The sequence below is a fragment of the Arthrobacter sp. efr-133-R2A-120 genome (assembly GCF_030209835.1).
Lineage (GTDB): Bacteria > Actinomycetota > Actinomycetes > Actinomycetales > Micrococcaceae > Arthrobacter.
Map to the genome: position 1 here is coordinate 1 of NZ_JARVRF010000005.1, position 114,661 is coordinate 114,661.

Sequence of the window (114,661 nt, forward strand, 5' to 3'; positions counted from 1 at the left end):
GAACAACTCGGCGGGCACACGGAGGCCCTCAAGGAAGTCCAAGCCGAAGTCGCCGGGGTATCCGAAGTGACCGACGTCGCCGGCGCTGCTGACGATTCAAGGGAAAGCAGCCCGCGGCACGCCTAGCGCGCAGGAGACCAGCGCGGACGGAGACGGGGGTCCGCCGGAAAGCGGATGGGCCCCCGCCCGCCATGCCACCGCCGGAATGTGAACAAGAAGTAGACGGGAAGACAGCATGCCGATCCGGGTAGGCGTTATCGGCGCCGGCGTCATGGGCGTAGACCACATCAGAAACCTCTCCACCACTATCAGCGGGGCCGAAGTCACCTTTGTGGCTGACCTCGACGCCGGACGTGCGGCAGCCGCGGCGCCGCCGTCCGCACGCATCACCACCGATCCTTCCGAGCTGATCAACTCCAGCGAGGTTGACGCCGTCGTCGTCGCTTCACATGACTCCACCCATGCCGGACTGGTGCTGGAATGCTTCGAAGCAATGACCCCGGTGCTGTGCGAAAAGCCGTTGGCTCCCACGCTCCTGGAAAGCCGCGAAGTGGTGGAGGCCGAAGCCGATCTCCTTGCAGCAACGGGTGCCCGGTTGCTGTCGATGGGCTTTATGCGGCGGTTCGATCCCGGCTATGTCGCGCTGCGCGAAGCCACCCGGGCACGCACCCAAGGCGAGCCTTTGCAGGTCCACTGCATTAGCCGGACGGCGTCCGCGGGACCGGGCGCGAGCTCGGAATCCGCCATCACCAATTCGGCCATCCACGAGCTCGACATCATCCCCTGGCTGCTGGACTCGCCTATCACCGAGGTGTCCTGGCAAGCGGGGCGGAGTTCCCGGCACAGTACCGGTGATCTACGGGACCCGGCCTTTATGCTCCTGCGCGCGGCCGACGGCACCCTGGCCACCCTCGAACTCTTCCTCAACGCACAGTACGGCTACACCACGCGATGCGAGGTCGTGTCAGAGTTCGGCACCGCCGCACTCCCGGAACCGGCCGCCCTCGATGTCCGGCAGGAAGGGAAGCGCAGTTCCGAAATCCCCGCAGACTGGCGTCCACGCTTCGCCGACGCTTACCGCTTGCAACTTCAGGCGTGGATCTCAGCCCTCGAAAAGGGAGAGCCTGCGCCGCTCGCAACCGGTGAGGACGGTCTGCGGGCGTCGCAGCTGGCACAAGCGATGATCCGCTCGCTCCACAGCGACGGGGCATACACGAAGGTGGTCTACTGATGGTTTCATCCGGGCTGCCAGTATCAAGGGTCCCGGATTCCCGCGATGCTCCAGCGTTGCGCTGGGGGATCATGGGCCCGGGGTGGATCGCCGAACGCTTCACGGAATCGGTGCAGGCTCACTCAACGCAAGTGATCGCCGCCGTCGGCTCCCGTTCCTTGGAACGGTCCAAGGCGTTCGCGGACGCTTTCGGCGTGCCCGCCGCCTATGGGAGCTACGAAGAGCTGGCCACGGCTCCGGACATTGACATCGTGTACGTATGCACGCCGCACAATTTCCACCACGCGGCTGCCGTGCTCGCCATCGACGCCGGCAAACACGTCCTGATCGAGAAACCGATCGGTCTGAATGCTGCGCAGGCGCGGGATATCGCCGCGCAGGCCAAGGCAGCTGGCGTCTACGCCGCCGAGGCCATGTGGAGCTTCTTCCTTCCGAAGTTCGACGTGATCCGGCAAGTGCTCGACGCCGGGACGCTGGGTACCGTGACAACGGTCCTCGCGGAATACGGCGAGCACTTCGAACCCAGCCACCGCATCTTCGACCCCGCACTGGCTGGTGGGCCTCTGCTGGACCTGGGCACCTACCCGCTGGCACTCATCACCGAGATCCTGGGCGCGCCCGAGCGCTTGAGCGCCTTCGGCCAGCCCCACGAATCGGGTGTCAACGCCCAGCTCTCCGCCATTATGCAATTCCCGGGCGGAAGCCAGGCCGTGATGAATGCGCACCTGCACAATTTCACCACCACCGCGGCAACGATCGTTGGTTCCGAGGCCACGTTGACCATCGACGGACCCTTCAACATGCCCGGCGGTTTCGAGATCCGGTTCCCGGACGGCACGCGGCTTCGCCACAACGAAGCGGCTGGCGGGCATTTGGAGGGCTTGCATTACGAAGCAGCAGCGGTGGCCCGCGCCATCGCCGCCGGTGAGATGGAAACCCCACAACGGCCCTTGGCGTCCTCCATCCGGACGATGGACGTCGCCGATGAAATCCGCCGCCAAGTGGGTATTGAATTCCCGGGCGAAGGCAACGTCCCTGCCTGAGCAATTGTTGTACTGACTATCGAAAGGACGGGCCCATGGCCTACATCGAACAGCATTCAGCCGGTCTTCCCACGCCCGTGCGGCTTGGCCTCATAGGCTCCGGCTGGATGGGAGCGTTCCATGGCGAAAGCATAGCCCGCCGGGTTCCCGGTGCGGTCCTGGCCGCCGTCGCCGATCCCAACGTGGACTCCGCGGCGTCCGTGGCTTCCCAGCTTGGTACGGCGAAGGTCACCGCAGACGCCGCGGACATCATGGCGGATCCGGACATCGACGCCGTGATCATTGCCAGCCCGGCACGCTTCCACGCTTCCCTGATTGCCCAGGCCGCAGCTGCGGGCAAGCACGTGTTTTGCGAGAAGCCCGCCGCGCAGAGCCTCGAAGAGCTCGACGCCGCCCTCCGCGCCGTCGAGACCGCAGGGGTACATTTCCAGATCGGATTCAACCGCCGCTACGCCACCGACTTCCAGGCCGCCAAGAAGGACCTGGCCGAAGGAATCGTGGGGGAGCCGCAGCTCTTGCGCTCGTTAACGAGGGATCCCGGCACCGGGAGCATCGGACATGCAGCCAGGATTCCGGCCTGGACGATTTTCCTGGAAACCCTCATTCACGACTTCGACACCCTGAACTGGTTCAACGAAGGGGCCGAGCCGGTGGAGGTCTACGCCGTCGCGGACGCCCTGGTGGAACCGAGCCTGCGTGATCAAGGATTCCTCGACACCGCCGTGGTCACCATCCGCTACAGCAATGGGGCACTGGCAGTGGCCGAGGCCAACTTCAGCGCGCTTTACGGCTACGACGTCAGGGGCGAAGTCTTCGGCTCCAAGGGCATGGTGCAGGCCGGACGGCCTACTGAAACGGCTGCCCTGAGGTACACCGCCGAGGGCCTCTCCGCGGAGACTCCGAGGCTCAACGTGGAACTGTTCCGGGATGCCTATACCGACGAACTTGTGGACTTCGCGGCGGCAGTCCGCGCGCGCCGCGACGGCGCGCAACCGCCGTCGGGCGCTTTCACCCTCACCCCGGGAGCCGCTGACGCGCGGCGCGCCCTGGCGATGGCTTTGGCCTGCATCGAGTCGGTCCAGCAAGGCGGACCGGTGGCCGTTACGGCTGTTTCGAGCAACAGCAAGGCGGGTGTCTGATGCGGCTGGCAGTTTGCGCCGAGATGGTCTTCACGGAGTTGCCGTTCACCGAACGGGTACGTCGGATCCATGAGGCCGGATTCGACGTCGAACTCTGGGACTCGAGGAACAAGGACATTGCGGCGCTCAAGGCGAGCGGCGCGGTCTTTTCCTCCATGACCGGGTACACCTCCGGGAGCCTGGTTGACGCTGACACCGCCGAGGACGTGGTGAGGACGGCGGAGACGCTGATTCCGACGGCCTTGGAGCTCGGCGTCAGCCGCATGGTGGTGCACTCGGCGGAGCTGATCGACGGCAAAGCAGCCCGTCCCGTCTACCGCTCCAACGGCAGCATGTGGATCACGGGTGCCCGGACCCTGGAGCGACTTGGCGCGCTCGGGGAAAAGCACGGACTGACGTTTTGCCTCGAAAACCTCAACACCGTGCTGGACCACCCCGGAATTCCGCTGGCCCGGGCCAAGGACACCCTCGCGCTTGTGGAGGCGGCCGGACATCCCAACGTGAAGATGATGCTGGACCTGTACCACGCACAGCTGGGGGAGGGGAACCTCATTGAACTGGTCCGCACCGCCTTGCCGCACGTCGGCGAGATCCAGGTGGCGGATGTCCCTGGGCGCTGCGAGCCCGGCACCGGCGAAATCAACTACGTGGCTGTGGCCCGGGCGCTCGTCGCTGCGGGCTACGAAGGCACCGTCGGCATGGAGGCATGGGCCAGCGGCGACGACCTGGAGGCGCTTGAGGCGTTCCGCCGGGCGTTCACGCCTGGCGTCGCGGAATCCCAGGACGATTCAGCTTTTTCAACGGAGGCAGCACTATGAAGGATGTCGTTCTCGGGCTGGTTGGAGTAGGGCGGATCGGCGTGATGCACGCCAACAACATCGCGGCCCTCAACGGGGAACTGAATGGACAAGGCATCAACGTGGAGTTGCGGCTCACAGATGTGGCCGAAGAACACGCCCGCAAGGTGGCGGCCGGTCTCGGCGCCCGATTCCTGCCGTCGGTAGAGGCCTTGATCGCCTCCGGAGTGGATGGGCTTGTGATCGCGACCGGAACGGGCACGCACCCGGAACTGATCCGAGCGGGAGTGGATGCCGGTATCCCGGTGTTCTGCGAGAAGCCCGTGGCCATGAATGTGGCCGATTCGCTGCCTGTCCTGGAACATATCCGCGCCAACGATGGTGTGGTGCAGATCGGCCACCAGCGTCGCTTCGATGCCGGTTACATCGAGGCCAAGCGCGCCTACCAGGCGGGGGAGCTCGGCTGGATCCACTCGCTGCGCGCCGTGACCTGCGATATGGCTCCGCCGCCCGTGGAGTTCCTGGCAACGTCCGGCGGGCTGTTCCGTGATTGCTCGGTCCACGACTTCGACATCCTGCGCTGGCTGACCGGCCGCGAGATCGTGGAGGTCTATGCCAAGGGTTCCAACAATGGTGATCCCGCCATCGGAGAAGTGGGCGATGTGGACACCGCCTTGGCTCTGATCACGTTCGACGACGGGACGGTTGGCACAGTCTCGGCCACCCGTTACAACGGCGCAGGGCATGACGTCCGCCTCGAAATCCAGGGCTCCAAGCGTTCCCTCATGGTTGGCCTGGACGACAAGACAGCCATGGAGTCAGCCGAGGCCGGGATCGCCTTCCCGTCCGGAGAACCCCACAAGACCTTCGCCGAACGCTTCGATCAGGCCTATCGCTCGGAAATGGCGGCCTTCGTTGAACTGGTCCTGGGCCAACGGGACAACCCGTGCACCCCGGAGGACGCCGTCGCGGCTTCCCGGGTGGCGGATGCCGCGCAGGAGTCGCTGGCAAGCGGAGTTCCCGTCAGAGTGGCGCTAGTGGGGGCGAAGGCGAGTTAGGCGATTACAGGTCCCAACTAGCTCGCAGTTGTTGTCGTTTTGACGGCCCAGAACGACAACAACTGCTTGGGCCCACGCCGCCAGGGTTCCCTGGCCGAGCTTGCGAGGCGAGGGTGGCGGTGGGGATTGGGTGTGCGGACTCCTTAGGCGCCGAACGGCAATCGGGGGTCGATGTCTTGTCCGTCCCAGCCCTGCCGCACCCACCCGTGGTGGGGGTCGTCGCTGATGAGCCATTCGCGCACGGGTCCCGGGCCGGCCATGACGTTCAGGTAGTACAAGTCATAGCCGGGAGCTGCCATGGCGGGGCCGTGCCAGCCGTAGGGAACAAGAACGACGTCGCCCGTGCGGACTTCCGCGGCCACGTCGATCGGGCGCTCATCGGAGGCGTAGACGCGCTGGTAGCCGATCGCGTCTGCATCTGCGGGGGCGCCGGAGCCATCCGCCACGCGGGTCTCGAAGTAGTAGATCTCCTCGAGTTGCGTTTCGCCGTCCTTTTCCTCGTCATGCTTGTGCGGGGGATAGGAAGACCAATTGCCCGCGGGGGTCAGCACTTCGCAGACGATGAATCGGTCCGCCTCGAGGGCGGCTGGGGTGCCGAAGTTGTGGACCTGGCGCGAACAGTTGCCTGCTCCACGCAACTCCACCGGGGTTTCCGCGGCGGTCACGAGCCTGGTGGGGTACGAGGCGTTGGCGGGGGCGGTCGCGACGGCGACGCGGCCGCCGTCGGGCGAACTGATGGTGACGGCAGCGTTCGTGCCGGAATACAGGACATCGCTAGGGCCATGGAAAACCGACGCCCGCCCCGCAAGGGGATACTCGACGTCGTCGACCGTCACCGTAAAGGCGCCGTTGAGCGGCACAATGATCCGCTCTTCAGCTGCGGCGGGGAGCTCGACGGCGGCGCCCGCGGCGAGCGTGGCGACCTTGAGCCCGGTGTGGGCCCAACCGTCCACGGTCAAGGCGGAATCGGAAGTTCCGAGCGAGATGTCCCAATCGCCGTCGTTGGCGGTTCCCAGTGGATAGACCCAGTTGGCCATGAAGTTATGTCCTTGCGTTAGCGCTGTACGAGTGTCATTTCAAAGCTGTAGGAATCGGCCCGGTAGACGTGGTGGCCGGTCTCCACCATGCGTCCGGTGTCGTCGACGGCGGTGCGTTCCATGGTGACCAAAGCCGAGCCGACTTCCGCCTCCAAGAGCGGCGCCTGGTAGTCGTTGGCGATCATGGCGCCGATCCGCTGCGAAGCGAGGCGGAAGTTGACGCCGCCGCGACGGAGGATGGCGTAGAGGCCTTCCTCGGCGAGCATGGCCTCGTCCATGGTCGCGATGTCGTCGCGGACCCAGTTCTCCATGAGCGCCAGCGGCTTGCCGCCCACTTTGCGGAGGCGGGTGAAGTGGTAGACCTTGGAGCCGGCCGGAAGCTGGAGGGCTGTCAGCGTGGCGGCGTCGGCCTCCATGTGCGAGAAGCTGAGGACCTGCGTTGTGGGCTTCTTGCCGTTGTTGGTCAGGTCGTCGTAGAGGCTGGAGAGTTCCAGGGGCCGGCGGACCTGGCTTGACACCACCTGCGTGCCGACGCCGCGCTTGCGGACCAACAGGCCCGAGCGGACAAGTTCGTCCATGGCCTTGCGCATGGTAGGCCGCGACAGGTTGAGCTGGGCGGCGAGGTCTATCTCGTTGTCCAAGCGGCTGCCGGGCTCCAGGACTCCGCTGTGGATGGCGGCCTCGATGCCCTGGACCACCTGGTGGTACAAAGGCACAGGGGAAGAACGGTCGATAGTGAGGCCAAGTTGATTCGCCATTGCATGCTCCCTCGCATTCCGGGACTGTCCCGGAAGTCACAAGCATGTCCGCTCATGTTCGCTTGATAGGACATACTGCTTTACTGATGATAGCAGGAGCATTGTGCGGGTCAAGGGTGCCGGAGGCACGTTTATTGAGCCGTTTCAGGTCTCTTGTTTGGGACATGTCCAGACATCAGGACCAGACCTCGCGCCCTCAGCGGCGGGTGCGCCTTTCGGCGTCGGGGCCTTCAGCGGCGAGCGCGCCTTCAGCGGCGGCGTCGGGCGCTGGTGCGTTGACGGACGTAGCCGACGGCGGCAAGCACGGCGCCCAGTCCCTCGGCGACTGCGCTGAGGGTCTTCTCGAAAAACCATACGGGCTCGTACATGGACGGGAGCGGACCGATGGCAGGTATGTCGACATAGCGGTAGAGGAGGACCGCTATGAAGGCGCTTCCAGCGACGACCACCGCGGCGGCGTAGGCTGGCCGACTGCCGCGGACCAGGACATACAGGGCGACGAGAATTGCGACCGCGCCCTCAAGGCGGAACAGATTGCCTTCCCCGATTCCGCCGGGGGCACCCAATTGGTAGCCGGAGGCGAGATCGAAGTGCACCAGAGCGTCGATGACCAGGGCTGCCGCCACAAGCAGTCGCAACAGGATGTCCTTGGGCCTGCGGCTCATCGGCTTGCGGCGGGCCGCTTCACGAGTGCTCATTTCGCTGTCCTCATTTCGCACACGCTCACTTCACGACCAGCGTTCCGTGCATGTTGGAGTGGTACGCGCAGTGATAGGGGTAGCTGCCCGGCGTGGTGGGCGCGGTGAACTGGGCTGTCCCGCCCCCGCCGTCGACGGCGGCGTCGAAGGCCTTTCCGTCGTCCGAGGTGACAGTGTGGGCCTGGGCGTCCTCGTTCTTGACGGTGATTTTGGCGCCCGGGCTGACCGAGACGGGTCCTTGATAGCCGAAGTCCTTGATGGTGATGGTGAGCGATTGGGAGGTCCCGGACGGCGGAGCAGTCGACGACGCGGCGGAAGGCGGGCTCGAAGACGCGCCCTGATAGCCGGTTCCGGACGCCCCGCAACCGTTCACGCCGATCAGGGCGGCCGCTCCTACGACGGCCATCAAGGCCTTGGCGTTGTTCCTCATGATTCGTTCCCCGCTCCTCGTGTCCGGTGGCGAGAACGTGTTTGCCACATTGATGAGACGAATTCCGGAGCCGTCAGGTTCACGGGAGCGGGAAATTGATTCCGGCGGGCGGAGGCTGCCGTCTCCATCACCCCACGGGACGCAGCGTCCTGCAGACCTCCACGAAAGCCTTGAACGGGGCGAGTCGTTCCTCGTCGGGCAGCTGCGAGGCCTCGGGATGCCATTGCACGGATGCCACCCAGCGCTGCGGGTCCTCGAGGGCCTCCACGGTCCCGTCCTCCGCGACCGCCGTGACCACCAAGCCATCGCCTACCCGCGCCACGGCTTGGTGATGTCCCGAAGCAATCCGCACCGAGTTCCGTGAGCCATAGAGGCGAGCGACCTTTGAATGCGGTGAAAGTTCGACGTCGTGCCACGCCCAGGCACTTAGCTCACCTTCCGCCGGGGTCAGGCCGTTATGCTCCACCAGTGAGGGATGCATGTCCTGGATGAGCGTCCCGCCGTAGACCACGTTGAGGAGCTGGTGGCCGCGGCAGATGCCGAGGGTGGGTAAACCGGCGTCGAGCGATCCACGGGCGACCGCCAGGTCCAATCGATCCTGGTCAGGGTTGACGTCGTAGCAGGCTTCAGTCGCTTCTTCGCCGTAGAGTCGCGGATCCAGGTCACCGCCGCCGGGCAGCAGGACCCCGTTGAGGGAACGGAGCTCGGCGGCCAGCTGGCCGGCTTCGTCGGTGAAGGAGGCGTCCAGCAGTACGGGCTCCGCGCCGGCGTCGCGCACCAGTTCGACGATGAAGTCGAAGAGTTCATTCGCCTCTCCCACGCGGGCATCCGCGTCTTCGGAGCTGCTGAGGCGGACGGGAATACCGATCCGGGGCCGGACGCTGCTCTGCTGTTCGGAAGTCTGCATGCTCCATGATGCACTGGCCGGGCGACTCCTGCGCAACGGGAACCGCGGGCTTACGCTGATGCCATGAATCCGTCCCGCGCCCTGACTCCCAGTCCCCGCACGCTCGACATTGAGAGCGTGGCCCATTTCGACAGGCTTCTGAGCTCCGGTGCCGTGACGATGCACGGATGGCACGCCCAGTCGCTGGACCTGCGGGGCCGACGGGCGGACCTACAGCGGCTGGATCCTCAAGGCGCCATCTTTCTGGGGTGCACCTTCGATGACGGGGTCGAGGACTCGCTGCGCAGCCGCGGCGCACTCATCTTTCCCAAGCTGCGCGGAGTACCGTTCAACCCGTACCGGGGCAGCCTCTACAGCGCCGCCGAACTGTACGAGGACATCGACTCCACGGAGTACGAAGCCACCCTGGACGCCCAGGTCTACCACTGGAGCATCATGCCGGGGCAACGGACCAGCTTGGACGCCACCCTCGCCGCCGCGCTGCACGACCACGCCATCGGGGATGCCTTGGACGAGCTCTTGGGCAACGGGGATTTCGCGGGGAACAAGATTGTGGGAGTCATGGGCGGGCACGTCGCGCAACGCGGAACCACGGACTTCCACGACGCCGCGCGCCTGGGCAGGCTCTTGGCCTTGTCCGGCTTCACGGTGGCCACCGGGGGAGGCCCGGGCGCCATGGAAGCCGCCAATTTCGGCGCCTACTTGAGCGGCCTGCCCGACGCCGACTTCGCCGTCGCGCTGAAATCGCTCGCGGCGGTGCCGGGTTTCCGCCCCTCGGTGACGGCCTGGGCGCGGGCGGCGGCCGCCGTCGTCGGGCACCATCCGCGCGGAACGACGTCGCTGGGCATCCCCACGTGGTTCTACGGGCACGAGCCACCCAACCTCTTCGCCACCCACATCGCCAAGTACTTCGCCAACTCCATGCGCGAAGCGATCCTGCTGGAACTGTGCAACGGCGGGATCGTGTTCCTCCCGGGCTCAGCCGGCACTGTGCAGGAAATCTTCCAGGACGCGTGCGAGAACTTCTACGGCGCCCCGGAAACCGTCACGCCCATGGTGCTCGTGGGGCGCGACCACTGGGAGCACAAGTATCCCGCGTGGCCCATGTTGCAGAGCCTTGCTGCCGGGAAAGTGATGGAGGGCCGGATCTTCCTGGTGGACAGCGTCGAGGAAGCGCTCGCCGTCGTCGCGGGCTAACTGCGTGGGTTCCGCCCGGCCGGCCCAACTGACTCGCATTTGTTGTCCTTATGGCGGCTCAAAACGACAACTGCGTGGGCCCCTGCCTGAGCCTGCGAAGGCTGGGAGCCGGTGGGGACTTGCGAGGCGAGGGTCGCGGTGGGGACTACTTGGGAGTTAGCGCGGGGCGCGGCCGCCCAGGCGCGTCGTGATTTTGCGGGCTGCGTCTTGGCATGCCTCGCCGAGGCTGGCGAGCGTGTCCTGCGAGACCCGGAACTTTGGCGCTGGGATCAGGACGGAGGCCACGATGTCTCCGCGGTGGTCAAAGACGGGGGAGGCGACGCCGACTTCTTCAATTGATGTTTCGCCGAAATTGAAGGCCCAGCCCCGGGTTACGGACTCCTGCAGCCGAAGTAGGTAGGCCTCGAGTGCTTCCTCGTCGAGCCCGGGCAATGTAATGGAGCCGCTGCGGAGGAGCTTGCGGACACGGTCGGCGTCTTCGGCGGCAAGGAAGACCTGTACCGAAGAGCTGAGCGCCTCGTTGTAGCGGGCACCCAACGGTGCGAGGTGCTTGACCTGGTGTCGGCTGGCGATTTGCTCCACGCACATGGATTCGCTCCCGTTCCACACCATGAGCGCGCTCGTCTCGCCGGTCCGTTCGCTCAGTTCGCGCAGCACGGGATAGGCCACCCGGCGCTCCTCCAGTTCGGCGAGGAGCGGGCCGGCAAGGGCGATCATCCCCAGGCCGAGCCGGAAGCGGCGGGACTCGGGGTCGCGTTCCACCAGGTGTTCTTGTTCGAAGGTCGCCAGGGTCCGGGACACGGTGCTCTTGTGCAAGCCGATCCTGCCGGCGATCTCGGTGACTCCCAGCAAGGGTTCCTCGGCGGTGAAGCTGCGGAGCACGGCAATGGCGTTCTCGAGTACCGAAGCGCCTTTGGAATCGCCGTTGGCCGGGGTGTCGCTGATGGTTGTACGCGGTTCTGCACGCCGTTCTGCACGCGGTTCTGCTGGGGTCATGATGGTCACTATATGGCTCTTTTAATGGGGACATGCCCAACCTTGGCCTACAGCAATGAGCATATGGGTCATATGTCCATTGCTCGGGCGCAAGGCAGGGCATGTCCATTGGAGGTGGGTGCTAGGCGCCGATGATGTTGTATTCCGGGCCGAAGGGGAATTTGGTGATGTTCTCGGCACCGTCTTCACCGACCACCAGGATGTCGTGTTCCCGGTACCCGCCGGCACCCGCCTGGCCATCGAGGACCGTGATCATCGGCTCCATGGAGACCACCATTCCTGGCTCCAGGACCGTGTCGATGTCTTCGCGCAGCTCCAGTCCGGCTTCACGTCCGTAGTAGTGCGAGAGGACGCCGAAGGAGTGTCCGTAGCCAAAGGTGCGGTTGGCGAGCAGTCCATGCGCAACATAGATCTCGTTCAGCTCGGCCGCGATGTCCTTGCAGACTGCCCCGGGCTTGATGAGTTCCAGTCCGCGCTTGTGGACCTCCACGTTGATGTTCCACAGTTCCAGGGAGCGCGCATCGGGTTCGCCGTAGAACAGTGTCCGCTCCAGGGCCGTGTAGTAGCCCGAGGTCATGGGGAAGCAGTTCAGTGACAGGATGTCGTGTTCCTGGATCTTGCGGGTGGTTGCCCAGTTGTGGGCGCCGTCGGTGTTGATGCCGGACTGGAACCACACCCAGGTGTCGCGGATCTCGGAGTCCGGGAACGTCCGGGCTATCTCGTGGACCATGGCTTCGGTGCCGATCAGGGCGACCTCGTACTCAGTGATCCCTGCAGTGATGGCGTTGCGGATGGCCTCGCCGCCGAGGTCGCCGATCCGGGCGCCGTGCTTGATGACCTCGATTTCCTCGGAAGACTTGATCATGCGCTGGCGCATGGCGGCCTGGGCCACATCCACAAGCGTCGCGCCGGAGAAGGCGGCTTGGATCTTGTTGCGGTTGTCCAGCGGAAGGGAATCGTCCTCAACACCCAGACGGCGGACGGTGATCCCGCGGGTTCGCAGCACTTCCTGGATGCCGAAGATGTAGTTGTCCCGGCGCCAGTCGGTGTAGACAAGGTTGTCCCCGTAGCTGCGGCGCCACGGCATTCCGGCGTCGATGTTGGCGGTAACGGTGACGGTGTCCTCGGCCGTGACCACCATGGCGTAGGAACGGCCGAAGTAGGTGAACAGGAAGTCGGAGTAGTACTTGATGGAGTGGTAGCTGGTCAGGACAACGGCGTCCAGATCCTTCTCGGCCATGATCCGGCGAAGACCCGCGAGGCGTCGTTCAAACTCTGTGTCGGAGAACGTCAGGGAGACTTTCTCTCCGTTGTTGAGGACCTTGAGGCGTTCAAGCTTGGCGACATCGCTGACGGCTTCATTCTCGGTGATGGTCATGGGTGGTGTTCCTTTCAATGGGTGGGTTGTTTTCAGTCCTGCTGCAGGGGCTTCTTGGAAGTCTCTACGGCGAAGAGGACCGCGATGAGGGAAATTATGGAGGCTGCCACGAGGTACCAGCCGGGGGCCAGCTGGTTGTGGGTCAGGCCGATGAGGAGTGTTGCCATGAAAGGGGCGGTGCCGCCGAACAGGGCGTTGGAGAGATTGAAGCTGACGGCGAAGCCGCTGTAGCGGACCCTCGTGGGGAAGAGCTCGGCAAGGAAGCTGGGCAGGGTGCCGTCGTTGAGCGTGAGCATGGCGCCCAGCAGGATCTGGACCAGGACAATGACCAGGAAGTTGCCGGTGTCGAGGAGCATGAACGCGGGAACGGTCAGCACCACGAACAGCACGGAAGCCGTGATGAGCATGCGCTTCCGGCCGAACCTGTCCGAGGCGATACCCGTCAGGAAGATGAATCCGATGTAGCTGACGAGGGCAATCGTGGTGGCCAGGAACGATTCGGCCGCACCGAAATGAAGCTCCTCGGAAAGGTACGTCGGCATGTAGCTGAGGATCACGTAGAAGCCGACGGCGTTGAGCAGCACCGCGCCCGTCGCGATGATCAGCTGCTTGCGGTACGTCTTGAACATCGCGAAGGCCGGAGCCTTCACCGCGGTGTCCTTCGCGGCCATTTCTCGGAAGGCCGGGGTGTCCTCGAGCTTGGTACGGATGTAGCGGCCAATCAGGCCCATCGGGGCGGCCAGGAGGAAGGGCAAGCGCCAGCCCCATTCGCCGAGCTGCTCCGCGCTCAGTACCGTGCTGAGCAGTGCCGCCAGCAGGGAACCGAGCAGCAGGCCTGCCGCCGTGCTGGCAGGTACGACGGCGGCATAGAGTCCGCGCCGATTGGCCGGCGCGTATTCCACCAGGAAGGCTGAGGCACCTGCGTATTCGCCGGCGGCCGAGAAGCCCTGGACAACCCGGACGAGCAGCAGGAGGACCGGCGCCATGACGCCGATGGTGTTGTAGCCGGGGATGAGGGCGATGCAGAACGTAGCCACGGACATGAGCACGATCGAGAGGGAGAGCGCTTGTTTGCGTCCGAGCCGGTCACCGATGTGGCCCCAGATGAATCCGCCCAATGGACGGACAAAGAAGGAGACGGCGAAGACGCCAAACGTTGCCAGCAGTGCGGTCTGCCGGTCCGATGCGGGGAAGAAGACGGTCGAGATGATCCCGGCAAGGTAGCCGTAGACGGCGTAGTCGAACCATTCGACGAAGTTGCCGATGAAGCTTGCAGTGATAACGCGGCGGCGGGTGTCTTTGCTGACTGTGTGGCTAGCCGTTGGCTTTGACGGGCCGCCCGGGGTGGCTGCCGCATCGGGAAGGTCGCCGGACCCGCCTTTGGATCCGGGACTGGCGTTTCCCTGGATTGCTGCCACGGAGGATGTTTCGTTTTTCATGAATCCACCAAGAACTTTTTGGGTTGCATTCAACGCAACGCTGTTGCATCAGAATAGATGTGTTGTGCATCACCGTCAAGAGTCTTCACTCGCCACCCAACTGACTCGCACTTGTTGTCGTTTTGAGGGCGCTAAACGACAACAAGTGCGAGTCGGTCGGGGGAGGGTGGGGGAAGTGGGGTGCGTTAGTCGCAACATAGTTGCGTTGAGTGGTGCGAAAGGGGCAGGGCCCGCCCGGTAAAGGAAAAAAGAAGCTCCCCGGATCGCAAGGATCCGGGGAGCTTCAGGGGGGGAGAGGGGTTCAGGGACTATTTGAGCCAGGCTGCCACCACATCGGGGTGGGCATCCACCCATTTCTTGGCGGCGGCGTCCGGCTTCATGCCGCCCTGGATATCCGTTGCGACCGAGTCCTGGTCGGCGTTGGTCCACGAGAAGGCCTTGAGCAGTTTCGCTGCGGGAGAACCGCTGTCCGCAAACTTCTTGGCCATCACTTTGTTCAGTTTGTAGTCGGGGTAGTCACAGGCGACCTTCTCGGCGTCGGCATCGCAGCCCGGGGTATAGGCGGGCAGGCTGACCTTCTTGAGGGGGACCTCTGAGAGGAACCATTGCGGTTCGTAGAAGTAGCCCAGCAACGGTGTCTTGTTCTTTTCGGCCGTACGGAACGACTGGATCAGAGCTGCTTCCGAGCCCGAGAAGACCACTTTGTAGTCGAGGCCAAGGTTCTTGACCAGAGCTTCGTCGTTGGTCACGAAGGCGGGGTCGCCGTCCAGGACCTGGCCTTTGCCGCCTGATTCGGAGGTGGCAAAGAGTGAGGCGTACTTGTTCAGGTTCTTGCTGTCCAGGATGTCCGGGTACTTCTGGACCATCCATGGTGGTACGTACCAGCCGATGTGCCCTTCGTTGCCCGTGGGGCCTGCGTCCACAGCCACTTTTTGGTCCGTGATGTACTGCTTCGTGAGGTCCGCGTGACCCCAGTTCTCGAGGATGACATCGACTTCACCGGAACCAAAGCCCTGCCAGGAGATCTGCTCCGACAGGTCCTTCTGGACTACTGTGCAACCGAGTTTGTTTTGGGCTACGTAGCTGTAGACGGCCGCATTTGCCGTGTAACCGACCCACGCGTTGAGGGCGACATTGACGGTTCCGCAGGGCGTATCAGAGGAGCCTGCGGCTGCCGCTTGGTTCACGGAAGCGCCTCCGCAGCCAGCTAGCAAGAGGGCTGCAGTAACGGTTCCGGCAAGGACGGGAATTGTTCGTTTCAAAAGCTGTCTTGTTCTACTCATGGTTGGGGTCTCCTTGTTGGGGCGGTGAACGGGGAGGACTAGTGCGCGCTCGATTTTGCTGAGCGGATTTTGCGGACCGGGTCGGCTGCCGCAGCTTGGGTGATGCGGTCCAGCAGGATGCCGAGGAAGACGATGGCCAGGCCGGCGGCGAGGCCCTTGCCGAACAGCGAGCTCTGGACAAAGCCGGCGACGACGTCGTACCCCAGGCCGCCTGCACCGACCAGTGCTCCGACGACTACCATGGCCAAGACGTAGATCAAGCCTTGGTTTGCGGCGAGGGCCAGGGATTTCCTGGCCATGGGGAGCTGGACCTTGGTGATGACCTGCCAAGGGGTTGACCCGCTGGATACCGCAGCCTCCATGACGGTGGGGGAGATCGCTGCGATGCCGTCGGCCGTGATCTTGATGGCCACAGGCGCTGCATAGATAATTCCGGCGACGATGGCCGTGAACCTCGTTGCGCCGAAAAGGCCTAGGAACGGAACCAAGTAGACGAAGGCAGGCATGGTCTGGCCCGCATCCAGCATGGGCCGCATGATCTGGTCCACCTTGTTGGACCTTCCCATCGCCACACCGAAGATGATGCCCAGCACCATGACCACGGCCGTGGCAACAAGGGTGCTGGCCAGGGTGACCATGGCATCGCTCCACAGGCCGAGGTAAATGATCGCGGCCAGGCATGAGGCGGTGACCAGTGCCAGCTTCCAACCACCGAGTGCGTAAGCCGCCACGAGGACAACCGCGACGAGGAGGTAGAAAGGGGTGTCGGCCAGAAGGGATTGGAACGGGTTGAGGATTCCGTTGGTCAGGGCCTCGCGGAACGACACCGTAAACAGGGAGAGATTTGTCTGCAGCCATGCGCTGGCAGCGCCGACTCCGCTGACGATGTCCGGGCCAAAGTTGAGGTTCTTCGGAAAGGCTGCGGCCCAGAGCATCGTCCGGGAAAGCTGGACCATGACAAGGACAACAACGAGGCTAACAGCGAGCAGGATATACCTGCTCCTGCGCGATATCCGGCGCTTGCGGGCTGCCCCGGGTTCGGCCCGGCGGCTGGCGGCCGTGGTGACCCGGTCCAGCACAATGGCCAAGAGGACGATCGACAGGCCGGCGTTGACTGCTGTACCGACGTCGAGCGATTGCAAGGCACGCACAACCACTTGGCCCAGCCCCGGCGCCGCGATCAGCGCCGCGATGGTGACCATGGACAAAGCAGCCATGGTGCTTTGGTTGATCCCCATCACGATGGTGCGCCGTGCCAGGGGGAGTTGCAGGGTGAGAAGCCGCTGAAACCCTGTGGTGCCCAAGGAGTCGGAGGCTTCCCGGGTGTTCTCCGGGATGTTCCGGATTCCGTGTGCCGTCAGTCGGATGAGCGGAGGCACCGCGTAGATCACCGTGGCGATGACCGCGGAGGCAGGGCCGATCAGGAAGATGAGGGCCAAAGGAGCCAGATAGACGAACGTGGGGAGGATTTGCATGAAGTCGAGGACCGGAGTGATCACTTGGGAAACCCGGCCCGAGATCCCGGCCAAGACTCCGAGCGGGATGCCGATCAGCAGGCTGAACAGCACGGCTGTGAGGACGAGGGCGAAGGTGTAAGCCGCTTCGGTAAACAGCCCCTGGAGGCCGAAGAACGTGAATGCGGCGGCCGTCAGCAATCCCACCCGGGCATTGCCGACCGCAAAGGCGATCCAGCTGAGCAGGCCGACAGTTCCCAGCCAGCCGATTTCCGGTAGGCGAAGCCCGGTAGAGCTGGCGGCAAAAGTGCTGGTGAAAAGGTTTGCGACTGAATCGACGGCGGAGCGGAAGGGAGTAAAGACGTACTGGAAAACGGGATTGTCCGCTCGGTTCGATGCGACCCAGGCATTGAATTGGTTGAGCGAACGGTGCAGGTCAGTCAATTCCGATGCCGGCAGAGTAAGGGTCGATGTGCCGTGCAGGAACAAGAACCCGAGGAGCCAGAGGACTCCGGCGGCACCCAGGAGTACTGCTCGGCGACTCAGCCGCTTGCGCGGCGGGCGGAGGGCGTTGGCGCTGGTCTGAACCGGGGCCCGGTCACGAACGAGAGTGGACATCATGCCGCTACTTCCGTGCTGCGGATGACCGACAAGATGCTATCGCGGTCGATCTGGCCGGTGATCCTGCCGGAGTCTTCCACGAGCACGGGACACGATGAGTTCATGACGGTGGGAATGGCGTCGCGGATGATCGTGCCGGCGCTCAGGACGGGAGCATCCCCGGGAGTGCCCAAAGCTACCGGATTGGTGATCCATTTGAGCGTCAGGACATCCGCGCGGGGTACTTCGGAGACGAAGTCGGCAATGTACTTGTCCGCTGGCGATCCGACAAGGTCATCGCCGGTGCCGCACTGGACTGTCTCGCCGTTCCGCATGATCAGGATGCGGTCCCCGAGTTTGAGCGCTTCGGATAGGTCGTGGGTAACGAACACCATCGTCTTGCCCATCTCTTTGTGCAGCCGGATGACTTCCGCCTGCATATCGCGCCGGATGAGCGGGTCCAGGGCCGAGAACGGCTCGTCGAAGAGGATGGTGTCCGGATCGCCCGCCAAGGCGCGGCCAAGCCCAACACGCTGCTGCATTCCGCCGGAAAGCTGATCGGGGAAATGCTGCTCGTAGCCCTTGAGGCCTACCAGTTCGATGATTTCGCGGGATTTGGCGTAACGCTCATTTTTTGACGCCCCACGGATCTGCAATCCGTAGGAGACGTTGTCCAGCACGGTGCGGTGCGGGAGGAGGCCGAAGTGCTGGAAGACCATGGACATCTTCCTCCGGCGCAGTTCCCGAAGTTCGGTGGTTCCCGCGTCCAACACGTCTTTTCCGTCGACCAGGACGGAACCCGACGTCGGTTCGATCAGCCGGGTGAGGCACCGGATCAGGGTGGATTTTCCTGATCCGGACAGGCCCATGACGACGAACACCTCGCCCTTGGCGACGTCGAAGTTCATGTCCCGCACGGCAGCATTGCAGCCGGTGCGTTCAAGCAATTCGCCTGAGCTCAAGCTCGATAGTTCCGGATTCTTAGGGATCTTTTCACCTCCGGGTCCGAAGACCTTCCAGAGGTTGCGCACTGATATGTCAGGACTGCTCATTGCTGTACTCCTGCCTGCGGCGGCTCGAACCAGTGGCTGGGCCCGGGGCTGATGTTTTGCCAGATGTGTTTTGTTTCTCGGTATTCGGCCAAGCCAGCGAGCCCCAATTCGCGGCCATTGCCTGACTGTCCAAAGCCGCCCCATTCGGCTTGCGGAACGTACGGGTGGTAGTCGTTGATCCAGACCGTCCCGTGACGCAGCGCTTCGGAGACCCGCTGGGCCTTCGAGGCGTCTGCCGTCCACACGGCACCGGCCAGTCCGTAGACGGTGTCGTTCGCCAGCCGGACGGCCTCTTCCTCGGTGGTGAACGTTTCCACCGTCATGACGGGGCCAAAGGATTCCTCCTGGACCACGCGCATCGAGGTCTTGCACCCGTCCAACACGGTGGGCGGGTAGAAACTGCCACGGCCCAGTTCCGGGGTGTCCGGAATGAAGCCGCCGCACAGCAGCCGCGCGCCCTCCGCAACTCCGGCCTGCACGTAGGCATGGACCTTGTCCCGGTGGGCCGTGGAGATCAGCGGGCCGGTCTGGGCCTCCTGGTCGAAGGGGCCGCCCAGCCGGATCTGGCGTGCACGGCGGACCACTTCGGCCACAAACTCCTCGTGAATGGACTCTTCGACAATGAGCCGCGCCCCGGCCGAGCAGACCTGGCCCGAGTTCAGGAAGACGGCAGTCAAGGCGTTGTCGATCGCGGCCTCCCGGTCAGCGTCGGCAAAGACCACATTCGGGTTCTTGCCTCCGAGCTCGAGGGCCACGCGCTTGACCGTCTGCGCCGCGGCCACCATGATCCGCTTGCCGGTTTCCAGCCCGCCCGTGAAGGAGACCAGATCGACCCGCGGATCCGAACTGAGCACAGCCCCGACCTCCGGTCCCGTTCCCGTCACGAGGTTCGCGACGCCGTCGGGCACGCCTGCTTCCCGCAGGGTGTCCATGAGGAGGATGGACGTCGAAGGCGTCAACTCACTGGGCTTGAGGACAAAGGTGTTCCCGGCCAACAGCGCCGGTGCAACTTTCCACGAAGCCTGCAGGAGCGGATAGTTCCACGGCGTGATGAGGCCGCAGACGCCCACGGGTGCATGGACGACCCGACTGATGGCGCCAGGCCGGCCGGTATCGATCACGCGGCCCGCGTCCGTGCCTGCCACGCTGCCGTAGTAGCGGAAGCAGGCGATGACGTCGTCGATGTCGTATTCGGCTTCGACCAGGCGCTTGCCGGTGTCGAGGGCTTCGGCCGCGGCGTATGCGGCCTTGTCCCGCTGCAGCAGCCCGGCCACGCGGAGCAGGATCGCGCCGCGTTCCAGTTCCGGAGTGCGCGGCCAGAGGCCGTCGTCGAACGCCGTACGGGCGCTAGCCACCGCTGCCTCGGCATCAGCCGCCGTGCACTCTGCGACGTCGGCAACGTGCGTACCGTCCGCCGCGCAGTTGATGCTGCGGATTCCTCCGGCGGACTGCCGCCAGCCGCCGTCAACGTAGCTGCCGCGCACCGTGTGGGTCTGGGAAAGTTGTGGGCTGTTCATGCCGCTCCTTGGTTCCTTGCCGGAGTGACCTGGGGCTGGCCGTCCAGGCTTTCCAGGTTGTCCGGAACCGGGCTGCTGCCGTGCCGGTAGAACTCGGCGGCGATCGGAGCGAGGGGTTCGCGGCCCTGGATCAAGTCCGCAGCTTTCTCGGCCAGCATCATGACCGGCGCGTAGATGTTGCCGTTGGTCACGTAGGGCATTGCCGAAGCGTCAGCCACCCGCAGGCCCGAGGTACCGTGCACCCTCATGCTGAGCGGGTCCACCACGGCCATGGGATCGGTCGCCGGACCCATCTTTGCGGTGCAGGACGGGTGCAGGGCGGTTTCGGCGTCGCGGGCTACCCAGTCGAGGATTTCCTCGTCTGTCTGGACGGACGGACCGGGGGAGAGCTCACCGCCATCGAAAGGCGCCATGGCCGACTGCTCCAGGATCTGCCGGGAAATCCGGATGGCTTCGACCCACTCGCGCCGGTCCTGCTCCGTGGAAAGGTAGTTGAATTTCATGGACGGGTGGGCGGTCGGGTCCGTGGAAGTGATCTTCAGGCTGCCGCGCGCATCGGAGTACATGGGCCCGATGTGCACTTGGTAGCCATGCTTGGCGTCGGCCTTTTGGCCGTCATAACGGACGGCAACAGGCAGGAAGTGGAACATGAGGTTGGGGTAGGCCACGTCTTCGTTGGACCGCACAAAGCCGCCGCCTTCGAAGTGGTTGGTGGCCGCTGGTCCCTTGCGCCCGAACAGCCACTGCAGGCCGATCCATGGATAGCGCCACAGGCTCAGGCTCGGCTGCATGGACACCGGCTGGGTGCAGGCGTGCTGGATGTAGACCTCCAGGTGGTCCTGCAGGTTTTCGCCGACGCCGGGCAGGTCGATTACTGGCTTGATGCCGAGGGACTTGAGGTGCGTGGAGTCCCCGACGCCGGACAACTGCAGGAGCTGCGGGGTGTTGATGGCCCCTCCGCACAGGACTACTTCCTGGGCATCCACGCTGTGCTGCTTGCCATTGCGTCGATAGCTGACGCCCGTGGCCCTGACATCGGACGTTCCAATGCCGTCGAAGTTGATTTTCGAGACGAGGGCCCGGGTCCTGACCGTGAGGTTCGGCCGGTTGAGGTGCGGCCGCAAGTAGGCACGCGAGGCGGAGAGCCGCTGGCCCTTGTGGACATTGCGGTCGAAGGGACCGAAGCCCTCCTGCCGGTACCCGTTGACATCGTTGGTCCGTGCGAATCCGGCTTGTTGGGCCGCGCGGAAGAAGGCTTGGAAGAGGGGATTGCGCGCCGGACCGCGTTCGAGGACCAGCGGTCCGTCGTGTCCGCGCAGTTCATCGTCGGGTTCCGCGGCGAGCGCGGTCTCCATGCGGTTGAAGTAGGGGAGGCAATGCGCGAAGTCCCAGGTCTCCATCCCGGCGTCGGCTCCCCAGCGTTCGTAGTCCAAGGGGTTGCCGCGCTGGAAGATCATCCCGTTGATGGAACTTGAGCCGCCCAGGACCTTGCCGCGGGTGTGGGCGATCCGGCGTCCGTGCATGTGCGGCTCAGGGTCGGATTGGTAGCGCCAGTCGTAGAACCTGTTCCCGCTGGGGAAGGTGAGCGCCGCGGGCATCTGGATGAACAGGTCCCAGGGGTAGTCGCTGCGGCCAGCCTCCAGGACCAGGACGGTCTTGGAGGGGTCCGCGCTGAGCCTGTCTGCCAGCACCGATCCGGCGCTGCCCCCACCCACGATGACGTAATCAAACTTTTCGTTGGCCATTAGTTGAACTCCTTTGAAGTGATCCCCATTGCTGTGTCGAGTAGCCAGGAGGGGCGTCAGCCCCGTAGCTTTTCCATGGTTGGATCCACGAGCGGATCGGCAGAGATGGTGGCCGGGATCCGCTTCCCGAAGTATTCGATCTCGACGGCGTCACCCTCGCCCGCTTCGGCGGGCAGCCAAGCGTAGGCGATGGGCTTCCGGACGGTGTAGCCGTAGGCGGCGCTTGTGACGTAGCCGGCGGGCTCTCCCTTGAAATAAACAGGTTCCTTGCCCAACACCACGGACGTGCCGTCGTCGACCGTCAGGCAACGCAAACGGCGGTTGATGGGCAGTTCGCGGCGGGCTTTGAGGGCCTCGGCGCCGATGTATCCTTCCTTGTCCTTGCCGACGGAGAAGCCGAGGCCCGATTGGAAGGGCTCGTGCTCGGGGGTCATGTCGGTGCCCCATAGCCGGTAGCCCTTCTCGAGGCGGAGGCTGTTGAACGCACCGCGGCCGGCCGCGATGATGCCGTGCTCCTGGCCGGCCTCGAACAAAAGGTCCCAGAGCCTTTGGCCGTTTTCCGCCGTCGTATACAGCTCCCAGCCCAACTCGCCTACGTAGGACAGCCGCATCGCGGTGACAGGGATCCCGCCGATCCGGACTTTCTTGGTGCGGAAGTACTTCAATCCGTCGTTGCTGAAATCGTCGCCGCTCACCTTGGCGATGACCTCGCGGGCCAGCGGCCCCCAAAGGCCCACGCAACACGTGGAACCGGTGATGTCCCGGACCTGGACCCACTGCGTGACGTCCTCGGCGGTCTGCTTGCGGGCTTCGGTAGTGAAGTAGGCGAAGTCGATGTTGCCGTTGGCTCCGACTTGGAAGGTGGTTTCGTCGAGGCGAGCCACCGTGATGTCGCTGCGGATGCCGCCGTCGCCGTTGAGGAGCAGGCAGTAGGTCACCGCACCCGGCTTCTTGTCGACCTTCCCGGCGCTGAGGCGCTGCAAGAGGGCTTCGGCGCCCGGGCCGGAAACCTCCAGCCGCTTGAGCGGCGTCATGTCATAGAGCGCGACGGCGGTGCGCGTCTTCCACGCTTCGGCAGCGGAAATGGGGGAGTGGAACATGGCGGCCCACGGTTCGCGTTCAGGTGCGCGCCATTCTTCCGGGAGCACCTCCAGCAAGCCGCGGTTTGCCTCGAACCAGTGCGGGCGCTCCCAACCCTGGGCTTCGAGGAAGAACGCCCCGAGCTCCTTCTGCCGGGCATTGAATGGGCTCACGCGCAGTTCGCGGGGCGAGACGCGTGGCTGTAGCGGGTGCAGGACATCGTAGATCTCTACGAAGTTCTGCTGGGAGGTTTCGCTGACGTAGCTCTCCGCGGTCTGGATCTCTTCGAAGCGGGAGACTTCGCATTCGTGGAGCGGAATCCGGGATTGGCCCTCGATCAAGAGCTCGGCCACTGCCCTGGCCACGCCGGCGGAGTGCGTCACCCACACGGCCTCGGCAACGAAGAACCCCTCAACCTGCTTGGACTCGCCCACCAGGGGACCGCCGTCCGGGGTGAAGGAGAAGATGCCGTTGAAGCCATCCGCAATCCCCGCGCCGGCAAGTGCCGGAAGGAGTTCCTTGGAGTCCTCCCAACTCGGCAGGAAGTCCTCTTCGGTAAACGCCAGTCGGGACGGCATCCGGTGCTCGGACATGTCCGCCGCAGCAACCTCGGGCAGCTCCCGGAGGTCCACGGGCATGGGCTTGTGGGCGTAGGAGCCAATGCCCATCCGGTCCCCGTGCTCGCGGTAGTAGAGGTCTTTGTCCTGGTGGCGAAGGATGGGCATCCACGCGCCGTTGGCGGGATCAAGCAGCCGCGAGGCATCGTTCCGGCCCACGAGCTCCGGTACGGACGTGGTCTTGACGTATTGGTGGGCCAGCGGGAGGAGTGGCACGGACATGCCCACCATCGCGCCGATCTTGGGTCCCCAGAACCCGGCGCAGGAAACTACGATGTCTGCAGGGATCACACCGTCGGGCGTTTCGACCCCCGTGACTTTGCCGCCCGTCTGTTCAATGCCGGTGACGGGAGTGGAACCGCGGAACGTGACGCCTGCGGCGCTCGCCTTGGCGATGAGCAGGCCGACGGTGCGGGCTGCGGACGCCAGGCCGTCGGAGGGGACGTAGAGTCCGCCGAGTACTTTCTCCTGATCGAGCAGCGGGTAGTGCTTGGCGCACTCGTCCGGATCGATGAGCCGGCCTTCCACACCCCACGACGCCGCGTAGCCCAGCTTGCGCTTGAGGTCCTCCAGGCGCCCTGGCGTGGTGGCCACCTCGAGACCGCCCACCTGGTTGAAGCAGGAGACGCCGGAATCGCTGAGGGAGAGCAGCTTGTCCACGGTGTAGGACGCGAATTCGGTCATGGCCTTGGAGGCGTTGGTCTGGAACACGAGGCCGGGGGCGTGCGAGGTTGATCCACCCGCCAACTTCAACGGGCCCTGCTCGACCACGGTGATATTGGTCCAGCCGCGGGTGGACAGCTCATCCGCAAGATTGGCGCCGACGATGCCGGCTCCGATAATGACGACGCGGGGTGATGTGGACATGCGTGTTGCTCCTGAGGTAAGTCGTATGGAGGTTTGGGGCTCGCCGGAAGCTAGACGTGGCCGTCGACGGTCAACCCGGGCGGCAGATTGGGCTCGTCCTCGGATTCCTTGACCATGATCTGGCCGTCCACTACCAGGACTTCGTGGACCCTGACGGGCAGCTTGGCCGGAGGCGCATCGGCGGCTCCCGTGCGGAGATTGAACCTTGAAGCATGGAGGGGGCACTCCACCCAGCAGTCCTCCACCCAGCCGTCGGCGAGGGAGGCGTCTTGGTGCGTGCAGGTGTCGTCGAGGGCAAAGAGTTCGCCCTCTTCGGTGTGGAATACGGCAATCGGCGGAGACGTCTCGAGTCGAATCGCGTCCCCGGGAGCCAACGAGCTAAGCGGACAAGCACTGTGCATCTCACGAACCTCTTTCACCGGATTGGTCGAAAACCTGGGGGCGGTTGTTTCATGATCAACGAAGATCACAATACGCAACAGAGTGATGGACCTCACAGGGGCTTGTCAAGAGGTGGAAATTACTCCGCAGATTGCTTGACACGCGATGTGAAGGCCGTCACACTGTTTCGCATAACGAAGTTCGTTGCGTAATGCGCAATAAAATTTCGAACGGCTCAACGAGGAGGAAGCCATGGAGACATTGGCGATCGTGGGCGCATCATTGGCTGGACTTTCCGCCGCCCGCGCTGCCCGCGCGCAGGGTTTTTGTGGCCGGCTGCTCATCATTGGAGATGAGCAGCAGCGGCCCTATGACCGACCGCCCCTGTCCAAGGAGTTCCTGGCAGGAAAGATCGGCATCAAGCACTTGATGTTGGAAGCGGAAGAGGCGGGAATGGCAGATCCCCTGCAGGCTGAATGGCTGTTGGGGTCGCCTGCGAAGAGCTTTGACGCGGCCAGCAGGACCATCACCCTTGGTAACGGACGCACGGTGGTGGCTGACGGCGTCGTGATCGCCACCGGAGCTTCGGCCCGCACCCTGCCCGAACTTGCGGGCCTATCCAATGTCTTTACGCTGCGGACTCTTGAGGATGCGCAGGACCTGGCTCCGGAACTCGTTCCGGGCGGCCGCCTGCTGGTGGTTGGCGCAGGCTTCATCGGCGCGGAGGTGGCGTCAACGGCCAAGGGCCTGGGAATGGACGTGACCATTATCTGCAAGAGCCCGATCCCGCTGAGCGCTCCGATCGGTTCGGAGATGGCTGCCGTCATGGCCACGCTCCACGGGATCAATGGAGTGGAACTGATTTGTGACACGGGAATCGACTCGTATTACAGCTACGAAGGAAATGTGACCGGTGTCCGGCTCAGCGACGGACAGTACCGTTCCGCCGACGTCGTACTTCTCGGAATCGGTGCGGTCCCCAACGTCGGGTGGCTGGCCGGTTCGGGGCTGGAGCTCGACGACGGCGTCACGTGCGATTCGATGGGACGGACAAACGTCCCCGGCGTGGTTGCCGTGGGAGACTGCGCGGCCTGGTACGACGAATGCAGCGGGCAGCACCATCGCGTGGAGCATTGGAGCGGTGCCCAGGAACGTGCCGCCCTTGCCGTGACAGGGCTCTTGGATCACTCAGCCGCACCCCAACCGCTCAACCTGCCGTACTTCTGGTCGGACCAGTACGGAGTAACGCTCCAGTTCGCCGGCCATGCGCGGGACGCGGAGCGCGTCGAAATTGAGGCAGGGCAGCTCGAGGACCACAGCTTCCTGGCCGTGTACTACCGGGGCGAGGAACCAGTGGGCGTTCTAGGTGTGAACCAGCCGCGTCTGTTCACCCGTTGGCGCCGGCAACTCAACGCCCGCAATGCCCCGCCCGTCCTGGCAACCCCATAGACATTCCGAGCCTCAACCACGTTCATCACTGAATAGGAGTCAGCATGACCACTGAAGTTGTTTCCCCCAGCCTGATCCCCACTCTCCCCGGCCACACTTATGTCAGTGAAGACATCTTCCGTGCCGAGCAGGAACACATCTTCGAACAAATGTGGTTCTGCGCCGTGCGGACCGCGGACCTGGAAAAGGCCGGCTCGTTCAAAACCGTGCAGATCGGCCGTGAGAGCGTACTCATCAACCGCACCCGCAAGGGAGAGATCCGCGCGTTCTACAACATCTGCCGGCACCGCGGCGTGAAGCTGTGCATGGAGGAGTCCGGCGAGGCCAACCGCTCGTTCCAGTGCCCGTACCACGCCTGGACCTACGATCTTGAGGGAAAGCTCATCGCGGCCCCGAACCTCACCAAGATGCCGGATATCGATCGAAACGAATACGGGCTGGTCAAGGTCCACGTCCGGGAATACATGGGCTACGTTTGGGTCAGCCTCGCGGATGAGCCACCGTCGTTCGAGGAAGACGTCATGGGTGCGATCGAGGAGCGCCTCGGGGATCTGCGGGCTGTTGACGACTATGACATCGCGAACCTGAGCCTTGGCCGGCGCATCAAGTACGACGTCAAGGCCAACTGGAAGCTCATCATCGAAAACTTCATGGAGTGCTACCACTGCGCGACGATCCACCCCGAACTCACCGAAGTCCTGCCCGAGTTCGCCGACGGCCTGGCGGCGCAGTATTTTGTGGGCCACGGCGCCGAGTTCGGTGACGACATCAAGGGCTTCACGATTGACGGTTCCGAAGGCCTGGATCGGATTCCCGGCGTCGGCGACGACCAGGACCGCCGCTACTACGCAGTGACCATCAAGCCGAATGTTTTCGTCAACCTTGTTCCGGACCACGTCATCATCCACCGCATGTTCCCGTTGGCCGCCGACCACACGATCGTCGAATGCGACTGGCTGTACCTGCCCAGCGTGGTGGAATCCGGCAAGGACGTGAGCGCTTCGGTGGAGCTCTTCCACCGGGTCAACGAGCAGGACTTCGACGCCTGCGAACGCTGCCAGCCGGCCATGGGATCCAAGATCTACGCAAAGGGCGGCGTCCTGGTACCGAGCGAGCACCACATTGAGGCGTTCCACAGCTGGGTCACGAGCAAGATCGCCGACGTCCCCGCCGACAGCTAGACGGAGGAATGTCTGTCGCCGTAACGAGTAACCAGGAACCTAGGAAAAGGAACGCAAGCCAATGGTTCATAAAGTAAAAGCTGTCATCGCCAAGGAAAAGAACGCCCCCGTCACGCTGGAGACCATCCTGGTGCCGGATCCCGGTCCGGGCGAGGCGCTCGTGGACATCCTCACCTGCGGCGTCTGCCACACCGACCTGCACTACAAGCAGGGCGGTATCACCGATGATTTCCCCATCCTGCTCGGCCACGAGGCCACAGGCGTGGTCAGCGCGGTCGGCCCGGACGTCACCGACGTGGCGCCGGGGGACCGGGTGATCCTGAACTGGCGGGCCGTGTGCGGCCACTGCAGGGCGTGCGCCAAGGGGCAGCCGCAGTACTGCTTCAACACGCACAACGCCACCCAGAAGATGACCCTGGAGGACGGCACGGAACTCACTCCGGCCCTGGGGATCGGCGCCTTCGCGGAGAAGACACTCGTGGCCGCGGGGCAGTGCACCAAAGTGGACGACGACGTCGATCCGGCCGCCGTCGGGCTGCTCGGCTGCGGTGTGATGGCAGGCATCGGTGCCGCTATCAACACCGGTGAGGTCAAGCGGGGCGAGTCCGTGGCCGTGATCGGTTGCGGCGGCGTCGGCATCGCCGCCATTGCCGGGGCAAAGCTCGCCGGCGCCACGACGATCATCGCCGTGGACATCGACGCCAACAAAATCGGGATGGCTATGTCCCTGGGAGCCACGCACGGCGTGAACTCCAGCCAGGAAGACCCCGTCGAGGCCATCCGGGCCCTGACCGGCGGCAACGGCGCGGATGTGGTGATTGACGCCGTCGGGCGCCCGGAGACCTACAAGCAAGCCTTCTACGCGCGCGACCTCGCGGGCCGCGTGGTGCTGGTGGGCGTCCCGACGCCGGACATGAAGCTTGAGCTGCCCTTGCTGGATGTCTTCGGCCGCGGTGGTTCGCTGAAGTCCTCCTGGTACGGGGACTGCCTGCCTTCCCGCGACTTCCCGATGCTGGTGGCGCACTACAAGCAGGGCAACCTTGACTTGGACGCGTTCGTGTCCGAACGGATCACCATCGACCAGGTGGAAGAGGCGTTCGCCAAGATGCACGAGGGCAAAGTGCTCCGTTCGGTGGTGGAAATCGGATGACTGTCGCCATTGAAAACCTCGTCACCTCGGGCACGTTTTCGCTCGACGGGGGTACGTGGGACGTGGACAACAACGTCTGGATTGTCGGCAACGACGACGAATGCGTGATCATCGATTCGCCGCACGACGCAACGGCGATCATCAATCAGGTACGCGGGCGGAAGGTGCGCGCCATCCTCCTCACCCATGCGCACAACGATCACATCGGAGCAGCGCTCGACGTCGCGAAGGCCGTGAACGCCCCGATCCACCTGCACCCCGCAGACATGGTCCTGTGGGAGCAGGTGTACCCGGACGCCCGGCCGGACCGCTACATTTCAGACGGCGACATCTTCGAAGTGGCGGGCACGGCCCTGCACGCCATCCACACGCCGGGCCACTCACCGGGTTCCACCTGCTTCTACCTGGAAAGCGAAGGCACGGTGTTCACTGGCGACACCCTCTTCAACGGCGGCCCGGGAGCAACCGGAAGGTCGCACAGCGACCACCCGACCATCCTGGCCTCGATCCGGGAACGCCTCCTGACGCTTCCGCTGGAAACCGTGGTCCGGACCGGCCACGGCGACAACACGACCATCAAAGCCGAGGGCGAAAACCTCGCCCAGGCAGCGCTGGATCGTCAGGCCGACGGCGCTTAGGCGCCGCTGGCTGCTGTGTAACCCATCTTGACGCTGATTGAATACCCGGCTTGCTTGAGCGCATCAAGCAAGCCGGGTATTTTTTCCGGCTCGAAACGGAAGGCCGGTCCGGAAAGACTGATGGCTCCGATCACCGTGCCGCTGTGGTTGCGGATCGGAACGGCGACGGCGTTGAGTCCGCGCTCGAGTTCTTCATACGTGGCGGCGTACCCGGCCTCTGAAATGACCGGCATTTGCTGTTCCAGCTCGTCGCGGTCGGTGATGGTCTGCGGCGTGTATCGTGCCTGACCGGATTCCCTGAGAACGCGGTCACGCGTCGCAGGCGGCAGCGCGGCAAGCATGACCTTGCCGCTGGACGTGGCGTGGAGCGGGGTGAGCCCGCCGATCCAGTCCTGCGTGCCAAGCGTGTTGGGGCCAATGGCCTGGTCCACATTGACCGCGAAATTTGACCTCAGCACGGCCAGGTTGGCGGTCTCGGCGAACTTCTCCGCCAGGGCTTCGAGATCTTCCCGGGCCTCCTTTACCAAGCTGAGGCGGGCCGGAATAGCGCTGGCCAGGCGCAGGATGTTGAATCCGAGTTGGTATTTTCCGCGCTCGTGGTTCTGCTGAACCATGCCACGGGCGTCCAGGGCGCTCAGCAGTCGCGAAGCCGTTGACTTGTGGACGCCCATTTCCTCAGCGATCTCACTCACGCCGGCATCGCCGCTGCGGGCGATGATTTCGAGCACGGTGATGGCCCGGTCCACGGACTGCACACCCGCGTGGTGCGCGCCGGCCGGATCGGAATCGGGGTCGTTGGCAAGACTTGCATCAGCGTCCATGTGGTTCATCGTCTCAAACGCGGTCAAGTGTGCGGCCTCTCTGCGCTGCGTGTCCTGGGATGCTGCCGTCTATCGGGAATTGCATGGCTATATGATCGGGCGGTATGGCACTTCGACTTGTTCAGGTGAATTTCAAGGCCCGTGATGACGCGTCTCTCGGCCGGTTTTGGGCGGAGGCGCTCGGCTGGGATATTTCCAGCGAGGGGCCCGGTGTGACCAACGTTGAACCTGTGGGATTCGCCTGGCCGGACCCCGCGGCCGTTTGCGTCGATGTGGTCACGGTCCCGGACCCGGAGACGGTGAGGTACCGCGCGCACCTGGATCTCGCCACCGCCTCTGCGGCCGATCAGGCGGAGCTGGTGGCGCGCTTGGTGAAGCTCGGCGCGACGCCCGCCGACATTGGCCAGGGTGATGTGCCGTGGACGGTCCTGGCCGACCCGGAGGGCAACCTGTTCTGCGTGCTGGAGCCTCGGCCGATCTATCGGGACACTGGGCCGATCGCCGCGGTGGTGGTCAACTGTGCGGATCCACGGGCCATGGCCCGGTTCTGGAGCGGGGCGACTGACTGGACCCTGCACGAAGTGACCGACGATTTTGCGAGCCTGCGTTCAGCCAAAGGTGTCGGGCCCTATCTCGAGTTCGTTCGCACGCCCGACGCGAATGCCGTGTGCGGCCGGGCCCATCTCGACCTGAGGCCGTACCCCGGCGACGATCAAGCCGCGGAGGTGGCCCGGCTGCGGGCCCTGGGCGCCACAGACGCCGACGTCGGCCAGGGCGATGTGCCATGGGTGTGCCTCGCCGACACGGAGGGCAACGAGTTCTGCGTCCTCACCCCCGGCTGACGCAGCCTATGTTTGAAGTTGTTTTTGGTTTGGCTTTGGCGAGGATTTCCTCGGGTGTCTTGATCACCCGCACACTTAGGGTTCGATGTGCTTCTCCTCAATACCACTCAAATATGGGCGATTCGCCACTCATTTTGATTCGGAAGACCAGTCAGTGCAGTTTTCCCTTGTTAGCGTTTGCGATGAAGGCCCCCGTCGCGCCCTAAATCTTTCACGTCGAAGCAGGATAATGAGGGCGCGGCTCTGATTTCGGCCGCCAAGGAAGAGCGCGACAGCGCCGGCCGCCATCCAGGAGCGCCTGCGTGGGATGGTGACCTTGCCGGGTTGAGCCCGGCCGGCCTGGAAGCGCACGACAAGGGATTGCAGGCTCACATCGCAAACCTGACAGTGCTCTATCAAGTGCTCGATGGTTGGCGGGTGCGGACGTCGCAGGAGCGCAGCGTTGAAGGTTTCGAGAAGTGGGTGGCACGCCTTGCAGTCGTCCGGAACGAACGCCACCGGCGCGAGAACCAGATTGGATTCAGCGAATACATGAGCCTATTTGGCACCCCTGCCTTTGACGAGCCGTGGAGCAATGACAAGCCATGAGGGGCACCGAGGCGAACTATGTAGCCGGTCTTGCCATGCGCTGGGCCAGAACCGATTCCATGGAGCAGTGGGTCAATTCGGCCCCCGAAGGTGGGCGAACGCCGCTTGACGAGACCATTCTCGAGTATCTGGGCAGCCACAACCCGTTCCCTGACGAGACCGCCGTTGAAGTTTTGCGGGGCGATGGGTCCACCTGGGAGCAGGCTGTCATCGTTGAAAGCGTCGGTGTGGACGAGTGGACCGTGGAGTACGAGGACGGCGAGAAAGCATGGCGCGACCATCACGAGCTACGGCCGACGGCCGCCAACTAACGGCAAGCTCCACGTGTCCCATGGGATTCGTTCACGCCTCCGTTGGCCAGGTGTGTGTCAGCTCAGACGATCGCTCACTTTGAGGAGATACACAATGAGCGACCCCATCCTTGCGAAAAGGTAGTCATATGCTTCCGGGGGCACTGTGTGTGCCGGTTTCATGATGACGGATCATGAAGTCGTTGCCCACATCGGTGAGTGCGAGCATTTCATTGCTTGTCACCTCGCGGAACGCCTCATTTTTGATGTTGCCCAGCAGGACGTTGGCACTCTGCTTTTTGTTGCCTTGCACGTCAATTGTCTTCAGACGCGTGAAGCCATCCCACAGTTTATCTAGCGCCAGACCTCGCTCCTTCTCTTTCCGCGAGAGGAAGAGTTCTTTGGCGTGCAGCAGCAGCCCGTCCAGTTCGGCGTCGCCACTTGCTGGCCTCAGCTGTTCGAGGACCTGCTGGACGGCAGGGGTTCCTGTTCTGATGATTTGTAGCTGGCGGGACAGCTCATACATCGTCCCTCCACGGTGAAAGATGTTGTTCACTTCCTAGTCTGGACGACGCAGATTCGCTCTCCCGGGAGGCCAGGGAGCCTGCACCGTCCGACCTTGAAGCAGCACGGGCCTGGGCCATGGCGAACGATCCCGAGTACGCGGCCGGCGTGGCATCCGAGAAGGATCGTCTGGACCGTGAGCTTGTGGAGCGGTGGAAGGGCTCCGGGGATCCCGACAAGGCCGCGCGGGCTGCCGACGTCCGGCAGGACGCCAAGCAGCGCGAGGCAGCCGGGGACAAGGCGGCAGCCAGGGCCGGTGCCGCCTACGACCGGGCCGCCCAGCTGGAGGCCGACGCCGCACGGATGCGCGCTGCAGGCGCCCCCGAGAAGGCGGTGGCGGCCAAGCAGTTCGGGGAGGCCCAGCAGAAATTTCCCATCTCCCACGCCGCGGCCGGCGGCGGGAAGGCTGTCGGCAAGGTCAAGGTCAACGCCGTTCAGCAGTCCCGCGCCCAGGGCAAGCACATCACCCAGGGCCGGTAAGTAAATTCGCTTCGGCCACCGGCATGAAGCGGCAGTCCGCACATCAGCGCCGGCGCAACCCGGCATTGTAGATCCGGACGCAGGAAGGCCCGGCACCAGAGGGTGCCGGGCCTTCGCCGTGCGGAGATCTCGGTCAGGCTATGCCAAGGAAGACCAGTAGTGCCCGCTCGACCGCGACCAGTTCCGTTGCCGTCAGGTGCCCCACCCGCTTGTGTGCGTTGGCCAGGGGCACGGTGGTCAGTTTGTCGATCATGAACTGGCTTTTCTGGGTCAGGCCGGTCCGCTCGGACGGCTCCACCGGGATCCGCAGCAGCGGTGCATCTTTCAGAGTGTAGGTCAGGGGGATTACCGTCACGGAGCCCACGTCATCGAACCGGTCATCCTGGATGACCAGCGCCGGGCGGGGTTTGGAGGCGTATCCGCCGCCGGCCACCGTCCAGATCTCGCCCCTCACTCCTCATCCCAGGACACGGAAACCGCGTCGATCCACTCGTGAATGTCCTCGTGCCGGTCGGACTCCGCCACAATGGCGCTCTGCCGCTTCGCCTCCTCCGCGAAGGACTTGGAGCGGGTGTCCGGGACCCACACCTGAATCGGCCGGAAGCCTGCCTCGCGCATCCGGCGCCTGTGCTCACTGACTCGATCCTTCACACTCATACCCCCATTGTTTCATGTAACACGCGTGGGTGGTAGAGCGAGATTCGGACGGCGGGACTCGTAGGGTTCCGACAGGCCGGCCGCTGCGTCGACCAGGACGCCGGCGGAACCGACTTTCCCGGAATCACGCGGTTCTTCCGCTCTGGACCGAAAATGGCGGTTGTAGGGGTCCCACAACGCACCGGAGCCCAGCACCTGGGGTGCTGGGCTCCGTTATCCGGCAGCGAGGGAACTGCCAGTCTGTGCGGCCTCAGGTCTTGGTGGCCCTTGCGATCTGTGCACGCATCAGCGGGTTCCCTCGGTGAGCTGTGACCCCTTGGCCCGGCGGGTGATTTCCCACGAACGGTCTGCAGGCCTTTGGAGGCTGCGGTAGAAGATCTGCTCTCCGGGTTCGTTCGACACGGCTACGTCATTCGGGTAGAAGATCCGCAGTGTGCTGAGGGCGACTCGGGGGTTGAGGGACAGACGCCCGAGATCCGGCGCTAAGCACTGAATGCCCGGTGTGTTGGGGTGTTAGTGATTTCATGGCGTCTGTCCCTCAACCCCCTTAAGCCCACTTGTGGGTACCGGCCTCGTCTGGTGCCCCTCGTCGCGACTCGCTGAAGGAGGATGCGCACTTCGGTCGGCCTTCGGTAGCGGCTTGTTCGGGCGTATTTGTCAGGCCTCGGAAGTGTGCCGGTAGGTGACCATGGCGAATGTGCTTCCTACAAAGGCTCCTGTGATGCCCGCGACTGCCCAGGGATTCCCTGTCTGAACAAGGTTGGAGAGGGCAAAGGCCATTCCGCCCGAAGTGACCAGGGCCACGACACCCGTGACAGTTGCGCGCGTCTTGCGGGTCGCTTCCTCGGCCACTGCCAACCTGGCAACGATCACTCCGGTGGCAACTACAACCCCAAGGATCACCAGCGCAGGCATTTCAAAAACGAATAGGTTGAACAGGTCCTAGAGAAGAAATACGGGATTGAAACGAGGCAAGGTGTAACTGAGATGGAGTGCAAAGGCTCCGACCGCGCCCGAAACGGCGCCCAGGCAGACAAACCTGCACCATAGCTTGCCAGTGCGCCACCATCCTGGTCGCGTACTACTTTTCGCCATATTTCATTACCGCCTTTATTAGGTTTTCCTTCTGGGTATTCCATGAAATTCTCTGGAACCCCGCCACATTGACGCCATCGGCGACCAGCATGTCCACCCTGTCGTCAGGGAATCAACAACCACGTCGGTCCCGCTCTGGGCCGCCTGCGTCCTGGCCACGCTTTCCGTGAGCGGGCCCAGGATTCCAGTGCCTACAGCGGCCGGCGAAACCGAACCGGCCCAGGCCGGGCCTGGCGCCCCCAGAAGACCCGCAACGACAGACAAACCGCAAAAAGCGCGCAACAGCAAGGAAGGACGAGATCCCACGGGACCACTTTCACGAGAAGGAAGTGCGCGGGATCCCCCAAAAAAATAGACCGTTCCCCCAAAGCACGGAAAGCTGAGAGAAAACTACATGCTGCCTATGCAGATTCGCAATAGGCGAAGAACTCTATCGCTTTATGACGACAGCAGACACATAATCCGGTCTCCCTTCACGATGACGCCAGCGAAGATCCGTCTCGCGATGTCTGCCATGGGCCAGCCCGAGACCCATATCGGGAAACTCCCAAAGAGCTCGGCGTCTTCCGGCAGACCCTCTACCGGTATGTCTCACTCGCCGGCGAGCTCCGCCCTCAAGCCCCACGAATACTCAAACACGCCAACGTTTAGCCCTTGCCGCGGAAAATGGACTCCAACGTGCCGGAGAATCGCCGAAGTCCTCTTCCTTACGACACAATAAAATCCGTTTTCTGCAGCGCCCCCTTAAGCCGTCCAACTCGTCGGCTGGTCCCGAGCCACCCCTCTACCAACACCAAAAGCCCGGATCAACAACGCCAACCCAGCGAAAAGTAGAGCGACTGGCACCTTATGACACGCTCAGGAGGACTGGGCCCTTAGCGCCGGATCTCGGGCGTCTGTCCCTCACCCCCCGACTCCGGGACCCGGCACCTGGAATCCCTGCTTCCGGTAGAAGTCTCCTAGGTCCTCCGTCGCGGTGTACTGCCCGTAGAGCAGGTCACGGCCACTTCTGGTGTAGGCCTCAACCACTCGCTGGAGCAGAGCCCGGGCAACTCCACGGCCGCGGTAATCGGGCCGCACCGCGATCCCGTGCAGCTTCGTCAGGAACATGAACCCAGCAAGCGCCGCCCGGATCTCGGCATCGGGAGCGTTCTGCATGGCTGTCTCCATGATGTGTTCGGCCGGGCCGGCGTGGACACAGCCCACGACCTCGCCGGAACCATTTTCAGCGACCAGAAGCATTAAGAACTCGGTGTATCTGTTCTTTCGATTACCGAAAAGGAACATCGATGAGGCCTTCGTGAGGCGGGTCGTCGACCACGCCCATGACAGTTTCACGATTGGGACCAAATGAATATCAAAAGGATCCTGGCCTGTCTGGCCATGGCTGCGCTCCTAGCCGCTTCAAAAGCGATACGCGCCATGGCTGACGTCGATGCCAACGCGGGAGACGCTCAGGCGAGAGTGGAAAACGCACCCAAGGAAGCTGCGAAGGCTGAGGCCGTGGCTCGCAAGGTCTTTGAGTCCGACGATCCCCCTGCTCAGCTTGGCACTCTGGCTTCCGGCGGCTGGAACACTTCGTCCTGGGTGATAGGAACGAATGCCTTCGGAGGGTGGCTTTACAAGCTGACCGTTAGTGGCGGATGGTGTGGCAACGGTTCGTCAGCAACACGTTCCTGGTTCAACAGCACGTGGGGTGAGACGTTTGCAATCGGATGGCGCGACAATGGCCAGGTCTCCAGCCACGCAATCATCTCGGGCGGCTCGGGAGATGACCAATCATGCAGCCCTTGGTAAGGAAGCGCTCAGGTGTTGCGCTCTCCAGATTTTTCCTGCTGGGAGCGGCCATCTTGTTGATTTTGCCGCTCTATCCGTTCACGGCTATCTCTGCTGTCCTGTCAGGATCTGCCCTCTTTCTTGCAGCCAGAGAAACGCCGAGCCGGAACCGCACCGTCACCATCGCCGCGGCCGTTGTGCTGCTCGGAATGGTAATCCTCTTGACGCTCCTGAGCCTGCAGACAGGAACACTTGGCCCCCACAGCGGCGAGGTCTCAAAAGTATAGCTCCCGCTGTTCATCGCTCTCAGGCGCGCACGACGGCGACACGCCCCGGAAAGGACACGCCGTCGTTGTTAATTCCTTCGATCCGGCTGATGCGTCGATCGCCAAAAGCCGTTCCTTCTTGGGCGCCGTCGTGCCACACTTGATGCACTATCGAGTGACTGGGGGGATCCGGGTCAGGAGATTGGTATGTGTGTTCTGATGCACCCCCGCACTTCGGGCCGCCAACTGGTGGTGAGCGAACCATGATTATCGGTTGGGCTTACTTCATGGCGGGAGTAATGACAGTTGATGGGCTCTTGCTGGGGTTGCTGTTGCTGAACGTAAAGTGGCCCAAACACTGGAAGCGAAACGGCTAAGCCGCGGTACCTGCCAGACCTAGAGCACCTTGCGGATCGACTCTTCGAAACTCACCACGTGGTGCAGGGCGAGCGCAGACGCGCGGTCCGCATCGCCGTCGGCGATTGCAGTGAGCAGTTCTGCGTGCTCTGCGACGTGGCCCGTCACTGAAGGCATCTTGTCCAGCATGTGGCACCAGATGCGGGTTGCCAGGTTGTCGTAGCGGATCAGCACGTCCTCGAGGTGCGGATTGGCCGCTGCCCTGTAGATGAGCCGGTGCACCTGGATGTCGTAGCGCATGAGTTCCTGCTGGCCGGCGTCGTGTGCCTCCAGGCCGCTGATGGCTGCGGCGACCTCGCGCAGCTCTTCCCTCAGCTTCGGGCTGGCCATGCGGGCAGCCCGCCGTGACGCCAAAGGCTCAAGCAGCTCCCGGATTTCGGAGACGTTCGCGAGTTGGGTGATGTCGACGCCGGTGGCGAAGGTTCCCCGACGGGGATACGACACCACAAGGTGGTCGCTTTCCAGCCGCTTGATGGCCTCGCGCACGGGTGTCCGCCCGATGCCGAGTTCCGCGGCGATCTGCCCGTCGTTGATGGGGTCTCCGGGTTTGATGTCCAGCATGATGAGCCGGTCGCGTAGGAGCAGGTAGGCGTTTTCCGCCAAGGACGTTCCCTGCGTGCCCGTGTCCGGTGCTTCCAGTGCAGTGCTCATGTGCCTCTCCCGTTTGCCACAATTCCAAGTCTGGCGGATCGGTTGCCGCCGGGCTGTTGACGGCTGTGTGATCTTCAACATACTATGGCAATAGTTCTAATATATCAGTTGCTGATTAGTCAGTAAATATAAGTATCTCAAAAGGAGACCACGATGGTTGAACCGCTGATCCGCTCGCTCGCCCAGGCGGACCCGGAGGTTGAACAGGCGATCGCCCAGGAACTCATCCGCCAGCAGTCCACGCTGGAAATGATCGCCTCCGAAAACTTCGCCCCTGCAGCCGTCATGCAGGCACAGGGCTCGGTCCTGACCAACAAGTACGCGGAAGGCTACCCGGGCAAGCGCTACTACGGTGGCTGCGAGCATGTCGACGTCATCGAGCAGCTGGCCATCGATCGCGTCAAGGCCCTCTTCGGCGCGGAAGCCGCAAATGTCCAGCCGCACTCCGGCGCCCAGGCCAACGCCGCGGCCATGTTCGCGCTCCTCGAGCCGGGGGACACCATCATGGGCCTCGACCTGGCACACGGTGGCCACCTGACCCACGGCATGCGGATCAACTTCTCCGGCAAGCTGTACAACGTAATCCCGTACCACGTCAGCGAATCCGACCTCCGGGTGGATATGGCAGAAGTGGAAGCCCTCGCCCTGGAACACCGCCCGAAGCTGATTGTTGCCGGCTGGTCCGCCTACTCGCGCCACCTGGATTTCGCCGAATTCCGCCGCATCGCCGACCTCGTGGGCGCCTACCTCATGGTGGACATGGCCCACTTCGCCGGCCTCGTCGCAGCGGGACTGCACCCCAACCCGGTGCCGTATGCCGACGTCGTGACCACCACAACCCACAAGACACTCGGCGGCCCGCGCGGCGGGGTCATCCTGTCGAAGGAACAATACGCACGCAAGATCAACAGCGCGGTTTTCCCCGGCCAGCAAGGCGGCCCGCTGGAGCACGTGATCGCGGCCAAGGCTGTGGCCTTCAAGATGGCGGCAGAGCCTGAATTCCAGGAACGCCAAGCACGGGTGCTGGAAGGCGCCAAGCTCCTGGCCGAACGATTCCTGAAGGACGACGTGGCCGCAGCAGGGATCTCGGTGGTCAACGGAGGCACCGACGTCCACTTGGTCCTCGTTGACCTGCGCCACTCGGAACTGGACGGCCAGCAGGCCGAGGACACCTTGCACCGCATCGGCATCACCGTGAACCGCAACGCCGTCCCGTTCGACCCCCGGCCGCCGATGGTTTCCTCCGGACTCCGCATCGGCACCCCGGCGCTCGCCGCCCGCGGCTTCGGTGCCAAGGAATTCGCGGAGGTCGCGGACATCATCGCGACGGCGTTGATCGCCGCAGCAAGCAGCGGCACCTTGGGCGACCAGGCCGCCGTCGAACTCCGTGCGCGGGTTACCGCACTCGCCGAGCAATTTCCGCTTTACCCGCATCTTTCCCAAAGCGGTAGCGACAACGACGCCGCTGCCACCGAACTTGAGGCAGAAATGATTGGAGCAGCCCAGTGAGCGCAGACCAACTCCCCGAACACCCGGATTTCCTGTGGCGTAACCCGGAGCCCAAGGCTTCCTACGATGCCGTGATCGTGGGTGGTGGCGGCCACGGCCTGGCCACCGCGTACTTCCTGGCCAAGAACCACGGCATGACCAACATCGCCGTCCTGGAAAAGGGCTGGCTGGCCGGCGGCAACATGGCGCGCAACACCACCATCATCCGTTCCAACTACCTGTGGGACGAGAGCGCTGCCATCTACGAGCACGCCCTGAAGCTCTGGGAGATCCTGCCCGAGGAACTTGAATACGACTTCCTCTTCAGCCAGCGCGGCGTCATGAACCTCGCCCACACCCTCGGCGACGTCCGCGAAAGCATCCGCCGCGTCGGCGCGAACAAGCTCAATGGGGTCGACGCCGAATGGCTGGACCCGCAGCAAGTCAAGGAACTCTGCCCCATCCTGAACATCAGCGACAACATCCGCTACCCGGTCATGGGCGCCACATACCAGCCACGGGCCGGCATCGCGAAGCACGACCACGTAGCCTGGGCCTTCGCCCGAAAGTGCGATGAACTCGGCGTGGACATCATCCAGAACTGCGAAGTGACGGGCTTCCTCAAGGACGGCAACCGCGTGGTGGGCGTCCAGACCAACCAGGGAACCATCCACACCGAAAAGGTTGGCCTCGCCGCCGCCGGCCACAGCTCCGTCCTCGCCGAAATGGCCGGCTTCCGCCTCCCGATCCAGTCCCACCCCCTCCAGGCGTTGGTGTCGGAGCTGCATGAACCCGTCCACCCCACGGTGGTCATGTCCAACCACGTGCATGTATACGTTTCCCAAGCACACAAGGGCGAACTGGTCATGGGCGCGGGCGTCGACTCCTACAACGGCTATGGCCAGCGCGGCTCCTTCCACGTGATCGAGCACCAGATGGCTGCCGCCGTGGAACTCTTCCCGATCTTCGCCCGGGCCCACGTGCTCCGGACGTGGGGCGGAATCGTGGACACCACTATGGACGCCTCGCCGATCGTCGGTACCACCCCGGTGGAGAACATGTTCGTCAACTGCGGTTGGGGAACCGGTGGCTTCAAGGGCACGCCGGCTGCCGGCCTGACCTTCGCACACACCATCGCCACGGGTACGCCGCACGAGCTCAACAAGCCGTTTTCGCTGGAACGCTTCGAGACCGGTGCCCTGATCGACGAACACGGCGCCGCCGCCGTCGCCCACTAGCCGCAGCCCCACTAGCCGCAGCCCTTTAGGAGACCAACCATGCTGCTCATCAGCTGCCCCAATTGCGGGCCACGAGACGAAACAGAATTCCACTACGGCGGCCAGGCCCACGTGGCCTATCCGGAAAACCCGGACGCACTGACCGACCGCCAGTGGGCCGAGTACTTGTTCTACCGCGACAACACGAAAGGCGCCTTCGCCGAACGCTGGGTGCACAGCACGGGTTGCCGCCAATGGTTCAACATGCTCCGTGACACCGTCAGCTACGACATCCAGGCCATCTACAAAATGGGCCAACCGCGACCTGACATGGAACGCGCCGATGTGAACACCTCAGCAGCCACCACCCCGGAAGGAGCAACCAAGTGACCCCGCAGAACGCCCGCCTCGCCACCGGCGGCCGCATCGACCGCAGCATCTCCTGGCGCTTCACAGTGGACGGCCAGGAATTCACCGGCCATCCCGGCGACACTGTTGCTTCCGCACTGCTGGCCAACGGCCGCATCAACGCAGGCAACTCGCTCTATGAGGATCGGCCCCGCGGCATCATGTCCGCCGGCGTGGAAGAATCCAACGCCCTGGTCAAGGTGGCTGCCCGCTTCCCCGGCCATGTCGCAGAGTCGATGCTTCCCGCGACCACCGTGTCCCTCGTGGATGGGCTCAACGTTGAGTTCCTTAACGGCCTCGGCAAGCTCGATCCCAACGAGGACCGCGCCGAGTACGACAAGAAATACGTCCACACCGACGTCCTGGTAGTTGGCGGCGGTGTTTCCGGCCTCGCGGCTGCCCGCGAAGCGGTCCGCACCGGTGCCCGGGTCATCGTGATCGATGACCAGCCCGAACTCGGCGGCTCGCTGCTTTCCGGCGCCACCGCCCCGGAACTCGCCGAGGTCATCGAAGGCAAGCCGGCCCTGGAATGGATCGCCGACGTCGAGGCGGAGCTCGTTTCCGCGGCGGAATGCACCGTCCTCAACCGCACCACCGCGTTCGGCTCCTACGACGCGAACTATGTGATCGCGGCACAGAACCGTACGGACCACCTCGGCAGTCCGGCCGCCGACTGCGTCTCCCGCCAGCGTATTTGGCACATCCGTGCCAAGCAGGTGGTCCTGGCCCCCGGCGCCCACGAGCGTCCGCTCGTTTTCGAGAACAACGACCGGCCGGGCATCATGCTGGCCTCGGCGGTCCGTAGCTACCTCAACCGTTACGCAGTCGCCGCCGGGCGGCGGGTCGTCATCGGCACCACCAACGATTCGGCTTACTTGTTGGCCGCGGATCTGCTGGCCGCTGGTGTCAAGGTCGCCGCCGTCGTTGACGCCCGCCCGAAGCTCAGCGACAAAGCTGCCTCCGCCGTCGAAAGCGGCATCCGCGTCCTCGTCGGCAGCGCCGTCGCCGATACCTCCGGAGCGGGGGAGAACGGCCGGATTGACGGCGTCACCATCCGCAGCCTCAACGACGACGGCGAAGTCACCTCGGGCGTCGAACGGATCGCTTGCGATCTGCTGGCGGTTTCCGGTGGCTGGAGTCCCGTGGTCCACCTCCACAGCCAGCGCCAAGGGAAGTTGCGTTGGGACGACGAGCTGGCAGGATTCGTGCCGAGCTCCGTGGTCAGGGACCAGCAGGTTGTCGGCTCCGGCCGCGGCAGCTACGAGCTCGGGGATTGCCTGAGCGAAGGCGCATCCGCGGGTGCCGCGGCCGCGACCGCCGCAGGATTCAGCACCGAGACGGTGCCCGCGCCGGTCTCCGAGCCGAAGGCCTCCGCCCCCACCCGCCAGTTGTGGCTCGTGCCGGGCCAGAGCGGAAATGCGGGGGAGTGGCACCACCACTTCGTCGACTTCCAGCGCGACCAGTCCGTGGCCGACGTGCTCCGTTCCACAGGGGCCGGCATGCGCTCGGTGGAACACATCAAGCGGTACACCTCCATCAGCACCGCCAACGACCAAGGCAAGACGTCCGGCGTCAACGCCATCGGCGTGATCGCGGCGGCCCTCAAGCAGGCTGGCGAGGCCTCCGCCGGAGGCAGTCGCGGAATCGGTGACATCGGAACCACGACGTACCGTGCCCCGTTCACGCCGGTGGCCTTCGCGGCATTGGCGGGACGCCAGCGCGGCGAGCTGTTCGATCCCGCCCGAGTGACCTCCATCCACCCCTGGCACGTCGCGCAGGGAGCGCTCTTCGAGGACGTCGGACAGTGGAAGCGCCCGTGGTACTACCCGCAAGCGGGCGAGGACATGGACGCCGCAGTGCTCCGTGAATGCGCCGCAGTCCGCGAGTCGGTGGGCTTCATGGACGCCACCACCCTCGGCAAGATCGAGATCCGCGGCAAGGATGCCGGTGAGTTCCTGAACCGCATTTACACCAACGCGTTCAAGAAGCTTGCCCCCGGCTCGGCCCGCTACGGCGTCATGTGCACCCCGGACGGCATGATCTTCGACGATGGCGTGACCTTGCGCCTCGACGAAGGCCGCTTCTTCATGACCACCACTACCGGCGGCGCCGCCAAGGTCCTTTACTGGCTCGAGGAATGGCACCAGACCGAGTGGCCGCAACTCGACGTCGTGTGCACTTCGGTGACCGAACAGTGGACCACGATTGCCGTCGTCGGGGCCAAATCCCGCGCCGTGATCGCCAAAGTCGCCCCGCAGTTGGCGGCCGACGGAGGGCTCGACGCCGAAGCATTCCCGTTCATGACGTTCCGCGAAACCACGCTGGCCTCCGGAGTCCAGGCACGGGTTTGCCGCATTTCGTTCTCCGGTGAGCTTGCCTACGAAATCAATGTTCCGTCCTGGTACGGGCTCAACACCTGGGAAGCCGTTGCTGCCGCAGGTGCCGAGTTCAACATCACCCCCTACGGTACGGAGACCATGCACGTGCTGCGTGCCGAGAAGGGCTACCCGATCGTCGGGCAGGACACGGACGGCACCGTCACCCCGCAGGACGCAGGGATGGAGTGGATCGTTTCCAAGGCCAAGGACTTCATCGGCAAGCGTTCATACAGCCGCGAAGACGCAGTCCGCACGGACCGCAAGCACTTGGTCAGCGTCCTCCCGGCGGATGGTTCGTTCCGTCTCCCGGAAGGCACCCAGCTCGTGGAAAAGGGAATTCCGGTCAACCCGGCATACGGTCCCGTGCCGATGCAGGGCTTCGTGACCTCGAGCTACCACAGTGCCGCCTTGGGCCGGTCCTTCGGCCTGGCACTGATCACCAACGGCCGCAACCGCATCGGCGAGACCCTGGTGGCCTCCGTCGGCGACCAGTTGCTGGACGTCGTTGTGGGAGAAACCGTACTTTTCGACGCTGAAGGGACCCGTAAAGATGGCTGAAACAGCAACACCCGCAAACCCCGAGACGCTCCGTGCGGCACGCCGCAGCCCGGCGTCGCACCTCGCGCCGACCTTCGAGTCCGGTTCCGTGGCCGGAACCGTGGCGCTGAAGGAAATCCCGTTCCAGACCATGGTGGGGATCCGGGTTGACAGGAATTCCGACGCCGGAGCCCGCCTCGCGTCCGTGACCGGCGGCCTGCCGGTCGCCTGCGGCGAGATCAGCGGGGATGAGAGGGCAACCACCCTCTGGCTTGGGCCGGACGAATTCTTGGTGGTCGCACCGGAATCGGCCCACGATTCCCTGGGCGGAGACCTTGTCCGCGCCCTGGTGGAGGCCCTGGGCGACGACCCGGGCCAAGTGGTGGACTTGTCCGCCAACCGCACCACCTTCGAACTGTCCGGGATCCGTGCCCGGGACGTCCTTGAAAAGGGGTGCTCGTTGGACTTGCACCCCCGCGCCTTCCGCGCCGGAACAGCCTTGGCCACGGAAATCGGCAACATCCCCGCCATGCTGTTCAAGACCGGCGAGGACAGTTTCCGGATCTTTCCACGGGCTTCGTTCGCCGACTTCCTGGGCCGCTGGCTGCTTGACAGCATGAGGGAATACGCCTCTCCTGAGGTCCCCTGATGGCACTGAGCGTTCTTGACCTGTTTTCCATTGGCATCGGGCCGTCGTCGTCGCACACGGTCGGCCCGATGCGGGCGGCAAAGCAGTTCACCGACGGCCTGGAATCCTCCGGGCAACTCGCGGCAACGGTGCGCGTCCAGGCAGAGCTCTTCGGCTCGCTGGGCGCCACCGGCCGCGGCCACGGCTCGGACAAAGCCGTGGTGCTGGGACTGCAGGGCCAATCGCCGGAAACGGTGGACACGTCCACTGCCGACGACCAGGTTGCCGCGGCCGCGCTTGACGCCGAATTGCGGATAGCCGGACATCACCGCGTGGACTTCAACTGGGACGAAGACGTGCTCCTGCACCGACGCAAATCCCTGCCTGCCCACCCCAACGGCATGACTTTCCGCGCCCTCAACCACGCAGGCACAGTGCTCAGCGAACGAAGCTACTATTCGATCGGCGGTGGCTTTGTGGTGGACGGCGATGCGTCCGGAAGCGACAAAGTAGTGGCCGACAGCACCGTGCTGCCTTATCCGTTCACTACGGCGGACGAGCTCCTGGCGATCTGCGCACGGGAGGACATGTCCATTTCCGATGTCATGCTCGCCAATGAGCTCGTGTGGCGCAGCGAGGCAGAGCTTCGCGAGCGGCTGCTACAGATCTGGGCAGTCATGCGCGAATGCGTGGACAATGGCTGCTCCGCGGAAGGAATCCTGCCGGGAGGCTTGAACGTGAGGCGACGGGCGCCGTCGTTGTTCAAGACGCTCAGGGACACCGACGCCGGACTGCAGGGCTCAAGCTCGGCAGACCCGCTGCTCGCCATGGAATGGGTGAACCTGTTCGCGCTGGCCGTGAACGAGGAAAACGCGGCCGGCGGTCGCATCGTCACTGCACCCACCAACGGAGCGGCCGGTATTGTCCCGGCTGTCCTGCACTATTACACGAAGTTCGTGGCGGGATCCGACGACGACGGCGTGGTCCGCTTCCTGCTCGCGGCGGCCGCCGTCGGGATCCTGTTCAAGATCAACGCGTCCATTTCCGGCGCCGAGGTCGGCTGCCAAGGTGAAGTGGGTTCCGCCTGTTCCATGGCCGCCGCGGGCCTGTGCGAGGTCCTCGGTGGCACTCCCGAGCAAGTGGAGAACGCCGCGGAAGTGGGTATTGAACACAATCTTGGCCTCACATGCGATCCCGTAGGCGGGTTGGTGCAGATTCCGTGCATCGAACGCAACGCGATCGCCAGCGTGAAGGCCATCAATGCCGCCCGCCTTGCCCTGCACGGCGACGGCAGCCACAAAGTGTCCCTTGATAAAGCCATCAAAACCATGCGAGAGACAGGAGCGGACATGAAAAGCAAGTACAAGGAGACCTCCCGCGGAGGCCTCGCCGTCAACGTAGTGGAGTGCTAGCCATGACTGTCACACAGAACGAACCCGCATCGCGACGTGGAGCGGCACTGCCGGTTACCACCGTTGAGCATGTCCTGACGCTCGACTGCCCGGAGACCCGGGGGATCGTGCACGCCGTTTCCGGATTCCTCCTGGAACACGGCTGCGACATCATAGACAACAAGCAATTCGATTCCCAACTGGACGGCCACTTCTTCATGCGGATCCACTTCGCATCGGAAGGTGACGAATCGACCATCGACTCGCTGCGTGATGCCTTCGCGCCTGTTGCCGAAAAGTTCGGCATGCGCTGGCAGCTGCAACGCCATGGTGCCAAGCAGCGGGTGCTGATCATGGTCTCGAAGTTCGAGCATTGCCTCAACGACCTCCTGTTCCGGGCCCGCATCGGGGAACTGCCAGTCGAGATTGTCGGGGTAGTCTCCAACCACCCGGACCACAGGCGAACAGTCGAATGGCATGGCATTCCGTTCTTCCACGTGCCCGTCACCCCGGACACCAAGGCGGCGGCCGAAGGACAACTTCTTGACCTCATCGATCGCCTGGACGTCGAGCTGGTGGTCCTGGCCCGCTACATGCAGGTCCTCAGCGACGATCTCGCGCGGAAACTGGACGGCCGCGCCATCAACATCCACCATTCGTTCCTTCCCAGCTTCAAAGGTGCCAAGCCGTACCACCAGGCCTATGCGCGAGGCGTAAAGACCGTCGGTGCCACCGCGCACTACGTCAATGGCGAGTTGGACGAGGGGCCGATCATCGCCCAGCAAGTGGTGGAAGTGGACCACACCTTCGGTCCTGACGACCTGGTGGCGGCCGGCCGCGACACCGAGTGCAAAGCACTCAGCAACGCCGTCCGCTGGCACTGCGAAGGCCGCGTGATCCTGCAAGGCAACAGGACCGTAGTGCTCAAGTAGGGTTTGAACGGCCCACCAAAGGGTGGGCCGTTCAGGCGTTGCGAGCCGGGTTTTCCTCGCATAGGGTTGCAGTTGCCGGTCACCGGCAATCATTGGGGGGCGAGGTACTCGCCATTTTGAAAGGCGCGTACATTCGTGATCCGTCGGAAAGGCGGCATAATAGCCGCTTGCATTTTTGCAATCACCGTAGTCTCATCTACAGCTGTCCCGGCCCAAGCCGTTGATCCAGTCATCACCATCGATCCGACCCCTGCGTGGGCGCAGATCTACGCCAACAACCCACCGGTGCAGCTCTCGTCGTCGGCGACGACCCTTGACCTCAAACTCCCGTCGGACGCTTCCGCGGTGCTCGGCAAGAGCGTGAACAGCACACTCCATTACGGGATCTACAACGCTGAGGACAACACGGCCACGCCACTTCTTGCCGGCGACGCCGTGGCCGACTCCTCAACCCTCCACCTGTCTATCCCGATCCCGCAGGGCTTGGGGGGCCTGACCCCGGGATCCATGCAGTACTGTCATGACGCCACGGGGAATTGCGCCAACACCACCGTCCCGCCCCAGGCCTACTCCGGTTTTGTCGTAGTGGTCACGGGAACTCCTATCGCGCCGGGAAACGGCGGGATCTTCGTCCAAAGCGGCCTGACGGCCGGGGGGCCGGCCGGGTCCCCGACTGCTTCGATTGACTTTGGCCTTTCGCAGGCCCTGCCACTGACCTTCTTCATCCAGAAGGACTCCACCACCTCACTGGCTTCCTACACGGATAAGCTGATCTTCCGCAGCGTGCCAGGGTATTTCACCTCCGGACCGGACAAGACCTGGACCAACGCCTTCCCCTACGGCTACTTCTGGAAGTCGGGCACTCCCGGAACCAGTACCAACGCCCAGGTGAGCTACAGCGCCGACGGAAGCAAGGCGATCGCCACCGTGCCCACCGGCTCGATCCCTCAGGTGTGCTCCACACACCCGGAATATTTCGTCATGGGTGTCGCAGACGGCGCGATCGACGCGGCTCGCTACGCTCTCGCCAAGGTCGCCCTGGGGACCCCGCAGTGCACCCAGCGGTTCTCCGACGTCCCCGTCAGCAGCCAGTTCTACCGCGAGATCCAGTGGCTCGCGAGCCAGGGCATCACCACGGGCTACCCGGACGGAAGCTACGGGGCGTCCCTCCCCGTACACCGGGACGCGATGGCCGCCTTCCTCTATCGTCAGGCCGGCTCGCCCTCCTGGACGCCGCCCGCAACCTCACCATTCGTGGACATGGCACCCAATTCCGCGTTCTACAAGGAAGTCACGTGGCTGGCGCACTACCGCATCACCACGGGCTGGGTAGACGGCAACGGCCAGCACAGCTTCCGTCCCGGTGACAACATCAACCGGGACGCTATGGCAGCCTTCCTCTACCGCTTCAGCGGATCACCCGGCTGGACCGCCCCGGCTACGTCCCCGTTCAACGACATCACCCCGCAATCGGACTTCTACAACGAGATCACCTGGCTGGCTGCGGCCAAGGTCAGCACGGGTTACGCGGATGGAACCTTCCGGCCCTTGAGCCCGGTCAACCGTGACGCCATGGCCGCGTTCCTCCACCGCTGGCAGACCGAGTGGTACCTGGGCACCCAGTAGGGATGGTCATGCAGCCCGGAGCCGGGCCAGGCGGGTTGCCAGATGAAGCGCGACCAGCCGGCCTGTTCCCCGGGGATCCCCGCCACACAGCTCGAAAATCCGTTGGAGCCGGTGGTGCATCGACTGCCGTTCCAAGTGCAGTTCCCGTGCCGCCTGTGCCGTGTTGCACCCCGTGTCCAGCCATACGGCCAACGTCCGCATCAGCTCCGAGCGCCGCTGCTCGTCATGCTCGACGACGGCGCCGAGCTGCCGCCGCACGAATCCCTCGCGGGCGGCCTCGTCGAGGCTTGCTTCCGCCAGGCGCTCGACGGCGAAGTCCTCGGCATTCACCACGGCGTTCGCGTCTGCCGATCCGGATCGCTGGATGGTCCGCGGGATGAGCTCAAGCGTCCGGCGCGCCTCTGCCAGCGACCATGGCGCTTCGCCGATTCCCTGGGCCAGCGGACCCACGGCGATGACCGAGCCGTCGGGAACTTCCAAGGCCTGAAGCGCTTGGATGAGCGCGATGCGCGAGGCCACGGCGGTGGCGTGGGGGAGCGCGGCCAAGGCGATCAATTCGGCGCTGTCCGCATAACTCGCGCTTTGCGGAACCGCGTCATGCAGGATGTCGTCGAGCTGTGTCCGGAGTTGACCCGCCGCTGAGGAACGCACCACGACGGCGGCTACCGGCCCGCTCGCCGCGAACCCTGAGGCCGGTCCCAATTGCTGGAGACGCCATGACTGGGTACCCGAACTGATGGCCCGCATGAGCTCGATGCCGGCAAGTTCCTTGAGCCCGGGAGGCATGCGTTGCAGCAACGCCAAGCCGAGGATATCGACGCACCGCTCGCCGGCCACTCGCGCGAGGTTCGCGTCGCCGTCGTCGGGCACTTCCAACTCCAGGCGGGCCGCGAGCACGCCGCGGACGGGCACATCGACTGTGGTGACGGTGCAGGACTCAGGCTGCACGGCCGCCGTCGCGCTTCCCAAAGTGATGCCCGACGGCGAGACGAGCCTTGCGCCTGCATCCGTCCGGCTGGACAGCACGGCGAGGAGCTGATCCAGTCCGCCTCCGTGCGCGAGTTCCGCCGCCATGGCATGGCTCGTTTCGTCGCCGAACTGCAATTGCGCGACCGATTCGCTGACCAGCAGCGAATTGATGGCTTGCATGATGCCGACGAAGGGGGCCACTTTGCACAACTCGATGATGGGCAGCCCGGCCTCCTGGCCGGCGTCGAGCATGGACTCGGGTATGGCGGGCAGCTCGGGACCTGTCTCGATGGCCAGAGCGGTGATGCCGCGCGCCGCCAGTTGGCGGACGTAGTCCACCCGCCGCTCGTCCGAAGCGGTGGCGAGGGCCTGCCCCCCGCTCAGGAGCAGCTCCCCGCCCCGAAGCAACGGAGCGATGTCCAGCACTTCGCTTGAATGGACCCAACGGAGCTGGCGGGACAGGGCCTCGGGCACATCCGTCCGCAGGACTGGTTCAGCGGCTTTCAGGCTCTCGTGTTCGAAAGCGTCGGCAAGGAGCAGAGACATGACACTCCGTAACTAATTGTTGGGATCTATCGTACACATCGTATCTTGTTGCTGTGATGTGGGGCACATACATTGAAGTAGTCCCTTTCCTACACGGAGGATCCCCCAATGCACGAGAACCTATCCACTGCGACGCCTGGGGCTGCAACGGCGCAGACCGACGTCGAACAGAACCTGCAGTCCATTCCCGAATCAGCGCGTACCCGCAGCGTAGCGGGCCAATTCTGGATCTGGGCAGGCGCAAACCTTGCCCCCATCAACTGGGTCCTCGGGGCCCTCGGCGTCCAGCTTGGACTGGGCTTTGCCGATACCGTCACCGTCCTGGTGGTGGGAAACCTGATCGGCATGGCGCTCTTTGGCCTGTTTGTCCTCCTAGGGCAGCGGACGGGTGCTACCGGCATGGTCCTGGCCCGGGCCGTCTTCGGCCGCCGCGGCAACTACCTCCCGAGCGCCATCCAGGCACTCCTCGGAATCGGCTGGTGCGCCGTCAACACCTGGATCATCCTGGACCTCGTGATGGCACTCCTCGGCAAGCTCGGCATGGTCGACCCGGAGCAGCCCAACGTGGGCCCCAAGATCCTGGTGGCCTTCCTGATCATGTCCGCCCAGGTCACCATTGCCTGGTTCGGCTACAAGGCGATCGCTGCTTTCGAAAAGTGGACCGTCCCGCCCACCATCGTGGTGTTGATCGCCATGTCCGCCGTGGCCTGGTTCGGCATGAACATCGATTGGGGCTACGCGGGCCCTCCCGGTGCTGTCCTTGAAGGCGGGGCGCGAATCGCGGCGATGACCACCGTGATGACTGTCATCGGCATCGGTTGGGGGATCACCTGGTTCACCTACGCGGCGGACTATTCACGCTTCGTCAGCAAGTCCGTCCCCAAGCACAAGGTTTACCTTGCCTCAGTATTCGGCCAGTTCCTCCCGGTAGTGTGGCTCGGCATCCTGGGCGCCAGCCTGGCAACGAAGAGCGGCACGGCCGATCCTGGGCACCTCATCGTCGACAACTTCGGCGTCCTGGCCATCCCGGTGCTCTTCCTGGTGTTGCACGGTCCCATCGCGACGAACATCCTGAACATCTACACTTTTTCGGTGGCTGCCCAGGCACTGGATATCAAGGCCAAGCGTCGTTCCTTGAACCTCTTCGTCGGGCTCCTGGCCTTGGTCGGCGTCGTGTTCTTCATCCTGCAGGAGGATTTCGCGTCAACACTGAGCACGTGGCTCGGCGGGCTCGTGGCGTGGGTAGCCGCGTGGGGAGGCATCATGCTGGTGCACTACTTCTGGGTGGACAAGCGTAGTCCCGTGGCAGTCGAGCGACTCTTCGATCCCGTGGGCACCCGGCGGCTTCCTGCATTCAACTGGGCCGGGCTCACCGCGCTCTTGGTGGGCATCTTTGCCACGTGGCTGTTCATGTACGGCGTCCTGCCGATCATGCAAGGCCCCATCGCCACGGCCATGGGCGGGATCGACTTGTCCTGGCTGGCCGGTGGACTTGTTGCCGCCGCGGTCTATGGCGCTTTGGGCCCCCGGGTCCATGCCCGATACCTCCCGCTGGCATCCGCGGCCGCGACGTCGCACCCCCTTGCGGAAGACGCCGTCGCCAATCTGGTCAACGACTGAAAGGACACCCGATGACCACCAACGCTTTCCCCGACGAGGCACACTCGATCACTTGGCCCGAAGGCTTCAGGGCCGCGGCGTCCTTCACGTTCGACGTCGACGCCGAATCCTGCACCATCGCGCACGATCCCACGAGCACCCGGCGCATGTCCCTCATGAGCCACCAGTCCTACGGCCCTAGGGTCGCTGTTCCACGGCTCCTGAAGATCCTCGAACGCCAAGAGATCCAGGGAACCTTCTTCATCCCGGGGTTCACGGCGGAAAGCTACCCGGACGTGGTGCGGCGGATCGTCGACGGCGGCCATGAAGTCGCCCACCACGGCTACCTGCACGAACCCATGCAGGGAATCGACGCCGCCACCGAGGCCAACTACCTGGACCGCGGGCTCGAAGCCCTCGCGAAGGTAGCCGGGGTCAGGCCGGTCGGTTACAGGGCGCCGTGGTGGGAGCTGAACTGGCATTCGCCGGCGCTGCTCGCGGACCGCGGTTTCCTTTACGATTCAAGCCTGCTCGACGGAGATGCTCCCTACCGCATGGCGGTCACCTCGCGTGATTCACGGGACGTTGATTCACGGGACATTGTGGAGATCCCCGTCGATTGGGCGTTGGACGATTGGGAACAATACGCGTTCTATCCGGGAGTGACAGGAAGCGGCATCATCGAGAGTCCGGCCAAGGTCTTGGAGATGTGGACCCTCGAAGCCGTGGCCCACCACGCCCAAGGCAGTTGTTTCGTCCTGACCAACCACCCGTTCATCTCCGGCCGTCCGTCCAAGGCAGTTGCCTTGGAGCAACTGATCGAACGCGTCAAGGCCATGGACGGGATGTGGGTGACCACCTTGGAGCGGATCGCAGAGCACACCAAGGCCACGGTCAACGAGATCCACAGCCACGCCCGCATCGAGGTCCCGAGCTATCCAGGCGCCGGGTCCAGCTTCAAACCTGCCCGCGTCTTACAACCCGCCCCCAACTAGGCCCGTCCCCACCCAACTAGCTCGCATTAGATGTCGTTATCAGGGCTCAAAACGACATCTAATGCGAGCTAGTTGGGGTGGGGCGGGGGCTAGGGGTGGGCCGGGCTACAAGTCGCTGCGGCACAGGGCGGTGTGGAGTTTGTAAAGTCCATTCAGGTCTCCCGCTGCCAAGCCATCCGGGGCGCCGATCTCCGGGTACATGAGCTGGATTGGATCGTCTACGTGGTCTAGGCCCACCACGTGGCCCAATTCGTGTTGGATCACCGCGGAGACGTAATGCGCTCCGCCGGAGATGCCCAGCAGTTCCGTGATTTGCGGGGCGTCCAGGTCCAGGCTTCCCGTCACGTAGCTTTTGGGTCCGGAGCCGAAGCTGTACATGGTGCTGCCGCCAGTGCCGATGACGGATCCAGCCAAGCCCGGAGCCGCCTCGGGAGTGGTCCAGGAAATCAGCAGGGGTGCCCAACGATCTCCGTAGAGCGCGGGCTGGTATGGCTTGCGCTTCTCGGCGGGCTTTTCCGTGCTGGCGCCGTCGTCGATGAACTTGAGGCCCGTGGCAGCAGCGATCTTGGCGATGGCGTCGGCGATGAGCCCCTCGGATCCGGCCGGGGCGAGGGCTGCGTTGACCACGTAGTGCAATGGACGGCACGGAGAGTAGCTCACGGGTGTGCCGTCGGCATTGGTGGCCAGGAACTTGTAGGAGTTGCTGGCCACAGCGGGCTTGGCGGGGGAGCCGAGCGGGTGGCCAGCCTCTTCCAGTCCAGGCGGCGGGGTATCCGGCGCGCGGGCAGCCTTTTGCTGCCCGTTCCCGGGAACCGCGTCGGGCCCGGAGCTGCTTGCCGTGGCAGGGGCGGAAGGAGCCAGATTAGGAAGCAACCCGATGATGCCCGGGTCGCCGCGGAGGAAGCCACTGACAAGCACGGAAACGGCCGCAACCACGGCCACCACCATCACGTTCCGGAACAGCGCCAGCGCGGTACTGGCGCGCTTGGGCGGCGGGCCGCCATCGTACCCGTAGTTTGAATGCACGTCTTCTCCCCAAGTCCCTGTACCGGCGCCCCGTCGGGCCGGCGCTGCTATCCGATCACAGCGCCGAAGACGAGGCCCAGCCCATACGTGGCCGCGGCCGCACCGAGTCCGATGGCGAGCTGCCGGAGGCCGCGGGTCAGGGGCGAGGTCCCGGACAACAAGCCGACGACGGCGCCAGTCGACAGAAGCGCGATGCCCACCAGCGTACCGGCCACAGCAAGCGCTGCGAAGCCCGTCATGCCGAAGATGAACGGCAGGATGGGCACGATGGCGCCCGAAGCGAAGAAGCAGAAGCTCGAGATCGCGGCGCCCCAGGCGGAGCCCACGGCCTCGTGCTCATTGACGGTTTCTTCCACTTCGGGGTGGAGGGAGAGGCTGGGATCGCAATCGCAGCTGTAGAGGCCCATGCGCTCGGCGGCCCGGTGTTCGGCGGCTTCGCGGGACATGCCCCGGGCCAGATATACCAGGACCAGCTCATTGTGCTCGATGTCCAGGGCCGGGGCTGCGGTCAGCGTGGCCTGGGTGGGGCGAGTGGCCTTGAGGAGCTCGAGTTGCGAGCGGACCGAGACATACTCGCCGGCACCCATGGACAGCGCGCCCGCCAGGAGGCCGGCGATACCGCTGAACAGGACCACGGTTGCGGGAACGCCCGTGGCCGCCATGCCCATCACGAGGGAAAGGTTGCTGACCAAGCCGTCGTTGGCGCCGAATACGGCCGCGCGGAAGGTGCCGGACAACCTATTGCGACCGCGCGTCGCCAGGCCACGGACTACTTCTTCGTGGATCTGTTCATCAGCCGCCATGGCGCGGGTTGCTGCTGGATCCTTCGTATAAGGCGAACGGCCTTCAGCCCGTTGGGCGAGGGCCAGCACGAACACGGATCCGAAGTTCCGGGCCAGGAAGCCGAGCATTTGGCTCCGGACGGAGGCTGCCTTGGGCATGCCGGCATGTTCGCCGAGGAGCTTGAGCCAGTGCGCCTCATGGCGGCCTTCGGCATCTGCGAGAGCCAACAGGATTTCGCGTTCCTCGCCATCGCGGCGCTGCGCCAGTTGACGGTACACGGCGGCCTCGGCGCGCTCGTCCGCCAAGTACTGCCGCCAGCGCTTGATGTCCGACGACGACGGGGGAGTCTTGGGGGCTGCTTCGTCTTGCGATGGACTGCTTGAGTCCGACGGATTGTCTGAATACGAGGGTTTTGTGTGCGGGTGCACCGGGACTCCTGGGTCGCTGGGGCGGGCTTCATCGCCTCATTGCGGCTCCACTCTATCGCCAATTTCCGCGGTTTTTCGGCCGGTAATCCTCACTGGACATTTTAGGCGTGCCTCAAAAACCGGGAGGCTCGCGGGAGGCCTTGACCGCCGCAGGGGGCAGTGCTGGGATGGATGGACAGGGTCCACGAATTGGCGGGGTGGCGTTGGACCGGCTGCCTCACTTGCCTGTCCGATGGGCTCAGCGGCACGTCGAACGGAGGTTGCACCATGGACAGCACCGAGACCCACGCCCGCCACCCCGACCGTCCCACGGTCGAGGCCGATCCCGCCTACGACTACAGCGAAGACCTGGAGGTGGACGAGGACTGGGAGGAACAATCCGAGGTCCTCGACGACGACGAACGGGTGGTCCCGCTCGACGCCGAGGAACACCGTGAGGACGAAGAGTTCGAATAGCCTCTGCTCGCTGAACCGGCCTCGCTGAACCTGACTCGCTGAATCCGGGCCCTAGAACGCGCTCAGGATGAAGTGCCGCTGCACGCCCGCCCGGTGCCCGGTTGCCGCCACCGTGAGGGTGAGTTTCCGTGTCGCCGGGAACCAGCGGGCGGGCTGGACCGCTTTTGAAAGCGCTTCGGTGATGAGCCGTGGCTCATGATGCCAATAGCGTTCCAAGTTTCCGTCCACCACGAACGTGATGGAGCCTTGGGAGAGGTCGACGCCGGGAATCACCCGGACGAACTCGTCCACCCGTCGGGGGCGTGGCAACAAGAGGCTTCCGGTCTGGGTGGTGCGCTCAGCTGTGGCGGTAGCGCCGTTTTCGAAAGGCATGGCCTTCTCCTGTGGAGTTGCTCTTGCCCGTTCGGTTGTCTCTGGTCCGAGCCGGGCCGCTTCTTCATCCGAACCACCCGTGAACATGGGGTTGGCGTGTGGCAAGTCGGAGCTTGGCGCCACATCTCTTGAAGCTGTTCCTACTGTACATGCAGGCGCGGCGCCGCACCTCTCGAAGGAGAAGGTGCGGCGCCGCCGTCGTACTTAATTCTGTGAAGCTTAGTGGCTGGCCACCGGGTGGGCCTCCAGCGGGAGTTCCTCGGTGACCGCTCCTGCGACGCGGCGGTCCCAGGCTTCGCGGACCTCGGGTTCCGTGGGCGGCGTCAGCAGGGAGACCACAACGTAGATGACGAGCGACGCGCCGAGGCCCCAGTAGATGGGATCGTTGGCGTAGACGCCGTCTTCGCTAGGGATAATTCCCGTGGCGTAAGCGATCAGCAAGGCCAAGGTCAAGACCGAGCCGACGGCCATGGACCATGCCGCTGCGATGCCCGTGCCGCGCTTCCAGACCAGGCCGCCCAGGATGGCAACCAGGAGGCCACCTACCAGGATGTCGTACGCGATGGTCAGGGCCACCACGACGTCCTGCGCCGCCATGGAGATCAGCACGGCCACGATGCCCAGTCCAAGGACCCAGTAGCGGTTGGCCTTGACGTCGTGCTCGGGGTTCTCGGTGTCGTCGGTGTTGATCGTTTTGCCGAACCAGCTGGCCACGAACGGGACAACGTCGGCGCGGGCAACGGTGGCTGCGGCGATGAGGGCTCCGGATGCGGTGGACATCATGGCAGCGACTGCTGCGGCCATGACGAGGCCGCCGATGCCGATCGGCAGGATGTGGGTGGCAACCTCGGCGTAGACAACGTCCTTGCCAAGGGCCTTCACGTCGATGTTGGGCAAGGCCACGCGGGCGGCCAGGCCAATCAGGGCGCCGGCGACGCCGTACAGGACGCAGTAGATGCCGGCAGTGGCGCCGCCCCAACGGGCCACCTTGGGGGTCTTGGCAGTGAAGACGCGCTGCCAGATGTCCTGGCCGATGAGCAGGCCCAGGGTGTAGACCACGAAGTAGGTGATGATGGTCTGCGCGCCGATGCCGTCCAGCTGGAAGAAGCTGGCGTCAACGCGGGCACGGATGCCGTCGAGGCCGCCTGCGGCGTTGAGGGCGAACGGCAGCATGAGGAAGAAGATGCCCACCGTCTTGATGATGAACTGCACCTGGTCGGCGAGGGTGATGGACCACATGCCGCCGATGGTCGAGTAGACCAGGACGATGGCGCCGCCGACGGCGATGGCAAGCCAGCGCTCCCAGCCGAAGAGGACAACGAAGATCGTGGCGTATGCACCCGTGGACGTGGCACACAGCATGAGGGTGTAGGCCAGCATGACGATGCCGGAGGTCTGCGTGGCGCGCTGGCCGTAACGCAGGCTCAGCATCTGGGAGACCGTGTAGATTTTCAGCCGCTGGATGGTGCCGGCGAAAAGCAGGCTCAGGAGGAGCACGCCCGAACCGATGGCGACGACCAACCACATGCCGGAGACGCCGAACTTGTAGCCGAGGCCGACGCCGCCAACCGTTGAAGCGCCGCCGAGGACGACGGCGGCCATGGTGCCGGTGTAGAGCATCGGACCAAGGCGGCGTCCTGCCACCAGGAAGTCGCTGTTGTTCTTGGTGCGCGACTTGCCCCACCAGCCGAAGGCCAGCATGGCGAGCAAATACACCACCACGATCGCAATATTGATGAACGAAGAGTCCACGGTTGGCTCCTGAAAGTGATGCGCAGAGTTCTTGGGGATTCCGACGCCGGTCCGCTGGGTTTCGCTGCGGGTTGCGGAAGGTCTCTGCGCTGGTGATTGGGGAGAGTAGTCTGTGATGTGTGCCTCACAAACAACACTTGTTGCCTATGAGGATACGTAGTGATGCGAGTAACAGTCAAGGCGTTGCTTTGCGCGGCGGGCGGATCGGCGCTCCTCTGGCTGTCCAAAGGGTCCGCCACTCGGGCGATCCGGCTACTATTGCTGCAATGACAGGGCCGCAGAAACGGCCTGAAAGGTTCGTGAATGAAGGCTCTCCCCGTTGAACCGAGCAACGTCCCAGTTGCCATCGGTTCCAGAATCCGCGCCGCCCGCCAATCGCAGCGGCTCACCATCGAGCAGGTTGCCGACGCCACCGGCCTGACCAAAGGGTTCCTGAGCCGTGTGGAGCGTGACCTGACATCGCCGTCGGTCGCTTCCCTTGTGACGCTTTGCCAGGTTCTTTCAGTGTCCATCGGCGATCTTTTCGCGGCACCGGAGACGCACCTGACCCGGCGCGATGATGGGCCGCGGATTTCTCTCGGCGGCCAGGGAATAGTGGAGCGTCTCCTGACTGCCCGGTCCGAACGGCGGTTGCAGATCCTGCAGGCCTCCATCGAGCCCCGCGGCCGCGGAGAAGCCGAGCTTTACGCCGTCGATTGCGACGTCGACGTCCTTCACGTCGTCAAGGGCCGCATCAAATTGATCCTCACCAACGAGGAGTACGAGCTCGAAGAGGGAGACACGCTGTCCTTCCCGGGCCGCGAACCCCATACCTGGGTCAATCCCACGGACGAGCCCGTTGAGGTGCTCTGGATCCTGGTGCCGGCAGCCAGCCGCTGACGCTGTGACGCGCCGTATTTGCGACACGCGGCGCGTAACCTGCCGGAAACATGACTGACTTCAGGATTTAACCCTGGGGCCAGCGGTGTTACGTCCCTGAAATGATCCGCGCCGAATGCTGAAACAGGGCGACTGTACCTTCGAGTCAAGGCAACTTGTCAAGGTCGGTATCCCGTGGGGTACCAGGACCTGTTCGTTTTAAAAATGGTCTCGCCGTGCGGGCGCCATGGAGCGCCGTATATGCAGGAAGGCTCCCGAAAATGACCCCAGTATTCTTCAGCGTAGGGCTGGATGTGAACCCCCAGACCCTTGATCCTGGCGCAACAGCCTGGATGCTTGCAGCTTCCGCCCTCGTCCTTCTCATGACGCCAGGTTTGGCGTTCTTCTACGGCGGCCTGGTCAGGATGAAGTCCGTCCTCAATATCATGATGATGAGCTTCGGCGCCATTGGCGTGGTCGCGGTGGTCTGGGCCCTGTGGGGCTACGGACTCGCGTTCGGCCCGGATACCCTGGGCGGCTTCATCGGAGATCCCTTCGCGAACTTCGGACTCAGCGGACTGGCCAGCGTCATCGGCGGGAAAGCCCCGGGGCTGCCGGACATGGTCTTCATAGGTTTCCAAGCCACCTTCGCCATCATCACGGTCGCACTGATCAGTGGCGCGGTGGCCGAACGTGTCAGGTTTGGCCCATGGCTGCTGTTTGCCGGCCTCTGGGTCACCATAGTTTACGCGCCCATTGCCCACTGGGTCTGGGGCGGCGGCCTCTTCGGATCCACCGGGATCATCGGCAGCAAGATATCGGCCCTCGACTTTGCCGGTGGCACCGTCGTCCACATGAACGCTGGCATGGCCGGGCTCATGCTCGCGGTCGTGCTCGGCAAACGGCTCGGATTCATGAAAGACCCCAACATCCGGCCGCACAACCTCCCCTTCGTGATGCTCGGTGCGGGCTTGTTGTGGTTCGGGTGGTTCGGCTTCAACGCCGGTTCGGAACTGGCGGCTGATGGAATCGCCGCGCTTGCCTGGACAAACACCCTCCTGGCCACGAGCGCCGCGCTCCTGGGCTGGCTGCTTGTCGAAAGGCTCCGCGACGGCCACGCGACGTCCCTTGGCGCCGCATCCGGCGCCGTCGCGGGCTTGGTGGCAGTCACCCCGGCTTGTGGGTTCGTGGATCCCATCGGCGCGATCGTCATCGGCGTCATCGCGGGGGCTGTGTGCGCTCTGGCCATCGGGCTGAAGTTCAAGATCGGGCTGGACGACTCCTTGGACGTCGTTGCCGTCCACTTCGTCGGCGGCCTGTGGGGGACCCTGTCCCTCGGCTTCTTCGCCGTACCCTCCGCAAAGACTGAAGGTGGCCTCTTCTACGGCGGCGGCCTGAGCCAATTCTGGCCCCAAATATTGACGGCCCTGGTGGTCACCGCGTGGACAGCGATCATGACAACGCTCATTGGGCTGGCGATCCACAAGACAGTGGGCATGCGCGTCAAGGAGCACGAAGAGCTGGCGGGCATCGACATCACGGAGCACGCGGAAACCGCCTACGAGCTGGCCATGGTTGGCGGATCATTCAATCCCGGAGAACCACAGAACGGCAAAACTCCGTCGAGCTCCAGTGGTGATGAAGAAGCCAGCTCGAACGGGAAAACAGATCGGATGCGTAGCAAGGCGTCGACGTGAAGCTCGTCACGGCCATCGTGAGGCCGGAGCGGATCGACGAGGTCCGGGACGCCTTGGAACGCTTCGGAGTCAACGGGATGACCGTGAGCCAAGCGAACGGTTATGGCCAACAACGAGGCCATGTAGAGGTGTACCGGGGCGCGGAGTACAACTCCGATCTCCTTCCCAAGATCCGGGTGGAGGTCCTGTCCACCGACGAGTTGGTGGACGGAATCGTGGACGCCATCATCTCCGGTGCCAGTACGGGCCAGTTTGGGGACGGCAAGATCTGGACGGTCGAGGTGTCCCAGGCGGTGCGCGTCCGGACCGGGGAACGTGGCGCCTCGGCGATCAGCTAGGAAGACTGCGTTGGTGCCGCTCCACTGTGTTGGTGCCGCTCCCGCAGGGAGCGGCACCAACACTGCCATGTTCAGCCCACATGCACCCAGGGCCTGCGTGTGATGTCCGGTTCAGCTTCGCGCAGCACTTCGCGGGTCACCGGGGCGATCTCGCCCTCGCCGAAGAAGAGGAACTTGCTCAGGTTGGCGATGGGATTGCCTTCGGTCCAGCGGAAATAGATGTGCGGCATGAGCCCCGTGACGTCCCGGATGTGGAGGAGTACCGCGGCCAGCGTGTTGGGCACATTGTTGCTATGGATCTCCAGGATCTTGAAGCCGTGCCGGACCTTGCCTTCCACGAGGAGTTCCTGCTCGAAATCGGAGCTGTCATCCACGATGATCTCGATGAAGATCGCGTCGCTGTCCACCGGCAAGTGGTTGGCTTGCTGGGCATGCTGCAGTTTCAACTGGTACCGGTCGGCGCTCAGTCGCTTCGGCTCGTGCGCGATGATCCGGATGGGGCCTTCCTCGTTGGAGGCCGTGAATTCAAGCGCCTTCTGGTCCATCTTGATGTGCGTAGCCCGCAATTCGAAGGACCGGCGTACCCGCGACGCGAAGCTCACCAGGACAATGCCGAGGATGAACAGGGCCGCGATCCTGATGCCGTCCGGGCGTTCCACCACATTGGCCACCGTGGTGTAGGCGAAGACGACCGCCACCGCACCGAAAGCGAGGGTCTTGCCCCTCTGTTTCTTCCGGCGTGCGGACAGGGTGACTGCGATCGACGCCGAGGTCATGAGGACCAGGACCCCGGTGGCGTAGGCGCCGCCTTGGGCTTCCACGTTTGCCTCGAAGACCAACGTGATGATGAAGCCGACGGCGGTGAAGACCAGGACCAGGGGGCGGACGGCTTTGGTCCACGCCGGGGCCATGCCGAAGCGAGGCAAATAGCGCGGCACGAGGTTCAGCAAGCCGGCCATGGCGGAGGCGCCGGCAAACCAGAGGATGGCGATGGTGCTGATGTCATAGACCGTGCCGAAGCCGTCGCCCAGGAACTGGTGCGCAAGGAATGCGAGGGCTCGACCGTCTGCTTTCCCTCCCGGCTGGAATTCAGCGGCCGGAATCAGGAACGTCGTGATGAAGCTCGAGGCCACCAGGAAGGCACTCATGATGAGGGCCGCCGTCGTAAGCAGTTTGTGGGTGCCACGGATGCGGCCCACGGGATTTTCCTCGGTGTCGCTGGGGCTGCCCTTGATCTGGGGCATGACCGCGACGCCGGTCTCGAATCCTGAGAGGCCCAGGGCAAGTTTCGGGAAGACCAGGAGCGCGATGCCCACCATAACCAAGGGGTTGCCGTGCTGCTGGTTCAGTGCTGCCCACCAATCGGTCACCACATGTGCCTCGGTCACCACGTGCGCCAAACCGACCGCGACGACGGCGGCGTTCAGCACCAGATAGACGCCCACCAGCACGACGGCGACGTTGATGGCCTCCTTGAATCCCCTGAGGAACACCACGCCAAGGCCGGCGATGAGCGCCAGGGTGATGGTGATTTCCTGGCCGTGGAGCCATTCCGGGGCAAAGGGGTTTTCGATGGCGTGGGCGCTCGCGTCCGCGGCGGAGAGGGTCATGGTGATCATGAAGTCCGTGGCGGCGAATCCCAGCAAGGCGAGCACGAAGAGTTTGCCGCCCCAACGGGGGAGGAGCCGCTCGAGCATCGCGATGGAGCCTTCGCCGCGGGCGCTTTCGGAAGCCACCCGGCGGTAGACCGGCAGGGCGCCGAGCAAGGTGACGGCGACCAGGACGATCGTGGCCAACGGCGAGACGATGCCGGCCGCAAGCGCCGCAATGGCGGGCTGGTAGCCGAGGGTAGAGAAGTAGTCGACGCCGGTGAGGCACATGACCTTCCACCAGGACTGGGGAGTGTGGCCCTCGTCCGGTTTGCCGTGTGGACCCTGGCGCTTTCCCGAGGTCTCAGGCATTCCGTCGAGCAGCCATCGCTTGAATTGCCCCTGTTTGATGTCGCCCGCGGGCTTGCGCCGGTCAGAGGGTTCGGCCGGCGGCCTGGTCAGCGTTGTCACGTGGTCCTTTCGCGCAGCCTGGAAACTGCTCCAGATGGAGCGTACGGGCGGGTCGGGCAGGGGATGCCTGTCTTTATGGAATCTTTACGCCCCCTGTGAGCGGGGTCACGTCCCGGTGGGACACATTCACATCATTTGGCATGTGAGCGGCATCACGTAGCATATAGAACGTCCTATGTTGGATGTGACCAAACTACGAAAGGGCTACGCATGAATAACCCGCTACTCAGTGACAGGGTCAGGAGGCGGCCGGGATGGAGTCAGGGCAGACTTGCCGTCTCCTTGGCAGCCGCCGCAGTCCTCGTGACGTCAACCGTTGTGCCCGCCTACGCCGCGTTGGATCCATTCCCGAGTCCCAACGTTCCCTCCAACCCTCCGGGAAACAACGCCGAGCAGGTCCTCGCTTCCAACGGCGACAACGCCATCGACCCCGTGCTCGGCAAGTACTACCGGATCGTCGCGCTAGCGGACTTGGGCGACGGAGTCCTCCTGGCCTCCTACGACGGTCGTCCCGATGGGGGCGATTCACCCTCTGCCAACTCCATCGTCCAACGGCGCAGCACCGACGGCGGAAAGACGTGGGGCAGTCCCACGTTCATCGCGCGGGGACAGATGGGCTCGACGGGCGTACAGAAATACGGGTTCAGCGACCCCAGCTACGTCGTGGACAAGGTCAATGGGACGGTGTTCAACTTCCACGTCTACTCGAAGAACCAGGGATTTGCGGGCAGCGTGCTCGGCAATGACGATACCGACGCCAACGTGATCAGCTCGCAAGTGTCCGTCTCCACCGACCGCGGACTCACCTGGTCCACGGATCCGGCCAATCAGCCCACACTGCCTGTGCCGTCCGGCTACCCGGCGGGTTCGGCCTACGCCGGGTTCGCGGGTCCGCTGGTCACCAGTACCGTCAAGCCAAACGGCAGCACTGTCAACGGCGTCCCCAACGTCGGCGGCGTGGCCAGCATGTTCGCTTCGTCCGGCGAGGGCATTCAGCTCAAGTACGGGGCTCATGCGGGCAGGCTCATCCAGCAGTTTGCCGGAACCATTGTCCAGTCCGATGGGAGCCGCCAGATCCAGGCGTATAGCGTCTACTCCGATGACCACGGCAAGACGTGGAACATGGGTAAGCCCACTGGAACAGGCATGGATGAGAACAAGACGGTGGAACTCTCCGACGGCCGCGTCATGTTGAACTCGCGGGACAGTACCGGCGCCAATCCGCACTTCCGCAAGGTGGCGTATTCCTCCGACGGCGGTGTCACGTACAGCACGCCGGTTGCCGAGGCCCAGCTCCCGGATCCGCGAAACAACGGCTCCATCACGAGGATGCACCCGGACGCGGCTGCAGGGTCGGCGGACGCCAAAAAGCTGCTGTTCTCCAACTCGCCGACTCCCACCGCCGGCGGCGCACGCGTGGACGGCACTGTCCGCTACTCTGCCGACGACGGCAAGACGTGGGGCTCCTCGCGCGTTTTCAAGCCGGGAAGCATGTCTTACTCCACCCTGAGCGCCCTTTCGGACGGTACTTTCGGCGTCCTGTACGAAGGTGACAACAACACCATCACCTTCGGGAAATTCGACAAGGCCTGGCTGAGCCCGGTTGCCGCCGTCGTTGTCCCTGGCGCGGCCACCGTCACGAACGGCGGCAGTGCTCAGCTCGGCGTGACCGTCACCAACAACGACAGCTCGCCGCTTCCTGCGTCGACCGTCAGCCTCGATGCCTTGCAGGATTGGACGTCGACGACGGCGCAGCTCGCCGCCCTCGATCCGGGCGCCTCGGCGACTGTCGAGCTGACTGTCGCGGCGCCGTCGTACGCCAAAGCAGGTGCGGTCCCCTTGACCGCCAGGTTGAACGTCGGCGGGTCATCGATAACCGCACCCGTATCTGTGACTGTTGCGGGTGGTTCCGCCAGCAACGTGGTGGGCGCCTACATTTTCGGCGCCCGCAATGACGCCGGAAGGGACCTGGCAACCCATCCGTATGCTGTGGGCAGTGCCGTGCCCTACAAGTTCCGGGTGTACAGCGCGGGCAACATTACGGAATCCGTTGTCCCGCAGTCCGGCAACTTCCAGCCGTTCCTGCCGCCAGGCTCGGGCAACTGCCGGTTCAGCGCCCTTGGTGTGTGGGGCAACTACCTCTGCGGCACGCCGCAGCACATCGTGACGGCGGACGAAGTGGCTCAGGGATTCTTCGTTCCCAGCACCGTCTGGCAGGTAACGGGCAGTGGGGCTGCTACCCAGAACTACGCCGTTACGGGTGACGAGGTGGACCTGCTGGTCCGCAATCCCCAAGTGAACGGATCGGTGGTGCCCGCCTTCAACGATGTAGACGGGGACGGGTTTGCCGGTGCGGGCGATACGGTGACCTTCGCCTACACATTGACCAACAGCGGCAATGTGGCGCTGACGGATCTTTCGGCTGCGGCCATCGGATTGTCCAAGCCCACCCTGGCCGTGGGTGAGTCGGTCAATCTCACATCCACCTATACGCTGACAGACGCCGATATTGCTGCCAAGCAACTCCCGGCGACGACCATCCCGGTCAGCGCGAACAATGGCGCCAAGGTCGCGTCCCTTCAGTTGGCCAGGGAAGCGGTCGCGCTGAAGGTCAAGCCTGCAAAGCCAAGCAGGGAGCCCGCCCTGGCTTCCCAGGAGTTGATCGGCACGAATCCGCCGCTGGACTTGGGGCTCGGAACGGATAAATACCGCAGCGGACAGGCTGTGACTGTCCACAACGTGGAGTATGGCCAGTGGTACTACGTCTATGTGAACAAGCGGAGCTACCGTCTGGGCTGGTTTTTCCCGACGCAGCAAAACACCCTTTCCTTCGTGCTGCCCGACGACGTGAAAACCGGAATGGACAGCCTCGTTGTGCTGGATACCGAAGGCCGTCAAGTGTCATTCGGAGACTTCCAAGTGACGCCCTTCGGGAGCAAGTAGCCCGCGAGGGGACATGAGGTGACGAGCTGGGCCGGGCGCGGGGGCGCCCGGCCTGGTCTTGTTGTGGGGGAGTTGCGGGTCTTTTGCCGGCGTAAACAAGTGATGCATATAAGACAACTTTGAGTGTATGATTGGTGTCACAGTCATACCCCATCCCGCCTATTCACAAAGGAGTGGCGCATTTTGGAAGAGCTTCGTATTGAGGCCAACGGCAACCTTGGTCCCATTGATTCGGCCCGAATCCCGCGCTATGCCGGTGCCGCCACCTATGCCCGCTTGCCCCGCTTGGACCAGGTTTCCAAGGCCGATGTCACGGTAGTCGGCGTCCCCTTCGACTCCGGTGTTTCCTACCGCCCCGGCGCCCGCTTCGGCGCCAACCATGTGCGTGAAGCCAGCCGTTTGCTGCGCCCGTACAACCCGGCCTGGGACGTCAGCCCCTTTGAGAACATCCAGGTTGCCGATGCCGGCGACATGGCCGTGAACCCGTTTAACATCAACGAGGCCATCGAGACCATCCAGCAGAACGCGCTGGATCTGACGGCCAACGGAAGCAAGCTCGTCACGCTCGGCGGCGACCACACCATCGCCCTGCCGCTGCTCCGCGCCGCCGCCGAACGCGCCGGCGAACCCGTTGCCATGCTGCACTTCGACGCCCACCTCGACACCTGGGACACCTACTTCGGCGCCGAGTACACCCACGGCACCCCGTTCCGCCGCGCGGTCGAAGAAGGCATCCTGGACACCGAGGCCATCAGCCACGTCGGTACCCGCGGCCCGCTCTACGGCAAGAAGGACCTCGACGACGACCACCGCTTCGGCTTCGGCATCGTCACCTCGGCGGACGTCTACTACCAGGGCGTCCTGGAAACCGTGGCCAAGATCCGGGACCGCATCGGCAACCGTCCCCTGTACATCTCCGTGGACATCGACGTCCTGGATCCGGCCCACGCTCCGGGTACCGGCACGCCTGAAGCCGGTGGCATCACCAGCCGCGAGCTCCTCGAAATCATCCGCGGTTTCCGCGGCATGAACCTCGTGGGCGCAGACATCGTGGAGGTCGCCCCGGCCTATGACCACGCCGAGATCACGGGCGTCGCCGCCAGCCACGTTGCCTACGAGCTCGTCACCCTCCTGGCCGACAACGCCGTCGAAGGCAATCGCCATGGCACCCCGAACGGCTATGCCGCACAGGCCCTTGGCCAGGAATCCCGGCGCCCGGCCGGTTTCGCCGCGGCGGTCACGAAGTGACGGACCAGCGCAACGGCGGGGACCTCGTCGTCGAGACCCTTGAGGCGCTCGGTGCGAAGACGGTCTTCGGCATCCCGGGCCAGCACGCCCTGGGCCTGTTCGACGCGATGGGCCGCGGCAAGCTGCATTTCGTGTCCTCCCGCGTGGAGAACAACTCGGCTTTCGCCGCGGACGGGTATTCCCGTGCAACCGGTGAGGTCGGGGTGCTGTTCCTGTCCACCGGTCCGGGCGCATTGACGTCCCTCGCCGGATTGCAGGAAGCGTACGCGAGCGGCGTGCCGATGGTGGTCGTGGCGAGCCAGATCCCCTTGGAGGGCCTGGGGGCGCGCCGGAAGGGCATGCTTCACCAGCTTGATGACCAGAAGGCCTCGGCCGCGAACGTCACCAAGAGCCAGCGCCTCATCCAGCACGCGTCCGGGATTCCCTCGGCCATCCAGGATGCCTGGACCGAGGCCATTTCCTCCCCTCAGGGCCCGGTGTGGATCGAGATTCCGCAGAACGTGCTCTTGGACCCCATCATGGTCCCGCCGGTGGAGGACGCCCTCGCCGAAGCGGCCGACAACCCGCCGCGCGTGGAGCTGATCCGCGAGGCCGTCAAATGGCTGTCGACGGCGGAGCGTCCGGCGATCATCGCCGGAGGAGGCACGCGCCGTGGCCGGGCCGAAAAGTCGCTCTTGTCGATCGCCGAGAAACTCCGCGCCCCGGTGATCTGCACTCCCGGTGGCAACGGAGCGTTCCCGTGGACCCACGAGCTCTCCCTGCAGTCCTGGATCGAAGACCGCCACATGACCGATGTCCTCGAGGATGCCGACGTGCTGATCGTCGTCGGTTCCTCCCTGGGCGAGGTCACCTCCAACTACTTCACCTTTGAGCCGCGCGGTCGCATCATCCAGATCGACGCCGAACCCCGGGTCCTGGAGTCCAACCGGCCCGGCCTGGGCATCCGCGCCGACGCCGGCCAGGCCCTTGCCGCCCTCGATTCTGCCTTGGACGATGCGCTTGCTGCGACGGCGGCCGCGCCGGACTGGCACGGCACCACGCCCGAAGACCTCGTCAAGGAGTCCCTGGCCAAGGTCAAGGCACGGCTTGAAGAGCAGGACCTCGGCAAGGAACTGAAGTTCATGGCCGACATCCGCGAAGCCGTTCCGGCGGACATGCAGACCTTCTGGGACATGACGATCTCCGCGTACTGGGGTTGGAGCTGCTGGGATTCCCGCGAGGGCCAGTTCCACTCGGCCCAGGGCGCCGGCGGTCTCGGCTACGGCTTCCCGGCGGCCATCGGCGGTGCCGTGGGACTGGAAACCGTGGGCAAACCCAGCCGCGTGCTGGCCGTCTCCGGCGACGGATCCTCGATGTACTCGATCTCCGAGCTGGCCACCGCCAGGCAGCACAACATCCCCGTCACGTGGCTCATCGTGGACGACGGCGGCTACGGCATCCTGCGAGAGTACATGGTAGGAGCCTTCGGCAAGGCCACGGCCACCGAGCTCGCCCGCCCGGACTTCGTCAAGCTCGCCGAGGCCTTCGGCGTCCCGGCCCGCCGTGTGGCCCCGGGCGACGTGGGGGACGCGCTCCGGGAAGGCTTCGCCGCGGACGGCCCCAATGTCGTCGTGGTTGAAACCCTCCTCAAGATGTTCGGCCCCACCCACTTGGGCGACTGACACCCAAGACGCTTCCCACCCCGGCGCGAGCTGGCAGATAATGACCCTTTTGTCGAAAGATAAGGGCATTACCTGCCAGCTCGCGCTTGGTGTTTAACGCACATCACGCATCATTAGTTTCCCAAAGCAATCATTTAGGCGTATAGTTGCTTTAGGCAAACAAAAGTGAGGTGTCTTCCATGGCTGTAGCATCCAGCACAGCAACCGAACTCGTCCATCAGATTTTCGATCTCCAGCGGGTGCTGCGTTGCATCGTCACCGCGAACATCGCGAAGGATGCCGACGTCGGGTTCGCTTTGCAGGGCGTTATGCGCTTCATCGGCGAGGGGGAGTCCCGGGCCACGAAGCTTGCATCCCGGCTCGGCGTCAGTCCACCGGTCCTCAGTAGGCACATCGCCGAACTGGAGGAACTCGGTTTGGTGGTCCGGCGACCCGATCCTGCCGACGGCCGGGCACAATTGGTGGCCCTCTCCGAAGCCGGCATCGAAAAGGTCCGGAACTTCGAAGAACGGCGCAGCCTCAATTTGCGGGCCTACCTCGCGGAATGGAGCGAGGAAGATGCCCTGGAGGCAGGGCAGGTCCTGGAGAAATTGACCACATCACTCAACCACTCAGTCCGGGCAACGGCGGCCGGCTCCCACCACTTGAACCACACAGCTTAGGAGCAGCAGCAATGGCAACCCGAATACAAGAACGTTCGACGGCGGTGCCCGCGGCATCCGCGCCGATGACGCACCGCCAGATCATGGAAGCCCTGACGGGCCTCCTCGCGGCATTCTTCACCGCTATCCTGAGCAGCACCATCGTGGCCAACGCCCTGCCGACCATCATGTCCGACCTGCACGGCACGCAAACGGACTTCGCGTGGGTCATCACGGCCGCGCTTCTGGCCAACGCCGCCACCACGCCCATCTGGGGCAAGCTTGCCGACCTCTTCGACAAGAAGCTCCTGGTCCAGCTGAGCATCGTGGTCTTCGTGGCCGGCTCGGTCATGGCCGGCTTCTCCCAGAGCATTCCCTTCCTGCTGACCGCCCGCGTCATCCAGGGCATCGCGATGGGCGGACTCACCGCCTTGGCCCAGGCCATCATCGGCACCATGATTCCGCCGCGGGACCGTGGCAAGTACTCGGGCTACATGGGCGCCGTCATGGCGGTCGGTACCGCGGGTGGCCCGCTGCTCGGCGGCTTCATCGTTGACAGCCCGCTCGGCTGGCGCTGGACGTTCTTCGTCTGCGTGCCGCTCGCCGTCGTCGCGCTCATCCTGCTCCAAGTGACCCTCAAGATCCAGCACATCAAGCGCCCGGCCAAGATCGACTGGTTCGGCTCCATCCTGCTGACCTCGGGCGTGAGCCTGCTCCTGATCTGGGTTTCCTTCGCCGGCAACCCGGACTACTACGACTGGATCTCCTGGCAGTCCGCCCTCATGGTAGGCGGCGGCGTGCTTCTCCTGGCCCTGCTGGTAGTGGTCGAATCCAAGGTGGCCCAGCCCATCATCCCGCTGAAAATCATCTCCCAGCGCACCACCGCTTTGGCGATCCTGGCCTCCGTGGCCGTCGGTATCGCGATGTTCAGCTCCTCCACGTTCCTGGGCCAGTACTTCCAGGTAGCCCGCGGCGCGACGCCCACCGAGGCAGGCCTCCTGACGCTGCCCATGATTGCCGGAAACCTCTTGGGCTCCGTGGCATCTGGCCAGCTGATCAGCCGATTCGGCAAATGGAAGCGATACCTGTTGGCGGGTACCGTGTTCCTTGCCGGCGGCCTTGCCTTCACCGGCACCATCGACCACACCACTGAACTGTGGATCACGTGCTGCTACACCGCCATCTTCGGCCTGGGCCTTGGCTTGCTGATGCAGAACCTGGTCCTTGCTGTGCAGAACACCGTCCGCGCCCAGGACATCGGCACGGCCAGCGCCTCCGTGGCGTTCTTCCGCTCCGTCGGCGGCGCGATCGGGGTTTCCGTGCTCGGTGCCATCATGGCCACGCACGTCAAGGACCTTGCCACCCAAGGCCTCGCCGCGGCACACATTCCGGTGAGCGGTGGCTCAAGCAATGCGAGCATGGACCTGACGGACTTGCCCGCCCCGATCCGCGACATCATGCGTGCCGCCTACGGCGATGCGACCGCCCAGATCTTCATGATCTCCGCTGTCATTGCCCTGGTCGCGTTCATCGCCGTGCTCTTCATCAAGGAGGTTCCGCTGCGGAAGACCGTCGACGCAACGCCTGCGAAGGAGCTGCTGGCAAACGCTTCCGGCGAGGCAAGCATGACACTGGACACCTCCACTCTGCCGGTTATCGAATCCGCTGAGTTTGCCCTGGCAGCCGACGACGGCGGCACCCCCTTGGGTGCCACCCGCGCCCGTGCGGCAGCCGAGAAAGAGCACGATGAGCTGGACCTTGAGTTCGCCCGCATCTTGACGCAGGAACGGCCGGACCCGGCCGCGGGCCTGCGCGAAGTCCAGGACCAGCTGGCCCGCACCCAACGGTTGCTGGCCGAGCAACAGCTTCAGCTGAGCCAAGCACAACGCGAGCTCCAGGCGCGCGTGCACGAACAGCAAGCCACCGCCGTCGAGCAGTCGAAGATCGCCGAGGAATTGGCCGCGTTGCGCAAGGAACTCAAGCGGGAACGCCGCCGCCAGGAAAGGGCTGCCTTGCTACTCCTTGCCGGTGATGCGTCCAGGGCAGGGGAAACCGGGCGGCACGCGGGCTAGGGGGAGTCGCCTCCGCCGCCTGCGGGAGGCGGGCCGGGAGCCTGCGGGACGCGGGCGGGGAGCCGCTGCAGCGAGTTTGGAAGCGCTGCAGCGGCTCAGCTACGCCGCAAGGATGATATTTAGCTATCGATATTTCGCTGAGGCAACGGATTTCGTAGAGTTGAGGGATTAATACTGTCAGCGCCTGCTGCTACCTATGTATTAAGTCATTCGCACTAATTCATTCGCGCACTCTCATTAAGGATCCGTGGGCATGCTTGTCACCCTGATACGGCGCTACTCCAAGCCGTATTTGCCGCAGATACTGGCCGTCATCATCTTCCAGTTGGCCTCTACCATTGCCACCCTTTACCTTCCAAGCCTCAACGCAAAAATCATCGATGAAGGGGTATCCCGGGGGGATACCAACTACATCTGGCAAACCGGCGCGCTGATGCTCGCGGTCGCGCTCGGCCAGGTCGTCGCGGCCATCGCTGGGGTCTATTTCGGATCGCGCGTGGCCATGGCCATGGGTCGCGACTTGCGCAGGGATGTCTTCCGCAAGGTCAGCAGCTTCTCGGCCAAGGACGTCAACAGCTTCGGCGCACCCACGTTGATCACCCGTGGCACCAACGACGTCCAGCAAGTCCAGATGCTCATGCTCATGGGCCTGAACTTCATGGTTTCCACGCCCATCATGTGTGTCGGCGGCATCATCATGGCCTTGCGCGAGGACCTCAGCCTCTCGTGGCTTGTCTGGGTCTCGGTGCCCGTCCTCGTGGCCGTGGTTGGTTACCTCGTGGTCCGGCTCATGCCGCTCTTCCGTTCCATGCAGAAGAAGATCGACGCCATCAATGGTGTCCTGCGCGAGCAGATCATCGGCATCCGCGTGGTCCGGGCCTTCGTCCGTGAACCCTACGAGGCCAAGCGCTTCGGTGACGCCAACAAGGACCTCACCCTGGTTTCGGTCAAGATCGGCAACCTGTTTGTCTTGATGTTCCCGGCCATCGGAATGATCCTGCACCTTTCCACGGCGGCAGTGCTGTGGTTCGGCGGCCAAAGGGTGGACGCGGGAAACATGCAGGTGGGTTCCTTGACCGCCTTCCTGCAGTATCTCCTGCAGATCCTCATGGCCGTCATGATGGGTACCTTCATGGCCATGATGATCCCGCGCGCGTCCGTGTGTGCGGACCGCATCGGTGAGGTCCTCGACGTCGAACCCTCCATCCACGATCCGAAGGCGCCCGTAGCGCCCGCGGAAAAGAAGGGGCGCGTCGAATTCCGCGATGTCACCTTCAAATACCCCGGCGCCGAAGCTCCCGTGTTGAGCAACATTTCCTTCACCGCGGAGCCGGGCCAAACGCTCGCCATCATCGGGTCCACCGGCGCAGGCAAGACCACCTTGGTGTCCTTGCTGCCGCGCCTGTACGACGTCGCGTCCGGCGATGTGTTGCTCGACGGCGTTCCGGTCACTAGCCTGGACCGCGACGAGATCACCAGCCGAGTGGCCACCGTTCCGCAGAAGCCGTACTTGTTCTCCGGAACCATCGAACACAACCTGCGCTTCGGCAAGACCGACGCCACGGACCAGGAACTCTGGGATGCGCTGGAAACCGCGCAGGCCAAAGACTTTGTCATGGAAAAGTCCTCCGGCCTCAACCGTCGGGTGGCCCAGGGCGGAACCAACGTCTCCGGTGGCCAGAGGCAGCGTCTCTGCATCGCCAGGGCCTTGGTGACACAGCCCAAGGTCTACCTCTTTGACGACTCCTTCTCGGCCTTGGATGTGGCCACGGACGCCCGCCTTCGCAGGGCGCTGAAGGAAAAGACGCAGGATGCCACGGTCATCATCGTGGCTCAGCGCGTCTCGACCATTGCGGACGCGGACCAGATCCTGGTCCTGGACAACGGCAGAATCGTTGACCGCGGCACCCATGAAGAACTCCTGGAAACGTCACCCACGTACCAGGAAATCGTCGAATCCCAGCTGAGCGCGGAGGAAGTGGCATGAGCGAACAGAATCAGCAAAAGCGCGGCTGGGCCGCGAAAGCCGAAGCAGCGAAGGCTGCGCGCGACGCTGCGGAAACGAAGGATGCCGACGCAGCCGGTGCCGTTACAGCGGTGGACGAGGACGATATCGAGGAAACCGAATACACCCCGGGCGAAGCCGACGGCGGCATGTTCGGCAACCTGCCGGCCAAGAAGGCCAAGGCGTTCGGACCGTCGGCCAAGCGGCTCCTCGGGCTGCTCAAGCCGGAGGCTGCCGGAGTCGTCTTCGTCATCGGCCTCGTGGTGGTCTCGGTCGTTCTGAACGTCATCGCCCCGAAGATCCTCGGCAGCGCCATGGACGTCATCTTCGGCGGCGTCATGGGCAAGCAATTGCCTCCCGGCGTGAGCCAGGCCGCCTTCGCCGAAGGACTCCGCCAAGCCGGCCAGAACAACTTCGCGGACATGGTCTCCAAGATGGAGCTCACCAACGGGATCAACTTCTCCAAGCTCACGTTCCTGATCTCGATCGTGCTCTTGATGTACTTCGTGGCCAACATCTTCCTTTGGGCCCAGGGCTACATCCTGAACAAGATCGTCATGAAAGTCATCAACCGGCTCCGCAACGACGTCCAGGCCAAGCTCAACCGCTTGCCCCTGAACTACTTCGACACCCGCCAGCGCGGAGACATCCTCTCCCGCGTGACCAACGACGTCGACAACGTCCAGCAAGGGCTGCAGCAGGCGTTCGCCCAGCTGGTCAGCTCGGTGCTGACGGTTTTCGGCATCACCATCATGATGTTCATCGTGTCCTGGCAGCTCGCACTCATCGCGCTGGTTGCCTTGCCGCTCTCCGGCGTCCTTGCCGGCGTAATTGGATCGCGCAGCCAGAAACTCTTCGCCGCCCAATGGAAGAACACAGGCTCTCTCAACGGCCAGATCGAGGAATCGTTCTCCGGCCACGAGCTCGTCAAGGTCTTCGGGCGCGACGCGGACATGCTGGAGCGCTTCGACGAACGCAACGAAGCCCTGTACAAGGCCTCGTTCGGGGCACAGTTTGTCTCCGGCATCATCTTCCCGGCCATGAACTTCGTCTCCTACCTCAGCTACGTGGGCATCGCCGTCGTCGGTGGTTTGCGTGTGGCCTCCGGGTCCATGAGCCTTGGCGACGCCACGGCGTTCATCCAGTACTCGCGTGAATTCACCCAGCCGCTCGGCCAGATCGCCGGCATGGCCAACATGCTCCAGTCCGGCGTGGCTTCTGCTGAGCGCGTTTTCGAGTTCTTGGATGCAGACGAGGAAATGCCGGAGAACGCGGCCCGTCACCTGCCCCCGCGCACGGACGGCCACGTCGAGTTCGAGAATGTGTCCTTCAGCTACGTCGCAGACAAGCCGCTCATCGAGAACCTTTCCCTCAGTGCGGAGCCCGGACACACCGTTGCAATTGTTGGACCCACAGGTGCGGGCAAGACCACCTTGGTCAACCTCGTCATGCGGTTCTACGAGCTCAACTCGGGCCGTATCACCCTGGACGGGGTGGACATCAAGGAGCTGAGCCGTTCCGAGCTTCGCTCCAAGGTGGGAATGGTGCTCCAGGACGCTTGGCTTTTCGGCGGTACCATCTACGACAACATCAAGTACGGCAACCTCGACGCCACCGAGGAGCAGATCATGGAGGCGGCCAAGGCAACCTACGTGGATCGTTTCGTACGCGCCTTGCCGGATGGGTACCAGACCATCATCGACGAGGAAGGCAACAACGTCAGCGCGGGGGAGAAACAGCTCATCACCATCGCGCGCGCCTTCGTTTCCGATCCCTCGCTGTTGATCCTGGACGAGGCCACGAGCTCCGTTGACACCCGTACCGAGCTGTTGTTGCAGAAGGCCATGGCTGCCCTCCGCACGGATCGCACGAGCTTTGTCATCGCCCACCGTTTGTCCACCATCCGCGACGCCGACACCATCCTTGTGATGGAAAACGGCAGCATCGTGGAGCAGGGCAGCCACAACCAACTGCTCGCATTGCAGGGTGCGTACTACCGCCTGTACATGTCGCAGTTTGCCGGTGAGGATGCCGAGGAAACCGTTGTGGATGACTCGACGGCGGTGCACAGCTGAGCCGGCGAATTACGGTCCACGTGCCGATGCGTTGGGGAGACATGGACGCGTACGGGCACATCAACAACGTCCAGATCGTGCGCATGCTCGAAGAGGCGCGTATCGCGGCCTTCGGTCCGCCCCGCGGTGCCGGACTCCCCGGAGTGGAACCACCGGTCTCCGTCTTCGACTCTGTTGAAGACGGGGTCATGACCCTTGTGGTGGAGCACAAGGTCCGATACGTCCGGACCTTGGAATACCGGAACATTCCAGCAGTCGTTGAGATCTGGGTCGGCGCCGTGAAGGGTGCAAGTTTTGACCTCCATTACGTCATCAAGGATCCCGTGACCGGCCAGGACTGCGTCAACGCGAGCACCCATCTGGCGTTCGTCGACGAGTCCACGGGCCGTGTCCGCAGGCTCACTCCCGAACAGAAGGAGCAGTTGGAGCCCTACCGGGCCTAGCGAAGCATGGCAGCACGCCCTGGGCATTGCCGGTGGACGTAGAGTTTCCCCATGAAACTCGAGATCGTCGCCGTCGGTGCCCAGGGCGCTGCCGTTGCCGCCGAAGAAGGCGCGGACCGGATTGAACTTTGCAGCGCTTTGGAGCTCGGGGGACTGACCCCGAGCCAAGGCCTGATGGAAGCCGCGCAGGAAGCTGCCAACGGACGGCTGGAGATCCACCCGCTGATCCGCAGCCGGCCGGGAGACTTCCTGTACTCCGACGCCGATGTGGACACCATGGACCGCGAGATCCGGTTCCTGCTAACCCAAGGAGCCCAGGGCGTAGTGATCGGAGTCCTCACGGCAGACGGTGACATCGACATCCAAGCCACGCGAAGGCTCACCGACACAGCACTGGAGGCAAACCCCAACGCCCAACTGACCTTCCACCGGGCCATCGACCAGACCCCGGACCCCGCGGTCGCCGTCGAGCAGCTCGTGGAGCTTGGATTCACCCGGGTGCTTAGCTCCGGCGGCGCCGCCACGGTGGGGGCCGGGATCGCGACCCTCGAGCGCATGGTCCAGCGGGCAGCGGGGCGGCTCGAGGTCATGGCAGGCGGCGGACTCGCCCTGGACGATATCCCGGCCCTGCACTCAGCGGGACTAAGCGCGGTCCACTTGTCAGCCAAGACCACGGTTTCCACGCGGAAGAACCGAGGTGACTCCTTCGGCACACCCGGCGATGCAGACCCGACGGCGTACATGGTCACCAACCGGGACCTGGTGAGGGCTGCCCGCGCTGCGTCCCGCTGACCCAACTGACTAGCATTTGTTGTCGTTTTGGGCGCTGTAAACGACATTAACTGCCAGTTACTTGGGTGGGTCCCTTTACACGGCGGCGACTTGGGTCAAAGATGGGTGAAGTCTTACGATCGAAAATAGCCTCCGGGAGTCACAAAGATGCAAAACCTGAGCTTCTCCACCGTCACCTTGAACATGGCGGAATTGGGTCCCAATAGCCCGCAGCCGGTGGTCATGGCAGAGCTGGACCAGCCGTACAGAATCGGCGACGGCGTCCCGGAGGAACTACAGGCCGCGGCCCGCTACGGCCAGGTGCCGAACATGTTCCCGTACTTGATGCAGGACGGCTACTCCCGCGAGCGGACCGCCCACGACGTGCCCGCCGTCGTGCTGGAGAACAGCAAACTGCGTGCAGTTGTCCTCCCCACCTTGGGCGGCCGGCTCTGGGAGCTCTTCGACAAGGCCTCGGGAAAGCAGCTCCTTCACACCCATGAAACCCTGCAGTTCGCCAACATCGCACTGCGCAAGGCCTGGTTCGCCGGCGGGCTCGAATGGAACATCGGCACCCGCGGGCACTCGCCCACCACGTGCGATCCTCTGCACGCTGCCATCGTCAAGACTCCCGAAGGCCACGATGTGTTGCGCATGTGGGAGTTCGAACGCCTCCGCGAGGTGGTCTTCCAAGTGGACATGTGGCTTCCTGAGGACTCGGACGTCCTCCTCACGGCGGTCCGGATCCGGAACCCGCATGACCACGAGGTCCCCATGTACTGGTGGAGCAATGCCGCTGTTCCCGAGACGGCGGAAACGCGCGTGATCGCGCCCGCCACGGAGGCTTTCGGGAGCGATTACACCACCGATATCGCCCGGGTCCGGCCCACGGAACACCAGGGCATGGACGCTACCTGGCTGGTCAATAGCGCGCACGCCGCGGACTTCTTCTTCGACATCCAGCCCGGGCACCGGCATTGGATCGCCGCAGTAGACCACGACGGCGACGGCCTGGCCATGCTGTCCACCAGCCTCCTGCGCGGGAAGAAGCTGTTCGTGTGGGGCCAGGGCGACGGCGGGAAACGCTGGCAGGAATGGCTCAGTCCCGGAGCCGGCCCCTACGCCGAGATCCAGGCGGGATTGGCGCAAACCCAGTTCGAGCATCTGGCCATGCCTGCTGGCGCCGAGTGGAGTTGGGTGGAGGCCTACGGGAACGCCAAGCTGGATCCCGCAACCTCCCACGGCCAGGATTGGGATGCCGCCGTGACCCACGCCAGCACCCGGCTCGAGGACCTCGTCCCGGACGCCGAGCTCGAGGTCGCCCTCGCCGAAGCCGCGCGGAACTATGCCCTGCCCCCGGACGAGATGCTGGTGCGCGGCAGCGCCTGGGGTGCTTTGGAGAGTGCCCGACGACGACACTCAGGCCGCGCGTGGCTGGACGAAATCGGGACTCCCTTCACGGATGATGCAACCCCTGAAGCGATCGAGGAAACAGGCCCGTGGCACAGCCTGCTGGACGGGGCGAGTTTCCTAGGCGCCGGGAGTTTCGTGGCTGGAGCCGATTGGGAAGAACTGTTGGCAAAGGATGGCGGAGCGGAAGCGCAGTTCCACCTGGCCACGATGAAGCACGCCCGCCAGGACCTCGCCGGTGCGATCGCCGGGTATGGCGCAGCCCTGATTGCCGACGCACTCTCACCACGTTCCAGGGTCCTCGCCCTCCGTGGCCGGGCCCTTGCGCTGCTTGCCACCAACAAGACCGACGAAGGCTTGGCTGAACTTGCCGCAGCGAGCCGGCTGGAACCGTCCAACCTCCCCTTGCTGAGCGAAGCCATGACCCTCAGCATCCGGCACGGAGACCCCGCCCAAGCACTCGCCCTGGCGAACGAGGCACCTGCCGGAATGTCCGACGTCGGACGCGTCCGCTTCCTGACGGCGCTCGCCCTCGCGGGCGTCGGCAGGGGCCCGGAGGCGGCAGCGATGCTGCGGGACGGCGTCGAAATACCGGACATCCGGGAGGGTGAGGACGGGATCGCAGCCTTGTGGCAGGAAGTGTGCCCCGGGGAGCCGGTGCCTGCCAGCTACCGCTTTGGGATGCACTGACTTCCGGGGTACACCGGTGCGGGGCGCATGCGGCAGGAGGAAAGATGTGGGACGCATGTGGCAGAACGTGTGAGGCGGGACGCATGTGGCGGGGGTGCCGACTTTGCTTGGCCAGCATCAAGACAAACCATGTAAGTTGGCATGGTGACTCCCTCCACCAAAACCCCGCTGACCCGTGCCCCCGGTATCTCCAAAGAGATCGAAGATGCGGCGTGGTTCGTGCTGGCCCCGGGGCTGCAAGGCAAGGCCTCGGCGCTCGACGGCAGCACCCGCACTTGGACGGTGGACGCAGCCGGCGAGCTCTTGGAGCGCTTGGAACGCGGCGTCGGAGACTCCAAAGCGCCTATGATGACCAACCTGCGCCAAAACCTGGAAGGGGCCTCGCGCGAGGCCAAGTTGCTCGCCGTCGAACTCCTCTTCCTGCAGTCCCTGCCGCTTGCACACGAGGTCAAGTCGCTCAAGGTCAAGCGCGCCCGCGTTGCCGAAGCCGCCTCCTGGCTCGATCCCGAACTCGAGCTACCCAAGGAGCTATACCAAGGGATGACCGATCACGGCGTCATCCGTGACAGGACCGCGGAGTTCAACTGGACCATCTGGGACCACCTGACCTGGCTGTGCCGATTCGTGGCGCACGTGGATGGCCAATCCAACGCGAGCATCAACAAAGCCCTCAAGGACCCGCTGAAATTCCATGAACTCGCGGCGGCAACCCCTGGGGACCAGCCGGCCATCCGGCGCAGCATCGAATACTTGGCGTGGCCGAGCTACTTCGAGCCCGTGGTCGCCGACGTCGAGCGGCGCGAAATCAGGGACGCCTTCGCCTCGCTCGTTGGCGGTGCCCACGGCGAAACGGAAGCCGACATCACCGCGGATGTCCACCGCATCCGGCTTCACCTGGACGAACAGGCGGGCCAGCGCATCGATTGGTACGATCGCCAGCTCGTCAGCCAGTGGCGCAAAGTGGGAGATCCCGGCCGCCGTGCCTGGCTGCTGCGCACGCACCAGGACTCCGCCGAGCTCCTCGCCGCTTGGCGGGAAGAGGAAAAGGCGACGCTCGACGTCGAACACCTCCGCGAACTCACCGCCGGGGTGACAGCTGGAGTGGTCCAGCATGCCGTGGACGAGGACTACAAGCACCTCGGCTACGTGGAGCGGGAGGACACCAAGACCGCCGTTTTCGCGTTCCTGACCGTGATGAAGCCCGGGGACCTCGCCCTGTTCCAGAACTCCGGAGCCGTCAGGATCGGCGTGGTCCTGGGCGAGCCGGAACACAACGAGGACAACCGCCGGCTCCGCCGCAAGGTGCGTTGGTTCGATGAGACCCACCCGATTGCCGAGGCTCCGCGGCACGTCCAGCGCCAGCTCTCCACGTCGGGGATCGTCGTGGACGTTACCAGGGTCATCCAGTCGCTGCAGTCCCTCCTGCCCGCCGAAGCCGAATCCGACGGCGAGGAAACCGCCGCCCCGGACACCGTCGTCGAACCTGTGATTGAAGGGTTCCGCCCCCTCACGGAAGAGTTCGCGGCGTCCCTCCACATGGAGCTCGAGCCGCTCAAGGAGATTGCCGAACTCCTCGAGGAGAACCGCCAATTGGTGCTCTACGGCCCTCCGGGAACCGGAAAGACCTACCTCGCCAAGCACTTGGCTGCAGAGCTCGCGGGAGACAGCACCGATGAGCGCGTCAAGCTGGTGCAGTTCCACCCGTCCTACGCGTACGAGGACTTCTTCGAGGGGTACCGGCCGGACAAGACCGACGACGGCCAGGTGTCGTTCAAGCTCGTGGCCGGACCGCTGCGTCGGCTCGCGGAAGAAGCCGCGAAACCCGGGAACTCCAACAAGCCGTACTTCCTCATCATCGACGAGATGAACCGGGCAAACCTGGCAAAGGTTTTCGGTGAGTTGTACTTCCTGCTGGAATACCGCGACGACCGCATCTACCTCCAGTACAGCCCCAACGAACCGTTCAGCCTGCCGGACAACCTTTACATCATCGGCACCATGAACACGGCGGACCGCTCTATCGCCATGATGGATGCGGCCATCCGCCGTCGCTTCGCATTCGTGGAGTTGCATCCGAAGGTGGAACCGATCCGCGGTTCGCTCCGGCGGTTCCTCTCGGCCCGCGGCCTGGACACCCTCAACGCGGACCTTCTTGACGCCCTGAACGACTCCATCGACGATTGGGACCGGGACCTGATGATCGGTCCCTCCTACTTCATGAAGAACGCGGCCCAGAACCCCGCCGGGCTGCGCCGGATCTGGAAGTACGAACTCATGCCACTCCTGGAGGAGCACTACCACGGTCAGTTGAACCGGGCCCAGCTGGAGGAGCGCTTCGGTCTGGACCAGTTGTTGGGTCGACTTGCGGTCCGCTAAGACCGCGCCACCGCGGCCAGCCCGCGCCCCGGGCATCGGAAAGCCTGCGGTCCGCGCTTCCACGAAGGCTCCGGCTGTGCGGCACATCGTCATGGACGAGCTCTCCGGTGGCATCGTGGACAAGCTTGATCCGGACACCGCCGCCCTCCTCAATTCGAGCGGGCTCGCGAAGGCCTCGCCCATGGGGATGGGCCTCTACCGCATCGAGCCGGTGGGCAAGGTCGGGTCCGTGCGGACGCCGACGGTCCAGTTCGAGGTACGGCCCAAGGACCGCCTTGGCTTGAACCGGCTCCTCTTCCTCCTCAGCTACGCCGGGGACCAGGGATTCCGCGAGGATTCCGTGGCCGCCGTCGAGCACAAGGACCTGTGGAGCGCCCTCGCCGAGTCCCTCGCCCAGTTGGCGGAGCGGGCACTCAGCCGCGGCCCGCTGCAGGGTTATCTCACCGTGGACGAGTCCCTCCGGACGGTCAAGGGGCGCATCCGCATCTCGGACCAGATTTCGCGCCGCCCCGGGATGCTGGTTCCGCTGGAAGTCTCCTACGACGAATTCACCGAGGACATCGCCGAGAACCGCATTCTGCGTGCCGCCCTTGAGCGGATGGGCAAGGTTCCCGGCGTGCGGCAAAACGTCCTGAGCCGCTTGCGGCAGCTCAAGGGAAAGCTCGACGCCGTCACGCGGCTGCAGTCCGGGGCGCCCCTTCCGCAGTGGCAAGCAAACCGGATGAACCTCCGCTACCATCCTGTCCTCCGCTTGGCCGAGCTCATCCTGCGGAATGCCTCTGCGGAAGCGGGCGAGGGGAAGCAGCAGACCGCCTCGTTTGTCGTGGACATGTCCACTGTGTTTGAGGAATTCGTGGGTGTGGCTTTGCGGGCGGCCATGCGGGCACATCCGGGTGAAATGCGGCTTCAATACGGCGCCACCCTCAACGAAGCTGTGCGGGATTCGGACCGGCTCACCGTGCGCCCCGACGCCGTGCATTTCCTGGGTGGCCGGCCCGTAGTGGTGTACGACTCCAAATACGCGTCGGCCACGGATTCCGGGGCCTCGCTGAACGCGGACCACTATCAACTCCTGGCCTACTGCACCGCGCTGCAAGTTCCCACGGCATGGTTGGTCTACGCAGGCAAGGGCGAGATGAAGCTGCGACGGATCCTCAACACGGATATCGACATTGTGGAGTACCCGCTGGACTTGTCGCGGCCACCGGCGGAGATCCTTGCCGCCGTCACGGACCTGGCCCAGCAGTCCTGGGGAGAAGTGGTGCGCCAGGCCCGACTGTGAGGTGCTGGTTCTAGTTCCGTCCGGGCGGCAGGCGGACTAGCCTGAGAGAGCAAGTCACTGCAGATGGAGGCATCATGCACGGCAAGAAAAAGAAAAAGTCCTGGAAGGACATGACCCCTGGGCAACGGGTAGGCGTGCTTGTGGTGGGTGCGGGACAGATGGCGTTGCTCATCGCGGCACAACGCAGCATTTCCAAGACACCTGCGGCCCAAATCAGGGGAAACAAAGCTGTATGGCGGGCCGCGAGCTTCATCAATTTCTTCGGGCCGCTGAGCTACTTCCTGTTCGGCCGCCGTCGAGGAACTGCGTAAGCTGATTCTCCAAAGCCGAACGGTCCCGCAGTTCGCATTCCCACACGGTGAGAACCTCCCATCCTGAGGCTCTCAGCAGTTCGCGCTGTCCGGCGTCGCGCTCCCGGGTGCGGTTGCGCTTGGCTGCCCAGAAATCTGCGTTGCCCGTCGGCGCGTGCTGACCTGCCTTGCAGTCGTGGAAGTGCCAGAAGCATCCGTTCACGAAAATCACCTTGCGACGGCCGGCAAACACGAGATCCGGGCTGCCGGGCAACTTCCCGCCCGAGGCCCGGCCATGGAGCCGGTACCGGTAACCCTTGGCATGCAGGAGCCGACGGACCAAGAGCTCGGGCTTGGTGTTCTTGCCCCGGATCTTGGACATGTTCAGGCTGCGTTGCTCAGGCGTCAGCAGGTCGCGGCTCTCGCCCATATCCTCAGTCTACGCAGCGCACCCTGCAACGCTCGCTCAGGTATGTGGGCACTTCCTCGGACGCTCGCTCACGTATGGTGCCCAAAACCAAAACGCTCGCTCACATGTCGGAACGTTTGGCGTGACGCTCGCTCACATGATGTGAGCGAGGGTTGGCCTGGGGGCGGCTTGTTTGTGAGCGAGCGTTGGGTGGAAATGGCCCATAGATGAGCGAGGGTCGGTGGGGGTCAGGCCGGGACACGGAACGTGAAGGTTGTTCCTTCGCCGGGGACACTCTCAAGGCCAATGGTCCCGCCGTGGGCGTCGACGATTGCCTTGCAGATGGAAAGTCCCAAGCCGACGCCGTGAATGGCCGTATTGCGCACGTTTCCGGCCCTGAAATACCGGGTGAAGGCATCGGCTTGGTCCTGCTTGTCTATTCCCATGCCGGTGTCTTTGACCTGGCACACCAGCGCGTTTTCCTCCTGCCGCAGCATGACGCGCACGTCGCCGCCGTCGGGGGAGTATTTGATGGCGTTGGAGATGAGGTTGTCCAGCACCTGGGAGATCCGGTTGGCATCCACGTGCGCCTCCAGGCGTTCCGGGGCGTCAACCTGAAGCCGCACCCCGCCGTCGTTCGCTTTCGGCCCGGCCGACGCAACGCTTGACTTGACCAGTTCGGATACGTCCACCGCGTGTGGCTGGACGATCATGCGGCCGGAACGGACCGCCAACAAGTCGGAGACGAGGGAGAGGAGCCGGTCAGCGTTTCGTTGCACAATCTGAAGCTGCTCCACCACCCAGCCCGGGAGGTTTTCGGCCTCCTCCAGCACAAGGTCCACGTACCCTGTGATGGACGTCAGCGGGGTACGGAACTCATGGGAAACGTTCGAGACGAAGTCGTCCTTCGCGGCAAGCGCGTCCACCAGCGCCGTGACGTCGCCGAAAACGACCACTGAACCTAGGTAGTTGCCGTCGCAGTCCTTCATGGACCGCGCGCTGGTGGTGAAGGCACGCTGCTCCCTGCCCGTCCCAACCCAGACGAGGTAGTCCGTGAACTCCTGCCTCAACGCTGCACGACGCATCGGCCGGCGATCCGCGTCCGTCGGGGTCACACGGTCGGCGTCGAAAACCAAGACATCTGGCTCGCCGTGGCGATCGGTGTCCCCGGAATCCTCGAGCACCTGGTTCTCCCGCTGCTTGCGGTTCGCCATCATTTCGCGGCCATCGGCGTCAATGGCGACGACGCCAAGGTGGACGGTTTCAAGAACTGTGTTGAGCAATCGTTCCTTCTCCCGGCTGTCCGCCAAGGCGCGGAGCAGTGCGGCGTCCCTTTCCTCAAGGCGCTTCTGCTGGGCGACCATGCTCTGGGTCATCACGCCGATGGAAACGCCGATGCCGAGCATCATGATGGGCAGCAGCAATCCCCGCAGCAGATCCTGCGGCGTGTGCGTTCCATGGATGAATTGCGGCGTCCAAATCATGGCGAGTGGCCCCAGGAACGAGACAACCAGGGCCGAGCGTAGATACAACCCCGAGGCGCAGAGCCAGATGACGGGAAAGACAGTCAGGAGGCTGATTCCGATGGGGCTGTCTTGTCCCCCCTCACGCCCTAGCCCGATGGACACCATGTCAAGGAGCGGGACGGTCAGGAATGTTGGAAAGGGGAGTCTGTCCCACGGGACTACCTGGCAGAGGACCCACGCTGCAGCTTGGGTAGCCAGGAAGATGACGAAAAGCGGATTGCCGAGGGTTGCGGGGAAGTAGAGGCCAACCAAGACCGCAGTAAGGCACACCGTCACGGTCAGCGGCAATTGGCTGAGTGCAACGCGATCCTTGAGTGAGTACTCATGGAAGGCGTGCTGAAAAAACATCACCCGGCCGCTTTGGGCGTCCCATTCAAACGGACGTTTCATCAGGCCAAAATTCGCATTTGTTCAAGGTCGCGTCGCATGCCAGAAAGGATACCGGCAGCCCGATATACTTCCATTCGTAGCGGGCTGGGAGGGCTGCAAATGACTGAATTACGGGTTGGGCTCGTCATAGAAGACGATCACGACATCCGGGAATTGGTCCGCGTTGTCCTCAGCCAGGCCGGCTTCGAGGTTCATATGGCGACTAGCGGGGCGGCCGGCATCCGGGCAGCTCGTGATCTAAACCCACATGTCATCACCTTGGACTTGGGCTTGCCGGATATTGATGGCTTCGAGGTGGCACGCCAGGTCCGGAACTTTTCCGATGCATATATCGTCATGTTGACGGCCAAGGCCGACGAGCTGGATACCCTCCTCGGCTTGGAATCCGGCGCCGATGACTATTTGACCAAGCCGTTCCGGCCCCGCGAGCTTCGCGCCAGGGTGGCCGCCATGATGCGTCGCCCGCGCTCAAGGCCAGCGACAGGGTATGTGGCTTCGTCTTCCCAACGGACCTTCCGGCACAACGGGCTGGTATTCAGTTACGCGACGCGGACCGTTTCCATCGACGGCCAGGACGTACGGCTGACCCCCACGGAGTTCGATCTGCTGCACTGTTTGCTTGAGGCCGGCCGCACCGTCTTGAGCAAAGCGGACCTTGTGCGCCGCCTCCGGAACGAACCCTACGACGTCGGGACCTACACGAGCGACGCCGACGAACGGTCCGTCGAGGTCCACATCGGCAATCTTCGCCGCAAGCTCGGCGACGACGCGCAGAACCCGCGCTGGCTGCAAACAGTGCGCGGCGTCGGCTATCGGCTGGCCCCGGCAAAAACATGAATTTCTCGCGTGGCGGGCCTGGGTCACGGTCTCCGGGTCACGCCCCAAAGTACGGACTGAGGTCTGTGGCGGACATTTGCTCACATGATGTGAGCGAGCGTCCGGCCAAAAGTCGCTTTATGTGAGCGAGCGTCCGGCCAAAAGTCGCTTTATGTGAGCGAGCGTCTGGGGTTTGGGTCAGCGGCCGACCACCACCGTCCGCGGCGCTTGGAAGGACAGCAGGCGGAGCCACTCGGGGTTCGGCTCTGCCAAACGGATGCCTTGCAGCGCTGCCGCAGTTTCCTGCACGACGACGGCGGCCTCCAGCTCCGCGAGCTTCGCACCAAGGCAACGATGAATCCCTGAGCCGAACGCCAGCCCGTAGGCCGTAGGACCCTGCCCGGATGACTCGTGGTTGCCCGTGAGTTCTAAGAGGATTTCGGCGCCCGCCGGGATGCGCTCGCCGTCGAGCACGGTGTCCTGGGCGGCAATGCGGCGCCAGGTGGGGACCGAAGACTCAGTCGCGAGGACGTGCCGGATGAGATCCCGGGCCGTGGTGCCGGAGGCAGCGTCCTTCCAGGCAAAGCCTACTGATCCCTCGGCGAGCCGGAAGAACGCCGTGCTGATGAGCTGGGTGGTGGTTTCCTGCCCCGCGATGAGCAGGAAGTAGCCGAGGGAACAGATCTCGGGAGTGCTGAGACCGTGTTCCGCCAAGGACCTGAAGAGATTCCGCCCGGGCGAGGCCACGGCTTCGAGGACGAGTTCCCGCAGCCAGCCGTAGAACTCGGCCGCGCTGTGGGCTAGTTCCAATTGCCGCTCGGGATCCGGCCAGCCCCAGAAGAGCTCGAGGGAGTCCAGGCTCCAGGCTTTGAGCTCCGGAAGGTCGCGCACCGGAAGCCCCAGAAGCTCCAACATCACGACCGCCGGCGGGTAAGCGGCGACGGCCTGCACGAGGTCCACCTGCCCGACTGTTTCCAGCAGCCCAACAGCAGCGGCAGCAGCATCCCGTGCGATCCCGCGGATCCGCGGCTCAAAGGCCCCTACCGTGGCAGGCGTGAAGTACCCGGCCACCACCTTCCGGATGCCCGCATGGGAAGCCGTATCGTTGCTGGCCAGCACCGGCGGCAGCGCGAAGCGCGCCCGCTGCAGCACGCGCAAGGACTGTCCGGACAACGGCGTCACGGCGATCAGCGCATTCGCCGGACTGAAGTTCTCCGGCCGGTGCAGCACCTCCCGCACAGCCGCAGGCTCCCGCAGCACAATATATGGGCACGTCTGGGCGCTGGCAAAAGCCGCGTTCATGACCAGGCCCCGTCCAAGCAGTCCAAGCCGTCCAAGCAGTCCAGACCGCTCAACCAGTGCACACTCGCCGCCCTGAACATCACCGGTGGGAGATCCGCGGCGCGCTCAGGCAACACCCCAAGGAGCGGCCGCAATGCACCGAGGGTCGCCCGATTGCCGTGTTCCAGTACGCCCGGGTTGTCCGGCCAGGTTCCCAGGACCACGCCATGGATGGCCAGGTCCCGGCGTTCCAAGGCCTCGAGCGTCAGCGCCGTGTGGTTCAGGGTTCCCAACGCGGGGCGGGCAACCACTACAAAACTCGCGTCGTTCCCAAGGTGACTGCCCAGATCTGCCAGCGTTCCGCCGTCGGGGGCCAACTCCACGAGGAGGCCGCCGGAACCCTCCACAAGGACATGGTCATGCGTGCTGGCCAGTTCGCGGACGCGCGCTGCATGCGCCGACAGCGGCGGCAACGTGACTCCGTCCAGCGCCGCTGCGGGCACAGGGGCGAGGGGTTCTCGGAGCACGACGCCGGCCTCGGACGTGAGCGGTCCGGCCAAGCGCGTGATTTCGGCACAGTCGGAGTCGCCCGCCCCGGCGCCGCTCTGGCACGGTTTGTACACGGCCACCGAGCGGCCGTCCGCTTGCAGTGCGGACGCAAGCGCCGCCGTCGTGACGGTCTTGCCGACGCTGGTGTCCGTTCCGGTGACCAGCACGATGTGTGGCAGTTTCATGGCGTTACCTCCAGGATGCGTCGCAACGTTGCGCACGCGTAGTCGATGTCATCGGGCGTGAGGGTGGCGCGGGCCGTCAGCCGGAGGCGCGAGACGCCGTCGGGAACCGATGGCGGCCGGAAGCAGCCGACGCGGACACCCGCCACATATGCCGCCTGGCTCGCCGCAAGCGCGGCAGCGGCAGAAGGCATGGGAACGGACTGCACGGCACCGGCTGTTTGAAACGGCGCGCCAACGGCCCCGACGGCGGCGCCCCGCCGCTGTAGTGTTGGCGCGGGTAGCGCAGGCGCCAGTCCCGCCGTGAGGCAGGCAGCGTTCCGATGGATAGCCGCGACGCGCCACGGTTCCGTCCGGATGATCCCGACGGCGGCCAGCGCGGCAGCAGCCGACGACGGCGCGAGCCCGGTGTCGAAGATGAAGCTGCGGGCCCGGTTGACGAGGTGTTCGCGGAGCAGGGCACTGCCAAGGACGGCACCGCCTTGGCTCCCGAGCGACTTGGAAAGCGTCACGGTCAACACCACGTTGGGGTGGCCCGAGAGCTCCGTTCCAGCCACCGCGCCGTGTCCCTCGAACGCACCCTGGCCTGCCACGCCGAGGCTGTGGGCTTCGTCCACGAGGAGCATCGCGTCGTGCTCTTCGGCCAGTGCCAGCAGCCGGGGGAGCGGGGCGGCGTCGCCGAAGACGCTGTAGATGGACTCCACCGCGATCAGGGCCCGAGGTTCCGTGCGCCTGCGCAAGTGGTGCTCGGTTGCGCCGAGATCGTTGTGCGGGACCGTTTCCACCCTCGAACGGCTCAAGCGGAAACCGTCAATCAATGAGGCGTGGCAATGTTCGTCGGCCACAATGAGTGTTCCGGGGCCGCCGAGCGCGGTGGTGACGCCCAGATTCGCCAAGTACCCGGAGGAGAAGACCAGCGCCGATTCCATGCCTGTGAGGCTCGCGAGCTCGGACTCGAGCTCCAGGTGGAGCGCCGTGGTACCGGCAACCAGCCGCGAGGACGTGGCACCGGTTCCCCAACGGCCGATCGCCTCCCGGGCAGCCTCTGCCAGCCTCGGGTCCGTCGCGAGGCCAAGATAGTCGTTGCTCGCCAGATCCACCCCGGAGTCCCCGCCGAGGCGCGTCATGGGCGTGCGGACGAGGCCCCGGCGCTCGCGGACCTCGGCTTGCTGTTCCAACCACGCGGTCATGGACCTGCTCATGGGCCGTGCACCTCGGCCACGGCCGCCACCATGCCTTCGGCCATCCGCCGGACCGCCTCGGCGGTACTGATGTATGGCGGCATCGCGTAAACAAGGTTCCGGAACGGCCGTAGCCAGACTCCGTGCCCGACGGCGGCACTCGTCACTGCGGCGACGTCGACTTCCGTGTTCAACTCGATGACGCCGACGGCGGCGATCGTGCGGACCTCCTTGACGGCGTCGAGCGCGCTGGCGGCACCGAGGCCGGCCGCCAGGCCCGAGCCGATCCGGGCCACATCGCGGCGCCAGGTGCCGTCGTCGAGGATTCCCAGGCTCGCGTTGGCCACTGAACACGCGAGCGGATTGCCCATGAACGTCGGGCCGTGCAGTAAGGCACCCGCAGCGCCGCTCGAGACCCGGGCCGCCACCTCGCCCGTGCAGAGCATCGCGGCGAGCGTGAGGTAACCGCCCGTGAGGGCTTTGCCGACGCACATGATGTCCGGAACCACCCCGGCATGCCCCGCGGCGAACAGCTCGCCCGTGCGGCCGAAACCAGTGGCGATCTCGTCGAGGATCAGGAGGATCCCGTGCCGATCGGCGATGTCGCGGAGGATGCGCAGGCATTCGGCGGCGTAGACGAACATGCCGCCGGCGCCTTGAAGCACGGGTTCCACGATGATCGCGGCCAATTCGTTGGCGTGCTCTTGGGCGAGAGCTTCGGCTTGCGCCTGCCATTCCGCGATTTCCTCGGGTGGCGCGCCCGCGGCGGGCGGCCGCTGGGCGAACACATTGGCGGCGAGCAACCCGGGGAACGCCGAATGCATGCCGTCCACGGGGTCGCAGACTCCCATCGCCGCGAAGGTGTCGCCGTGGTAACCGCCGCGGATGCTGAGGAAGCGTTGCCTCTTGGGGAATCCCGAAGCGGTCTGGAACTGCACCGCGAGCTTGAGCGCCACCTCAACGGACACCGATCCCGAATCTGCCAGGAAAACCCGCTCCAACCGCGGCCGATCAGTCGCGGAAGGCGCCATGGCAACCAGCCGTTCGGCCAGTTCCACGGCAGGTTCATGGGTGAGGCCGCCGAACATCACATGGCTGAATGTGTCTAGTTGGCGCTTCGCCGCGGCATCCAGGACGGGATTCCGGTACCCGTGGATGACCGACCACCAGGAGGACATGGCATCGAGCACCTCATGCTGACCGCCGGTTTCGTCGCGGAGCCGCAGCGTCACGCCGTCGGCGTCTTCGACTTCCCACAATGGCAGCGTCCCCGACGCCGGAGCATACGGATGCCAGAGGCTCGCCCTATCTCGCTGGATGACGTCTCGCTGGATGACGCTCATGGCGTGACCCGGCCGTGGCGCGAGCATTCAGCGGTCCAACCGAGCGGCGTGACCTGGACTTTCATGCGGCGCCGGCATTGGGCGCAATAGCGGGGAGGCTCCATCGCGAGGCGCTGCTGGCACCCCAGGTGAGCGTCCGACGTCGGGCGCTCGCCTTGCGCTACAGGGGCGCCTTGCGCGGCGGGACCGCCGCAGTGCCCGCAGAAGCTCGGTGTGTCGGTGTTTGGAACAGTGGCGTTCACAGCGACTTCTGGAGTTCCTTGATGGGCATGTTCAGCTCGACGAGGAGGTTGAGGTCGGCGTCGGCGGGTCGGCCGAGTGTGGTGAGGTAGTTGCCGACGATCACGGCGTTGATGCCGCCCATGAGGCCTTCGCGCGTGCCGAGGTCGCCCAAGGTCAGTTCCCGTCCGCCGGCGTAACGAAGGACGGTCCTCGGCATGGCGAGGCGGAACGCCGCGATCGCGCGGAGGGCGTCTTTGCCGTCCATGATTCCCTGGTTTTCGAGGGGCGTCCCGGGGCGCGGATTGAGGAAGTTCAGTGGGACTTCGTGGGGTTCGAGGGCTGCGAGCTGGCTCGCGAGTTCGGCGCGCTGGGCGTTGGTCTCGCCCATGCCGATCAGGGCTCCGCAGCAAAGTTCCATGCCGGCTGCCTTGACCATGTTGCAGGTCTCGAGGCGTTCCTCGTAGGTGTGGGTGGTGACCACTTCGGGGAAATAGCTGCGCGCGGTTTCGAGGTTGTGGTTGTAGCGGTGGACGCCCCATTCGGCGAGCTGGTCCACTTGGCGCTGGGTGAGCATGCCCAGTGAACAGGCGATGTTGATGTCCACTTCCGCGTTGATCCGGTCGATCGCGAACTTGATCTGGTTCATGAGCTTGATATCCGGGCCTCGGACGGCTGCGACGATGCAGAACTCCGTGGCCCCGGTGGCAGCGGTTTCCTTGGCGGCCTTCACGAGCTCGGGGATGTCGAGCCAGACGCCGCGGACCGGACTGTCAAACAGGCCCGATTGGCTGCAGAAGTGGCAGTCTTCCGGACATCCTCCGGTCTTGATCGAGATGATTCCCTCAACTTCCACGTCCTCGCCGCAATGCTCCAAGCGGACTTCGTGGGCTAGCTGAAGGGCTTCGGGAATGGCCTCGTCCGGGAGCTCCAGGATCTCGAGCAGTTGGGATTCGCTGAGGCCTTCGCCTTTCGCGAGGACTTGCTCGCGGGCTGTTTCCAGAATCGGAAACGCGGATGTACGCCTTGGGTTTGGCTGGGTGGTCATGATGCTCCTCGGCCGTTACTTGCGGGGGATGGTGCGTTCCTTCATGACGGTAGTGGGACTGTGGGGCGGCGATTTTGTTGGACGTCCACAAACCCGGGGCTGCAATCTTGGCGGCCGACTCGCTGGATAAGTTACAGCGCGGAAACATCGTGGTGACTCCGTGGTTCCATCCCGTCGATAGCGTCAAGGCCATGTTCAGAGGGGAAACATGTCCAGACGAAGAAAGTTGCGGGGATGACTGACGATTCGAAGACAACGCAAGTGCTTGAACCCCCGATGGCGGGTGGCTCCCCGGTGGGGGTCGCCGTCGTCGAACCTTCCGAGGCGCTAGGCTCGGGGAGCCGCGCGGCGGGCAATACCGATGCGATGAGCGCGGCGAAGGAGAGCCTGGAGGACTACACCCTCAGGTTCGCGCCACGGTCCTACCGGAAGTGGGGTGCGGGCGTCGTGGCGACGAGTGCGCTCGGTGGGATCGCCTATTTGGCTGATTTCTCGATCGGCGCGAACATCGGTATTTCGTACGGCACCGTGAACGCTATTTTGGGAATTGTGGTGGCGGCGGTGGTTATTTTCGCCACGGGATTTCCCTTGGCCTACTACGCCGCCCGGTACAACATTGACCTCGACCTCATCACGAGGGGCTCCGGATTCGGCTATTACGGCTCGGTGGTCACCAACGTTATTTTCGCGACGTTCACGTTCATCTTCTTCGCGCTCGAGGGTTCCATCATGGCGCAAGGCCTGGAACTTGGCTTGGGCATCCCGCAATGGCTCGGTTACGCGGCGTCCACGCTTATTGTCATTCCCTTGGTGATTTACGGGATGAAAGCCTTGTCCAAATTGCAGGTGTGGACCACTCCGTTGTGGCTGCTGCTCATGGTGGTCCCGGTGGGGTATTTGGTGATTTCGCACCCGGAGAGCATCGGGGACTTCTTCGCGTATACCGGCAAATCCGGCGCTGAAGGCACCAGCCTGGCCTCCGTGATGCTGGCCGCGGGTGTTTGCCTGTCACTCATGGCACAGATCGCGGAACAGATTGATTACCTGCGCTTCATGCCACCCAAGACCGCCGAAAACCGCGGTGCCTGGTGGCGTGCCGTGATCCTGGCCGGTCCGGGCTGGGTGATCTTCGGCGCGATCAAGCAGATCGTGGGCATGTTCATTGCCATCTACCTGATTGCGACCCTGGATCCAGCCGAGTCCGTCCACGCAAACGAGCCCGTGCACCAATTCCTTGGCGTGTACCAGGAAATGATGCCGGCCTGGCTGGCGATGACCTTGGCCGTGGTTCTCGTGGTCATTTCCCAGATCAAGATCAACGTGACCAACGCCTACTCGGGCTCGCTCGCGTGGACCAACAGCTTCACGCGTATCACCAAGAGCTACCCGGGCCGGATGGTGTTTGTGGTGGTCAACCTGGTGATTGCGCTGGTGCTGATGGAAGCCAACATGTTCGAATTCCTGAACACCATTCTTGGTTTCTACGCGAATTGCGCCATGGCATGGGTTGTCACCGTCGCGTCCGATATCGCCATCAACAAATACTTGCTCAAGATTTCGCCCAAGGTTCCCGAGTTCCGCCGCGGCATGCTTTACGCCGTCAACCCGGTGGGCTTTATCTCGATGCTGGTTTCGGCCGTCGTCTCGATCGCCGTGTTCTTCGGCGCTTTCGGCTCCGCTGTCCAGCCATACTCGCCGATCTTCGCTGTTGGGCTGGCGCTTGTGCTGACGCCCGCTCTGGCCGTGTTGACCCGCGGGAAGTACTACCTGCGCCGCTCCGACGACGGAATCGATCTACCGATGTTCGACGCCGACGGCAACCCGAGCGACGCCAAGCTTTTGTGCCACGTGACGGGCCTGGAGTTCGAGCGTCCGGACATGGTCCGCTCGGCCCAGGACGGGCCCGACGGCGAGCCGCAGTTCATCTCGTCGCTCGCTTTGTCGACGGATAAGTCGGGGGAGTTGGTCCTGCCGGCTCAAAATTAGGCGGGAGTTCGACAGGTTCCATAGGCCTCGACGACGGATGGGCGGCCTGGCCGCGGTCCCGTCGTCGGGGCCTTTGGCTTGTCTTTGTTGTGTCTGTTGCGCCGCGCTGTGAAGCGATGTCGTGTAACGAGCCGGAGCCTGTGGATAACTTTCCCGACACGATGGGCAATTAAGCTACCCTTTTTGGAAACGTTTAGTCTTGAAAACTATTTGGGGATAGCAAACCATGACTCCACGCACCTCGATTTCCGCTCGCTCTTTCATCATTGGCAGCCTCGCAACGGCGTTGACGCTGACCGCTTGCGGGAACAACACCCAGCCGCAGTCTGCGTCACCTACGGTTTCCGCTTCAGCTAGTGCCACGGCTACGCCCACGCCCACCCCGACGGCTGCCTACAAACCCGCGGATGCCAAGGGGAAAGCGGAGAACGTGCCCATTCCGGTGCTGCCGGAGGCCGCGAAGGCGAACAGCAAGGAAGGCGTAGAGGCGTTTGCAAGGTACTGGTTCCAAGCGCTTTCATACGCTTATGAGACTGGGGACGTCAGGGTTCTCAAACAGACCACCGGTCCCAACTGCGTTCTTTGCACCGCCTTGCAGGAAGCCATAACCGTTGCTTGGACAGACGGTAAGTGGATCGTCGGCGGCCGCATTGAGACGCCCGTGGTGGTCGGAAAATACCGCGATGGAGGAGGGTCTCCCCAAACGACCGTCCAGGCAATTCAGCAGCTAATCGAGATTCGCAGAGCAGATGGAACCCTTTACCAAGACCCCACCAAAGCTTCCAATAGAGGAATGCAACTTGTGGCCACGTTCAGTGCGAATGGCTGGACAGTGATTGACCTCGGATTGATTTACTAGCGATGCGACCGGTCAGGTCCCTGTCGGCTGGATCTCTGGTTCTCTCGTTCTTGGTTGCGATCCCCGGTACGGCGGACGCGAAAGGCACAGAGTCACCAGTCATCATTGGCTTGGAGGAAAACGGTGTAAACGTTGGATCCTCGAAATGGATCCGTGACCCTCAATCGGGCGAATTTGTCCCCGCCCCACCAAACTTCGTCAGCGACGACCCCAACCAATACAAGGCAGACCTCCAATGCCAGGTTGATCAGGATTCGCTGGCGAAGAAGTGCCTACCTGGTCAGTTGCAATGTCCGCCTCGTGAGGCTGGCGGAAAACCAGGCACGGCGGTCATTTGGAAAGTCGCTCCGAAGTCGGTTTCGAACCCGGTGTGGACTGACTGGACTCCCAACGGAAGTGGCCCGTCGTGCCTCTACGACGAAAAGCCAGAGGATCTCTTGCCGAAAATTGCTGCAAGGATTGAGAGCGACTTCCGCAACCTTCCGATCAAACCGGCGGAGCTGAGGGCCCAGCCAAGCCCGCACACGCTCAAGGGCGCTGAAACAAACATCTTCGCGGACGCCGTTGAGCAGCAATTCGATGTGACGATCCTTGGCCAGCGAGTCCACATAGTCGCAACTCCAGTCGAGTACACCTATGCGTATGGGGACGGCAACAGTCTCGGGCCAACCCCCTTTGCTGGCGGGCCGATCCCAGAGGAACAATGGGCCAAAAGACGAGAACGAGCCATGTGTATCAACAGACCGGTGACTTTCAGTTGTCCGTGACCACCACCTTCCGCGGCACTTACTCCGTGAACGGTGGTCCGAACATGCCGATTCCCGGCACGGGACAGTTTGCGTCGCCGTCACAGAAGGTGAGCGTGTGGAGGTCGATCACGCGCAACTACGCCGACAACTGCATCGTGAATCCGCGGGGCGAGGGCTGCCCGGGCCTCCCCTAAAATGAAGCGCCTACGTCCGAAGTTCCCTGTCGATCCTGTCCATTCGTGCCCGCACCAGCTGGAACCGTGAATCGTCGGGAGCCATGAGACTCGCCAAGGTCATCGCGGCTTTGGAATCGTCCGAGCCCATGTCCGTGGAACACCAACGGCTGATCAGTTCCGGATCACCGCTTGCCCGAACCGACGCGGCGACAGCCTGGTCCAGCTCGTCGCGCATCAGCTCTATGGCCAGGGTTACCGAACGGTTCAGGATGCGCCCTGAATACGCGGCCACGGCATCGTGCACCCGTCCGGCCCGCAAATGCTCGGCGACTAGTCCGGCGTCGGTCACTACTGTCACGCCCGGAGCAAAACGGTACGGATTCGCCTCCACCACATTTCCGAGCAACGCACGGATCCGGTGCATCTCCGTCCGGATGGCCGTGGCGGCACCATCTTCGCCATGCAGTTGATACGCGAGCTCATCGGCGCTCCACCCCTGTGTCCTGGAGGCAAGCAACGCGAGGATCTCCGCCCGGCGCAGCGTCACTGGAAGCGGGCCGCCGCCGTCGAGCTCTGCCGTCGGCTTGTCGCCGAGCAGTCCCAAAAATAGCGTCGAAACTATGCCGGGACGAAAGTGCCCGACGGCGGCGCGCAGACTCGGGTCCGCCGTCGCGCCTTCCGACCGTAGGAGTTCCTCCGCGAGCCGGACGCCGCAACGCACCATCCGCAGGCTATCCGGCGTCACCGAATCGATGGGACCCGACACATCCAGGATCCCGACAATGTCCCCGGTGAAGGGGTCGCGGATGGGCGCTGCGGTGCATGCCCAATCGTGGTGGGTCCGGACGAGGTGCTCGGCGGAGAAGAGCTGGGCGGCGTTCCCCGAGATGAGGGCCTCGCTGATGGCGTTGGTGCCGACTCCAGCCTCGGACCAATCGGCACCCTCCACGAATTCGAGGGAGTCGGCCTGCCGCAGCGCGGAACCGCTGCCGATTCTCCAGAGCACCTCGCCATAGTGGTCGGTGACGATCAGCAGGTGGCGGCCCGCGGCGGACTCATCGGCAAGCAACTGCGAGAGCGCCGGAACCACGCTGGCCAGGCGGTGTCCTTTCCCGAGGGAACGGGCTTCGGCGACTTCATGACGGTGGGCCGGGCTGTGCCGATCGGGGTTGATGCCAAGCGCGATGGACCGCTGCCAGGACTCCACGAGGGACGTTGGCAATAACGGATGAGGGGCGCCGGACAAGGCAGCCTCGTGGGCGATGCGGAGCGTCTTGGCGTATTCCAACGGCGAAGAGAAGCGCAGTCCCGGATCCGGGATCAGCGCGCTCGGGCCGTGACGCATGCGCAAACTCCCAACTCGCCATTGAATCGCTGGATCGACGGCCCAAACCCGCGTGGGAACAAGGAGAGGAGCCCGTGTCACCCGATTGTAACCCCCTGCGGCATCTACTTGTGATGCGAGTCACTCACCGGACAGTTGCCACGGAACCGGGAATTGGCTCATCGTCAGCGATGGAAAGAGGAGAAATGCCTGAGACCGCAAACGGCATAGCCGAGGCTTGGCTGGCGCAGTTCGATGAGGCGCTGCGCAGCAACAACACCGAGGCTGCACTGGAACTGTTCGAAGACGAATCGTATTGGCGCGACTTCGTTTCCTTCACATGGAACTTGAAGACCCTCGAGGGCAAGTCCGAGATCAAGCGGATGCTGGACGCCACGCTCCCGAACGTGCAGCCAAGCAACTGGAAACTCGCCGAAGATGCTACGGGCGATGCGGCGAACACCGAGGCCTGGCTCGACTTTGAAACTGCGCAGGCTCGTGGCCACGCACACCTTCGGCTGCGCAACGGCAAGTGCTGGACCCTGCTCACCACGATGCAGGAACTCAAGGGTTTCGAGGAAAAGAAGGGCCCTAACCGGGAGCAAGGAGTGGCCCACCACATCAGCAAGGGCCGCAAATCCTGGCTCGAACTCAAGGAAGAGCAAGAAGCCAAGCTGGGCTACGAGGAGCAGCCCAACACTGTCATCATTGGCGGCGGCCAGGGCGGGATCGGCCTCGGAGCGCGGTTGCGCAGGCTCGGCGTCTCCACCATCGTCGTCGAGAAGAACGAGCGCCCGGGCGACTCCTGGCGCAACCGCTACAAGTCGCTGCACCTGCACGACCCCGTCTGGTACGACCACTTGCCCTACATGAAGTTCCCGGACGACTGGCCCGTCTTCGCAGCCAAGGACAAGATCGGCGATTGGCTGGAGCACTACACCCGGATCATGGAACTGAACTACTGGTCCAAGACCGAGTGCACCAACGCCCGGTGGGACGAGGACCGCGGCGAGTGGGAAGTCAGCCTCATGCGCGACGGCGAACCGGTCACCTTGCGTCCGAAGCAGCTGGTGTTCGCCTTGGGCGTCTCCGGGTACCCGAACGTCCCCGTGTTCGACGGCGCCGAGAGCTTCCTGGGGCAGCAGTACCATTCCTCCAAGCACCCAGGCGGCGGTGACTGGACCGGCAAAAAGGCCGTGGTGATCGGCTCGAACAACTCGGCTCACGATATCTGCGCAGACCTGTGGGAACACGGCGCCGAGGTCACCATGGTCCAGCGCTCGTCCACGCACATCGCCCGGAGTGAGTCCCTGATGGACCTGGCGCTCGGCGATCTCTACTCGGAAAAGGCGTTAGCCAACGGAGTCACCACCGAGAAAGCCGACCTTCTCTTCGCTTCCTTGCCGTACCGGATCCTGCCAGAGGCCCAGACTCCTGTCTACAGGCAGATGGCGGAGCGCGACGCCGAGTTCTACTCCCGGCTTGAGGCGGCCGGTTTCGATCTCGACTTTGGAGTGGACGGCTCGGGCCTCTTCCTGAAGTACTTGCGACGAGGCTCCGGCTACTACATCGACGTCGGTGCATCCCAGCTGATCATCGACGGACGCGTGAAACTCGCGAACGGCCAGGTCAGCAAGATCACCGGGAACGCCGTGGTGATGGACAACGGCACTGAGCTCGAAGCCGACGTCATCATCTACGCCACCGGCTACGGCTCCATGAATGGCTGGCTCGCCGACCTCGTCTCGCCCGAGGTGGCTGACGCCGTCGGGAAATGCTGGGGATACGGTTCCGACACACCCAAGGACCCCGGCCCCTGGGAAGGAGAACTGCGCAACATGTGGAAGCCCACCAACGTGCAGAACCTCTGGATCCACGGCGGAAACCTGCACCAAAGCCGGCACTACTCCAACTACCTGGCCCTGCAGCTCAAGGCCAGGGCGGAAGGCCTGCCGACCCCGGTGTACGAGCTCCAGCCATCGCACCACACGCGCTGAAGCGGTAAACACGCACGTTCGACGGCGGCACCCAGCCTTTCCGCGGAAGGCGGGGGCCGCCGTCGTCGTGTGATCCGCGTCTCAGCAGGAATAGTTGCAGGCGCGCGGCAGTTGCCCCCAGTGGACCCGTTCCCGCTTGAAAGGCACTGCCCATGTTGTTTTCTCCTTTGACTCTTGGCGAGATTGAACTTTCCAACCGCTTGGTCATGGCGCCCCTGACCCGTGTCCGATCGGGCGCCGAAGGCATTCCCGGCCCGTTGGTTGTGGAACACTACCGGCAGCGTGCCTCCCTCGGGCTGATCGTCAGCGAGGGCACCTACCCGACGCCGGCAGGCAAGTCCTACCCGGGCCAGCCCGGCCTCGTCACGGAGGAACAGGTCGCGGGCTGGAAGAAGGTGACAGACGCCGTCCATGCTGAAGGCGGCCGGATGTTCGCCCAGGTCATGCACGGTGGGCGCGTCTCCCACGCGGACATTACTGGCGGGCATGAGATCGTGGCACCCAGTGCCGTGGCCATCGACGGCGAAGTCCGCACGCAGAATGGCAAGAAGCCGTACCCGGTGCCCCGCGAACTGAGCACTGATGAACTTCCCGCAGTGATCCAGGAAATCGTCACGGCATCCAGGAACGCCATCGAGGCAGGATTCGACGGCGTCGAACTGCACTCTGCCAACGGTTACCTGCTGCACGAATTCCTTGCCCCCAACACCAACGTCCGAACTGACAGCTACGGTGGCTCCCCGGAAAACCGGGCCCGCTTCGTGATCGAGACGGTCAACGCGGTGGTTGAAGCCTTGGGCGCCAACCGGGTGGGCATCCGGATTTCCCCGGAGCACTCGGTCCAAGGAATCGCCGAGACCGACCCCGCCGATGTCCGCGCCACCTATGAAGTCCTGGTGGACACCATTGCGTCGCTCAACCTCGCCTACCTCAGCATCCTCCACCATGATCCCAAGGGTGAACTCGTGCAGGACCTGCGCGAGCGTTTCAACGGCACGTTCCTGGTGAACACCGGCTTCGGTGTAGTGACCACTCGGGATGAAGCCCTGGCACTCGTGGCCGACGGTCACGCCGATGCCGTGGTGGTTGGCCGGCCGGCCATTGCCAACCCGGACCTTGCGCGCAGGTGGCGTGAAGGCCTCCCGCTCAACGAACCGGACCCGTCCACGTTCTATGGCGAAGGCGCCAAGGGGTACACCGACTACCCGTTCTACGCCAACTAGAACACCCGAACCCCGACGGCGGCACCTGCGAAAGGTGCCGCCGTCGCGGTTTAACCGAGCGGGAGAGGCTTCAGAGTCTGTCCCGGGCGTCCGAGGCCGCTACAAAGGGACCATTCCTATAGGATTTGTCTATGAAACTCGCTTCCTCACGGGACCGCGCCCCTGGCCGACCCGTCAGCCGCCAGGTTCTCGCCGACCACGTCTACGAGGAACTTCTCGCGTGGCTCATGGACGGCCGGCTCGAACCAGGAGCCGCGGTCAGCATCGACGGGACGGCGCGGGAATTGGACGTTTCGCCGACACCCGTGCGAGAGGCACTGGCGCGGCTGGAGCACACAGGCATGGTCCGCCGGGTCGCCCTCAAGGGTTACAGGGTGGCCCCGGTGTTCACGCGCGAGGATTTTGCCGAACTCATGGAGGCCAGGCTCGCGATTGAGCCCGTGAATGCGCGCTTGGCGTGCAGCCGGATCACGCCGGAGGATTTGGCGGCTTTACGAGAGGCTGTGAAGGACCTGGAGACTGCTCCTCGAGGCCCGTCTTTCGTGGAATTCCGGGACTATCTAGAGGCCGATGAGCGCTTCCATAAGCTGATCGCCGAGCAGTCCGGCAATCAATTCATGCTTGCCGCCTACTCCGCGCTGGGCGGCCAGGTCCAGCGGTTCCGGCTGTTCGGGGGAGTGGGCATCACCGACGCGGACCAAGCCATCGCGGAACACCAAGCGGTGCTCGACGCGCTGGCGAGCGGTGACCCGGAACAGGCCGCAGCCGCCATGGCCGACCACGTGCACAAGGTCCGGGCCCGGGCCATCGCCGACGCTCCCGCTGACTGAACCGTCGCCTACAGGCCGAGTCCGACGGCGATCAAGACGGCGACCCGACGCCGCCAGACCCTCAAGGCCCGTCTAACGGCGGGCCTTTTGTGTGCATGGCGAAGGCGATATCTCGTGACCCTCTTCACAAACATATGTAAGACATATAGGATCTTTGATGACGCCAGGCGGGGTGCGAAAAGGCGGGGCCGGCCTGCGGAAATCCAAATAAACATGTTGACAGCCTCGTCCAGATAGTAAATCCTATAGGAAACAGGATTCCACGAAGGAGTGAAAACTATGGCTTACACCGCCGAAACCTGGCCCATCACCGCGGCCCTGCTCCAGTTCCCCGGCACTGACACAACCGGACAGCACATCAACGACGCCGATGCTTCCGCTTGGGCCGAGGTCCTGCAGGAAGTCAAGGACGCAGGATTTGCCAACGCAGACCTCACGGACAGCTGGGTCCGCCCCGGCGACCTCAGCAAAGAACGCCTCGCCGAGTTCAAACAGACCGCAGAACACGTTGGCATTGGCATCCCCGTCATCTCGGCCATCCGCCGCAGCGTCATTCACACCCGCGACTGGGCAGAGAACCTGGCGTACAGCCACCGCACTATCGAGGCCGCGGCCGAATTGGGCTGCGAGGTTGTCTCCTTCGGACTCCACCAGGCCATCACCGCCGAGCAGCAAAAGCAGCTGTGGTTCTGGACGGTGGAAGGATACAAGGACCCGGTGGGGGACAAGGAAACCTGGGGCAACGCCGTCGCCCGCTTGCGGGAACTCGGTGAGCACGCCGCGGAAGTCGGCATTCTGCTGTCCCTCGAAATGTACGAGGACACCTACCTCGGCACCGCCGACTCCTCGGTCCAGCTGGTGCAGGACATAGGGCTGGACAACGTTGGCCTCAACCCGGACCTTGGCAACCTCATCCGACTCCACCGTCCCATCGAGGACTGGCGCGAGATGGTAGCCAAGACCCTGCCGTACTCCAACTACTGGCACATGAAGAACTACATCCGCGACGAAGACGTGGCCCGCGACAGCTACATCACCATGCCCGCGCCGATGGAGAGCGGCCTCATCAACTATCGCGAGGCCTTCAAGCTCGCGCTGTCGGTAGGCTTCCAAGGCATCCTGTGCACCGAGCACTACGGCGGCGACGGGCTCAGCGTGACGGCGAGCAACCAGGAATACCTCCGGCGGCAGGTCCTTCCGAAGACAGAGAACTACGTCCTTGGCCAGAGCCAGGTTGCCCAGGGCCGGCAGCAGCCTTCCGGCCGGACCGCCCCCGCGACACCCCCGTCCGCATCCTCCGAACTGGCTGGAGTGTAGCCATGACAAGGATTTTCGACAACCCCGCAGACTTCGCGGACGATGCTTTGGACGGATTCGTCGCCGCCAACCGCGGCTATGTTGCCCGCGTGGACGGCGGAGTGGTCCGTTCCACCGAAGTCCCCTCCGGACAGGTCGCCCTCGTGGTGGGCGGCGGCTCGGGACACTACCCTGCGTTCGCCGGACTGGTCGGGCCGGGCCTGGCAACCGCCTCGGCGTGCGGCAACATGTTCGCCTCCCCGGCGGCGGGCCAGGTCTACCGCGTAGCCAAAGCAGCCAACGCCGGAGGCGGCGTCCTGCTCAGCTACGGCAACTACGCGGGCGACGTTTTGCACTTCGGCCAGGCTCAGTTGCGCCTCAACGCGGAAGGCATCGAGACCCGCACCGTGACCGTTACCGACGACATCGCCAGCGCTCCGTTGGACCAGATCGAAAAACGGCGGGGAATCGCGGGCGATCTCACGGTCTTCAAGATCGCTGGCGCCGCGGCCGAAGCGGGACTGGACCTCGACGCCGTCGAGCGCTTGGCGATCAAGACGAACTACCGCACACGCTCGCTGGGTGTGGCGTTCGACGGGTGCACCCTTCCGGGTGCCTCGGATCCACTGTTCCACGTTCCGGCCGGTCAGATGTCCCTCGGCCTCGGCATCCACGGTGAGCCAGGCATCTCCGAGCACAAAATGCCCACCGCTTCAGAGCTCGCCGAACTGCTCGTCTCGAGGCTCCTCAATGACAAACCGGACGACGCCGGAAACCGCGTGGTGGCGATCGTCAACGGCCTCGGCACCGTCAAGTATGACGAACTCTTCCTGCTCTTCGGCAAGATCGAAAAGCTCCTCAGCAAAGCGGGCCTCACCGTGGTGGAGCCCGAGTGCGGCGAGCTCGTGACAAGCCTGGACATGTCCGGTCTTTCGCTCACGCTGCTTTGGCTGGACGAGGAGCTCGAGCAATATTGGGCAGCACCCGCCGACACCCCGGCATTCCGCAAGGGTAACCTCGCGCCCCGCCGGCCCCGCAAGCAAGGGAGCGTCACCGCCGTGGACGCGTCCGACGTCGAGCAGCCCACCGCGGCCGCTGCCGGACTCGGGCGGCAGGCCGTGGCCGTGCTCGCCCAGATGCGGGACGTCGTCGTCGAGCATGAAGAAGAACTCGGCAAGCTGGACGCGATTGCCGGCGACGGCGACCACGGCATCGGCATGCGACGCGGCGTCGACGCGGCCTTCGCCGCCGCCGAGACGGCAAGCGGAGCCTCGGTGGGGCGGATCCTGACGGCGGCGGGTGAGGCCTGGAGCGAACGCGCCGGCGGAACCTCGGGCGCGCTGTGGGGCTCGGCGATCATCGCGGCAGGACAGGCGCTCGGCAACAAAGCGGGCTACTCCGGCGAGGATGCCGCGGCTGCCGTCACCGGCTTTGTGGACGCGATCACCGAGCTTGGCAAGGCCGAACCTGGCGATAAGACCATGGTGGACGCGCTGCTGCCGTTCCGGGATGCATTCCTGACAGAGTTCGACGCCGGAGCCCCGGTTGACCGGGCCCTCGCGGCTGCTGCTGCGGCAGCCGAGGCCGCGGCAGCTGAGACAGCCGGCTTGCGTCCGCTCAAGGGCCGGGCCCGTCCGCTCGCTGAGAAGAGCCTGGGCCACCCTGATCCTGGCGCGGTGTCCTTCGGGCTGATCACGGCGAGGATCTCACAACATATCGATTCACAGCTGGGCGGTTCACTGCTAGCGCCCCCAGCAGGAAACGGAGTTAAAGCATGACCACATCAGCAGGCTGGCGGATCATCGTCGGCAACGACGAAGCCGGCGTCGAATACAAGCAGGCACTCATGGCACTGCTTGAAGCCGATCCCCGGGTGGCGTCCGTAAGCGACGTGGGGGTCGGGGCCAACGACTCCACCGCCTACCCGCACGTTGCCGTGGAGGCGGCACGCAAAGTAGCCGCGGGCGAAGCGGACCGTGCCCTGTTGATCTGCGGCACGGGCTTGGGCGTGGCCATCGCGGCCAACAAAGTCCCCGGAATCCGTGCCGTCACCGCGCACGACAGCTACTCCGTGGAGCGTTCGGTCCTGAGCAACAACGCCCAGGTCCTGACCATGGGACAGCGGGTGATTGGCTTGGAACTGGCCAAGAAACTCGTGGGCGAATGGCTGGGCTACCACTTCGACGAGACATCATCTTCCGCCGCCAAGGTGGACGCCATTTGCTCCTACGAGCCCGATTACACAAAGGCAGTGTGACATGACTGAATCAACAAGCAGCGCCGCAGGCGACGGAAGCGCGGCCCGGAAGATCGCCGTCGTCGGCTCCGGTTACATGGGCGGCGGGATCGCGCAGGTGCTGGCCCTCGGCGGGGCACGCGTGGCGTTGGCGGATGTGTCCGCGGAAATCGCGCAGAAGAACTACGACCGCCTGCTGGTGGAGTCGGACGAATTCGTGGCCGCGGGCCTCTTTCCTGAAGGTTCCACGGCAATCCTGAAAGCCAATCTGTGGGCCGCGAAGGACATCGAAGAGGCCGTGGTGGACGCCGACTTCATCGAAGAAGCCGTTCCAGAGGTCCTCGACATCAAGCACCAGACCCTCGCCCGGATCAGCGCGGCCGCCCGTCCTGACGCCCTGATCGGGTCCAACACCTCCACCATTTCCATCGCCGATCTCGCCGAGGCCGTCGTCGGTCCGGAGCGATTCCTGGGCGTGCACTTCTCCAACCCGTCGCCGTTCATTCCCGGCGTCGAGATCATTCCTCACGCCGGCACCACACCCGAGACCGTGGCCGCGTCCCGCGAACTGGTCCACGCGGCCGGCAAGCAAACCGCCGTCGTCAAGGACGTCACTGGTTTCGTGCTTAATCGGCTGCAATACGCGCTTTTCCACGAGGCCGCGCAGCTGGTGGAGCAAGGGATCGCAACAGCGGACGACGTCGACACCCTCGTCCGTACGACGTTCGGCTTCCGCTTGCCGTTCTTTGGTCCATTCGCGATCGCGGATATGGCCGGACTGGACGTCTACAACTTCTGCTACAAATCCCTGCAGACCGGATTCCCGGAACGCTTCGCCACCCCGAAGATCCTGAGCGACCTCGTCGAGGCGGGAAAGCTCGGGACCAAGACCGGCGCAGGATTCCTCAACGTCCCGGCGGAACGCACGCCCGAACTCATCGCCTACCGGAACAAGGCCTACGTGGCCATGCAGAAGCTCATTGATGAGCTCGGCCCGGCACCCATCAACTAGCCCCACCATTCACAGGAGAATACCCATGAGCACTTTCCCCGCAGAACGCACCGCGATCGTCACCGGCGCCGTTTCCGAGCGCGGCATCGGCCGGGCCACCGTCAACTACTTGGCCGCACAAGGCTGGAACATCGGCATCATCGATTTGGACGACGCCCTGTGCAAGAGCACCGCGAAGGAAATCGCCGCCGAATATGGCGTCCAGGCCTATGGCGTGGGCGCCAACGTGGCCGATGAAGCATCCGTGCGCTCGGCGATCGACACGCTCGAGGCCGAGCTGCCGCAGATCGTCGCCCTGGCCAACGTTGCCGGCGTCAGCTCGCCCATCGGATACCTCGAACTCGAGCCCGCAGAGTGGAACCGCGTCCTGAACATCAACCTCAACGGCGTCCACTATGCCACCCGCCGTGTGGCCGAATCCATGGTCAAGAACCGGATCGGACGCATCGTGAACATCTCCTCCGTTTCCGCACAGCGCGGCGGCGGGACGTTCTCCAAGACCCCGTACTCGGTGGCAAAGGCCGGAGTCATCGGCCTGACCCGCGCAACCGCCCGCGAACTGGGTGAGTACGACATCACCGTCAACGCCATCTCTCCCGGCCCGATCGACACCGACATCATGGGCGGCACCCTCAGCCAGGAACGCAAGGACGAACTCACCAAGGACCTCGTGGTGAACCGCGTTGGCTCCACCCGGGACATCGCCGCCGCCATCGCCTTCCTCATCAGCGAGGACTCCGGTTACATCTCGGGCCAGACGCTGAATGTCGACGGCGGCTTGTACATGCACTAATTCCGGACCGCACCACCCTTTGACATGCCCCAACCCTGACTACTCAGCTCTGATTACTCAACAGTCATTACTCAAAGAGGAGTTTCGATGTCCCTTGCCAGTTTATCCACGAAGGAGATGCTGGATTCGCCGGTCCTAAGATCGGCGATCCGCAAGGCTGCCACCCGGCTCATGCCGATGCTGGTCATCCTCTATGTGGTCTCCTTCCTCGACCGCACCAACGTTGGTTTCGCTGAAGCCGCCCTCGGCGCGGACAGAGGCGTCTCGGCCGGAGCGTTCGCGCTCGGGGCCGGCATCTTCTTCATCGGTTACGCAATCTTTGAAATCCCCAGCAACCTGCTGCTCAAAAGGGTCGGCGCCAAGATCTGGCTCGCCCGCATCGCGATCACGTGGGGCCTCGTTTCGGCCTGCTTTGCTTTCGTACAGGGCGAGACATCCTTCGTGATTCTGCGGTTCCTGCTCGGCGTGACCGAGGCGGGACTGTTCCCGGGCGTCATCATGTACCTGGCAGAGTGGTTCCCGAACAAGGTACGCGTGCAGATGTTCGCGATCTTCTACCTCGCCCAGCCGTTCTCCCAGATGATCGGCAACCCACTCTCCGGCTGGCTCATCAACATCGGCGACCAGATTCCGGGCGTCCGTGGTTGGCAGGTCATGTTCTTCACCGAGGGCATCCTGGCCGTGCTCGCTGGCGTTGCGGCGTTCTTCTTCCTGATCAACGGGCCGGAGAAGGCCAAGTTCCTCAACGTCGACGAGAAGTTCGCGCTCAAGGAGATCATGGCGCAGGAAGACACGGTCAAGGATGAAACGGGGCCGCGAGGCGTGTTCGCAGCGATGCGCAACGGCCGCGTTTGGTACTTCACGATCATCTACTTCTGCCTGCAGATCGCCGTCTACGGGGTCACCTTCTTCTTGCCGCAGCAGGTTTCCTCGCTGACCGGCCAGAAGGTGGGCCTCGCCGTCGGCCTGCTGATCGCGGTTCCGTGGTTCTTCGGCATCTTCTCCTGCTACCTGATCGGCCGTGCGGCGAACACCGTTGCCAAGCGCCGCATGTTCGGCACCGTGCTGTTCCTGTCCACGGGTGTCTGCATCCTCGGTTCGGCGTGGGCCGGGACCAACCACCAGCCGGTGCTCGGGCTGATCTTCATCACGCTCGCGGTGTGCAGCTTCCTGGCAGTCGGTCCGGTGGTTTGGGCCTACCCGACGGCGTTCCTCGCCGGCTCCGCGGCCGCCGCCGGTATTGGCCTGATCAACTCGCTGGGTAACCTGGGCGGTTTCGTGGCCCCGATCCTGCGGACCGCGGTCAACAGCGCCACCGCCGACCCCACGGGATCGGCTGGCGTCTACGCACTGGGAATCCTTCCGTTCCTGGCGGCCGCCATGATGCTCGGCACCCGGGCGTTCAAGAACAAGGCCGACGATCTCCTGGGCAAGTAGTCCCTTGTACATCGGTGTCAGCACCAAGATGTACATGGGCTACCGGCACAGCATGTCTTGGCTGGAGCAACTCCGAAATGAAGTGGACGCCCGTCCGGCCCTGGTGGCCGGGCGGGTGGTCCCGTTTGTGATCCCGTCGTTCCCCATGCTGCCCGACGCGGCCCGGATACTGGAAGGCTCTCCGCTGCGCCTGGGCGCGCAAAACTGCGGCTGGGCTGAGGGTCCGTGGACGGGTGAAGTGTCACCGTCATTGCTGGCGGAGCTGGGTGTGCGGCTCGTGGAGATCGGACACGCGGAACGGAGGCGGCACTTCGCCGAAGACGACGCCGTGGTCGCATTGAAGGTCCGGGCCGCGGTGGACGCCGGGCTGACCCCGCTGTTGTGCGTCGGCGAGGAGGCTGTCGCCGATCCGGCAGTGTCGGCGTCGTTCGTGTTCCGGCAGATCTCCGCCGCCGTCCGGGACGACTGGGCGACGGCGGCCCGCCTGGTTATCGCGTACGAACCGGTGTGGGCCATCGGCGCGGCCGAGCCGGCCCGCGCAGCTTACGTGTCCGACGTCGTCGCTCACCTCCGGGGCTTGCTCGCCGAACATGGCCTCGCCGAGCTGCCGATCATTTACGGCGGCTCGGCCAAACCGGGGCTCCTGCCCGAACTGCAGGGCGTGTCCGGACTCTTCCTAGGCCGCTTCGCGCACGACCCCGCGAACTTCGGGGCTGTACTCGACGAAGCGCTGGGCTTGCCCAAAGCCCTGAGCTTGCCCAACTGAGTCGCATTTGTTGTCGTTTTCAGGCCTCAAAACGACAACTAATGCGAGCCAGTTGGGCTGGACCGCTGGCATAGTCCGACAAAACCGCCCAACTGTTCCAGCCCTTCCGGCCGGGTGGGCAGGTAGTTTGTCAGCTCCGGTGAGCGTACGACGACGGCGCGCCACTGACCGCGCGACACCGCCACATTGATCCGGTTGCGTGAGAGCAGGAACTCCATGCCGCGCGGTACCTCGGCCGCAGCGGACGCAGCCATGGACACGATCACCACGGGAGCTTCCTGGCCTTGGAACTTGTCGACGGTCCCGACCCGCACACCGCGAAGTCCGGCCGCCCTCAGTTCGTGTTGGATGAGCTGGACCTGGGCGTTATAGGCCGCCACTACGAGGATGTCCTTTTCAAGCAGAGGCCGTTCCTCGGCCGATTCCCGGGAGTCCAGCCACCCCAAGCCAAGGTGTTCCTTGACTTGGCGGACCACCTCCGCGGCTTCTTCGGGCGACTGGGTGGAGTTGCCGCTGTGCGGGACGTAGACGCACTCGACGCCGGACCGAACTCCGGACAAACGCCGCCCGGAAGCGGCCGGTGCTGAATGCAGCCGGCCATCGTAGGACAGCTCCGACACGGCACCACACAAATCCGGGTGCATTCGCCACGACGTCGCGAGGAAGTAGCCGAGATCCGCGGGCAGCGTGTGCATGCCGTGGGCCAGCCAGCCGAGAGCAGACTCGTCGACCGGTTCGGGGTGCTTGCCCTGCGTGACTTGGGGCAATTGCTGTGGGTCGCCGAGGAGCAGCAGCCTCTTGGTTGCCCGGCTCACGGCGAGGGTATTGGCGAGCGAGAACTGACCGGCTTCGTCGATCACCAGCAAGTCCAGGGACTGCGCCGAGACGGTCCGGCCCGTCATGGTCCATGCCGTGCCGCCGATCAAGCAGCCTCCCGGCGATTCAAGCAGTCGTTCAATGTCGTCCTTGGTCTGCTGGTCCCAGGGAACGGGGTCGTCATGCTTCACTTCCTTGGCGATGAGCGCAGGATGCACCCCCGCCCGCACTGCGGCGTGGAGCATGTTCTCGACGACGGCGTGGGACTGTGCAACAACCCCTACCTTCCAGCCAGCACGCACCAGCCGCGCGACAACGTGCGAGCCAACGTAGGTCTTGCCCGTTCCCGGCGGCCCTTGGACGGCAAGGTATGACCGGTCCAGATCCGACACGGCAGCGGTGATGGCGTCCACATAAGCATCGTCGCCGGACCCGACGGCGGGCAGTTCCGCAAGCGTAACCAGCCGAGGCGGGATCCGGCGCAAGAGGTCCAAGGCCGGATCCTTTGGCCACGACGGCAGGCTGGAACGCACCTTGATGGCCAGTTCGCTCAAGGCCTTCCGCTGCCCGTCCGTGTTGACTGGAGCATCGGGCGTCAATGCCATGGGAAGCTGCGAGTATTCCTCGGCACCTTTGGGCAGTCGCTCTGAAATGGTCACAACGTCCGAGACGCCATCGTCAGGCTCCGAAACCGTGCTGCCGTCATAGGGGTCGTCGGGATCGCGGACCTCGATCACCTCTGTGCCGGACATTCCCGATCTGCCGAGGGCGCTTTCGTTCTTGCCAAGGAAGGCATCGGGGAGTGGAGGCCCGTACATCCGGAAGAACTTCTTACCGGGCGCGAAACCGGAGCCGTCGGCGGCGTGGCCGATCAGCCGTACCTTCCGGGCCGGGTTGCTGCGCGGAGTCGGCTTGGCCCAGTCCGCCAGCACTTCGCCGCCTTCCACGATGAAGCAGTCCCTGGTGTCCTCCCACTCTGAGACGGGCCGGTCCAAGCGGTCGAAGTGTCCCCACCAGAATTGCTTATCTTCCCGGCGGTGAAATCCAACCGCGGCCGCAACCAGCGACACCGCTCGGTTGTCGTCGGATCGGAGCGCTTCGTCCGGCAATTCCGCAAGGTAGTCGAGGAGGGCTGTTTCCTCGGGTGCGGCCTCGTACTTGTCCGGCTCGGTCTCCGCGGGTAGCCCGGGTCCCGAAGCAGCCGGAAGACCGGGTTCAATAGAGCGCTCCGCTGCCAGGCCCAGCAGCCAATTCCGCAGTTCCAGGGTGGAGAGGCAGTCGTATTCGTTGTAGTCGGAGATGCCCGCCAGGATTGTTGCCGCTTCATCTTCGCGGTTCGCGTCCCGGGCCGTGCAGTAGTTGGCGTAGGCAACCACGGAGGCTCCGGCGTCGGTCACGTCACCCGAACGCAAATGCTTGCCCATGTACAGGGGTTCGAGTTTCTTGATGCTGTAGGAGTCTTCAGAGATGCGGATGCTGTGCCGGACGGTGTCGTAGAGGTCCACCAGCACGCCTTCGCGCAGGAGGTTGTCCACGGCGGCTTCGCCTACGGTGTGGATGACCGACAGGTTCCGCAGCGCGGTTTTCTCATAGGCAGCGTAGTGGTAGATCCGCATATCCGGATACTTCATGCGGCGTTCTTCCACGTAGTCGAGGAAATCGATGAACGCCTGCCGTTCCTCAGCCCGGGAATGTGCCCAGAACGGCTTGAACACCGGAACTTCGCCCGGCTCCGTCGGATTTTCGATCACCCCGAACAAGTACTCCAGTCCCCAGCGGCCGGTTACCGGGTCTTGCCACAGTGGGTCTCCCTCGAAGTCGAAGAAGATGTCTCCTGCGTCGGGCCGGGGGAGCCGGGCCAAGGAGTTGGACTCCAGGACGGAATAGCTGATGCTCTTCGCCGTGCCGGTCTTATCGGTGTAATTGACGGTGCCATCGGGTGTGGCTGTCCCGGTTTGCAGTCGGGCTTGTTCCTGTAGGCGCCGGGTGGCGGAATCGGCGGCGTCGGGCATCCCAGCAAGGGCGTCGATGTTAAAGATCCCTGCTTCCATGAGCTTCTTGCGCCGGGTGATCCTCATTCCCGCCACCATCAGCAGGTCCCTGTGGAGGCGCACTTGTTCCTTGCAGTAGTCGCAGCGACCGCAAGCGGTGATTCCCGGCGCGCCCCATTGGATAGGCTCCAGTCGCGATCGGTGCGAGTCCGTCAAGGCGAGGAAGCGGTCCCGGCGTTCACGGAAGACCGGCAGCACATCGGCGAGCCGGTGGTTGCTGTGCACATAGTCGAAGCCGCCACGGCCGTCCGATTCAGCAGCGTCCCGACCGGCAGCGTCCCGCTGAATGGTGGCACCTAGGACAAGGGTCAGGTCCGGGGCCGGAGTAATTCCGGCCTTGAGTAGCTGCTCGCCGTAGGCCGCTAGTTGCAGCAGCGCGGTGACCTTGGCGTGGCGGGCGAGCTTGGTGTCGTACACCGCGTAGCTGCCGTCCGGCTGCTTGACGAGGAAATCGGACCGTCCGTGAAACTGACCGTCGAAGAACGCGGCCTGGAAGACCACATCCGCGCCGGATCGCAACGCCTCGATGGATTCCGCGTGCTTGGCTTGCAGGGTGGCGCGGTCCATCGCTTCGGCGGGAACGACGTCGAACACGCCCTTGCGCGCCAGCGGATCCCAAGCGCCGAACTCGGCCACGAAACGGTCCAGCACCCTGTGCTCGTGAATGTCGCCCAGCGCGGCGGTCCGTTCCAGCATTTCATCGACGTCGAAAGCGGGCTTCTCCGAACGGCCCAGCTTCTCATCCAACTTGCGCAGCAACTGGTACTCGCAGGTGGAGGCCGTCACGAGGTCGCTGGCGGAAAACACCAAATCCTGCGCTTGCCCTGTATCTACCGAATCGAGAAAAAACACCGTGCCCCCAGACCATTGAGCTGATGAAGCCAAGCTATCAGTGCGGTCCGACAGTAAGGCAGCTTTGGCGGTGGGGGCCAGTTCAGGTGCGGGTCAGCGGTGGCGGGGGTCAGCCGCCGAAACGGAGGGTGATCACCAGGCCGGCCAGCGCGACCACGCCGGCCAGGAGCATGGCTGCCATCGGATTACCGAAGTTGAGGGTCCATCCCAGGCCAAAGCGACGCGGAACCATCAGCGCCTGGTCTTCGCGGTTGATGTAGATCAAACCACCCCGCCAGAATTTGTCGTCCTCCCGGTGGGTCAGGCCCGTGTCCGCCTCGCCCTCGTCCCGCTCACGGTTGTTCCTGGCCAAAACGACGACGGCGACGGCGACGGCTGCCAGGATCGGGAGCACCACTACCATCGGCGCCCACGGCGTGACGGTTCCCGTCCACATCAGCAGCGAGGATCCCAGCATCGCCAGATCGATCATCGCGAGCAATCCGAGGAGCGCCTTGGCGCCCAAAAGCATGTACCGGCGGTGCCAGCGGGCGGAGCCTACCGGGTGCCCCGGGTCGATGTCGTGCCGGCTGCGGAAGAAGATCGCCGCCGCGATACCCACGAGCAGGGCGGTCACGCCGATCTGCACGAATACCAGTGAAAAGGCGGTGCCGATCGATTTGGCGGCCAGGCGGTTGGGCATGCCTTTCGCACCGTAATGCACCGCGAGCACCTCGGGCATGGACGGGTAGCTGATGACGCCGATCACCACCGTGGCGACAATGACGATCAACGCCGGCGCCAGCCAGAGCCAGGGAAAGCGCGGTGGATCGGTCCGCAGCTCGGTATCCACCGCGATGACTTGGTGGACTCCCTTGTACCAGCCCCCGGCTGCCTTGGCGGTCCGGATCTCGTGGTTGGCCAAGAAGAAGCATCCGTACCAGGCGCCGACCAGCACCACCACGGCCAGCGGCAAGAGCAACGTTTCCCCGGTCACGCCGTACATGGCACTACCGACCACTGCGGCGATGATCCCGCTGAGGAGAACGCGCCAGCGGTAGATGCGGGTCTGCCTGACGACGGCCGGATCCTCGGCACGCTCGGCCGGTACCCGAACCCCGAAAGGCACGGTGGGGCTGTTGATCGAGGGCAGCACCAATGCGATGGCGAGCAGTAGTGCTGACAACGCGGAGCTCACGACGATGGCAACGATCATGGCATGTCCTCTGGCTGCGTGGTTCCAAATGAATCGAGTATCGACCGGCAGGACTTGAGAACTTCGTCGGCCGGCAATCCCCTGGCGACGGCTTCGGCCAGTAGGGTCCGTGCCCTCGCAGTCCACTCCGCGCCGAACGGCGGGTCCGCGACCGTGGGGGTCACCACCGCGCCGGTCTTTCGGTTGAGCTGGATCAGGCCTTGCTGGCGCAATAGGTCATAGGCTTTGTTCACGGTGTGGAAATTGATCCCGAAGTCCGCGGCGAGGGTCCTGGTGGCCGGCAACGAGCTGCCCTCGGCCAGCACGCCGTCGGCGATCGCCTCCACGATCTGGTCCCGAAGCTGCTGGTAGATCGGCACGTCGCTGGCCAGGTCTACGTTGAGGATCATCTCTTCCACCTCCGTCTTTATTATATAAGTTATAGAACAAGTAGCGGAAGATTCCCACCTCCCGGAAAGCAGGCTTCGAATGACCCAGTCTGACGCCCAAACCGCCCAAGATCCCGCCTTCGAAGCCGCGTACCAGGCAGCCCGGAAGAGCCTTGGCGAAGGGGGCATTCCCATTGGCGCAGCGCTCGCCCGCGGCGGGGTGGTGATCGCGAGCGGACACAACGAACGTGTCCAAAACGGCGATCCGATTGCGCACGGGGAAATGTCGGCCCTTCGCGCAGCCGGCCGGCAGAAGAGCTACCGGGACACCACGCTCTATACGACCCTCGCGCCGTGTGCCATGTGCACGGGCACCATCATCCAGTTCAAAATCCCGCGCGTGGTGGTGGGGGAAGCCCGCACGTTCGGCGGCGAATTCGAGCTCCTGCGATCCCGGGGCGTGGAGGTGGTGGTCCTCGATGACCAACGATGCGTGGACATGATGCGCAGGTTCCAGGAAGAGAATCCGGAACTGTGGGCCGAGGACATCGCCGAGTAATCCCGCGGGAGCAATGAGTAATCCGGGAAGCAACGAGCAAACAGCATCTGGCCACAGCCAAACCCCAAGCGTAGGCTGACAGCATCGGCGTCGGTGCCGGGGGGTCCGCGTCGATACCCAATCGATCAAGGAGGACTCATGAGTGTTGTGCGCGAATTCATGACCACCAATGCCCAGTGCGTCAAGGAAGACCAGTCGCTGCGTGACGCGGCTGTCCTGATGCGCGATCTGGACGTCGGTTCCCTGCCAATCTGCGGCAACGATGGAAAACTCAAAGGATTCATCACTGACCGCGACATTGTGCTCAGGTGCGTTGCTGAGGGATTGGATGCTGACCGGCTGACCGCGGCAGATCTCGCCCAGGGCACGCCAATCTGGATCGATGCCGACGCCAGCATCGACGCAGCTATCGACCTGATGGAAAAGCACCAGGTCCGGCGCCTTCCGGTCATCACCGACCACAAGTTGGTAGGCATCATCAGCCAGGGCGACATCGCCCGGAACTACACCGAGGAACGCGTAGGCGAATTGGTGGAGCACATCTCCGCCAAGACTCCCATGGCGCAACTGGGCTAACCGCAACTTTCGCACCCATCAAGCGTCACGGCCCCCGGGCCGTGGCGCTTCCGCGTGGATCAAGAAGTGCCGGAAGCTAGAGGAACGCTTCCCGCCCGGTGCCTTCCCGCATCACCAGTTCCCCGTCCTCGATGGACACCAGCAGGCTCTTCGCTTTTCCATGGAGCTTCTTGCTGGCGCTTAACTGACGGCTGGTGACCTCGACGCCCACCGTGGATCCCTTCGCCGGCAGCTCCACGGAAATCTCTGCCGCCATTCCCAGCATCTCCCGGGTAGATACGTCGCGCTCGTGGTGGGCCTCTTTGTGGTTGACGGTGACTTCTACGTCATCGGAGTCAAAGCCGTCCTGCAGGATGATGAGCAGTTCTTGCATGATGCGCCTCTTCCTTGAGTAGCATTCCTGACCGGATCAACGGCGGCTCTTTCCACTACAGCACTCCGCGCCGTCTTTAGGTAGGGCAAAATGTCATGGTGACCCATCTTCCACAGCCCCAGTCAGCACAGCACCAGTCAGCAGACGCCGCCATCCACGCCCTGATCGCCGAAGAGCTCGGTGTAAAGGCCTGGCAGGTCAAGGCCGCGGTTGAATTGCTCGACGCCGGATCCACCGTCCCGTTCATCGCCAGATACCGCAAGGAAGTCACCGGGACGCTCGA

Annotated in this window: 101 protein-coding genes and 1 riboswitch (1 of these 102 cut by a window edge); of the genes, 60 read left to right on the forward strand and 41 right to left on the reverse strand. The window is 64.1% G+C overall.

The window, feature by feature from the left end:
- Nucleotides 1–235 precede the first annotated feature (235 nt).
- From QRN52_RS03575 to QRN52_RS03595, 5 genes are read left to right on the forward strand one after another with little or no spacing between them, the layout of a single operon-like run.
- Nucleotides 236–1,231, forward strand: a complete 996-nt coding sequence (locus tag QRN52_RS03575; RefSeq protein WP_284751400.1) for a Gfo/Idh/MocA family oxidoreductase — start codon at nt 236–238, stop codon at nt 1,229–1,231.
- Nucleotides 1,231–2,274: a Gfo/Idh/MocA family protein gene (locus tag QRN52_RS03580; RefSeq protein ID WP_284751401.1), complete on the forward strand. Its 1,044-nt coding sequence runs from the start codon at nt 1,231–1,233 to the stop codon at nt 2,272–2,274. The genes QRN52_RS03575 and QRN52_RS03580 overlap by 1 nt, the downstream gene beginning before the upstream one ends.
- 35 nt (nt 2,275–2,309) lie before the next feature.
- A complete protein-coding gene (locus tag QRN52_RS03585) occupies nt 2,310–3,413 on the forward strand; it encodes a Gfo/Idh/MocA family oxidoreductase (protein ID WP_284751402.1) in 1,104 nt (367 codons plus the stop codon).
- Entirely contained in the window at nt 3,413–4,231 is an 819-nt protein-coding gene (locus tag QRN52_RS03590; RefSeq protein ID WP_284751403.1) for a TIM barrel protein, read from the forward strand. The genes QRN52_RS03585 and QRN52_RS03590 overlap by 1 nt, the downstream gene beginning before the upstream one ends.
- Entirely contained in the window at nt 4,228–5,268 is a 1,041-nt protein-coding gene (locus tag QRN52_RS03595; RefSeq protein ID WP_284751404.1) for a Gfo/Idh/MocA family oxidoreductase, read from the forward strand. Before QRN52_RS03590 ends, QRN52_RS03595 begins: the two co-directional genes overlap by 4 nt.
- 143 nt (nt 5,269–5,411) lie before the next feature.
- On the opposite strand, the gene iolB is transcribed toward QRN52_RS03595, so the two are convergent.
- The 5 genes from iolB to QRN52_RS03620 form a co-directional block, all read right to left on the reverse strand.
- Nucleotides 5,412–6,305, reverse strand: coding sequence for a 5-deoxy-glucuronate isomerase (gene iolB, locus QRN52_RS03600; RefSeq protein WP_284751405.1), 894 nt, complete (start codon nt 6,303–6,305; stop codon nt 5,412–5,414).
- A 17-nt stretch (nt 6,306–6,322) separates the two neighbouring features.
- Nucleotides 6,323–7,063, reverse strand: coding sequence for a GntR family transcriptional regulator (locus QRN52_RS03605; protein ID WP_059388160.1), 741 nt, complete (start codon nt 7,061–7,063; stop codon nt 6,323–6,325).
- 248 nt (nt 7,064–7,311) lie between these two features.
- Nucleotides 7,312–7,761 (reverse strand): hypothetical protein, encoded by a 450-nt coding sequence (locus QRN52_RS03610; RefSeq protein WP_284751406.1) that lies wholly within the window; start codon nt 7,759–7,761, stop codon nt 7,312–7,314.
- A gap of 25 nt (nt 7,762–7,786) precedes the next feature.
- Nucleotides 7,787–8,191 (reverse strand): cupredoxin domain-containing protein, encoded by a 405-nt coding sequence (locus tag QRN52_RS03615; protein ID WP_284751407.1) that lies wholly within the window; start codon nt 8,189–8,191, stop codon nt 7,787–7,789.
- 127 nt (nt 8,192–8,318) lie between these two features.
- Nucleotides 8,319–9,098: a gamma-glutamyl-gamma-aminobutyrate hydrolase family protein gene (locus QRN52_RS03620; RefSeq protein ID WP_284751408.1), complete on the reverse strand. Its 780-nt coding sequence runs from the start codon at nt 9,096–9,098 to the stop codon at nt 8,319–8,321.
- Nucleotides 9,099–9,161: 63 nt separating this feature from the next.
- Between QRN52_RS03620 and QRN52_RS03625 the strand changes: the two genes are divergently transcribed.
- Complete coding sequence (locus tag QRN52_RS03625) at nt 9,162–10,295, forward strand: LOG family protein (protein ID WP_284751409.1); 1,134 nt, start codon at nt 9,162–9,164, stop codon at nt 10,293–10,295.
- A gap of 156 nt (nt 10,296–10,451) precedes the next feature.
- Here QRN52_RS03625 and QRN52_RS03630 read toward each other — a convergent pair whose 3' ends face one another.
- From QRN52_RS03630 to QRN52_RS03675, 10 genes are all read right to left on the reverse strand, one after another.
- Nucleotides 10,452–11,291, reverse strand: coding sequence for an IclR family transcriptional regulator (locus QRN52_RS03630; protein ID WP_284751410.1), 840 nt, complete (start codon nt 11,289–11,291; stop codon nt 10,452–10,454).
- A 121-nt stretch (nt 11,292–11,412) separates the two neighbouring features.
- On the reverse strand, nt 11,413–12,669 hold the full coding sequence (locus tag QRN52_RS03635; RefSeq protein WP_284751411.1) for an aminopeptidase P family protein: 1,257 nt from the start codon (nt 12,667–12,669) through the stop codon (nt 11,413–11,415).
- A gap of 32 nt (nt 12,670–12,701) precedes the next feature.
- Entirely contained in the window at nt 12,702–14,108 is a 1,407-nt protein-coding gene (locus QRN52_RS03640) for an MFS transporter (protein ID WP_284751412.1), read from the reverse strand.
- A gap of 308 nt (nt 14,109–14,416) precedes the next feature.
- Nucleotides 14,417–15,391 carry an ABC transporter substrate-binding protein gene (locus QRN52_RS03645; protein WP_284751413.1) on the reverse strand — a complete coding sequence of 325 codons (975 nt, stop codon included), beginning with the start codon at nt 15,389–15,391 and terminating at the stop codon, nt 14,417–14,419.
- Between the two features lie 38 nt (nt 15,392–15,429).
- Nucleotides 15,430–17,466, reverse strand: coding sequence for an ABC transporter permease (locus QRN52_RS03650; protein ID WP_284751414.1), 2,037 nt, complete (start codon nt 17,464–17,466; stop codon nt 15,430–15,432).
- Nucleotides 17,463–18,497, reverse strand: coding sequence for a quaternary amine ABC transporter ATP-binding protein (locus tag QRN52_RS03655; RefSeq protein ID WP_284751415.1), 1,035 nt, complete (start codon nt 18,495–18,497; stop codon nt 17,463–17,465). The genes QRN52_RS03650 and QRN52_RS03655 overlap by 4 nt, the downstream gene beginning before the upstream one ends.
- Nucleotides 18,494–20,014: an aldehyde dehydrogenase family protein gene (locus QRN52_RS03660; protein WP_284751416.1), complete on the reverse strand. Its 1,521-nt coding sequence runs from the start codon at nt 20,012–20,014 to the stop codon at nt 18,494–18,496. Before QRN52_RS03660 ends, QRN52_RS03655 begins: the two co-directional genes overlap by 4 nt.
- On the reverse strand, nt 20,011–21,759 hold the full coding sequence (gene betA, locus QRN52_RS03665) for a choline dehydrogenase (RefSeq protein ID WP_284751417.1): 1,749 nt from the start codon (nt 21,757–21,759) through the stop codon (nt 20,011–20,013). Before betA ends, QRN52_RS03660 begins: the two co-directional genes overlap by 4 nt.
- Nucleotides 21,760–21,815: 56 nt before the next feature.
- On the reverse strand, nt 21,816–24,323 hold the full coding sequence (locus QRN52_RS03670; protein WP_284751418.1) for a GcvT family protein: 2,508 nt from the start codon (nt 24,321–24,323) through the stop codon (nt 21,816–21,818).
- A gap of 50 nt (nt 24,324–24,373) precedes the next feature.
- Nucleotides 24,374–24,724: a bifunctional 3-phenylpropionate/cinnamic acid dioxygenase ferredoxin subunit gene (locus QRN52_RS03675; protein WP_284751419.1), complete on the reverse strand. Its 351-nt coding sequence runs from the start codon at nt 24,722–24,724 to the stop codon at nt 24,374–24,376.
- Nucleotides 24,725–24,956: 232 nt separating this feature from the next.
- On the opposite strand from QRN52_RS03675, the gene QRN52_RS03680 reads away from it, so the two are divergent.
- The 4 genes from QRN52_RS03680 (at nt 24,957) to QRN52_RS03695 (ending at nt 29,122) form a co-directional block, all read left to right on the forward strand.
- Entirely contained in the window at nt 24,957–26,153 is a 1,197-nt protein-coding gene (locus tag QRN52_RS03680) for an NAD(P)/FAD-dependent oxidoreductase (RefSeq protein WP_284751420.1), read from the forward strand.
- A gap of 44 nt (nt 26,154–26,197) precedes the next feature.
- A complete protein-coding gene (locus QRN52_RS03685) occupies nt 26,198–27,334 on the forward strand; it encodes an aromatic ring-hydroxylating oxygenase subunit alpha (protein WP_284751421.1) in 1,137 nt (378 codons plus the stop codon).
- Between the two features lie 61 nt (nt 27,335–27,395).
- Nucleotides 27,396–28,484, forward strand: a complete 1,089-nt coding sequence (locus tag QRN52_RS03690) for an S-(hydroxymethyl)mycothiol dehydrogenase (protein WP_284751422.1) — start codon at nt 27,396–27,398, stop codon at nt 28,482–28,484.
- Nucleotides 28,481–29,122: an MBL fold metallo-hydrolase gene (locus QRN52_RS03695; RefSeq protein WP_284751423.1), complete on the forward strand. Its 642-nt coding sequence runs from the start codon at nt 28,481–28,483 to the stop codon at nt 29,120–29,122. The genes QRN52_RS03690 and QRN52_RS03695 overlap by 4 nt, the downstream gene beginning before the upstream one ends.
- Here the strand turns inward: QRN52_RS03695 and QRN52_RS03700 are convergent.
- Nucleotides 29,119–29,943 (reverse strand): IclR family transcriptional regulator, encoded by an 825-nt coding sequence (locus QRN52_RS03700; protein ID WP_284751424.1) that lies wholly within the window; start codon nt 29,941–29,943, stop codon nt 29,119–29,121. The two genes, QRN52_RS03695 and QRN52_RS03700, sit on opposite strands and share 4 nt — an antisense overlap.
- A 104-nt stretch (nt 29,944–30,047) precedes the next feature.
- Between QRN52_RS03700 and QRN52_RS03705 the strand changes: the two genes are divergently transcribed.
- The 3 genes from QRN52_RS03705 to QRN52_RS03715 all read left to right on the forward strand — a co-directional run bounded on the left by QRN52_RS03705 (nt 30,048) and on the right by QRN52_RS03715 (nt 31,684).
- Nucleotides 30,048–30,785 (forward strand): VOC family protein, encoded by a 738-nt coding sequence (locus QRN52_RS03705; RefSeq protein ID WP_284751425.1) that lies wholly within the window; start codon nt 30,048–30,050, stop codon nt 30,783–30,785.
- Nucleotides 30,786–31,109: 324 nt separating this feature from the next.
- Complete coding sequence (locus QRN52_RS03710; RefSeq protein WP_284751426.1) at nt 31,110–31,373, forward strand: hypothetical protein; 264 nt, start codon at nt 31,110–31,112, stop codon at nt 31,371–31,373.
- Nucleotides 31,370–31,684 (forward strand): tudor domain-containing protein, encoded by a 315-nt coding sequence (locus tag QRN52_RS03715; RefSeq protein WP_284751427.1) that lies wholly within the window; start codon nt 31,370–31,372, stop codon nt 31,682–31,684. Before QRN52_RS03710 ends, QRN52_RS03715 begins: the two co-directional genes overlap by 4 nt.
- A 124-nt stretch (nt 31,685–31,808) precedes the next feature.
- Here the strand turns inward: QRN52_RS03715 and QRN52_RS03720 are convergent, their stop codons facing one another.
- On the reverse strand, nt 31,809–32,219 hold the full coding sequence (locus QRN52_RS03720; protein ID WP_284751428.1) for a hypothetical protein: 411 nt from the start codon (nt 32,217–32,219) through the stop codon (nt 31,809–31,811).
- Between the two features lie 86 nt (nt 32,220–32,305).
- Here QRN52_RS03720 and QRN52_RS03725 point away from each other — a divergent pair, with 86 nt between their 5' ends.
- The gene (locus QRN52_RS03725; RefSeq protein ID WP_284751429.1) at nt 32,306–32,707 is read left to right on the forward strand and encodes a hypothetical protein; all 402 of its coding nucleotides are present in this window, start codon (nt 32,306–32,308) and stop codon (nt 32,705–32,707) included.
- Between the two features lie 133 nt (nt 32,708–32,840).
- On the opposite strand, the gene QRN52_RS03730 is transcribed toward QRN52_RS03725, so the two are convergent.
- The 4 genes from QRN52_RS03730 to QRN52_RS03750 all read right to left on the reverse strand — a co-directional run bounded on the left by QRN52_RS03730 (nt 32,841) and on the right by QRN52_RS03750 (nt 35,701).
- The gene (locus QRN52_RS03730) at nt 32,841–33,161 is read right to left on the reverse strand and encodes a type II toxin-antitoxin system PemK/MazF family toxin (RefSeq protein WP_284751430.1); all 321 of its coding nucleotides are present in this window, start codon (nt 33,159–33,161) and stop codon (nt 32,841–32,843) included.
- Nucleotides 33,158–33,364: an antitoxin MazE family protein gene (locus tag QRN52_RS03735; RefSeq protein ID WP_284751431.1), complete on the reverse strand. Its 207-nt coding sequence runs from the start codon at nt 33,362–33,364 to the stop codon at nt 33,158–33,160. The genes QRN52_RS03730 and QRN52_RS03735 overlap by 4 nt, the downstream gene beginning before the upstream one ends.
- A 657-nt stretch (nt 33,365–34,021) precedes the next feature.
- Nucleotides 34,022–34,279, reverse strand: coding sequence for a hypothetical protein (locus tag QRN52_RS03740; protein ID WP_284751432.1), 258 nt, complete (start codon nt 34,277–34,279; stop codon nt 34,022–34,024).
- Between the two features lie 1,083 nt (nt 34,280–35,362).
- On the reverse strand, nt 35,363–35,701 hold the full coding sequence (locus QRN52_RS03750; RefSeq protein ID WP_350225123.1) for a GNAT family N-acetyltransferase: 339 nt from the start codon (nt 35,699–35,701) through the stop codon (nt 35,363–35,365).
- Nucleotides 35,702–35,809: 108 nt separating this feature from the next.
- On the opposite strand from QRN52_RS03750, the gene QRN52_RS03755 reads away from it, so the two are divergent.
- Both QRN52_RS03755 and QRN52_RS03760 read left to right on the forward strand, forming a co-directional pair.
- Nucleotides 35,810–36,256 (forward strand): hypothetical protein, encoded by a 447-nt coding sequence (locus QRN52_RS03755; RefSeq protein WP_284751433.1) that lies wholly within the window; start codon nt 35,810–35,812, stop codon nt 36,254–36,256.
- Entirely contained in the window at nt 36,241–36,522 is a 282-nt protein-coding gene (locus QRN52_RS03760) for a hypothetical protein (RefSeq protein WP_284751434.1), read from the forward strand. Before QRN52_RS03755 ends, QRN52_RS03760 begins: the two co-directional genes overlap by 16 nt.
- A 375-nt stretch (nt 36,523–36,897) precedes the next feature.
- Here QRN52_RS03760 and QRN52_RS03765 read toward each other — a convergent pair whose 3' ends face one another.
- Nucleotides 36,898–37,569, reverse strand: a complete 672-nt coding sequence (locus QRN52_RS03765; protein ID WP_284751435.1) for a GntR family transcriptional regulator — start codon at nt 37,567–37,569, stop codon at nt 36,898–36,900.
- 153 nt (nt 37,570–37,722) lie between these two features.
- On the opposite strand from QRN52_RS03765, the gene glyA reads away from it, so the two are divergent.
- The 8 genes from glyA to QRN52_RS03805 all read left to right on the forward strand — a co-directional run bounded on the left by glyA (nt 37,723) and on the right by QRN52_RS03805 (nt 48,174).
- Entirely contained in the window at nt 37,723–39,078 is a 1,356-nt protein-coding gene (gene glyA, locus QRN52_RS03770; RefSeq protein ID WP_284751436.1) for a serine hydroxymethyltransferase, read from the forward strand.
- Nucleotides 39,075–40,295, forward strand: coding sequence for a sarcosine oxidase subunit beta family protein (locus QRN52_RS03775; protein ID WP_284751437.1), 1,221 nt, complete (start codon nt 39,075–39,077; stop codon nt 40,293–40,295). The genes glyA and QRN52_RS03775 overlap by 4 nt, the downstream gene beginning before the upstream one ends.
- 39 nt (nt 40,296–40,334) lie before the next feature.
- Nucleotides 40,335–40,664 carry a sarcosine oxidase subunit delta gene (locus tag QRN52_RS03780; RefSeq protein ID WP_284751438.1) on the forward strand — a complete coding sequence of 110 codons (330 nt, stop codon included), beginning with the start codon at nt 40,335–40,337 and terminating at the stop codon, nt 40,662–40,664.
- Nucleotides 40,661–43,618 (forward strand): 2Fe-2S iron-sulfur cluster-binding protein, encoded by a 2,958-nt coding sequence (locus QRN52_RS03785; RefSeq protein ID WP_284751439.1) that lies wholly within the window; start codon nt 40,661–40,663, stop codon nt 43,616–43,618. Before QRN52_RS03780 ends, QRN52_RS03785 begins: the two co-directional genes overlap by 4 nt.
- On the forward strand, nt 43,611–44,246 hold the full coding sequence (locus tag QRN52_RS03790) for a sarcosine oxidase subunit gamma (RefSeq protein ID WP_284751440.1): 636 nt from the start codon (nt 43,611–43,613) through the stop codon (nt 44,244–44,246). The genes QRN52_RS03785 and QRN52_RS03790 overlap by 8 nt, the downstream gene beginning before the upstream one ends.
- Nucleotides 44,246–45,637: an L-serine ammonia-lyase gene (locus tag QRN52_RS03795; RefSeq protein WP_284751441.1), complete on the forward strand. Its 1,392-nt coding sequence runs from the start codon at nt 44,246–44,248 to the stop codon at nt 45,635–45,637. The genes QRN52_RS03790 and QRN52_RS03795 overlap by 1 nt, the downstream gene beginning before the upstream one ends.
- Before the next feature lie 2 nt (nt 45,638–45,639).
- The gene (gene purU, locus QRN52_RS03800; protein ID WP_284751442.1) at nt 45,640–46,548 is read left to right on the forward strand and encodes a formyltetrahydrofolate deformylase; all 909 of its coding nucleotides are present in this window, start codon (nt 45,640–45,642) and stop codon (nt 46,546–46,548) included.
- 135 nt (nt 46,549–46,683) lie between these two features.
- On the forward strand, nt 46,684–48,174 hold the full coding sequence (locus QRN52_RS03805; protein ID WP_284751443.1) for an S-layer homology domain-containing protein: 1,491 nt from the start codon (nt 46,684–46,686) through the stop codon (nt 48,172–48,174).
- A gap of 6 nt (nt 48,175–48,180) precedes the next feature.
- Here the strand turns inward: QRN52_RS03805 and QRN52_RS03810 are convergent, their stop codons facing one another.
- Entirely contained in the window at nt 48,181–49,689 is a 1,509-nt protein-coding gene (locus QRN52_RS03810) for a PucR family transcriptional regulator (protein ID WP_284751444.1), read from the reverse strand.
- A gap of 108 nt (nt 49,690–49,797) precedes the next feature.
- On the opposite strand from QRN52_RS03810, the gene QRN52_RS03815 reads away from it, so the two are divergent.
- Both QRN52_RS03815 and QRN52_RS03820 read left to right on the forward strand, forming a co-directional pair.
- Nucleotides 49,798–51,309, forward strand: coding sequence for a purine-cytosine permease family protein (locus tag QRN52_RS03815; RefSeq protein WP_284751445.1), 1,512 nt, complete (start codon nt 49,798–49,800; stop codon nt 51,307–51,309).
- An 11-nt stretch (nt 51,310–51,320) separates the two neighbouring features.
- Complete coding sequence (locus QRN52_RS03820; RefSeq protein ID WP_284751446.1) at nt 51,321–52,283, forward strand: polysaccharide deacetylase family protein; 963 nt, start codon at nt 51,321–51,323, stop codon at nt 52,281–52,283.
- Between the two features lie 105 nt (nt 52,284–52,388).
- Here the strand turns inward: QRN52_RS03820 and QRN52_RS03825 are convergent, their stop codons facing one another.
- Both QRN52_RS03825 and QRN52_RS03830 read right to left on the reverse strand, forming a co-directional pair.
- Nucleotides 52,389–53,252, reverse strand: a complete 864-nt coding sequence (locus QRN52_RS03825; RefSeq protein WP_284751503.1) for a matrixin family metalloprotease — start codon at nt 53,250–53,252, stop codon at nt 52,389–52,391.
- 104 nt (nt 53,253–53,356) lie between these two features.
- Entirely contained in the window at nt 53,357–54,520 is a 1,164-nt protein-coding gene (locus tag QRN52_RS03830; protein ID WP_284751447.1) for a VIT1/CCC1 transporter family protein, read from the reverse strand.
- A 267-nt stretch (nt 54,521–54,787) separates the two neighbouring features.
- Between QRN52_RS03830 and QRN52_RS03835 the strand changes: the two genes are divergently transcribed.
- Nucleotides 54,788–54,976 (forward strand): hypothetical protein, encoded by a 189-nt coding sequence (locus QRN52_RS03835; protein ID WP_059388139.1) that lies wholly within the window; start codon nt 54,788–54,790, stop codon nt 54,974–54,976.
- Nucleotides 54,977–55,027: 51 nt separating this feature from the next.
- Here the strand turns inward: QRN52_RS03835 and QRN52_RS03840 are convergent, their stop codons facing one another.
- A complete protein-coding gene (locus QRN52_RS03840; protein ID WP_284751448.1) occupies nt 55,028–55,348 on the reverse strand; it encodes a hypothetical protein in 321 nt (106 codons plus the stop codon).
- 14 nt (nt 55,349–55,362) lie between these two features.
- A riboswitch (SAM riboswitch) is annotated at nt 55,363–55,482 on the reverse strand.
- An 85-nt stretch (nt 55,483–55,567) separates the two neighbouring features.
- The gene (locus QRN52_RS03845) at nt 55,568–57,100 is read right to left on the reverse strand and encodes a sodium:solute symporter family protein (RefSeq protein WP_284751449.1); all 1,533 of its coding nucleotides are present in this window, start codon (nt 57,098–57,100) and stop codon (nt 55,568–55,570) included.
- Between the two features lie 303 nt (nt 57,101–57,403).
- On the opposite strand from QRN52_RS03845, the gene QRN52_RS03850 reads away from it, so the two are divergent.
- From QRN52_RS03850 to QRN52_RS03860, 3 genes are all read left to right on the forward strand, one after another.
- Nucleotides 57,404–57,979, forward strand: coding sequence for a helix-turn-helix domain-containing protein (locus QRN52_RS03850; RefSeq protein WP_059388136.1), 576 nt, complete (start codon nt 57,404–57,406; stop codon nt 57,977–57,979).
- 260 nt (nt 57,980–58,239) lie between these two features.
- Nucleotides 58,240–59,655: an ammonium transporter gene (locus tag QRN52_RS03855; RefSeq protein WP_284751450.1), complete on the forward strand. Its 1,416-nt coding sequence runs from the start codon at nt 58,240–58,242 to the stop codon at nt 59,653–59,655.
- Nucleotides 59,652–59,993, forward strand: coding sequence for a P-II family nitrogen regulator (locus QRN52_RS03860; protein WP_284751451.1), 342 nt, complete (start codon nt 59,652–59,654; stop codon nt 59,991–59,993). The genes QRN52_RS03855 and QRN52_RS03860 overlap by 4 nt, the downstream gene beginning before the upstream one ends.
- Nucleotides 59,994–60,064: 71 nt before the next feature.
- Here the strand turns inward: QRN52_RS03860 and QRN52_RS03865 are convergent, their stop codons facing one another.
- Entirely contained in the window at nt 60,065–62,053 is a 1,989-nt protein-coding gene (locus QRN52_RS03865; RefSeq protein WP_284751452.1) for an APC family permease, read from the reverse strand.
- A 282-nt stretch (nt 62,054–62,335) separates the two neighbouring features.
- On the opposite strand from QRN52_RS03865, the gene QRN52_RS03870 reads away from it, so the two are divergent.
- The 13 genes from QRN52_RS03870 (at nt 62,336) to QRN52_RS03930 (ending at nt 81,981) form a co-directional block, all read left to right on the forward strand.
- Complete coding sequence (locus QRN52_RS03870; RefSeq protein ID WP_284751453.1) at nt 62,336–64,996, forward strand: exo-alpha-sialidase; 2,661 nt, start codon at nt 62,336–62,338, stop codon at nt 64,994–64,996.
- Nucleotides 64,997–65,179: 183 nt separating this feature from the next.
- Nucleotides 65,180–66,244 (forward strand): agmatinase, encoded by a 1,065-nt coding sequence (gene speB / locus QRN52_RS03875; RefSeq protein ID WP_284751454.1) that lies wholly within the window; start codon nt 65,180–65,182, stop codon nt 66,242–66,244.
- Complete coding sequence (locus QRN52_RS03880; RefSeq protein ID WP_284751455.1) at nt 66,241–67,905, forward strand: thiamine pyrophosphate-binding protein; 1,665 nt, start codon at nt 66,241–66,243, stop codon at nt 67,903–67,905. Before speB ends, QRN52_RS03880 begins: the two co-directional genes overlap by 4 nt.
- A 179-nt stretch (nt 67,906–68,084) precedes the next feature.
- Nucleotides 68,085–68,567, forward strand: a complete 483-nt coding sequence (locus QRN52_RS03885) for a MarR family winged helix-turn-helix transcriptional regulator (protein WP_284751456.1) — start codon at nt 68,085–68,087, stop codon at nt 68,565–68,567.
- 11 nt (nt 68,568–68,578) lie between these two features.
- On the forward strand, nt 68,579–70,618 hold the full coding sequence (locus QRN52_RS03890; protein WP_284751457.1) for an MDR family MFS transporter: 2,040 nt from the start codon (nt 68,579–68,581) through the stop codon (nt 70,616–70,618).
- Between the two features lie 253 nt (nt 70,619–70,871).
- On the forward strand, nt 70,872–72,605 hold the full coding sequence (locus QRN52_RS03895; RefSeq protein ID WP_284751458.1) for an ABC transporter ATP-binding protein: 1,734 nt from the start codon (nt 70,872–70,874) through the stop codon (nt 72,603–72,605).
- Nucleotides 72,602–74,698, forward strand: coding sequence for an ABC transporter ATP-binding protein (locus tag QRN52_RS03900; protein ID WP_284751459.1), 2,097 nt, complete (start codon nt 72,602–72,604; stop codon nt 74,696–74,698). Before QRN52_RS03895 ends, QRN52_RS03900 begins: the two co-directional genes overlap by 4 nt.
- Nucleotides 74,699–74,724: 26 nt before the next feature.
- Entirely contained in the window at nt 74,725–75,141 is a 417-nt protein-coding gene (locus QRN52_RS03905) for an acyl-CoA thioesterase (protein WP_284751504.1), read from the forward strand.
- A 51-nt stretch (nt 75,142–75,192) separates the two neighbouring features.
- Complete coding sequence (locus tag QRN52_RS03910) at nt 75,193–75,933, forward strand: copper homeostasis protein CutC (protein WP_284751460.1); 741 nt, start codon at nt 75,193–75,195, stop codon at nt 75,931–75,933.
- 147 nt (nt 75,934–76,080) lie between these two features.
- Entirely contained in the window at nt 76,081–78,012 is a 1,932-nt protein-coding gene (locus QRN52_RS03915; RefSeq protein ID WP_284751461.1) for a DUF5107 domain-containing protein, read from the forward strand.
- A gap of 141 nt (nt 78,013–78,153) precedes the next feature.
- Nucleotides 78,154–80,388, forward strand: a complete 2,235-nt coding sequence (locus QRN52_RS03920; RefSeq protein WP_284751462.1) for an McrB family protein — start codon at nt 78,154–78,156, stop codon at nt 80,386–80,388.
- A 91-nt stretch (nt 80,389–80,479) separates the two neighbouring features.
- Nucleotides 80,480–81,670: a 5-methylcytosine restriction system specificity protein McrC gene (locus QRN52_RS03925; RefSeq protein WP_284751505.1), complete on the forward strand. Its 1,191-nt coding sequence runs from the start codon at nt 80,480–80,482 to the stop codon at nt 81,668–81,670.
- 74 nt (nt 81,671–81,744) lie between these two features.
- On the forward strand, nt 81,745–81,981 hold the full coding sequence (locus QRN52_RS03930; RefSeq protein ID WP_284751463.1) for a PLDc N-terminal domain-containing protein: 237 nt from the start codon (nt 81,745–81,747) through the stop codon (nt 81,979–81,981).
- Here QRN52_RS03930 and QRN52_RS03935 read toward each other — a convergent pair.
- Together QRN52_RS03935 and QRN52_RS03940 are read right to left on the reverse strand one after the other, a co-directional pair.
- On the reverse strand, nt 81,923–82,390 hold the full coding sequence (locus QRN52_RS03935) for a very short patch repair endonuclease (protein WP_284751464.1): 468 nt from the start codon (nt 82,388–82,390) through the stop codon (nt 81,923–81,925). The genes QRN52_RS03930 and QRN52_RS03935 overlap by 59 nt on opposite strands.
- Before the next feature lie 227 nt (nt 82,391–82,617).
- On the reverse strand, nt 82,618–84,285 hold the full coding sequence (locus tag QRN52_RS03940) for a sensor histidine kinase (protein WP_284751465.1): 1,668 nt from the start codon (nt 84,283–84,285) through the stop codon (nt 82,618–82,620).
- A gap of 99 nt (nt 84,286–84,384) precedes the next feature.
- Between QRN52_RS03940 and QRN52_RS03945 the strand changes: the two genes are divergently transcribed.
- A complete protein-coding gene (locus QRN52_RS03945; RefSeq protein WP_284751466.1) occupies nt 84,385–85,122 on the forward strand; it encodes a response regulator transcription factor in 738 nt (245 codons plus the stop codon).
- Between the two features lie 177 nt (nt 85,123–85,299).
- Here the strand turns inward: QRN52_RS03945 and QRN52_RS03950 are convergent, their stop codons facing one another.
- The 6 genes from QRN52_RS03950 to bioB all read right to left on the reverse strand — a co-directional run bounded on the left by QRN52_RS03950 (nt 85,300) and on the right by bioB (nt 90,904).
- Nucleotides 85,300–86,403, reverse strand: coding sequence for a cytochrome P450 (locus QRN52_RS03950; RefSeq protein WP_284751467.1), 1,104 nt, complete (start codon nt 86,401–86,403; stop codon nt 85,300–85,302).
- Complete coding sequence (bioD, locus tag QRN52_RS03955; RefSeq protein ID WP_284751468.1) at nt 86,400–87,116, reverse strand: dethiobiotin synthase; 717 nt, start codon at nt 87,114–87,116, stop codon at nt 86,400–86,402. The genes QRN52_RS03950 and bioD overlap by 4 nt, the downstream gene beginning before the upstream one ends.
- Nucleotides 87,113–88,303, reverse strand: coding sequence for an 8-amino-7-oxononanoate synthase (locus tag QRN52_RS03960; protein WP_502869687.1), 1,191 nt, complete (start codon nt 88,301–88,303; stop codon nt 87,113–87,115). Before QRN52_RS03960 ends, bioD begins: the two co-directional genes overlap by 4 nt.
- Before the next feature lie 8 nt (nt 88,304–88,311).
- A complete protein-coding gene (locus QRN52_RS03965; RefSeq protein WP_284751470.1) occupies nt 88,312–89,637 on the reverse strand; it encodes an adenosylmethionine--8-amino-7-oxononanoate transaminase in 1,326 nt (441 codons plus the stop codon).
- Nucleotides 89,634–89,741 carry a biotin synthase auxiliary protein BsaP gene (bsaP, locus tag QRN52_RS23995; RefSeq protein WP_459340779.1) on the reverse strand — a complete coding sequence of 36 codons (108 nt, stop codon included), beginning with the start codon at nt 89,739–89,741 and terminating at the stop codon, nt 89,634–89,636. Before bsaP ends, QRN52_RS03965 begins: the two co-directional genes overlap by 4 nt.
- Before the next feature lie 134 nt (nt 89,742–89,875).
- Complete coding sequence (gene bioB, locus QRN52_RS03970; protein WP_284751471.1) at nt 89,876–90,904, reverse strand: biotin synthase BioB; 1,029 nt, start codon at nt 90,902–90,904, stop codon at nt 89,876–89,878.
- 234 nt (nt 90,905–91,138) lie between these two features.
- On the opposite strand from bioB, the gene QRN52_RS03975 reads away from it, so the two are divergent.
- The 3 genes from QRN52_RS03975 (at nt 91,139) to QRN52_RS03985 (ending at nt 94,516) form a co-directional block, all read left to right on the forward strand.
- Nucleotides 91,139–92,890: a purine-cytosine permease family protein gene (locus QRN52_RS03975; protein ID WP_284751472.1), complete on the forward strand. Its 1,752-nt coding sequence runs from the start codon at nt 91,139–91,141 to the stop codon at nt 92,888–92,890.
- A gap of 226 nt (nt 92,891–93,116) precedes the next feature.
- Complete coding sequence (locus QRN52_RS03980) at nt 93,117–93,749, forward strand: DUF6318 family protein (RefSeq protein WP_284751473.1); 633 nt, start codon at nt 93,117–93,119, stop codon at nt 93,747–93,749.
- A gap of 50 nt (nt 93,750–93,799) precedes the next feature.
- Nucleotides 93,800–94,516, forward strand: coding sequence for a hypothetical protein (locus QRN52_RS03985; RefSeq protein WP_284751474.1), 717 nt, complete (start codon nt 93,800–93,802; stop codon nt 94,514–94,516).
- Nucleotides 94,517–94,702: 186 nt separating this feature from the next.
- On the opposite strand, the gene QRN52_RS03990 is transcribed toward QRN52_RS03985, so the two are convergent.
- A complete protein-coding gene (locus QRN52_RS03990; RefSeq protein WP_284751475.1) occupies nt 94,703–96,019 on the reverse strand; it encodes a GAF domain-containing protein in 1,317 nt (438 codons plus the stop codon).
- 185 nt (nt 96,020–96,204) lie between these two features.
- Here QRN52_RS03990 and QRN52_RS03995 point away from each other — a divergent pair, with 185 nt between their 5' ends.
- From QRN52_RS03995 to QRN52_RS04040, 10 genes are all read left to right on the forward strand, one after another.
- Nucleotides 96,205–97,995 (forward strand): NAD(P)/FAD-dependent oxidoreductase, encoded by a 1,791-nt coding sequence (locus QRN52_RS03995; RefSeq protein ID WP_284751476.1) that lies wholly within the window; start codon nt 96,205–96,207, stop codon nt 97,993–97,995.
- A gap of 152 nt (nt 97,996–98,147) precedes the next feature.
- The gene (locus tag QRN52_RS04000) at nt 98,148–99,218 is read left to right on the forward strand and encodes an alkene reductase (RefSeq protein WP_284751477.1); all 1,071 of its coding nucleotides are present in this window, start codon (nt 98,148–98,150) and stop codon (nt 99,216–99,218) included.
- 131 nt (nt 99,219–99,349) lie between these two features.
- Complete coding sequence (locus tag QRN52_RS04005; RefSeq protein ID WP_284751478.1) at nt 99,350–100,048, forward strand: GntR family transcriptional regulator; 699 nt, start codon at nt 99,350–99,352, stop codon at nt 100,046–100,048.
- Nucleotides 100,049–100,327: 279 nt separating this feature from the next.
- Nucleotides 100,328–101,365: a sugar phosphate isomerase/epimerase family protein gene (locus tag QRN52_RS04010; RefSeq protein WP_284751479.1), complete on the forward strand. Its 1,038-nt coding sequence runs from the start codon at nt 100,328–100,330 to the stop codon at nt 101,363–101,365.
- Between the two features lie 2 nt (nt 101,366–101,367).
- Entirely contained in the window at nt 101,368–103,122 is a 1,755-nt protein-coding gene (dhaL, locus tag QRN52_RS04015; protein ID WP_284751480.1) for a dihydroxyacetone kinase subunit DhaL, read from the forward strand.
- Entirely contained in the window at nt 103,119–103,601 is a 483-nt protein-coding gene (locus tag QRN52_RS04020; protein WP_284751481.1) for a ribose-5-phosphate isomerase, read from the forward strand. Before dhaL ends, QRN52_RS04020 begins: the two co-directional genes overlap by 4 nt.
- A gap of 1 nt (nt 103,602) precedes the next feature.
- The gene (locus QRN52_RS04025; RefSeq protein WP_284751482.1) at nt 103,603–104,592 is read left to right on the forward strand and encodes a 3-hydroxyacyl-CoA dehydrogenase family protein; all 990 of its coding nucleotides are present in this window, start codon (nt 103,603–103,605) and stop codon (nt 104,590–104,592) included.
- A 25-nt stretch (nt 104,593–104,617) separates the two neighbouring features.
- Nucleotides 104,618–105,385: an SDR family NAD(P)-dependent oxidoreductase gene (locus QRN52_RS04030; protein WP_284751483.1), complete on the forward strand. Its 768-nt coding sequence runs from the start codon at nt 104,618–104,620 to the stop codon at nt 105,383–105,385.
- Nucleotides 105,386–105,472: 87 nt separating this feature from the next.
- Nucleotides 105,473–106,822, forward strand: a complete 1,350-nt coding sequence (locus tag QRN52_RS04035) for an MFS transporter (RefSeq protein WP_284751484.1) — start codon at nt 105,473–105,475, stop codon at nt 106,820–106,822.
- 4 nt (nt 106,823–106,826) lie between these two features.
- The gene (locus QRN52_RS04040) at nt 106,827–107,588 is read left to right on the forward strand and encodes a triose-phosphate isomerase family protein (protein ID WP_284751485.1); all 762 of its coding nucleotides are present in this window, start codon (nt 106,827–106,829) and stop codon (nt 107,586–107,588) included.
- Between the two features lie 38 nt (nt 107,589–107,626).
- On the opposite strand, the gene QRN52_RS04045 is transcribed toward QRN52_RS04040, so the two are convergent.
- The 3 genes from QRN52_RS04045 to QRN52_RS04055 all read right to left on the reverse strand — a co-directional run bounded on the left by QRN52_RS04045 (nt 107,627) and on the right by QRN52_RS04055 (nt 112,891).
- Nucleotides 107,627–111,307 carry a TM0106 family RecB-like putative nuclease gene (locus QRN52_RS04045; protein ID WP_284751486.1) on the reverse strand — a complete coding sequence of 1,227 codons (3,681 nt, stop codon included), beginning with the start codon at nt 111,305–111,307 and terminating at the stop codon, nt 107,627–107,629.
- 109 nt (nt 111,308–111,416) lie between these two features.
- Nucleotides 111,417–112,502 carry a DUF1648 domain-containing protein gene (locus QRN52_RS04050; RefSeq protein WP_284751487.1) on the reverse strand — a complete coding sequence of 362 codons (1,086 nt, stop codon included), beginning with the start codon at nt 112,500–112,502 and terminating at the stop codon, nt 111,417–111,419.
- Nucleotides 112,499–112,891, reverse strand: a complete 393-nt coding sequence (locus QRN52_RS04055) for a GntR family transcriptional regulator (RefSeq protein WP_284751488.1) — start codon at nt 112,889–112,891, stop codon at nt 112,499–112,501. The genes QRN52_RS04050 and QRN52_RS04055 overlap by 4 nt, the downstream gene beginning before the upstream one ends.
- 79 nt (nt 112,892–112,970) lie before the next feature.
- Between QRN52_RS04055 and QRN52_RS04060 the strand changes: the two genes are divergently transcribed.
- Both QRN52_RS04060 and QRN52_RS04065 read left to right on the forward strand, forming a co-directional pair.
- Nucleotides 112,971–113,429, forward strand: coding sequence for a nucleoside deaminase (locus tag QRN52_RS04060; protein WP_284751489.1), 459 nt, complete (start codon nt 112,971–112,973; stop codon nt 113,427–113,429).
- Nucleotides 113,430–113,567: 138 nt separating this feature from the next.
- Nucleotides 113,568–114,005: a CBS domain-containing protein gene (locus QRN52_RS04065; protein ID WP_284751490.1), complete on the forward strand. Its 438-nt coding sequence runs from the start codon at nt 113,568–113,570 to the stop codon at nt 114,003–114,005.
- A 76-nt stretch (nt 114,006–114,081) separates the two neighbouring features.
- Here QRN52_RS04065 and QRN52_RS04070 read toward each other — a convergent pair whose 3' ends face one another.
- Nucleotides 114,082–114,378 (reverse strand): hypothetical protein, encoded by a 297-nt coding sequence (locus tag QRN52_RS04070; RefSeq protein ID WP_284751491.1) that lies wholly within the window; start codon nt 114,376–114,378, stop codon nt 114,082–114,084.
- Between the two features lie 95 nt (nt 114,379–114,473).
- Here QRN52_RS04070 and QRN52_RS04075 point away from each other — a divergent pair, with 95 nt between their 5' ends.
- A protein-coding gene (locus QRN52_RS04075) for a Tex family protein (protein WP_284751492.1) crosses the window boundary here: on the forward strand, nt 114,474–114,661 show its beginning. The gene runs 2,233 nt beyond the window's last position; the window shows 188 of its 2,421 coding nt (coding positions 1–188); it begins with the start codon at nt 114,474–114,476; its stop codon lies beyond the right edge, outside the window.

Excerpts from the sequence above, each read along its gene's own strand:
- QRN52_RS03575 (WP_284751400.1), top strand. The coding sequence starts at position 236 with ATGCCGATCCGGGTAGGCGTTATCGGCGCCGGCGTCATGGGCGTAGAC.
- QRN52_RS03580 (WP_284751401.1), top strand. The coding sequence starts at position 1,231 with ATGGTTTCATCCGGGCTGCCAGTATCAAGGGTCCCGGATTCCCGCGAT.
- QRN52_RS03585 (WP_284751402.1), top strand. The coding sequence starts at position 2,310 with ATGGCCTACATCGAACAGCATTCAGCCGGTCTTCCCACGCCCGTGCGG.
- QRN52_RS03590 (WP_284751403.1), top strand. The coding sequence starts at position 3,413 with ATGCGGCTGGCAGTTTGCGCCGAGATGGTCTTCACGGAGTTGCCGTTC.
- QRN52_RS03595 (WP_284751404.1), top strand. The coding sequence starts at position 4,228 with ATGAAGGATGTCGTTCTCGGGCTGGTTGGAGTAGGGCGGATCGGCGTG.
- iolB (WP_284751405.1), bottom strand. The coding sequence starts at position 6,305 with ATGGCCAACTGGGTCTATCCACTGGGAACCGCCAACGACGGCGATTGG.
- QRN52_RS03605 (WP_059388160.1), bottom strand. The coding sequence starts at position 7,063 with ATGGCGAATCAACTTGGCCTCACTATCGACCGTTCTTCCCCTGTGCCT.
- QRN52_RS03610 (WP_284751406.1), bottom strand. The coding sequence starts at position 7,761 with ATGAGCACTCGTGAAGCGGCCCGCCGCAAGCCGATGAGCCGCAGGCCC.
- QRN52_RS03615 (WP_284751407.1), bottom strand. The coding sequence starts at position 8,191 with ATGAGGAACAACGCCAAGGCCTTGATGGCCGTCGTAGGAGCGGCCGCC.
- QRN52_RS03620 (WP_284751408.1), bottom strand. The coding sequence starts at position 9,098 with ATGCAGACTTCCGAACAGCAGAGCAGCGTCCGGCCCCGGATCGGTATT.
- QRN52_RS03625 (WP_284751409.1), top strand. The coding sequence starts at position 9,162 with ATGAATCCGTCCCGCGCCCTGACTCCCAGTCCCCGCACGCTCGACATT.
- QRN52_RS03630 (WP_284751410.1), bottom strand. The coding sequence starts at position 11,291 with ATGACCCCAGCAGAACCGCGTGCAGAACGGCGTGCAGAACCGCGTACA.
- QRN52_RS03635 (WP_284751411.1), bottom strand. The coding sequence starts at position 12,669 with ATGACCATCACCGAGAATGAAGCCGTCAGCGATGTCGCCAAGCTTGAA.
- QRN52_RS03640 (WP_284751412.1), bottom strand. The coding sequence starts at position 14,108 with ATGAAAAACGAAACATCCTCCGTGGCAGCAATCCAGGGAAACGCCAGT.
- QRN52_RS03645 (WP_284751413.1), bottom strand. The coding sequence starts at position 15,391 with ATGAGTAGAACAAGACAGCTTTTGAAACGAACAATTCCCGTCCTTGCC.
- QRN52_RS03650 (WP_284751414.1), bottom strand. The coding sequence starts at position 17,466 with ATGATGTCCACTCTCGTTCGTGACCGGGCCCCGGTTCAGACCAGCGCC.
- QRN52_RS03655 (WP_284751415.1), bottom strand. The coding sequence starts at position 18,497 with ATGAGCAGTCCTGACATATCAGTGCGCAACCTCTGGAAGGTCTTCGGA.
- QRN52_RS03660 (WP_284751416.1), bottom strand. The coding sequence starts at position 20,014 with ATGAACAGCCCACAACTTTCCCAGACCCACACGGTGCGCGGCAGCTAC.
- betA (WP_284751417.1), bottom strand. The coding sequence starts at position 21,759 with ATGGCCAACGAAAAGTTTGATTACGTCATCGTGGGTGGGGGCAGCGCC.
- QRN52_RS03670 (WP_284751418.1), bottom strand. The coding sequence starts at position 24,323 with ATGTCCACATCACCCCGCGTCGTCATTATCGGAGCCGGCATCGTCGGC.
- QRN52_RS03675 (WP_284751419.1), bottom strand. The coding sequence starts at position 24,724 with ATGCACAGTGCTTGTCCGCTTAGCTCGTTGGCTCCCGGGGACGCGATT.
- QRN52_RS03680 (WP_284751420.1), top strand. The coding sequence starts at position 24,957 with ATGGAGACATTGGCGATCGTGGGCGCATCATTGGCTGGACTTTCCGCC.
- QRN52_RS03685 (WP_284751421.1), top strand. The coding sequence starts at position 26,198 with ATGACCACTGAAGTTGTTTCCCCCAGCCTGATCCCCACTCTCCCCGGC.
- QRN52_RS03690 (WP_284751422.1), top strand. The coding sequence starts at position 27,396 with ATGGTTCATAAAGTAAAAGCTGTCATCGCCAAGGAAAAGAACGCCCCC.
- QRN52_RS03695 (WP_284751423.1), top strand. The coding sequence starts at position 28,481 with ATGACTGTCGCCATTGAAAACCTCGTCACCTCGGGCACGTTTTCGCTC.
- QRN52_RS03700 (WP_284751424.1), bottom strand. The coding sequence starts at position 29,943 with ATGGACGCTGATGCAAGTCTTGCCAACGACCCCGATTCCGATCCGGCC.
- QRN52_RS03705 (WP_284751425.1), top strand. The coding sequence starts at position 30,048 with ATGGCACTTCGACTTGTTCAGGTGAATTTCAAGGCCCGTGATGACGCG.
- QRN52_RS03715 (WP_284751427.1), top strand. The coding sequence starts at position 31,370 with ATGAGGGGCACCGAGGCGAACTATGTAGCCGGTCTTGCCATGCGCTGG.
- QRN52_RS03725 (WP_284751429.1), top strand. The coding sequence starts at position 32,306 with ATGGCGAACGATCCCGAGTACGCGGCCGGCGTGGCATCCGAGAAGGAT.
- QRN52_RS03735 (WP_284751431.1), bottom strand. The coding sequence starts at position 33,364 with ATGAGTGTGAAGGATCGAGTCAGTGAGCACAGGCGCCGGATGCGCGAG.
- QRN52_RS03740 (WP_284751432.1), bottom strand. The coding sequence starts at position 34,279 with ATGCCTGCGCTGGTGATCCTTGGGGTTGTAGTTGCCACCGGAGTGATC.
- QRN52_RS03750 (WP_350225123.1), bottom strand. The coding sequence starts at position 35,701 with ATGCTTCTGGTCGCTGAAAATGGTTCCGGCGAGGTCGTGGGCTGTGTC.
- QRN52_RS03755 (WP_284751433.1), top strand. The coding sequence starts at position 35,810 with ATGAATATCAAAAGGATCCTGGCCTGTCTGGCCATGGCTGCGCTCCTA.
- QRN52_RS03760 (WP_284751434.1), top strand. The coding sequence starts at position 36,241 with ATGCAGCCCTTGGTAAGGAAGCGCTCAGGTGTTGCGCTCTCCAGATTT.
- QRN52_RS03765 (WP_284751435.1), bottom strand. The coding sequence starts at position 37,569 with ATGAGCACTGCACTGGAAGCACCGGACACGGGCACGCAGGGAACGTCC.
- glyA (WP_284751436.1), top strand. The coding sequence starts at position 37,723 with ATGGTTGAACCGCTGATCCGCTCGCTCGCCCAGGCGGACCCGGAGGTT.
- QRN52_RS03780 (WP_284751438.1), top strand. The coding sequence starts at position 40,335 with ATGCTGCTCATCAGCTGCCCCAATTGCGGGCCACGAGACGAAACAGAA.
- QRN52_RS03790 (WP_284751440.1), top strand. The coding sequence starts at position 43,611 with ATGGCTGAAACAGCAACACCCGCAAACCCCGAGACGCTCCGTGCGGCA.
- QRN52_RS03795 (WP_284751441.1), top strand. The coding sequence starts at position 44,246 with ATGGCACTGAGCGTTCTTGACCTGTTTTCCATTGGCATCGGGCCGTCG.
- purU (WP_284751442.1), top strand. The coding sequence starts at position 45,640 with ATGACTGTCACACAGAACGAACCCGCATCGCGACGTGGAGCGGCACTG.
- QRN52_RS03810 (WP_284751444.1), bottom strand. The coding sequence starts at position 49,689 with ATGTCTCTGCTCCTTGCCGACGCTTTCGAACACGAGAGCCTGAAAGCC.
- QRN52_RS03815 (WP_284751445.1), top strand. The coding sequence starts at position 49,798 with ATGCACGAGAACCTATCCACTGCGACGCCTGGGGCTGCAACGGCGCAG.
- QRN52_RS03820 (WP_284751446.1), top strand. The coding sequence starts at position 51,321 with ATGACCACCAACGCTTTCCCCGACGAGGCACACTCGATCACTTGGCCC.
- QRN52_RS03835 (WP_059388139.1), top strand. The coding sequence starts at position 54,788 with ATGGACAGCACCGAGACCCACGCCCGCCACCCCGACCGTCCCACGGTC.
- QRN52_RS03840 (WP_284751448.1), bottom strand. The coding sequence starts at position 55,348 with ATGCCTTTCGAAAACGGCGCTACCGCCACAGCTGAGCGCACCACCCAG.
- QRN52_RS03850 (WP_059388136.1), top strand. The coding sequence starts at position 57,404 with ATGAAGGCTCTCCCCGTTGAACCGAGCAACGTCCCAGTTGCCATCGGT.
- QRN52_RS03855 (WP_284751450.1), top strand. The coding sequence starts at position 58,240 with ATGACCCCAGTATTCTTCAGCGTAGGGCTGGATGTGAACCCCCAGACC.
- QRN52_RS03885 (WP_284751456.1), top strand. The coding sequence starts at position 68,085 with ATGGCTGTAGCATCCAGCACAGCAACCGAACTCGTCCATCAGATTTTC.
- QRN52_RS03890 (WP_284751457.1), top strand. The coding sequence starts at position 68,579 with ATGGCAACCCGAATACAAGAACGTTCGACGGCGGTGCCCGCGGCATCC.
- QRN52_RS03895 (WP_284751458.1), top strand. The coding sequence starts at position 70,872 with ATGCTTGTCACCCTGATACGGCGCTACTCCAAGCCGTATTTGCCGCAG.
- QRN52_RS03900 (WP_284751459.1), top strand. The coding sequence starts at position 72,602 with ATGAGCGAACAGAATCAGCAAAAGCGCGGCTGGGCCGCGAAAGCCGAA.
- QRN52_RS03905 (WP_284751504.1), top strand. The coding sequence starts at position 74,725 with ATGCGTTGGGGAGACATGGACGCGTACGGGCACATCAACAACGTCCAG.
- QRN52_RS03910 (WP_284751460.1), top strand. The coding sequence starts at position 75,193 with ATGAAACTCGAGATCGTCGCCGTCGGTGCCCAGGGCGCTGCCGTTGCC.
- QRN52_RS03915 (WP_284751461.1), top strand. The coding sequence starts at position 76,081 with ATGCAAAACCTGAGCTTCTCCACCGTCACCTTGAACATGGCGGAATTG.
- QRN52_RS03920 (WP_284751462.1), top strand. The coding sequence starts at position 78,154 with ATGGTGACTCCCTCCACCAAAACCCCGCTGACCCGTGCCCCCGGTATC.
- QRN52_RS03925 (WP_284751505.1), top strand. The coding sequence starts at position 80,480 with ATGGACGAGCTCTCCGGTGGCATCGTGGACAAGCTTGATCCGGACACC.
- QRN52_RS03930 (WP_284751463.1), top strand. The coding sequence starts at position 81,745 with ATGCACGGCAAGAAAAAGAAAAAGTCCTGGAAGGACATGACCCCTGGG.
- QRN52_RS03935 (WP_284751464.1), bottom strand. The coding sequence starts at position 82,390 with ATGGGCGAGAGCCGCGACCTGCTGACGCCTGAGCAACGCAGCCTGAAC.
- QRN52_RS03940 (WP_284751465.1), bottom strand. The coding sequence starts at position 84,285 with ATGAAACGTCCGTTTGAATGGGACGCCCAAAGCGGCCGGGTGATGTTT.
- QRN52_RS03945 (WP_284751466.1), top strand. The coding sequence starts at position 84,385 with ATGACTGAATTACGGGTTGGGCTCGTCATAGAAGACGATCACGACATC.
- QRN52_RS03950 (WP_284751467.1), bottom strand. The coding sequence starts at position 86,403 with ATGAACGCGGCTTTTGCCAGCGCCCAGACGTGCCCATATATTGTGCTG.
- bioD (WP_284751468.1), bottom strand. The coding sequence starts at position 87,116 with ATGAAACTGCCACACATCGTGCTGGTCACCGGAACGGACACCAGCGTC.
- QRN52_RS03960 (WP_502869687.1), bottom strand. The coding sequence starts at position 88,303 with ATGACCGCGTGGTTGGAACAGCAAGCCGAGGTCCGCGAGCGCCGGGGC.
- QRN52_RS03965 (WP_284751470.1), bottom strand. The coding sequence starts at position 89,637 with ATGAGCGTCATCCAGCGAGACGTCATCCAGCGAGATAGGGCGAGCCTC.
- bsaP (WP_459340779.1), bottom strand. The coding sequence starts at position 89,741 with ATGGAGCCTCCCCGCTATTGCGCCCAATGCCGGCGCCGCATGAAAGTC.
- bioB (WP_284751471.1), bottom strand. The coding sequence starts at position 90,904 with ATGACCACCCAGCCAAACCCAAGGCGTACATCCGCGTTTCCGATTCTG.
- QRN52_RS03975 (WP_284751472.1), top strand. The coding sequence starts at position 91,139 with ATGACTGACGATTCGAAGACAACGCAAGTGCTTGAACCCCCGATGGCG.
- QRN52_RS03980 (WP_284751473.1), top strand. The coding sequence starts at position 93,117 with ATGACTCCACGCACCTCGATTTCCGCTCGCTCTTTCATCATTGGCAGC.
- QRN52_RS03990 (WP_284751475.1), bottom strand. The coding sequence starts at position 96,019 with ATGCGTCACGGCCCGAGCGCGCTGATCCCGGATCCGGGACTGCGCTTC.
- QRN52_RS03995 (WP_284751476.1), top strand. The coding sequence starts at position 96,205 with ATGCCTGAGACCGCAAACGGCATAGCCGAGGCTTGGCTGGCGCAGTTC.
- QRN52_RS04000 (WP_284751477.1), top strand. The coding sequence starts at position 98,148 with ATGTTGTTTTCTCCTTTGACTCTTGGCGAGATTGAACTTTCCAACCGC.
- QRN52_RS04005 (WP_284751478.1), top strand. The coding sequence starts at position 99,350 with ATGAAACTCGCTTCCTCACGGGACCGCGCCCCTGGCCGACCCGTCAGC.
- QRN52_RS04010 (WP_284751479.1), top strand. The coding sequence starts at position 100,328 with ATGGCTTACACCGCCGAAACCTGGCCCATCACCGCGGCCCTGCTCCAG.
- dhaL (WP_284751480.1), top strand. The coding sequence starts at position 101,368 with ATGACAAGGATTTTCGACAACCCCGCAGACTTCGCGGACGATGCTTTG.
- QRN52_RS04020 (WP_284751481.1), top strand. The coding sequence starts at position 103,119 with ATGACCACATCAGCAGGCTGGCGGATCATCGTCGGCAACGACGAAGCC.
- QRN52_RS04025 (WP_284751482.1), top strand. The coding sequence starts at position 103,603 with ATGACTGAATCAACAAGCAGCGCCGCAGGCGACGGAAGCGCGGCCCGG.
- QRN52_RS04030 (WP_284751483.1), top strand. The coding sequence starts at position 104,618 with ATGAGCACTTTCCCCGCAGAACGCACCGCGATCGTCACCGGCGCCGTT.
- QRN52_RS04035 (WP_284751484.1), top strand. The coding sequence starts at position 105,473 with ATGTCCCTTGCCAGTTTATCCACGAAGGAGATGCTGGATTCGCCGGTC.
- QRN52_RS04050 (WP_284751487.1), bottom strand. The coding sequence starts at position 112,502 with ATGATCGTTGCCATCGTCGTGAGCTCCGCGTTGTCAGCACTACTGCTC.
- QRN52_RS04055 (WP_284751488.1), bottom strand. The coding sequence starts at position 112,891 with ATGATCCTCAACGTAGACCTGGCCAGCGACGTGCCGATCTACCAGCAG.
- QRN52_RS04060 (WP_284751489.1), top strand. The coding sequence starts at position 112,971 with ATGACCCAGTCTGACGCCCAAACCGCCCAAGATCCCGCCTTCGAAGCC.
- QRN52_RS04065 (WP_284751490.1), top strand. The coding sequence starts at position 113,568 with ATGAGTGTTGTGCGCGAATTCATGACCACCAATGCCCAGTGCGTCAAG.
- QRN52_RS04070 (WP_284751491.1), bottom strand. The coding sequence starts at position 114,378 with ATGCAAGAACTGCTCATCATCCTGCAGGACGGCTTTGACTCCGATGAC.